Source organism: Stenotrophomonas sp. SORGH_AS_0282 (assembly GCF_030818125.1).
GTDB classification, from domain to species: domain Bacteria; phylum Pseudomonadota; class Gammaproteobacteria; order Xanthomonadales; family Xanthomonadaceae; genus Stenotrophomonas; species Stenotrophomonas rhizophila_A.
The window spans coordinates 2,866,729-2,980,119 of record NZ_JAUTAB010000001.1; the positions used below are offsets into that span (position 1 = coordinate 2,866,729).

At 66.8% G+C, this 113,391-nt stretch carries 104 protein-coding genes and 1 pseudogene (2 of these 105 cut by a window edge); 50 read left to right on the forward strand and 55 right to left on the reverse strand.

Annotated features, from left to right (window positions below; genetic code table 11):
* A protein-coding gene (gene treA / locus QE395_RS12750) for an alpha,alpha-trehalase TreA (RefSeq protein ID WP_306989403.1) crosses the window boundary here: on the forward strand, positions 1-801 show its 3' end. 816 nt of this gene lie to the left of the window's left edge; only the last 801 of its 1,617 coding nucleotides appear in the window; the start codon falls outside the window, past its left edge; it ends in the stop codon at positions 799-801.
* A 195-nt stretch (positions 802-996) separates the two neighbouring features.
* Here the strand turns inward: treA and QE395_RS12755 are convergent, their stop codons facing one another.
* The 7 genes from QE395_RS12755 to murJ all read right to left on the reverse strand — a co-directional run bounded on the left by QE395_RS12755 (position 997) and on the right by murJ (position 10,891).
* Positions 997-1,683, reverse strand: a complete 687-nt coding sequence (locus QE395_RS12755) for a lysoplasmalogenase (RefSeq protein WP_306989405.1) — start codon at positions 1,681-1,683, stop codon at positions 997-999.
* Positions 1,680-3,563: a peptidase M61 gene (locus QE395_RS12760; protein WP_306989407.1), complete on the reverse strand. Its 1,884-nt coding sequence runs from the start codon at positions 3,561-3,563 to the stop codon at positions 1,680-1,682. Before QE395_RS12760 ends, QE395_RS12755 begins: the two co-directional genes overlap by 4 nt.
* Before the next feature lie 370 nt (positions 3,564-3,933).
* On the reverse strand, positions 3,934-4,884 hold the full coding sequence (gene ispH / locus QE395_RS12765) for a 4-hydroxy-3-methylbut-2-enyl diphosphate reductase (protein ID WP_306989409.1): 951 nt from the start codon (positions 4,882-4,884) through the stop codon (positions 3,934-3,936).
* A 33-nt stretch (positions 4,885-4,917) separates the two neighbouring features.
* On the reverse strand, positions 4,918-5,436 hold the full coding sequence (gene lspA / locus QE395_RS12770) for a signal peptidase II (RefSeq protein ID WP_068850210.1): 519 nt from the start codon (positions 5,434-5,436) through the stop codon (positions 4,918-4,920).
* Positions 5,436-8,267, reverse strand: a complete 2,832-nt coding sequence (ileS, locus tag QE395_RS12775) for an isoleucine--tRNA ligase (RefSeq protein ID WP_306989411.1) — start codon at positions 8,265-8,267, stop codon at positions 5,436-5,438. The genes lspA and ileS overlap by 1 nt, the downstream gene beginning before the upstream one ends.
* Positions 8,264-9,211: a bifunctional riboflavin kinase/FAD synthetase gene (locus QE395_RS12780; protein WP_306989414.1), complete on the reverse strand. Its 948-nt coding sequence runs from the start codon at positions 9,209-9,211 to the stop codon at positions 8,264-8,266. The genes ileS and QE395_RS12780 overlap by 4 nt, the downstream gene beginning before the upstream one ends.
* Before the next feature lie 75 nt (positions 9,212-9,286).
* Positions 9,287-10,891, reverse strand: coding sequence for a murein biosynthesis integral membrane protein MurJ (gene murJ / locus QE395_RS12785; protein ID WP_306990501.1), 1,605 nt, complete (start codon positions 10,889-10,891; stop codon positions 9,287-9,289).
* 116 nt (positions 10,892-11,007) lie between these two features.
* On the opposite strand from murJ, the gene rpsT reads away from it, so the two are divergent.
* Positions 11,008-11,277, forward strand: coding sequence for a 30S ribosomal protein S20 (rpsT, locus tag QE395_RS12790; protein ID WP_017354922.1), 270 nt, complete (start codon positions 11,008-11,010; stop codon positions 11,275-11,277).
* 130 nt (positions 11,278-11,407) lie between these two features.
* On the opposite strand, the gene cgtA is transcribed toward rpsT, so the two are convergent.
* The 3 genes from cgtA to rplU all read right to left on the reverse strand — a co-directional run bounded on the left by cgtA (position 11,408) and on the right by rplU (position 13,191).
* Positions 11,408-12,457, reverse strand: coding sequence for an Obg family GTPase CgtA (cgtA, locus tag QE395_RS12795; RefSeq protein WP_068850197.1), 1,050 nt, complete (start codon positions 12,455-12,457; stop codon positions 11,408-11,410).
* Positions 12,458-12,597: 140 nt separating this feature from the next.
* On the reverse strand, positions 12,598-12,858 hold the full coding sequence (gene rpmA, locus QE395_RS12800; protein WP_019184517.1) for a 50S ribosomal protein L27: 261 nt from the start codon (positions 12,856-12,858) through the stop codon (positions 12,598-12,600).
* Positions 12,859-12,873: 15 nt separating this feature from the next.
* The gene (gene rplU, locus QE395_RS12805) at positions 12,874-13,191 is read right to left on the reverse strand and encodes a 50S ribosomal protein L21 (RefSeq protein ID WP_068850193.1); all 318 of its coding nucleotides are present in this window, start codon (positions 13,189-13,191) and stop codon (positions 12,874-12,876) included.
* A gap of 266 nt (positions 13,192-13,457) precedes the next feature.
* On the opposite strand from rplU, the gene uvrA reads away from it, so the two are divergent.
* Both uvrA and QE395_RS12815 read left to right on the forward strand, forming a co-directional pair.
* The gene (gene uvrA / locus QE395_RS12810; protein ID WP_306989421.1) at positions 13,458-16,463 is read left to right on the forward strand and encodes an excinuclease ABC subunit UvrA; all 3,006 of its coding nucleotides are present in this window, start codon (positions 13,458-13,460) and stop codon (positions 16,461-16,463) included.
* Entirely contained in the window at positions 16,463-16,870 is a 408-nt protein-coding gene (locus QE395_RS12815; RefSeq protein ID WP_306989424.1) for a thioesterase family protein, read from the forward strand. The genes uvrA and QE395_RS12815 overlap by 1 nt, the downstream gene beginning before the upstream one ends.
* Positions 16,871-17,115: 245 nt before the next feature.
* Here QE395_RS12815 and QE395_RS12820 read toward each other — a convergent pair whose 3' ends face one another.
* The gene (locus QE395_RS12820) at positions 17,116-17,574 is read right to left on the reverse strand and encodes a copper chaperone PCu(A)C (RefSeq protein WP_306990503.1); all 459 of its coding nucleotides are present in this window, start codon (positions 17,572-17,574) and stop codon (positions 17,116-17,118) included.
* 34 nt (positions 17,575-17,608) lie between these two features.
* Here QE395_RS12820 and QE395_RS12825 point away from each other — a divergent pair, with 34 nt between their 5' ends.
* The 4 genes from QE395_RS12825 to QE395_RS12840 all read left to right on the forward strand — a co-directional run bounded on the left by QE395_RS12825 (position 17,609) and on the right by QE395_RS12840 (position 21,374).
* Complete coding sequence (locus QE395_RS12825; protein ID WP_306989426.1) at positions 17,609-18,388, forward strand: enoyl-CoA hydratase/isomerase family protein; 780 nt, start codon at positions 17,609-17,611, stop codon at positions 18,386-18,388.
* Positions 18,389-18,431: 43 nt separating this feature from the next.
* Positions 18,432-19,340, forward strand: coding sequence for an acyl-CoA thioesterase II (tesB, locus tag QE395_RS12830; protein ID WP_068850178.1), 909 nt, complete (start codon positions 18,432-18,434; stop codon positions 19,338-19,340).
* 6 nt (positions 19,341-19,346) lie between these two features.
* Complete coding sequence (locus QE395_RS12835; protein WP_217536844.1) at positions 19,347-19,862, forward strand: DUF2007 domain-containing protein; 516 nt, start codon at positions 19,347-19,349, stop codon at positions 19,860-19,862.
* A 297-nt stretch (positions 19,863-20,159) separates the two neighbouring features.
* Positions 20,160-21,374: an RNA polymerase sigma factor gene (locus QE395_RS12840; protein ID WP_306989429.1), complete on the forward strand. Its 1,215-nt coding sequence runs from the start codon at positions 20,160-20,162 to the stop codon at positions 21,372-21,374.
* Between the two features lie 65 nt (positions 21,375-21,439).
* Here the strand turns inward: QE395_RS12840 and QE395_RS12845 are convergent, their stop codons facing one another.
* Entirely contained in the window at positions 21,440-22,021 is a 582-nt protein-coding gene (locus QE395_RS12845; protein ID WP_306989430.1) for an EF-hand domain-containing protein, read from the reverse strand.
* A gap of 155 nt (positions 22,022-22,176) precedes the next feature.
* Between QE395_RS12845 and QE395_RS12850 the strand changes: the two genes are divergently transcribed.
* Both QE395_RS12850 and QE395_RS12855 read left to right on the forward strand, forming a co-directional pair.
* A complete protein-coding gene (locus QE395_RS12850) occupies positions 22,177-22,932 on the forward strand; it encodes an arginyltransferase (protein WP_306989433.1) in 756 nt (251 codons plus the stop codon).
* Between the two features lie 37 nt (positions 22,933-22,969).
* The gene (locus QE395_RS12855; protein WP_306989435.1) at positions 22,970-24,175 is read left to right on the forward strand and encodes an endonuclease/exonuclease/phosphatase family protein; all 1,206 of its coding nucleotides are present in this window, start codon (positions 22,970-22,972) and stop codon (positions 24,173-24,175) included.
* A gap of 237 nt (positions 24,176-24,412) precedes the next feature.
* Here QE395_RS12855 and purT read toward each other — a convergent pair whose 3' ends face one another.
* Entirely contained in the window at positions 24,413-25,600 is a 1,188-nt protein-coding gene (purT, locus tag QE395_RS12860; protein ID WP_249833923.1) for a formate-dependent phosphoribosylglycinamide formyltransferase, read from the reverse strand.
* 111 nt (positions 25,601-25,711) lie between these two features.
* Between purT and QE395_RS12865 the strand changes: the two genes are divergently transcribed.
* From QE395_RS12865 to QE395_RS12885, 5 genes are read left to right on the forward strand one after another with little or no spacing between them, the layout of a single operon-like run.
* Positions 25,712-26,581 carry an SPFH domain-containing protein gene (locus tag QE395_RS12865; protein WP_095363408.1) on the forward strand — a complete coding sequence of 290 codons (870 nt, stop codon included), beginning with the start codon at positions 25,712-25,714 and terminating at the stop codon, positions 26,579-26,581.
* Positions 26,582-26,583: 2 nt separating this feature from the next.
* Complete coding sequence (locus QE395_RS12870) at positions 26,584-26,763, forward strand: Arc family DNA binding domain-containing protein (protein WP_068850155.1); 180 nt, start codon at positions 26,584-26,586, stop codon at positions 26,761-26,763.
* Positions 26,760-26,936, forward strand: a complete 177-nt coding sequence (locus QE395_RS12875; RefSeq protein ID WP_083214084.1) for a DUF4177 domain-containing protein — start codon at positions 26,760-26,762, stop codon at positions 26,934-26,936. Before QE395_RS12870 ends, QE395_RS12875 begins: the two co-directional genes overlap by 4 nt.
* Positions 26,937-26,958: 22 nt before the next feature.
* Positions 26,959-27,480: a PH domain-containing protein gene (locus tag QE395_RS12880; RefSeq protein ID WP_306989438.1), complete on the forward strand. Its 522-nt coding sequence runs from the start codon at positions 26,959-26,961 to the stop codon at positions 27,478-27,480.
* 9 nt (positions 27,481-27,489) lie between these two features.
* Entirely contained in the window at positions 27,490-28,293 is an 804-nt protein-coding gene (locus tag QE395_RS12885) for a M15 family metallopeptidase (protein WP_210131649.1), read from the forward strand.
* Between the two features lie 18 nt (positions 28,294-28,311).
* Here QE395_RS12885 and QE395_RS12890 read toward each other — a convergent pair whose 3' ends face one another.
* The 5 genes from QE395_RS12890 to QE395_RS12910 all read right to left on the reverse strand — a co-directional run bounded on the left by QE395_RS12890 (position 28,312) and on the right by QE395_RS12910 (position 32,622).
* Complete coding sequence (locus QE395_RS12890; protein ID WP_306989441.1) at positions 28,312-28,986, reverse strand: DNA-3-methyladenine glycosylase; 675 nt, start codon at positions 28,984-28,986, stop codon at positions 28,312-28,314.
* 1 nt (position 28,987) lies between these two features.
* Positions 28,988-29,359, reverse strand: coding sequence for a DUF423 domain-containing protein (locus tag QE395_RS12895; protein ID WP_068850146.1), 372 nt, complete (start codon positions 29,357-29,359; stop codon positions 28,988-28,990).
* 84 nt (positions 29,360-29,443) lie between these two features.
* Positions 29,444-30,523: an SRPBCC family protein gene (locus tag QE395_RS12900; RefSeq protein ID WP_068850143.1), complete on the reverse strand. Its 1,080-nt coding sequence runs from the start codon at positions 30,521-30,523 to the stop codon at positions 29,444-29,446.
* Positions 30,524-30,787: 264 nt separating this feature from the next.
* Positions 30,788-31,429 (reverse strand): response regulator transcription factor, encoded by a 642-nt coding sequence (locus QE395_RS12905; RefSeq protein ID WP_068850140.1) that lies wholly within the window; start codon positions 31,427-31,429, stop codon positions 30,788-30,790.
* Complete coding sequence (locus QE395_RS12910) at positions 31,429-32,622, reverse strand: sensor histidine kinase (protein WP_068850134.1); 1,194 nt, start codon at positions 32,620-32,622, stop codon at positions 31,429-31,431. The genes QE395_RS12905 and QE395_RS12910 overlap by 1 nt, the downstream gene beginning before the upstream one ends.
* Positions 32,623-32,759: 137 nt before the next feature.
* Between QE395_RS12910 and QE395_RS12915 the strand changes: the two genes are divergently transcribed.
* The 5 genes from QE395_RS12915 to QE395_RS12935 are packed head-to-tail and all read left to right on the forward strand — an operon-like array spanning position 32,760 to position 35,785.
* Positions 32,760-33,356, forward strand: a complete 597-nt coding sequence (locus tag QE395_RS12915) for a GNAT family N-acetyltransferase (RefSeq protein ID WP_095363412.1) — start codon at positions 32,760-32,762, stop codon at positions 33,354-33,356.
* Between the two features lie 13 nt (positions 33,357-33,369).
* On the forward strand, positions 33,370-34,146 hold the full coding sequence (gene minC / locus QE395_RS12920) for a septum site-determining protein MinC (protein WP_306989443.1): 777 nt from the start codon (positions 33,370-33,372) through the stop codon (positions 34,144-34,146).
* Positions 34,147-34,181: 35 nt separating this feature from the next.
* The gene (gene minD, locus QE395_RS12925) at positions 34,182-34,991 is read left to right on the forward strand and encodes a septum site-determining protein MinD (protein WP_184125282.1); all 810 of its coding nucleotides are present in this window, start codon (positions 34,182-34,184) and stop codon (positions 34,989-34,991) included.
* Between the two features lie 2 nt (positions 34,992-34,993).
* The gene (gene minE, locus QE395_RS12930; protein ID WP_068850125.1) at positions 34,994-35,254 is read left to right on the forward strand and encodes a cell division topological specificity factor MinE; all 261 of its coding nucleotides are present in this window, start codon (positions 34,994-34,996) and stop codon (positions 35,252-35,254) included.
* A 48-nt stretch (positions 35,255-35,302) separates the two neighbouring features.
* A complete protein-coding gene (locus QE395_RS12935; RefSeq protein ID WP_306989446.1) occupies positions 35,303-35,785 on the forward strand; it encodes a hypothetical protein in 483 nt (160 codons plus the stop codon).
* 514 nt (positions 35,786-36,299) lie between these two features.
* On the opposite strand, the gene QE395_RS12940 is transcribed toward QE395_RS12935, so the two are convergent.
* The 3 genes from QE395_RS12940 to QE395_RS12950 form a co-directional block, all read right to left on the reverse strand.
* Entirely contained in the window at positions 36,300-37,541 is a 1,242-nt protein-coding gene (locus tag QE395_RS12940; protein ID WP_184125277.1) for a DUF819 family protein, read from the reverse strand.
* An 85-nt stretch (positions 37,542-37,626) separates the two neighbouring features.
* Positions 37,627-39,690: a S9 family peptidase gene (locus QE395_RS12945; protein ID WP_306989449.1), complete on the reverse strand. Its 2,064-nt coding sequence runs from the start codon at positions 39,688-39,690 to the stop codon at positions 37,627-37,629.
* 127 nt (positions 39,691-39,817) lie between these two features.
* The gene (locus tag QE395_RS12950; RefSeq protein WP_306989451.1) at positions 39,818-41,788 is read right to left on the reverse strand and encodes an oligopeptide transporter, OPT family; all 1,971 of its coding nucleotides are present in this window, start codon (positions 41,786-41,788) and stop codon (positions 39,818-39,820) included.
* 158 nt (positions 41,789-41,946) lie between these two features.
* Here QE395_RS12950 and QE395_RS12955 point away from each other — a divergent pair, with 158 nt between their 5' ends.
* The 3 genes from QE395_RS12955 to QE395_RS12965 all read left to right on the forward strand — a co-directional run bounded on the left by QE395_RS12955 (position 41,947) and on the right by QE395_RS12965 (position 47,992).
* Positions 41,947-43,095, forward strand: a complete 1,149-nt coding sequence (locus tag QE395_RS12955; protein WP_306989453.1) for a heparan-alpha-glucosaminide N-acetyltransferase domain-containing protein — start codon at positions 41,947-41,949, stop codon at positions 43,093-43,095.
* A 324-nt stretch (positions 43,096-43,419) separates the two neighbouring features.
* On the forward strand, positions 43,420-45,177 hold the full coding sequence (locus tag QE395_RS12960; protein ID WP_306989455.1) for an oligopeptide:H+ symporter: 1,758 nt from the start codon (positions 43,420-43,422) through the stop codon (positions 45,175-45,177).
* Between the two features lie 139 nt (positions 45,178-45,316).
* Complete coding sequence (locus tag QE395_RS12965) at positions 45,317-47,992, forward strand: autotransporter outer membrane beta-barrel domain-containing protein (protein WP_306989457.1); 2,676 nt, start codon at positions 45,317-45,319, stop codon at positions 47,990-47,992.
* A gap of 43 nt (positions 47,993-48,035) precedes the next feature.
* Here QE395_RS12965 and QE395_RS12970 read toward each other — a convergent pair whose 3' ends face one another.
* The 3 genes from QE395_RS12970 to QE395_RS12980 form a co-directional block, all read right to left on the reverse strand.
* Positions 48,036-49,985: a S9 family peptidase gene (locus tag QE395_RS12970; protein ID WP_306989459.1), complete on the reverse strand. Its 1,950-nt coding sequence runs from the start codon at positions 49,983-49,985 to the stop codon at positions 48,036-48,038.
* Between the two features lie 82 nt (positions 49,986-50,067).
* A complete protein-coding gene (locus QE395_RS12975; RefSeq protein ID WP_306989461.1) occupies positions 50,068-52,056 on the reverse strand; it encodes a prolyl oligopeptidase family serine peptidase in 1,989 nt (662 codons plus the stop codon).
* Positions 52,057-52,218: 162 nt separating this feature from the next.
* Positions 52,219-52,854 (reverse strand): LysE family transporter, encoded by a 636-nt coding sequence (locus QE395_RS12980; protein ID WP_068850096.1) that lies wholly within the window; start codon positions 52,852-52,854, stop codon positions 52,219-52,221.
* A 133-nt stretch (positions 52,855-52,987) separates the two neighbouring features.
* Between QE395_RS12980 and QE395_RS12985 the strand changes: the two genes are divergently transcribed.
* The 13 genes from QE395_RS12985 to QE395_RS13045 all read left to right on the forward strand — a co-directional run bounded on the left by QE395_RS12985 (position 52,988) and on the right by QE395_RS13045 (position 67,407).
* Positions 52,988-53,893, forward strand: coding sequence for a LysR family transcriptional regulator ArgP (locus QE395_RS12985; RefSeq protein WP_095363419.1), 906 nt, complete (start codon positions 52,988-52,990; stop codon positions 53,891-53,893).
* Between the two features lie 87 nt (positions 53,894-53,980).
* Positions 53,981-54,568, forward strand: a complete 588-nt coding sequence (locus tag QE395_RS12990) for a hypothetical protein (protein WP_095363420.1) — start codon at positions 53,981-53,983, stop codon at positions 54,566-54,568.
* A gap of 138 nt (positions 54,569-54,706) precedes the next feature.
* Entirely contained in the window at positions 54,707-56,404 is a 1,698-nt protein-coding gene (mqo, locus tag QE395_RS12995; RefSeq protein ID WP_306989464.1) for a malate dehydrogenase (quinone), read from the forward strand.
* 323 nt (positions 56,405-56,727) lie between these two features.
* Positions 56,728-58,902 carry a TonB-dependent siderophore receptor gene (locus tag QE395_RS13000; RefSeq protein ID WP_306989466.1) on the forward strand — a complete coding sequence of 725 codons (2,175 nt, stop codon included), beginning with the start codon at positions 56,728-56,730 and terminating at the stop codon, positions 58,900-58,902.
* Positions 58,903-59,028: 126 nt separating this feature from the next.
* Positions 59,029-60,672 (forward strand): malonate decarboxylase subunit alpha, encoded by a 1,644-nt coding sequence (gene mdcA / locus QE395_RS13005; protein WP_306989468.1) that lies wholly within the window; start codon positions 59,029-59,031, stop codon positions 60,670-60,672.
* An 11-nt stretch (positions 60,673-60,683) separates the two neighbouring features.
* Complete coding sequence (gene mdcC / locus QE395_RS13010; protein WP_306989470.1) at positions 60,684-61,004, forward strand: malonate decarboxylase acyl carrier protein; 321 nt, start codon at positions 60,684-60,686, stop codon at positions 61,002-61,004.
* Positions 61,001-61,909: a biotin-independent malonate decarboxylase subunit beta gene (locus tag QE395_RS13015; RefSeq protein ID WP_306989472.1), complete on the forward strand. Its 909-nt coding sequence runs from the start codon at positions 61,001-61,003 to the stop codon at positions 61,907-61,909. Before mdcC ends, QE395_RS13015 begins: the two co-directional genes overlap by 4 nt.
* Positions 61,906-62,616, forward strand: coding sequence for a biotin-independent malonate decarboxylase subunit gamma (gene mdcE / locus QE395_RS13020; RefSeq protein ID WP_306989474.1), 711 nt, complete (start codon positions 61,906-61,908; stop codon positions 62,614-62,616). The genes QE395_RS13015 and mdcE overlap by 4 nt, the downstream gene beginning before the upstream one ends.
* Entirely contained in the window at positions 62,609-63,280 is a 672-nt protein-coding gene (gene mdcG / locus QE395_RS13025) for a malonate decarboxylase holo-[acyl-carrier-protein] synthase (protein ID WP_306989476.1), read from the forward strand. Before mdcE ends, mdcG begins: the two co-directional genes overlap by 8 nt.
* Positions 63,277-64,122, forward strand: coding sequence for a triphosphoribosyl-dephospho-CoA synthase MdcB (gene mdcB / locus QE395_RS13030; RefSeq protein ID WP_306989478.1), 846 nt, complete (start codon positions 63,277-63,279; stop codon positions 64,120-64,122). The genes mdcG and mdcB overlap by 4 nt, the downstream gene beginning before the upstream one ends.
* Positions 64,119-65,039, forward strand: a complete 921-nt coding sequence (gene mdcH, locus QE395_RS13035; protein WP_306989480.1) for a malonate decarboxylase subunit epsilon — start codon at positions 64,119-64,121, stop codon at positions 65,037-65,039. The genes mdcB and mdcH overlap by 4 nt, the downstream gene beginning before the upstream one ends.
* Before the next feature lie 88 nt (positions 65,040-65,127).
* Positions 65,128-66,483, forward strand: a complete 1,356-nt coding sequence (locus tag QE395_RS13040; protein ID WP_306989482.1) for an SLC13 family permease — start codon at positions 65,128-65,130, stop codon at positions 66,481-66,483.
* Positions 66,484-66,687: 204 nt separating this feature from the next.
* Positions 66,688-67,407: a GntR family transcriptional regulator gene (locus tag QE395_RS13045; RefSeq protein ID WP_306990505.1), complete on the forward strand. Its 720-nt coding sequence runs from the start codon at positions 66,688-66,690 to the stop codon at positions 67,405-67,407.
* A 41-nt stretch (positions 67,408-67,448) separates the two neighbouring features.
* On the opposite strand, the gene QE395_RS13050 is transcribed toward QE395_RS13045, so the two are convergent.
* The 9 genes from QE395_RS13050 to QE395_RS13090 form a co-directional block, all read right to left on the reverse strand.
* On the reverse strand, positions 67,449-68,711 hold the full coding sequence (locus tag QE395_RS13050; RefSeq protein ID WP_254621998.1) for an MFS transporter: 1,263 nt from the start codon (positions 68,709-68,711) through the stop codon (positions 67,449-67,451).
* A gap of 65 nt (positions 68,712-68,776) precedes the next feature.
* Positions 68,777-69,433 (reverse strand): methyltransferase domain-containing protein, encoded by a 657-nt coding sequence (locus QE395_RS13055; protein WP_095363424.1) that lies wholly within the window; start codon positions 69,431-69,433, stop codon positions 68,777-68,779.
* Between the two features lie 151 nt (positions 69,434-69,584).
* Complete coding sequence (locus QE395_RS13060; protein ID WP_306989485.1) at positions 69,585-70,313, reverse strand: DNA-formamidopyrimidine glycosylase family protein; 729 nt, start codon at positions 70,311-70,313, stop codon at positions 69,585-69,587.
* Entirely contained in the window at positions 70,306-71,034 is a 729-nt protein-coding gene (locus QE395_RS13065) for a DUF72 domain-containing protein (RefSeq protein WP_306989487.1), read from the reverse strand. Before QE395_RS13065 ends, QE395_RS13060 begins: the two co-directional genes overlap by 8 nt.
* 12 nt (positions 71,035-71,046) lie before the next feature.
* Positions 71,047-71,481, reverse strand: a complete 435-nt coding sequence (locus QE395_RS13070) for a pyridoxamine 5'-phosphate oxidase family protein (RefSeq protein ID WP_093533219.1) — start codon at positions 71,479-71,481, stop codon at positions 71,047-71,049.
* 82 nt (positions 71,482-71,563) lie between these two features.
* Positions 71,564-72,943 carry a hypothetical protein gene (locus tag QE395_RS13075; RefSeq protein WP_306989490.1) on the reverse strand — a complete coding sequence of 460 codons (1,380 nt, stop codon included), beginning with the start codon at positions 72,941-72,943 and terminating at the stop codon, positions 71,564-71,566.
* Positions 72,944-72,945: 2 nt separating this feature from the next.
* On the reverse strand, positions 72,946-76,005 hold the full coding sequence (locus QE395_RS13080) for a TonB-dependent receptor (protein ID WP_306989492.1): 3,060 nt from the start codon (positions 76,003-76,005) through the stop codon (positions 72,946-72,948).
* A 71-nt stretch (positions 76,006-76,076) separates the two neighbouring features.
* The gene (locus QE395_RS13085; protein ID WP_306989494.1) at positions 76,077-77,138 is read right to left on the reverse strand and encodes a FecR domain-containing protein; all 1,062 of its coding nucleotides are present in this window, start codon (positions 77,136-77,138) and stop codon (positions 76,077-76,079) included.
* Entirely contained in the window at positions 77,135-77,626 is a 492-nt protein-coding gene (locus QE395_RS13090; RefSeq protein ID WP_306990507.1) for a sigma-70 family RNA polymerase sigma factor, read from the reverse strand. Before QE395_RS13090 ends, QE395_RS13085 begins: the two co-directional genes overlap by 4 nt.
* 173 nt (positions 77,627-77,799) lie before the next feature.
* On the opposite strand from QE395_RS13090, the gene QE395_RS13095 reads away from it, so the two are divergent.
* Positions 77,800-78,120 carry a metalloregulator ArsR/SmtB family transcription factor gene (locus tag QE395_RS13095; protein ID WP_068850041.1) on the forward strand — a complete coding sequence of 107 codons (321 nt, stop codon included), beginning with the start codon at positions 77,800-77,802 and terminating at the stop codon, positions 78,118-78,120.
* Between the two features lie 22 nt (positions 78,121-78,142).
* Positions 78,143-79,555, forward strand: a complete 1,413-nt coding sequence (locus tag QE395_RS13100) for a DUF2867 domain-containing protein (RefSeq protein WP_093533215.1) — start codon at positions 78,143-78,145, stop codon at positions 79,553-79,555.
* A 36-nt stretch (positions 79,556-79,591) separates the two neighbouring features.
* Here the strand turns inward: QE395_RS13100 and QE395_RS13105 are convergent, their stop codons facing one another.
* From QE395_RS13105 to QE395_RS13120, 4 genes are all read right to left on the reverse strand, one after another.
* Positions 79,592-79,915, reverse strand: a complete 324-nt coding sequence (locus tag QE395_RS13105; RefSeq protein ID WP_093533214.1) for a hypothetical protein — start codon at positions 79,913-79,915, stop codon at positions 79,592-79,594.
* Positions 79,916-79,968: 53 nt separating this feature from the next.
* Entirely contained in the window at positions 79,969-81,096 is a 1,128-nt protein-coding gene (locus QE395_RS13110) for a metallophosphoesterase (RefSeq protein ID WP_249833902.1), read from the reverse strand.
* 119 nt (positions 81,097-81,215) lie between these two features.
* Positions 81,216-81,659, reverse strand: coding sequence for a DUF1801 domain-containing protein (locus tag QE395_RS13115; protein WP_099047385.1), 444 nt, complete (start codon positions 81,657-81,659; stop codon positions 81,216-81,218).
* Between the two features lie 37 nt (positions 81,660-81,696).
* Positions 81,697-82,155 carry a DUF1801 domain-containing protein gene (locus tag QE395_RS13120; RefSeq protein ID WP_068850029.1) on the reverse strand — a complete coding sequence of 153 codons (459 nt, stop codon included), beginning with the start codon at positions 82,153-82,155 and terminating at the stop codon, positions 81,697-81,699.
* Positions 82,156-82,337: 182 nt separating this feature from the next.
* Between QE395_RS13120 and QE395_RS13125 the strand changes: the two genes are divergently transcribed.
* Positions 82,338-82,907, forward strand: a complete 570-nt coding sequence (locus QE395_RS13125; protein WP_306989499.1) for a TetR/AcrR family transcriptional regulator — start codon at positions 82,338-82,340, stop codon at positions 82,905-82,907.
* A gap of 58 nt (positions 82,908-82,965) precedes the next feature.
* Positions 82,966-84,081, forward strand: a complete 1,116-nt coding sequence (locus tag QE395_RS13130; RefSeq protein ID WP_068850024.1) for an MBL fold metallo-hydrolase — start codon at positions 82,966-82,968, stop codon at positions 84,079-84,081.
* A gap of 16 nt (positions 84,082-84,097) precedes the next feature.
* Here the strand turns inward: QE395_RS13130 and QE395_RS13135 are convergent, their stop codons facing one another.
* The gene (locus QE395_RS13135) at positions 84,098-84,481 is read right to left on the reverse strand and encodes a hypothetical protein (RefSeq protein WP_157771700.1); all 384 of its coding nucleotides are present in this window, start codon (positions 84,479-84,481) and stop codon (positions 84,098-84,100) included.
* Between the two features lie 87 nt (positions 84,482-84,568).
* Positions 84,569-85,174 carry a hypothetical protein gene (locus tag QE395_RS13140; protein WP_068850019.1) on the reverse strand — a complete coding sequence of 202 codons (606 nt, stop codon included), beginning with the start codon at positions 85,172-85,174 and terminating at the stop codon, positions 84,569-84,571.
* Between the two features lie 94 nt (positions 85,175-85,268).
* Here QE395_RS13140 and QE395_RS13145 point away from each other — a divergent pair, with 94 nt between their 5' ends.
* The gene (locus QE395_RS13145) at positions 85,269-85,706 is read left to right on the forward strand and encodes a hypothetical protein (protein ID WP_068850016.1); all 438 of its coding nucleotides are present in this window, start codon (positions 85,269-85,271) and stop codon (positions 85,704-85,706) included.
* Between the two features lie 69 nt (positions 85,707-85,775).
* Here QE395_RS13145 and QE395_RS13150 read toward each other — a convergent pair whose 3' ends face one another.
* The gene (locus tag QE395_RS13150) at positions 85,776-86,831 is read right to left on the reverse strand and encodes a LacI family DNA-binding transcriptional regulator (protein WP_306989500.1); all 1,056 of its coding nucleotides are present in this window, start codon (positions 86,829-86,831) and stop codon (positions 85,776-85,778) included.
* 96 nt (positions 86,832-86,927) lie between these two features.
* Here QE395_RS13150 and QE395_RS13155 point away from each other — a divergent pair, with 96 nt between their 5' ends.
* From QE395_RS13155 to QE395_RS13175, 5 genes are read left to right on the forward strand one after another with little or no spacing between them, the layout of a single operon-like run.
* A complete protein-coding gene (locus QE395_RS13155; protein ID WP_306989501.1) occupies positions 86,928-87,980 on the forward strand; it encodes a sugar phosphate isomerase/epimerase family protein in 1,053 nt (350 codons plus the stop codon).
* A gap of 26 nt (positions 87,981-88,006) precedes the next feature.
* A complete protein-coding gene (locus tag QE395_RS13160; protein WP_306989502.1) occupies positions 88,007-89,224 on the forward strand; it encodes a nucleoside permease in 1,218 nt (405 codons plus the stop codon).
* 12 nt (positions 89,225-89,236) lie between these two features.
* Entirely contained in the window at positions 89,237-90,361 is a 1,125-nt protein-coding gene (locus tag QE395_RS13165; protein WP_095363436.1) for a Gfo/Idh/MocA family oxidoreductase, read from the forward strand.
* Positions 90,362-90,380: 19 nt separating this feature from the next.
* Complete coding sequence (locus tag QE395_RS13170; RefSeq protein ID WP_306989503.1) at positions 90,381-91,247, forward strand: sugar phosphate isomerase/epimerase; 867 nt, start codon at positions 90,381-90,383, stop codon at positions 91,245-91,247.
* Between the two features lie 18 nt (positions 91,248-91,265).
* Entirely contained in the window at positions 91,266-91,562 is a 297-nt protein-coding gene (locus tag QE395_RS13175; RefSeq protein WP_237334324.1) for a cytochrome c, read from the forward strand.
* 7 nt (positions 91,563-91,569) lie between these two features.
* On the opposite strand, the gene QE395_RS13180 is transcribed toward QE395_RS13175, so the two are convergent.
* From QE395_RS13180 to QE395_RS13200, 5 genes are all read right to left on the reverse strand, one after another.
* Complete coding sequence (locus QE395_RS13180; RefSeq protein WP_306989506.1) at positions 91,570-92,310, reverse strand: DUF1080 domain-containing protein; 741 nt, start codon at positions 92,308-92,310, stop codon at positions 91,570-91,572.
* An 11-nt stretch (positions 92,311-92,321) separates the two neighbouring features.
* Positions 92,322-92,897, reverse strand: a complete 576-nt coding sequence (locus tag QE395_RS13185) for a gluconate 2-dehydrogenase subunit 3 family protein (RefSeq protein ID WP_306989509.1) — start codon at positions 92,895-92,897, stop codon at positions 92,322-92,324.
* Positions 92,897-94,582: a GMC family oxidoreductase gene (locus QE395_RS13190; protein WP_068849992.1), complete on the reverse strand. Its 1,686-nt coding sequence runs from the start codon at positions 94,580-94,582 to the stop codon at positions 92,897-92,899. The genes QE395_RS13185 and QE395_RS13190 overlap by 1 nt, the downstream gene beginning before the upstream one ends.
* A gap of 31 nt (positions 94,583-94,613) precedes the next feature.
* Positions 94,614-95,510, reverse strand: a complete 897-nt coding sequence (locus tag QE395_RS13195) for a TIM barrel protein (protein WP_249833893.1) — start codon at positions 95,508-95,510, stop codon at positions 94,614-94,616.
* Between the two features lie 257 nt (positions 95,511-95,767).
* Positions 95,768-96,376: a nucleotidyltransferase domain-containing protein gene (locus QE395_RS13200; protein ID WP_249833892.1), complete on the reverse strand. Its 609-nt coding sequence runs from the start codon at positions 96,374-96,376 to the stop codon at positions 95,768-95,770.
* A gap of 114 nt (positions 96,377-96,490) precedes the next feature.
* Here QE395_RS13200 and QE395_RS13205 point away from each other — a divergent pair, with 114 nt between their 5' ends.
* Positions 96,491-97,006, forward strand: a complete 516-nt coding sequence (locus QE395_RS13205; RefSeq protein ID WP_306989511.1) for a hypothetical protein — start codon at positions 96,491-96,493, stop codon at positions 97,004-97,006.
* A gap of 46 nt (positions 97,007-97,052) precedes the next feature.
* Here QE395_RS13205 and QE395_RS13210 read toward each other — a convergent pair whose 3' ends face one another.
* From QE395_RS13210 to QE395_RS13220, 3 genes are all read right to left on the reverse strand, one after another.
* On the reverse strand, positions 97,053-97,289 hold the full coding sequence (locus tag QE395_RS13210) for a hypothetical protein (protein WP_306989512.1): 237 nt from the start codon (positions 97,287-97,289) through the stop codon (positions 97,053-97,055).
* Positions 97,290-97,518: 229 nt separating this feature from the next.
* Entirely contained in the window at positions 97,519-98,082 is a 564-nt protein-coding gene (locus QE395_RS13215) for a single-stranded DNA-binding protein (protein ID WP_306989514.1), read from the reverse strand.
* 257 nt (positions 98,083-98,339) lie between these two features.
* Complete coding sequence (locus tag QE395_RS13220; RefSeq protein ID WP_306989516.1) at positions 98,340-98,843, reverse strand: hypothetical protein; 504 nt, start codon at positions 98,841-98,843, stop codon at positions 98,340-98,342.
* Positions 98,844-98,873: 30 nt separating this feature from the next.
* Between QE395_RS13220 and QE395_RS13225 the strand changes: the two genes are divergently transcribed.
* The gene (locus QE395_RS13225; RefSeq protein WP_306989518.1) at positions 98,874-99,461 is read left to right on the forward strand and encodes a hypothetical protein; all 588 of its coding nucleotides are present in this window, start codon (positions 98,874-98,876) and stop codon (positions 99,459-99,461) included.
* A gap of 57 nt (positions 99,462-99,518) precedes the next feature.
* Positions 99,519-100,553: a LacI family DNA-binding transcriptional regulator gene (locus QE395_RS13230; RefSeq protein WP_176472707.1), complete on the forward strand. Its 1,035-nt coding sequence runs from the start codon at positions 99,519-99,521 to the stop codon at positions 100,551-100,553.
* Positions 100,554-100,957: 404 nt separating this feature from the next.
* Here the strand turns inward: QE395_RS13230 and QE395_RS13235 are convergent, their stop codons facing one another.
* The 7 genes and pseudogenes from QE395_RS13235 to QE395_RS13265 all read right to left on the reverse strand — a co-directional run bounded on the left by QE395_RS13235 (position 100,958) and on the right by QE395_RS13265 (position 111,312).
* Positions 100,958-102,010, reverse strand: a complete 1,053-nt coding sequence (locus tag QE395_RS13235) for a DUF5694 domain-containing protein (protein ID WP_249833889.1) — start codon at positions 102,008-102,010, stop codon at positions 100,958-100,960.
* A 92-nt stretch (positions 102,011-102,102) separates the two neighbouring features.
* Positions 102,103-103,833, reverse strand: coding sequence for an ATP-binding protein (locus QE395_RS13240; RefSeq protein WP_306989520.1), 1,731 nt, complete (start codon positions 103,831-103,833; stop codon positions 102,103-102,105).
* Positions 103,823-105,322 carry an ATPase domain-containing protein gene (locus QE395_RS13245; RefSeq protein ID WP_306989522.1) on the reverse strand — a complete coding sequence of 500 codons (1,500 nt, stop codon included), beginning with the start codon at positions 105,320-105,322 and terminating at the stop codon, positions 103,823-103,825. The genes QE395_RS13240 and QE395_RS13245 overlap by 11 nt, the downstream gene beginning before the upstream one ends.
* 128 nt (positions 105,323-105,450) lie before the next feature.
* The gene (locus tag QE395_RS13250; RefSeq protein WP_068849964.1) at positions 105,451-105,831 is read right to left on the reverse strand and encodes an SseB family protein; all 381 of its coding nucleotides are present in this window, start codon (positions 105,829-105,831) and stop codon (positions 105,451-105,453) included.
* 73 nt (positions 105,832-105,904) lie between these two features.
* Positions 105,905-107,627, reverse strand: a pseudogene (locus QE395_RS13255) (alpha-amylase family glycosyl hydrolase).
* On the reverse strand, positions 107,627-109,114 hold the full coding sequence (locus QE395_RS13260) for an MFS transporter (RefSeq protein WP_306989524.1): 1,488 nt from the start codon (positions 109,112-109,114) through the stop codon (positions 107,627-107,629). Before QE395_RS13260 ends, QE395_RS13255 begins: the two are co-directional and overlap by 1 nt.
* Positions 109,111-111,312, reverse strand: a complete 2,202-nt coding sequence (locus QE395_RS13265; RefSeq protein ID WP_306989526.1) for a Six-hairpin glycosidase-like protein — start codon at positions 111,310-111,312, stop codon at positions 109,111-109,113. The genes QE395_RS13260 and QE395_RS13265 overlap by 4 nt, the downstream gene beginning before the upstream one ends.
* A 256-nt stretch (positions 111,313-111,568) precedes the next feature.
* Between QE395_RS13265 and QE395_RS13270 the strand changes: the two genes are divergently transcribed.
* Positions 111,569-113,391, forward strand: partial view of a glycoside hydrolase family 97 protein gene (locus tag QE395_RS13270; RefSeq protein ID WP_306989528.1) — the 5' portion only. The gene runs 244 nt beyond the window's last position; 1,823 of the gene's 2,067 nt are visible here — the first part of the coding sequence; the start codon lies at positions 111,569-111,571; the stop codon falls past the right edge of the window.

Sequence of the window (113,391 nt, forward strand, 5' to 3'; positions counted from 1 at the left end):
ACGGATGATCTGGCGACGGCCGCCACGGTGCCGGATCGCGCGCCTTCGCAGGTGTATCGCGATCTGCGGGCCGGGGCGGAATCGGGGTGGGATTTCAGTTCGCGGTGGTTGGTGCATCCGGCGGAGCTGGGGAGCATCCATACCACCGAGATTGTGCCGGTGGATCTGAACAGTCTGCTGTTCCATCTTGAGACGACGATTGCGCGGGCGAGTCGTGCGGCGGGGGAACGTTCTGTGGCGCGGGATTTCGCGCGGCAGGCGGAACGGCGCAAGCAGGCGATCAATGCGCTGCTGTGGGATGAGCGGCAGGGGTGGTATGCGGATCGGGATCTGGAGCGTGGGACGCCCCGCCCTGCGCTTACGGCTGCGGCGTTGTTTCCGCTGTGGTTACAGGTGGCCAGCCCTGTGCAGGCGCGGCGTACGGCCGAAGCGGTGCAAGCACAGTTGGTGCGTGCGGGTGGGTTGTTGACCACCACCGAGAACACCGGGCAGCAGTGGGATGCCCCCAACGGTTGGGCGCCGCTGCAGTGGGTGGCAGTAGATGGGTTGCAGCGCTACCAGCAGGACGCACTGGCGCGGCAGATCGGGGTGCGCTTCCTGCGCACGGTGCAGACGGTGTATGACCGCGACGGTAAGCTGGTCGAGAAGTATGTCGTGGATGGCTCAGCCGGCGGAGGGGGGGGCGGTGAGTACCCGTTGCAGGATGGATTTGGGTGGAGCAACGGGGTGGCGTTGGCGTTGTTGGATCGGTTGTGTGATGAAGGGAAGCGGTGTGAGTCGGCGGGGGATGTTGGGGAGTGATCACGCGAAGAGCGCATCTCCGGCCGGGGTCATGCGTTACAGCAGTAATTGGCGAAGTCGGCAGTCGTTTGGGAACCGACCCTACCAGGGCCGTGCCATGCCAGCAGCTTAGGTAACGCCCCACCACAGCCGCGCCATGCAGGCTGCAACGCCAGTCGTCCGACCCCAGTCATCCCACCAGGTGCGTGCGAGCCGTTATCGCACCGAGCGGGCTATGCAGTATTGCGCTGCGTAGTAGGTGCTTAGTACGCACAGGGTTGCGGCTGGGAGGCCGCCGCCGAAGCGGTCCCAGGCCAGTACCGAGTCGCTGATGACGAACAGGACTGCGCCGATTGCGGCCCAGCGGGTGCTTGTGGGTGCGGATGGGGTTGCTGCGTTGTTCGACCACGCACGCGCCAGGACGAGTGTAGCCATCAGCGCGAGCACGACCACGTAGACCACTACCGGGATGCGCAGGTCGGTGGGAAGCAGCGGCCATAGGCCGGCCAGGTTGATGCCGGCGAATACAGCCAGCAATGCAGCTGCGAACAGCAGTCCGCGCCCTGCCCTGAAGCCTTCGCGGAAGGCGACGATGTAGCAGACGTGCGCGAGCAGGAAGGCAATCAGGCCAGGCACGAAGGCGTCGAACGGCAGCATCAGGGCGATGTCGCCGATGCAGGAAAACGCCATTCCAAGCAGGATCGCGCGGGCGTAGTTGCGGTGGGCGGAGGGCGTGTCGGCTGCCGACCAACGGTCGGCACTACGGAGCGCCATGGCTGCTATCAGCAGCGTGGCCAGCGGTTTGGCGATCCAGTGCAGCCAGCGGCCGTCGCCGTCGAGCGACGCGCCGACGATGGCGGCAGTTGCCGCCAGCAGAATCGGCACGTCGCGGCGCAGGTTCATCGCGCTTTCCAGAGCTCGGCCAGGCGGTCGGGCTTGCCCGCGATGCGCTGCAGCGAGGGGTACTGCAGGCCGCCGTGGTAATCGAGCTTGACGGTGTCGATGCGGTCGAAGTTGCGCACCAGCAGGGTGAGCGGTGCCTTGTCGGTCTTGGCGGCGGCGACGGCGTCCTTCAGGTCCTCGCCCTTGAACACGCGGCCGTTGAGCGCGAGTACGCTCATGCCCGGGGCCAGGCCGGCGTTGAAGGCGGGGCTGTCCCACAGCACGTCGGTGATGGCGCCGCCGTCGGTGACGGCCACGCCCAGCGAGTACAGCAGGTTGGTGTTCTTGGCGCGGGTTTCCTGCGCTTTGAAGGCGTCGTTCGGGGTATCGGTGTAGACCAGCTTCCAACCCGCCGCTTCCAGCCCGCCGATGAGCGGGCCGTGGCCGTCCAGGCGCTCACGCAGGAAGCTGGCCCAGTCGTACGGGGCGATGCCGTTCAAGGTGCTGACCACTTCATCGAACGTATACGGGTTCACGTTCCAGTCGCCGTCGTGCATGCCGAAGAAGGCCTTGGCGAAATCATCGATGCTGCGCTTGTTGCCGGTCAAGACGCGCAGCTTGCCTTCCACGTCCAGCCACACCATCTGCCCGCCGGAGTAGTAGTCCTCGCTCATCTGGTAATTGCGGAACGCCAGGGCGCGGCGCTGGGCGATGGTGGGGTCGTTGGTGGTGTCCTGCAGGTTGCGCCAGGCCAGGCCGGGGCGGCCACGGTCGTAGGTGGCTGCGACATTCGCGAGCATGTCGCGGGTCTGGTCGGTGCTCCACAGGCCCGAACGTGCGGCCAGCACGTGGCCCCAGAACTGGGTCTGGCCTTCGTACAGCCACAGCAGGCTGTCGCCCATGGGCACGTTGAAGTTGGCGGTGGTCAGGTCGGCGCCACGGCGGTACTTGCCGTTCCAGGAGTGGTTGAATTCGTGCGGCAGCAGGTCGCGTCCGAGCCAGGTCTTGTCCCACTCGGTGAAGTAGCCGGTATCGCCGCTGTTCTCGCTGGAGCGCTGGTGCTCCAGGCCGATGCCGCCGAGCTTGCTGGTGAGCGCGAGCAGGAATTCGTAGCGGTCGAAGTGGCGTGCGCCGTAGAGCTTGTACATCTGCTGCACGAGTGCGCGGTGCGCCTGCAGCTGTTCGGGCTTGGCCACCAGTGATTTGGCGTCGTCGGCGAACACGTTGAGGTGCACGGGTACCTTGGCGCCGGGGTCGAGGTCGAACTGCTGGTAATGGCGGCCGGCGAACAGTGGCGAGTCCACCAGGTGGTCGTAGCTGATGGGCTTGAACACCACGGTGTCGCCATCGCGGCGCTCGGTGTCCAGCGCGGTGGCGTAGGCCCAGCCCGGCGGCAGGGTGACGCTGGCCTGGGCCTGGATGTTGCGGGTGATCACGCCGGCCGGGTACAGCGAGTTGGCGTTCCACTGCAGGTTGAGCATTTCCGGGGTCATCACCACGCGGCCCTGCCCTGCGCCCTGCGAGGAAAGGAAGTTGAAGTTGGCGACGACTTCACTGGCGCCCTGCGGCACGTCCACGGTGAAGGCGTACACGTTGTACGGGTCGCGCTTCCACGCCAGCGGTTTGCCGTTGGCGGTGACCACCAGGCCGGCGAGCTTGTCGATGGGGCCGCTGGGGGAATGTGCGCCGGGCAGCCACTGCGGGTACAGCAGGGTGAGCGGGCCCGGTTGGGCTGGCACGGTGGCCTTGACCTTGAAGATGCGGCGGCCGATGTCGCGTGCGTCCACGTCGATGCGCAGCGTGCCCGGGAAGGCGACGTCCTGCGGCGGGGGTGTCTGCGCGTGCACGCCGGTGGTAGTGGCGGCGAGAAGCACGGAGAGGACGGCGGCACGCAGTTTCATCGAAGACGGTTCCGGCATACGAAAGGATCGATGCTAGACCTGCGTGGGGCACAGCCCCATGGCCAAAGGTCATGCCTTCGCCGCGTGGGGAGCTGTCATCGGCGGTCGATCGGGATGCGACCCTACCAGCCGGTGGCCAACATTCGTCGCACGTTCGGCGCGCACGGTTGATTGATCCCGCTCCCGATGGGCACGTAACAATTCGTAGGTCCGGCCGTTGGCAGGACACCGCGCGCAGCGCGGCGCAAGCGTCCAGCCGCGCGCGACCCCGGCGGCCACAATCCCTCCGGCGTTTAAACGTTCCGAAGACATCCGCCAGGAGTTCGTGACCCCTGATCGAAAGGCTGCCGGCCAACGGCCGGCGCTACCGTCAGCTGATGAGGCGCAGCCTCAGCTCCTTGGGCAACGCAAACACCATCGATTCGGGCTCGCCTTCAAGTTCGCCGACGCCGGTGGCACCCAGCTCCTTCAGCCGCTCGATCACGCCATCCACCAGCACCTGCGGCGCGGAGGCGCCGGCGGTGAGGCCGATGTGCTTCTTGCCCAGCACCCAGGCCGGGTCGATCTCGTCGGCGCCGTCGATCAGGTACGACTCCACGCCATCACGGCGCGCCAGTTCGCTGAGGCGGTTGGAGTTGGAGCTGTTCGGCGAGCCCACCACCAGCACCAGGTCGCAACGCTTGGCCAGGTCGCGCACGGCGTCCTGGCGGTTCTGGGTGGCGTAGCAGATGTCGTCGTTCTTCGGGCCCTGCATGGCCGGGAAACGCGCGCGCAGTGCGTCGATGATGCCGCGGGTGTCGTCCACCGACAGCGTGGTCTGGGTGGTGTAGGCGAAGTTGTCCGGCTGGTTGAGTTCCAGCGTGGACACCTGCTCCACATCTTCCACCAGGTAGATGGTGCCGCTGCCGGCTTCCTGCTTCCACTGGCCCATGGTGCCTTCCACTTCCGGGTGACCGGCGTGGCCGATCAGCACCACGTCGCGGCCGGCACGGCAGTGGCGCGCCACTTCGAAGTGGACCTTGGTCACCAGCGGGCAGGTGGCGTCGAACACCTTCAGGCCACGACGGTCTGCTTCCTGGCGCACGGCCTGGGAAACGCCGTGGGCGCTGAAGATCACCGTGTTGCCATCGGGTACTTCGTCGAGTTCTTCGACGAAGATCGCGCCGCGCTGCTTGAGGTCGTCCACCACGAAGCGGTTGTGCACCACTTCATGGCGCACGTAGATGGGCGCGCCCAGCGTTTCGATCGCGCGCTTGACGATCTCGATCGCACGATCGACACCGGCACAGAATCCACGCGGGTTGGCGAGCAGCACATCCATCAGACAGGTCTCCCGGCAGCGGCCGGCGGTGGGTTACGGGTTGGCATTATCCGCCTTTTTGGCGGCCTTGCCGTCGAACAGGCCGAACACCGCGATGCCGATGGCGCCGACCACGATCGCAGCATCAGCGATGTTGAACGAGGGCCAGTAGTGCTCACCCACGTACCACTGGATGAAATCGACCACGTGGCCGTGCACCTGGCGGTCGATAACATTGCCGATGGCCCCGCCGATCACCAGCGCGTACGGCACGGCGCTGCGCCAGTGCGCACGCGGGGTGCGCGACAGCCAGAACGCCATCAGGCCGCTGATGCCCACCGCCAGCGCGGTGAAGAACCACAGCTGCCAGCCACCGGCATCGCTCAGGAAACTGAACGCTGCGCCGGTGTTGTAGGTGCGGTACCAGTTCCAGAAGCCGTCGATGACGGCCACCGGCTGGTACTCGGGCAGGCTGGAGAGGACCCAGGCCTTGCTCCACTGGTCGAGGATGATGATGGCGGCCGACAGCACCAGCCACACCAGCGCGCTCGGGCGCGGACGCGGGGCGGCCATCAGAACCACTTCCGGTCTTCGCCGGCACCGTCGACGTTGCTTGCGCAACGACCGCACAGTTCCGGGTGGGCGGCCACGCTGCCGATGTCGGCACGGTAGTGCCAGCAGCGCACGCACTTCTGCTTGGTGGTCGGCTGGGCGCTGACGAACACCTCGTCGGTGGTCGCCGGGCGCACGCTGACATCGCCACTGATGAACAGGAAGCGCAGTTCCTCGGCCAGCGGCTGCCAGCGCGCGGCGGTTTCCTCGCTGGCGGCGACGGTGATTTCCGCTTCCAGCGCGGCACCGATGGCACCGTTGGCGCGCATCGGCTCGAGCACCTTGGCCACCTGCTCGCGCAGGGCCAGCAGCTGGTCGAAATCGGCGGCGTTGATCGCGGCATCGGCCGGCAGCGGCACCAGGCCTTCGTACCACGTGGCAAACAGCACGTTTTCCTTGCGCTCGCCCGGCAGGTAACCCCACAGCTCATCGGCGGTGAAGGTCAGGATCGGGGCGATCCAGCGGGTGAACGCTTCGGCGATGTGGTACATCGCGCTCTGCGCCGAACGGCGGCCGCGCGAGTCGGTCGGCATGGTGTACAGCCGGTCCTTGGTGACGTCCAGGTACAGCGAACCAAGGTCCACGCTGCAGAAGTTCAGCAGCAGCTGCACGATTTCGGCCATGTTGTAGCCGGTGTACGCCGCCTTGATCTTCTCCTGCACCTCCCAGGCGCGATGCACGATCCAGCGGTCCAGCGCGACCATGTCGGCCGGGGCCACCAGGTGCTGGGCGGGATCGAAACCGTCCAGGTTGCCGAGCAGGAAGCGCGCGGTGTTGCGCAGGCGCCGGTAGGCGTCCGCGTTGCGCTTGAGGATTTCCTGCGACAGCGACATTTCGTTGCTGTAATCGGCCGAGGCGATCCACAGGCGCAGGATGTCCGCGCCCAGGGTCTTCATGATGTCCTGCGGTTCGATGCCGTTGCCCAGCGACTTGGACATCTTGCGGCCCTTCTCATCCACGGTGAAACCATGGGTGAGGCACTGCTTGTAGGGCGCGTGCTTGTCGATGGCCACGCCGGTGAGCAGCGAGGACTGGAACCAGCCGCGGTGCTGGTCGGAACCTTCCAGGTACAGGTCGGCCGGCTTGCCGAAGCCACGCTCCAGCAGCACGCCTTCATGGGTGACGCCCGAGTCGAACCAGACATCGAGGATGTCGGTGACCTTCTCGTACTGCGCCGCTTCATCGCCCAGCAGTTCGGCGGCGTCCAGCGCGTACCAGACGTCGATGCCGCCGGCCTGCACGCGGTCGGCCACCTGCTGCATCAACTCGACGGTGCGCGGGTGCGGCTCGCCGGTTTCGCGGTGGGTGAACAGTGCGATCGGCACGCCCCAGGTGCGCTGGCGGCTGATGCACCAGTCCGGGCGGCCATCGACCATGCTGCCGATGCGCGCCTTGCCCCAGCTCGGGAACCAGCCGACGTTGTCGATGGCGGCCATCGCATCGCTGCGCAGGTTGGCCTTGTCCATCGAGATGAACCACTGCGGGGTGGCGCGGAACACCACCGGCGTCTTGTGGCGCCAGCAGTGCGGGTAGCTGTGCACGATTTCCACGAACGACAGCAGCGCACCGGAGTCGCGCAGCACGTCCACGATCAGCGGCTGCGCCTTCCACAGGTGCACGCCTGCCAGCACCACCTCGCCGGCCGGCGGGGTGGACGGCAGGTACACGCCACGGCCATCCACCGGGTTGATCTGGGCGGCGGTGTAGTTGTCCATCAGCCCGTACTGCTGGCTGACCACGAAATCTTCCTGGCCGTGGCCGGGGGCGGTGTGCACCGCACCGGTACCGTCTTCATCGGACACGTGCGCGCCGTTGAGCAGGGGGATGTCGCGCTGCGGGTAGAACGGGTGGGCCAGCAGCAGGTTTTCCAGTGCGGCACCGGCGGCATGGCCGTGCGCGACGACGTCTTCAACGCCATAGCGGCGCAGGGCGCGCTCGGCCAGGCTGGCGGCGATCACCAGCCAGCGACGCTTGCCGGCATGGGCCGGGCCTTCGACCAGGGCGTACTGGATATCCGCGCCCAGCGACACCGCCAGCGAGGCCGGCAGCGTCCACGGGGTGGTGGTCCAGATCGGCACGGCGACCTCGACATCGGCCGGCAGGCTCACGCCGAAGCGCGCGGCCAGTTGCGCCGAATCGCGCGCCACGTAGGCCACGTCGATGGCCGGTGAGGTCTTGTCCTGGTACTCGATTTCCGCTTCGGCCAGGGCCGAGCCACAATCGAAGCACCAGTGCACCGGCTTGGCGCCGCGCACGATGTGGCCGTTGGCGAAGATCTTCGACAGCGCGCGGATTTCATTGGCTTCGAAATCGAAGCTCAGGGTCTTGTACGGGTTGTCCCAATCGCCGATCACGCCCAGGCGCTTGAAGTCGCGGCGCTGCAGGTCGATCTGCTCTTCGGCGTACTCGCGGCACTTCTGGCGGAACTCGACGGCATCGAGCTTGACGCCGACCTTGCCCCACTTCTTTTCGACCGCGATCTCGATCGGCAGGCCGTGGCAATCCCAACCGGGCACGTAGGGCGCATCGAAGCCGGCCAGGTAGCGCGACTTGACGATGATGTCCTTGAGGATCTTGTTGACCGCATGGCCCAGGTGGATCTGGCCATTGGCGTACGGCGGGCCGTCGTGCAGCACGAACAGCGGGCGACCCTGCGCGTTTTCGCGCAGGCGGGCGTACAGGCCCTCGTCTTCCCAGCGCGACAGAATGCCCGGCTCGCGCTTGGGCAGGTCGCCGCGCATCGGGAATTCGGTGGCCGGCAGATGAAGGGTGGCTTTGTAGTCCTGGCTCACGCAGTGGCTCGCAATCTGTGTTCGGAAAGGATGTGACGGGCCTCATCGGCGTCACGGTGCATCTGGTCGGTCAATGCCGCCAGATCATGGAACTTTTCTTCGTCGCGCAGCTTGGCGACGAACTCAACCTGGATATGCCGACCGTACAGGTCGCCCTGGAAATCGAACAGGTGCGCTTCCAGCAGCGGCTCCACCCCGTCCACGGTCGGCCGGGTGCCGAAGCTGGATACCGACGGCCACGGCTGGTCGAACACGCCGTGCACCCAGGTGGCATAGATGCCCGCCAGCGCCGGCGTTTTCGGGAAGCGCAGGTTGGCGGTGGGGAAGCCGAGGGTGCGGCCGAGCTGGCGCCCGCGCACTACCCTGCCCCCGATCGCATACGGGCGCCCGAGCAGATCGGCCGCATGGGCGAAATCGCCCTCGCGCAGCAGCTGGCGGATGCGGGTGGCGGAAATGCGCTCGCCGTGGAAATCCACCGGGTCGATCTCGCCGGCGCTGAAGCCGCGTTCGGCGCCCATGGCCTGCAGCAGGGCCAGGTCACCGCGGCGGCGGTTGCCGAAGCAGAACTCCGGCCCGATCCACACTTCGCGCGCGCCCAGCCGGTTGACCAGCAGCTGTTCGACGAAGGCTTCGGCGGGCATGGCGGCCATGGCCGCATCGAAACGCAGCAGGCCGATGGCATCCACGCCGAAGTCGCGCAGGATCGTGACCTTGTCGCGGGCCAGGGTCAGCCGCGGCGGCGGCTCGCCCTGGGCGAAGTATTCGCGCGGCAGCGGTTCGAACGCGACCGCCACGGCGGGCACGCCCAGCGCGCGGGCACGCGCGGCCGCATGCCGCACCAGCGCACGATGGCCAAGGTGCAGGCCGTCGAATGCGCCGATGCAGACCACGCTTCCGTGCGGGAACAAGGGCCCGCCTTCGATGCTTCTGAACAACCTGGTCATCTACTGGGAATCCGGCCCGTCAGGACCGATGCGTTGCAAGGGATAGCCATGAAGTATAGCCGGGGTGCCCATGGATCAATGCTCGCGCAGGTGACGCGGGCGGAAGCCCATGGCGACCAGGGCCAGCAGGTAGGTCAGGCCACCGCCGCCGACCAGCAGCGCGAGGTTGCCGATCCGGTGCCATTTGTCCATGTCGGTGAAATCGGTCATCAGCTGCAGCAGGCCCAGCAGGACTGCCACCATGGCCGCGCAGGCCAGGCCCAGGCGGGTCACGTAGCCGCCCCAGCCCGCCTTGGGCTGGTACACATCGGTCTTGCCCAGCCAGTACCAGAGCAGGCCAAGATTCAGGTAACTGGACAGCGCGCTGGCAATGCCCAGCGCCAGGTGCAGGCCCGGCTGCTTGCCCAGCGCCACCCACACGCCCTGCGCCTTCAGCGCCTCGGGCACCATCACGTGGTACAGCACGGCCAGCAGGATGAAGTTGAATACCATGTTGGCCACCAGCGCGACCAGGCCGGCGCGCACCGGGGTACGGGTGTCCTGGCGGGCGTAGAACGCCGGCAGCACCACTTTGAGCAGGGCGAAGGCCGGCAGGGCGAAGCTCAGGCCGTACACCGACAGCGCGGTCATGCGGGTATCGAAGGCGGTGAACTGGCCATGCTGGAAGATCGTGGCGATCAGCGGCTCGGCGCACAGCATCAGGCCGAGCATGGCCGGTACGGCGATCAGCAGCGTGGTGCGCAGGCCCCAGTCCAGCGCGCTGGAGAAGCCGGCCTTGTCGGTACTGACATGGTGGCGGGCCAGCGCCGGCAGGATCACCGTCCCCAGCGCCACCCCGAACACGCCCAGCGGCAGCTCCAGGAAGCGGTCGGCCAGCGACAGCCAGGACTGCGAGCCATCGGTCAGCTTGGCCGCGATCACGGTATCCAGCAGCAGGTTGATCTGGGCCACCGAGGAGCCGAACAGGGTCGGCACCATCAGGGTCAGCACCTTGCGCACGCCGGGATGGCGCCAGCCCCAGCGCGGCAGGGTGAGCAGGTTGATGCCCTTCAGCGAGGGCAGCTGGAACAGCAGCTGCAGCACGCCGGCGGCCAGCACCGCCCAGCCCAGCGCCAGGATCTGCTTTTCCGGGGTGCCGCCCAGCCGGGGTGCCAGCCACAGCGCCCCGGCGATCATGCACAGGTTGAGGATCACCGGGGTCAGCGCCGGCATGGCGAAGCGCTGGAAGCTGTTCAGCGCACCACCGGCCAAGGCGGTGAGCGAGACGAACAGCAGGAACGGGAAGGTCAGCCGGAACAGGTCCACCAGCAGGCCGTGCTTGGCCGGGTCGGTGTCGACCCCGCTGGAAAACAGGGTGGCCAGCTGCGGGGCGAAGATCAGCGCCAGCGCGGTGACCAGCAGCAGCACCGCGCCCAGGGTGCCGGCCACGCGCGACATCAGCTCGCGCAGCTCCTCATGGGAACGGGTTTCCTTCACTTCCGTGAACACCGGCACGAAGGCGGTGGCGAACGAGCCCTCCGCGAACAGGCGGCGCAGGAAGTTGGGCACCCGGAAGGCCACCCAGAAGGCGTCGGTCACCGCATTGGTGCCGAACGTGGTGGTGACGGCCAGGTCGCGGACCAGGCCCAGCACCCGTGAAATCATGGTCATGCTGCTGAAAGACAGCAGCCCGCGCAACATCCTTGGTGAACTCACCCGTGTTTCCTCTTGACAATTGACTTGACGTACATTTTTCGAGCCATCATACTTTCCAGCTTGCTGTTCCCATTACACCGATTTTTCAGGAAACCACCACTGTGGCCAATATCAAGTCCGCCAAGAAGCGCGCCAAGCAGACCGTCGTGCGCAACGCGCGCAATACGGCTCAGCGTTCGATGCTGCGCACCGCTGTCAAGAAGGTGATCAAGGCGCTCGACGCCAACGATGCCGCCGGCGCCGAGGCAGCCTTTGCCGTCGCCCAGCCGATCCTCGACCGTTTCAGCTCGCGTGGTCTGATCCACAAGAACAAGGCCGCTCGCCACAAGAGCCGCCTGACCGCGCGCATCAAGGCCCTCAAGGCCGCCTGATACGGCGCAACGCCGCGCCTGGCGCGGCGTGCGGTACAAAAACCCGGCCCTGGCCGGGTTTTTTGCGTGGTTGACGGCCCCACAGAAAAACCCGGCCGAAGCCGGGTTTTCCGAGGAAGCAACGTCAGCGTCAGAGCGCGTTGCGCGCATCCGCTTCGTCTTCCTTCTGGCGGTCGAAGAAGGCCATGATGTTGGTCATGATCGGCCAGGTGCCTTCACGGCCCAGCGCCGAGACCAGGTACCACGGCTGGGTCCAGCCCAGCTCGGCGATGATCTTCTCGGCCGCCGCCTTGGCCTCGTCCTCGAACATCAGGTCGGCCTTGTTCAGCACCAGCCAGCGCGGCTTTTCCAGCAGCTCCGGGTCATGCTTGGCCAGCTCGCGCTCGATCGCACGGACCTGCTCGATCGGCGAGATTTCCACGCCGCCTTCCATGGGGGAGATGTCCACCAAGTGCAGCAGCAGGCGGGTGCGCTGCAGGTGGCGCAGGAACTGCGCGCCCAGGCCGGCACCATCGGCGGCACCTTCGATCAAGCCGGGAATGTCGGCAATCACGAAGCTGCGGTAGTTCTCCACGCGCACCACGCCCAGGTTGGGGTAGAGGGTGGTGAACGGGTAATCGGCCACCTTGGGGGTGGCAGCGGACACAGCCCGGATCAGGGTGCTCTTGCCGGCATTGGGGAAGCCCAGCAGGCCCACATCGGCCAGCAGCTTCAGCTCCAGCTTGAGCAGGCGCTCCTCGCCCTCCTCGCCCGGCAGCGACTGGCGCGGCGAACGGTTGGTGGAGCTCTTGAAGTGCATGTTGCCCAGGCCGCCCTTGCCACCCTTGGCCACCAGCAGGATGTCGTCGTGCTGGGTCAGGTCACCGATCACTTCGTCGGTGGCCACGTTCATCACCACGGTGCCGACCGGCACGGTGATGACCAGGTCTTCGCCGCCCTTGCCATAGGCCTGGCGGCCCATGCCGTTCTCGCCGCGCTGCGCCTTGAAGATGCGCTCGTGGCGGAAATCGACCAGGGTATTGAGGTTTTCGTCGGCGCGGATGTACACGCTGCCGCCATTGCCGCCGTCGCCGCCGTCCGGGCCGCCCAGCGGAATGAACTTCTCGCGACGGAAACCGACGCAGCCGTTGCCGCCATTGCCGGCGGTAACCTGGATTTCTGCTTCGTCTACAAGTTTCATGATTCTGGATGCCAACTGGAGGCGGTGGGCAACGGGTGCGCCCGACCGCAGAGTCTAACGTGAAAAACAAAAACCCCGCCGAAGCGGGGCTTTCGTCAGCGGCCCCACGCCGGGGCGGGGGCGCCTGCGTGCCGCGAAGCTCAGGCTTCGGCGACGACGCTGACGGTACGACGCTTCTTCGGGCCCTTCACCGAGAACTCCACCTTGCCGTCGACGAGCGCGAACAGGGTGTGGTCACGGCCGAGGCCGACGCCGGTACCCGGATGGAACTGGGTGCCGCGCTGACGCACGATGATGTTGCCGGCATCGATGGCCTGGCCACCGAAGATCTTGACGCCGAGGTACTTCGGGTTGGAGTCGCGACCGTTGCGCGATGAGCCTACGCCCTTCTTATGTGCCATGACTGCTTCTCCTTATTACTTCTTGCCACCGGCGATGCCGGTGATCTCGATTTCGGTGTAGTACTGACGGTGACCCTGGCGCTTCATGTGGTGCTTGCGGCGACGGAACTTGATGATCCGGACCTTGTCGGCACGACCCTGCGACACGACCTTGGCGGTGACCGAAGCGCCGCTCAGAGCGTCGCCCAGCTTGATGCCATCGCTGTCACCCAGCATCAGGATTTCTTCGAACTTGATCTCGTTGCCGACTTCGACTTCGAGCTTTTCAACGCGGAGCGTTTCGCCCTGCGCCACGCGGTATTGCTTACCGCCGGTTACCAGTACTGCGTACATGACCAGACTTCCTCTGTAGTTATTGTGGTCTATGGACTGCCGCCATCGAGGGCGGACAGAAGCGGGATTTTAATGACTCACCCCGGCCCGGGTCAACCCACCCCCTGCTTTGAGCCGTCCTCCCCTGAACCCCGTTCAGGTTCAGGGCCCGCCGGTCTCAATAGATGAGACAAGGGGCTGGCAATGTCGCTGATTGCCCCCAAATCCCAAGCTCGGTAGGCTGACCGATTGCCGTCTCCGCTTGCCCCACTTTCAACGGATCCCCCATGGCGATGGATTTCATCCGCATCCGCGGCGCGCGGACGCACAACCTCAAGAACATCGATCTCGACCTGCCCCGCGACAAGTTGATTGTCATTACCGGCCTGTCCGGCTCGGGCAAGTCCTCGCTGGCCTTCGACACGATCTACGCCGAAGGCCAGCGCCGCTACGTGGAGTCGCTGTCGGCCTATGCCCGCCAGTTCCTGAGCGTGATGGAAAAGCCGGACCTGGATCATATCGAAGGCCTGTCGCCGGCGATCTCCATCGAGCAGAAGTCGACCTCGCACAACCCGCGTTCGACCGTGGGCACCATCACCGAGATCTACGACTACCTGCGCCTGCTATACGCCCGCGTGGGCAGCCCGCGCTGCCCCGACCACGGCTACCCGCTGGAAGCGCAGACCGTGAGCCAGATGGTGGACCACGTGCTGACCCTGGACCCGGAACAGCGCTACATGCTGCTCGCCCCGGTCATCCGCGAGCGCAAGGGCGAGCATGCCCAGGTGTTCGACCAGCTGCGCGCGCAGGGTTTCGTGCGCGTGCGGGTGGACGGTGCGCTGCATGAAATCGATGCGGTGCCGCCGCTGGCGCTGCGCCAGAAGCACACCATCGAAGCGGTGATCGACCGCTTCCGCCCGCGTGAAGACATCAAGCAGCGCCTGGCCGAAAGCTTTGAAACCGCGCTGAAGCTGGGCGACGGCATGGTCTCGGTGCAGTCGCTGGATGTCGAGGATGCCCCGGCCCACCTGTTCTCGTCCAAGTACAGCTGCCCGGTCTGCGATTACTCGCTGCCGGAGCTGGAACCGCGCCTGTTCTCGTTCAATTCGCCGGTGGGCGCCTGCCCGGGCTGCGATGGCTTGGGCATGGCCGAGTTCTTCGATCCCTCGCGCGTGGTGGTGCACCCGGAGCTGTCGCTGTCGGCCGGCGCCGTGCGCGGCTGGGACCGCCGCAATGCTTACTACTTCCAGCTGATCGCCTCGCTGGCCAAGCACTACAAGTTCGACACCGACGCGCCGTGGCAGAGCCTGTCCGAGCCGGTGCGCAAGGCGGTGCTGTACGGCAGCGGCGATGAAACCATCACCTTCACCTACTTCACCGAAGCCGGTGGCCGCACCCAGCGCAAGCACCGCTTCGAGGGCATCATTCCGAACCTGGAACGCCGCTACAAGGAAACCGAATCGGCGGCGGTGCGCGAAGAGCTGGCCAAGTACATCAGCGAACGCAACTGCCCCGAATGCCAGGGCCAGCGCCTGAACCGTGCCGCGCGCAACGTGTTCGTGGCCGACCGTGCGCTGCCGGAACTGGTGGTGCTGCCGATCGATGAGGCACTGAAGTTCTTCAGCGGCATGACCCTGCCCGGCTGGCGCGGCGAGATCGCCGGCAAGATCGTCAAGGAGATCGGCGAGCGCCTGGGCTTCCTGGTCGACGTGGGCCTGGATTACCTCACGCTGGAGCGCAAGGCCGACACTCTGTCCGGTGGCGAAGCCCAGCGCATCCGCCTGGCCAGCCAGATCGGCGCCGGCCTGGTCGGGGTGATGTACGTGCTCGACGAGCCCTCCATCGGCCTGCACCAGCGCGACAACGAGCGCCTGCTGGGCACCCTCACCCGCCTGCGCGACCTGGGCAATACGGTGATCGTGGTCGAGCATGACGAAGATGCGATCCGCCTGGCCGACTACGTGCTGGACATCGGTCCGGGCGCCGGCGTGCACGGCGGCGAGATCGTCGGCCAGGGCACCCTGCAGGACATCCTGGACGCGCCGCGTTCGCTCACCGGCCAGTACCTGTCGGGCAAGCGCGCGATCGAGATTCCCGCGCGCCGGCACAAGCCGAACCCGAAGATGACGCTGCACCTGCGCGGTGCCAGCGGCAACAACCTCAAGGGCGTGGACCTGGACATTCCGTCGGGCCTGCTGACCTGCATCACCGGCGTGTCCGGTTCGGGCAAGTCGACCCTGATCAACGACACCCTGTTCTCGCTGGCCGCCAACGAGATCAACGGCTCCTCGCATCCGATCGCGCCCTACAAGGACGTGGAAGGCCTGGACCTGTTCGACAAGGTGGTGGACATCGACCAGTCGCCGATCGGCCGCACCCCGCGTTCGAACCCGGCCACCTACACCGGCCTGTTCACCCCGCTGCGCGAGCTGTATGCGCAGGTGCCCGAAGCACGTGCGCGCGGCTATTCGCCGGGCCGTTTCAGCTTCAACGTGCGCGGCGGCCGCTGCGAAGCGTGCCAGGGCGATGGCCTGATCAAGGTGGAAATGCATTTCCTGCCGGACGTGTACGTGCCCTGCGATGTGTGCCACGGCAAGCGCTACAACCGCGAAACGCTGGAGATCCTGTACAAGGGCTACAACATCAACGACGTGCTGCAGATGACCGTCGAAGATGCGCTGAAGCTGTTCGAACCGGTGCCGAGCATCGCGCGCAAGCTGGAAACGCTGGTGGACGTGGGCCTGAGCTACATCAAGCTGGGCCAGAGCGCGACCACGCTGTCCGGTGGTGAAGCGCAGCGTGTGAAGCTGTCCAAGGAGCTGTCGCGCCGCGATACCGGGCGCACGCTGTACATCCTGGACGAGCCGACCACCGGCCTGCACTTCCACGACATCGAAGCGCTGCTGGGCGTGCTGCACAAGCTGCGCGACGAAGGCAACACGGTGGTGGTGATCGAACACAACCTGGACGTGATCAAGACCGCGGACTGGATCGTCGACCTGGGCCCGGAAGGCGGCCACCGCGGCGGCACCATCCTGGTCACCGGCACGCCCGAGGACGTGGCCGCGCACCCGGCGTCGTACACCGGCCAGTTCCTGGCCAAGATGCTGCCCTCGGTCAGCGCGCGCCCGGAACGCCCGGCCGCGGTGGCCAACAAGCCCGACGCCCGCCCGCCGCGCAAGGCCAAGCCGGAAAAGCCGGCCAAGGTGGCCAAGAAGGCGGTGGCCGCCACGCGTGCGGTAACCCCCAGCAAAACCAGCCCTGCCAAGACCACGAAGGCGAAGAAGAAGTAATGAGCAGCGAACACAAGATCCTGGCCCGCGTACCGATCAGCGTGCGCTGGCGCGACATGGACAGCATGGGCCACGTCAACAACGCCAAGTACATCTCCTACCTGGAAGAGGCGCGCGTGCGCTGGATGCTGGGCGTGGAAGGCGTGGCGATGACCGACCGGATCGCGCCGGTGGTGGCCGCCACCAACGTCAACTACCGCCTGCCGATCGTGTGGCCCAACGACATCGTGGTGGAGCTGTTCGTCGAGCGCCTGGGCAACAGCAGCGTGACCATCGGCCACCGCATCGTGGACCAGAAGAACGACAGCACGCTGTATTCGGACGGCAACGTGGTGGTGGTGTGGATGGATACCCAGACCGGCAAGAGCGCCCCGCTTCCGGACGCAATCCGCAACGCGTCTACTTGAATCAGACAGGCCGCCGATGAGGCGGCCTGTTTCGTTCAACAGGCGTCTGCGTTTGTGGTCATGCCCTACCGCTCGTGGACGCTCCGCGTGCAGTCGTCTGGGGAGCGACCCTACCAGCGGGTCCGCGCCCGACCCGCATCACCGACGCAGTGGGGCATGGCGCCGGTAGGGTCGGTTCCCAAACGACTGCACTGAAATCGTCTACGTGCGACGAACGCATGACGTTTCTCCGAGGCTAACGCTGTCTACCGCGCTGCCGACCTAGGGGCGTCGGCACGGACGGCAAGCATCGCGTCCACCTTACGGCCGTCTTCCAAACTCAAACGCAACGGCACCTGGCCGCCCTTCGCAAGCGGCACTTCCGGCTGCATCAACATCAGGTGCAGGCCGCCGGGCTTCAACGTTACGCTCGATCCCGGCGCGATCGGCAGCCGCTCCACCGCACGCATGCGACTGACGCCGTCGACCAGCGTGGTTTCATGCAGGGAGACGTCGCCGAAGGCCTTGCTGCCTGCTGCCACCACCGCCACTGGCGCCTTGCAGCCGTTGTGGATCACGCCGTAGCCGGCCGCCATCGGCGAACTGCCCGGCGGCAACCGCACCCAGCCCTCGCGCACCGTCACACACGACGGCTCCGCCGCTGTGGCCGATGCTGCGGCCGCACACATCGCCAACAATACGCACACGAATGGTTTGGTTATCATCGCCTCAGTTCCCTGCCCGCAACGAGATCGCAGCATGACGACGCTTATCGAGGTGATCAACCATGGCCCCATCCGCGAGCTGCGGCTGGCCCGCCCGCCGGTCAATGCGCTGGACACCGAGCTGTGCCGTCAGCTGATCCACGACATCAACCAGGCCATGGCCGATGACGTGCACGGCATTGTGCTGTCGGGCAGCGAGCGCATCTTCAGTGCCGGCATGGACGTGCCGCACCTGCTCAGCCATGGCGAGGACCGGCACAAGCTGCTGGACAGCTGGCAGGCGTTCTTCGGCGCGGTGCGCACCCTCGCCGAGAGCCGCGTGCCGGTGGTGGCCGCGCTGACCGGCCACGCCCCGGCCGGCGGCTGCGTGCTGGCGCTGTGCTGCGATTACCGGATCCTGGCGCGCAGCCCGGACCCGGCCCAGCCCACGGTGATCGGCCTGAACGAGGTGCAGGTGGGGCTCGTGGCGCCGGAAGGCATCCAGCGCCTGATGCGCCGGGTGGTCGGCCACCACCGTGCCTCGCAGCTGCTGATCGGCGGTGAAATGGTGCCGGCCGAACGCGCACTGGATATCGGGCTGGTGGATGAGCTGGCCGCCCCGGCCGACGTGGTGCCGCGCGCAGTGGCCTGGCTGGGTCGCCTGCTCAAGCTGCCGCGCCAGCCGATGCTGCTGACCCGCGCCATTGCCCGCGAAGACCTGCATGAAGCACTGCATGCCGACCTGATCCGGCTGGACCGGTTCGTCGAGGCCTGGTATGCCCCCGATGCGCAGCAGGCATTGAAGACGCTGGTAGCGCGGTTAGGGAAAGCCTGACCACCGGTATAATTCCCGTCCGTCCCAACGCCAGGCCGCCGCCTTGTCCCAGCCGCAAGAACCCGTCGTTTCCGAGCTGATCGACCTGCTCACGCTCGAGCGCCTGGAAGACAACCTGTTCCGGGGCCAGAGCCGCGACATCGGCACCAAATACGTGTTCGGCGGCCAGGTGCTGGGCCAGGCGCTGTCGGCGGCGCAGGCCACGGTCGAGAACGGCCGGCACGTGCATTCGCTGCATGCCTACTTCCTGCGCGCCGGCAACATCGACCACCCGATCGTCTACGACGTGGACCGCACCCGCGATGGCGGCAGTTTCTCCGTGCGCCGGGTCACCGCGATCCAGCACGGCAAGGTGATCTTCTTCTGCGCCGCCTCGTTCCAGCAGGCCGAAAGCGGGGCCGAGCACCAGCACAAGATGCCCGAAGTGCCGCAGCCGGAAGACATCGAACCGAACCGCCCGCTGCCGCCGGAAGTGCTGGAACGGCTGCCGATCAAGGTACAGCGCTGGCTCTCGCGCGGCGGCCCGTTCGAGTTCCGCCACGTGTACCCGCGCGATGAACTGCACCCGCCCAAGCGCCCGCCCTACCACCAGGTGTGGCTGCGCCTGAATGAAACGGTGGGCGATGCGCCCGAACTGCACCAGGCGCTGCTGGCCTATGCGTCGGACTTCCACCTGCTCGGCACCGCGACCTTCCCGCACGGCATCAGCTATTACCAGCCGCACGTGCAGATGGCCTCGCTGGACCATGCGATCTGGTTCCATCGCCCGTTCCGCGCCGACGACTGGCTGCTGTATTCGCTGGACAGCCCCAGCGCGCAGGATTCGCGCGGGCTGGCCCGTGGCCAGTTCTTCACCCGCAACGGCATACTGGTTGCCAGCACCGCGCAGGAAGGCCTGATCCGCGTGGTGGATGACAGTGCCGCGGCCGCCGCCGTACCGGCCAAGGAATAATTCGATATGCGTCAGATCTTCACCAGCCAGCGCGTGGAAACCGTGGAAGGCGTGGCCAAACTGCTGCGCGATGCCGGCATCGAGGTGCGCATCACCAACGGGCGCTCGTACCACAGCAAGCGCGGCAGCCAGTTCAGTTACCTGGACACCAGCAAGGCCACCACCCACCCCACCCTGTGGGTGGTACACGCCAACGACCAGCCGCGCGCGCGCGAAATCCTGCGCGATGCCCGCCTGCTGGAAACCACCCGCCGCGACCACCCCACCGCCGAATTCGCCTTCCGCGACCAGGCCGACGACGTGGCCCCACGCCGCAACTGGGCCTGGCGCATCCGCATCGGCCTGCTGCTGATCATCGCCGCCGTGGCAATGGTGGTGGTGATGCGCCACCGCAGTGCCCCGACGGCCGCGCCGGTACAGACGCAACAGGCACAACCCCAGGCCCCGGCAGCCGAACCGGCGCCAGCGCAGGAAGAAGAAGAGGTCCGAGTCCGGATCACACCTCCGACCCAACAACCGTGAGCCGACCCGACGTATCCGGATCTCCCTGCGCACGTAAAAATTCGTAGTGCCGACTGTCAGTCGGCAACCGCGCGCCAGCGCGGCCCAAGCGTCCGAAGACCGTAACGCACCACGCCGATGGTGTGGTCGACGTTTACCGCCTGCCGAAGCCACCTGTCAGGCGCTCATGATGCCGGAACGAAGAGCAGCCGACTGACAGTCGGCTCTACCGCGCCCCTCGCGCGATCCTGCCCCGCCCCCCGGTCACATTCCCCGCCCCACCCCGTCATGATGTCACCACCCACAGGGACCGACGCCATGACCACGCTGCCGCTGATCGACACGCTGGACCGCGAACTGCCTGCCGCCGCCGGCGGCTGCCAGCAGTCGTACGGGCGCATCGTGCTGGCCTGCCAGAACACCGTGACCGCGATCGCGCTGGCGATCACCCGCGACGTGCAGGCCAGCGAGGACATCGCGCAGGAAGCCTTCATCAAGGGCTGGCAGCAGCTCAACCAGCTGCACAACCACGGCAGCTTCCTGCCCTGGCTGCGCCAGATCACCCGCAACCTGGCCCGCGACTGGCTGCGCGCCAACCGCAGCCGGCCGCTGTCGGGCGAGGCCGCCGAGATCGCCATCAGCATGGCCGCCGACCCGGGCCCGTCCGCGCCGGAATACCTGCAGCGGGTGGAGGAGGAAGTGGCCGCCGAAGAGATCATCTCCGCGTTGCCCGAGGACAGCCGCGAAACGCTGCTGCTGTACTACCGCGAAGGTCAGAGCTCGCAGCAGGTGGCCAACCTGCTGGGGCTGAGCGACGCCGCCGTGCGCAAGCGCCTGTCGCGGGCACGCGCCAGCGTGCGCGAGGAAATGCTGCGGCGCTTCGGCGAGTTCGCACGCGGCAGCGCGCCCAGCGCGGCCTTCGCGACCGCGGTGGTTTCCATGGTGATGGTCGCCGCACCGGGCACGGCGAGCGCGGCGATCCTGCTGGGCACCAGCGTGGGCGTGGGCAGCAGCAAGCTCGGCCTGGGCGGTGCCAGCCTGTCCGGCGGTGCGGCAATGGGGTCGCTGGGCGCGGCGGCCAGCCAGAGCCACCTGCTCGGCCCGGAGTTCAACTGGACCATCGCCATCGGCGCGATGGCCGGCGGCGTGATCGGCAGCTACCTCGGTGGCCGCTACCTGCTCTGCTACACCGAGACACTGGCCGAGCGCGCGGCGGTGCATCGCTTCGTGCACTACAGCACGTTCACCGCGATGCTGGTCTGCGCCGCGGTGCTGGCGCTGACGGTGCTGAATGCACCGGTGTATCTGTCGCTGGCCGCGATGGTGCTGGGCACCGCCCTGGTGAACTACCAGATCCTGGTGCCGCTGCAACGGATCATGGCGCCGATGATCGCGCGTGATGCCGCACGCAAGGGACGCGCGGGACCCAGCTGGGTGTACCAGTCGATGTACGGACGACCTGCTTTGCTGATCACCAACCTGGTGATCGTCGGCCTGATCCTGACCGTGGCCGGCGAGCGTGGATTGATCTGACCCATGAAAAAGCGCCGGTCGGTGACCGGCGCTTTTTGGGTTGCCGGGCAGGGCCCGGCACTACGTTACTTTGCCTTCGGCGGCATCGGCGGCTTGTCGCCGCGGTGTTCGCCGCGCGGGCCACCGAACGGGCCCTTGGCCGCGTCGAATTCGGCCTTGCTCAGCTGGCCGTCCTTGTTGGTATCGGCCGCAGCGAACCACGCATCACGGTGCTGCTTCATGCCCAGCTCGCGGTCGGCCTTGTCCAGGTAGCCGTCCTTGTTGAGGTCCATCTGGTCGAAGCGCGCGGCCAGCTTCGGGTCGGCCTTGGCTTCATCGCGGCTGATCCGGCCGTCCTTGTTCGCGTCCAGCTTTTCCAGGCGCTCATGCCCGCCACCCGGGCCACGGCCGTGGCGCTTGCCCTGCCAGCGCGGCAGTTCCTCGCGGGACAGCTTGCCGTCCTTGTTGGTGTCCAGGCTGTCGAACTTCTCGGCCAGGCGCGGCGCCTTGGCGGCCTCGGTACGGTCGACGAAACCATCGCCGTTGGTGTCCAGCGTCGCGCGGGCCGGCTTGGCGGGCGTGGCCGGGGTATCGGCGGCCACCGCCAGGCCGGCAACGCCGGTGGTCATCAGCAGGGCCAGCAGCAGAAGGGGTTTGCGGTTGCGCATGGGTCACTCCGGTGTTTGGGGGATGTTTCGTGCGGTGCGTTGGCACCCACGGGAGAGAAAACGCGCGGGCGCCGGCCGCGTTGACAGCGCCACGGGCCGTGTTCATTCGCCAGACAGTCGCGCCGCCTGCGACGCCCCGGCGCTATGCTGTGGGCATGGCGATCCACACCGACCGCGACGACGAGCTGCGCCTGTTCCAGACCGGGGACCATCCCTGTGGCTACTGGCCGGAGCGGGCTGCGCGCGACCTGGTGCTGGACCCGCACGACCAGCGGCTGGGCACGCTGTACCCGATGGCACTCAGCTGGGGCTTCCGCCGTTCCGGCGACCTGGTCTACCGCCCGCACTGCGCCAACTGCCATGCCTGCGTGTCGGTGCGGGTGCCGGTGGCCCGTTTCGCACCCGACCGCAGCCAGCGCCGCTGCCTGGCGCGCAACGACGACCTGGAAGTGCGGATCGTGGCTGCCGAGCAGACCGATGAGCAGTTCGCGCTGTACCACCGCTACCTGACCCATCGCCACGCCCAGGGCGGCATGGACGAACACGGCCCGCACGAGTTCGACCAGTTCCTGATCGGGCAGTGGTCGCAGGGTCGCTTCCTGGAAATCCGCGGACCGGCCGTAGATGGCCACCGGGGCCCGCTGCTGGCGGTGGCGGTCACCGATGTCACCCCGCAGGGGCTGTCGGCGGTGTACACCTTCTTCGACCCGGACCACGCCCACCGTGGGCTGGGCACCTTCGCGATCCTGCAGCAGATCGCCTGGGCCCGGCGCGAGCAGCTGCCGCACCTGTACCTGGGCTACTGGATCCGCAACCACCGCAAGATGGACTACAAGCGCCGCTTCCGGCCGCTGGAGGCCTACGACGGCCGCCGCTGGCACGAGTTCGACGAGGCGCTGGACGGCATCTGACCCGCCATTGCAATGCCCGCCCGTGCAGAATAGCGGGATGAAAGCCCATCCCCTGATCCTCGCCCTGGCCCTGCTCTGCGGCGCCTGCGCCCAAACCCCGACCAAGACCGCCGCCATGCCGGAAGCCACCTCCGCGCCGCTGCGGATCGCCACCTACAACACCTCGCTGTACAGCGACGAGACCGGCGGCCTGATCGCCGAACTGGAAGGCGACAGCGCGCACGCGCGCAAGATCGCCGCGGTGCTGCAGCAGGTGCGCCCGGACCTGGTGCTGCTCAACGAATTCGACTACGACGACGCCCACCGCGCCGCCGACCTGTTCCAGCAGCGCTACCTGGAAGTGGCCCAGCCCGGCGGCGGTGAGCCGCTGCACTTCGCCTACCGCTACCTGGCCCCGGTCAACACCGGCGTGCAGAGCGGGCTGGACCTGGACAACAACGGCCAGATCGGCGGCGACGGCCGCAACCGCGGCAACGATGCCTGGGGCTACGGCCTGCACCCGGGCCAGTACGGCATGCTGGTGCTCTCGCGCTACCCGATCGACGAGGCCAAGGTGCGCAGCTTCCAGCTGCTGAAGTGGAGCACGCTGCCCGGCGCGCTGCGCCCGATCGACCCGCGCAGCGGCAAGTCGTTCTACAACGACCACGTGTGGTCGCAGCTGCGGTTGTCGTCCAAGTCGCATTGGGACGTGCCGGTAATCACGCCCAACGGCGTGGTGCACGCACTGGTCTCGCACCCCACCCCGCCGGTGTTCGACGGCCCGGAAAAGCGCAACGCGGCGCGCAACCACGACGAACTGCGGCTGTGGCAGGAATACCTGTCGGCCGGCGACAAGCCCTGGCTGTGCGATGACAAGGGCACCTGCGGCGGGCTCGCACAGGACGCGCGCTTCGTGATCCTGGGTGACCTCAACAACGACCCGGTGGACGGCGACGGCCGCCACGAAGCGATTGTCGAACTGATCGAAAACGCGCGCGTGCTGCGTTACCCGACCCCGCGCAGCGTGGGTGCCGAACAGACCAGCCTGGCCTATGCCGAAAAGGGCATCGTGCGGAAGGGTGCGCCGTTCCACGCCACCGGCGATTTCGGCCCGAAGTCCGGCACCATGCGCTTGGATTACGTGCTGCCGTCGGTGGGTTTCGAGTACATCGGCAGCGGCGTGTTCTGGCCGGCCAACGAAAGCCCCGAAGCGAAGATCGCCGACGGCAGCGACCACCACCTGGTGTGGGTGGACGTGAGGTAAGAGCGTATCGACCAACGGTCGATACCTACCTGGTTGAAGATTGCAATGCGTTACCGGCCATGCTTGCCGTTCGTTCCGCACAACGCCATCTCTCGGGGGCGGCCGGCGGGCAGCCCCCGTAGGGACTGTCAAAAACATGGATGTTTTTGACAAGCCCCCATGGATGGGTTCACGGCGTGTCCCGGAGGGGGCTGCCCGACGGCCGCCCCAGGACGTAGAAACAAAGACGCCAACGCCTTACGCGCGCAACTCGATCGTGATCGCTTCCGCCGCCTCGCGCGCGATCTTCCGCGCCTCGTCGATGGACTCAGCACGCGCCAGCGTCACCCCAACCCGGCGGTGCCCATGAACGCTCGGCTTGCCGAACAGGCGCAGCGCCGTGTCCGGATGCGCCAGCGCCGCCTCTACGTTGCTGAAGACCGGCACGCCTTCGCCGTGCGCCAGCATCGCGCAGGAGGCCGACGGGCCACTCTGGCGGATCAGCGGGATCGGCAGGCCCAGGATGGCGCGCGCGTGCAGCGCGAATTCGCTCAGTTCCTGCGAGGCCAGCGTGACCAGACCGGTGTCATGCGGGCGCGGCGAGACTTCGCTGAACCACACGTCGTCGCCCTTCACGAACAGCTCTACGCCGAACAGGCCCCAGCCGCCCAGGTCATCGGTGATCGCCTGCGAGATCTCTTCGGCACGCGCCAGCGCGGCCGGCGACATCGGCTGCGGCTGCCAGCTTTCGCGGTAGTCGCCGTCCTTCTGCCAATGCCCGATCGGCGCGCAGAACGAGGTGCCCCCGGCATGGCGCACGGTCAGCAGGGTGATCTCGTAATCGAAATCGATGAAGCCTTCCACGATGCAGCGGCCGGCACCGGCACGACCACCGGTCTGTGCATATTCCCAGGCCGGCGCGATGTCGGCCTCGTCGCGCAGCGTGCTCTGGCCCTTGCCCGAGGAGGACATCACCGGCTTCACCACGCACGGCAGCCCGATCGCCGCCACGGCGGCGCGGTACTCGGCCTCGGTGTCCACGAAGCGGTACGGCGAGGTCGGCAGGCCCAGGGTTTCGGCGGCCAGGCGGCGGATGCCTTCACGGTCCATGGTCAGGCGCGCCGCGCGCGCGGTCGGCACCACCCGCTGGCCGGTTTCCTGCTCCAGCTGGACCAGGGTTTCGGTGTGGATGGCTTCGATCTCGGGCACGATCAGGTGCGGTTTTTCCTCGGCGATCAGCGCGCGCAGCGCCATCGCATCGAGCATGTCGATCACGTGCGACCGGTGCGCCACCTGCATGGCCGGGGCGTCGGCATAGCGGTCGGCGGCAATCACCTCCACCCCCAGCCGCTGCAGCTCGATGGCGACCTCCTTGCCCAGTTCGCCCGAGCCCAACAGCAGCACACGGGTGGCGGAGGGGGACAGCGGCGTGCCGAGCGTGATCATGGCGATATTCCGGACATCAGAGGCGGGACGCCATTTTATGGGATGGGGCCCTTGCAGGAGTGATATCAATTTGATATCAATATTCCAAACCTACCCGCAAAGGATGCCCCCATGAAAGAAAAGCCCGTCCCCTCCCTCTCCGGCATCCCCTTCCTGCTGGCCGTGCTGGCCCTGCTGGTGGTCTCCGCATGGCTCTTCTTCTCCGGGATCGAGCCCGGCAACGTCAACCTGCTGCTGATGCTCGGCGGCGTGCTGCTGGGCCTGATTGCCCTGTTCAGCCTGACCGGCCTGTACACCGTGCAGCCCAACCAGGCGGCGGTGCTGAGCCTGTTCGGCAAGTACGTCGGCACGGTCAAGGACAACGGCCTGCGCTGGAACAACCCCTTCTTCAGCAAGAAGAAGGTCAGCCAGCGCGTGCGCAACTTCGAAAGCGGCAAGCTCAAGGTCAACGAACTGGACGGCAGCCCGATCGAAATCGCCGCGGTCATCGTCTGGCAGGTCGTGGACGCCTCCGAGGCGGTCTACAACGTGGACGACTACGAAAGCTTCGTGCACATCCAGTCCGAATCCGCCCTGCGTGCGATGGCCACCAGCTACCCCTACGACCAGCACGAGGACGGCCAGCTCTCCCTGCGCAGCCACGCCGCCGAAATCTCCCAGCACCTCAAGGACGAACTGGCCGAACGCCTGGCCGATGCCGGCGTGCAGGTGCTCGACGCCCGCATCAGCCACCTCGCCTACGCCCCGGAGATCGCCCAGGCGATGCTGCAGCGCCAGCAGGCCAATGCGGTGATCGCCGCGCGCACGCGCATCGTCGCCGGTGCCGTGGGCATGGTCGAAATGGCGCTGAACGAACTGCAGAAGAACAACGTGGTGCAGCTTGATGAAGAGCGCAAGGCACAGATGGTGGGCAACCTGCTGACCGTGCTGTGCTCGGACCGCGGCACCCAGCCGATCGTCAACGCCGGTTCGTTGTACTGAGCATGAGCGAAAAGAAAGCCTACCCGCTGCGGATCAATGCCGACGTGCTGGCGGCGGCGCAGCGCTGGGCCGATGACGAGCTGCGCAGTCTCAACGCGCAGATCGAGTACGTGCTGCGCGACGCACTGCGCAAGGCTGGACGCCTTCCCAAACCCCCATCTGATCCGGAGAGCAAGGAATGAGCAAGCGCTGGAGCTATCTCACCGTGGAAGTAAAGCCCTCGTGGACCGGCCTGAAGCCGGAAGACCTGCAGGCCGAACTCAACCGCCAGGGCCAACTTGGCTGGGAGCTGGTGAACGTGATGCAGGGCACCCCGATGGGCGTGGCGTTGCTGTTCTTCAAGAAGGAGCTCTGACGTGGCAGCCCGGACGACGGCCGTGCCCGCCACTGAATTCGCGGTGGCGCCGGCCCCGCTGTGGCGCCTGCTCTGGCTGTGGCTGCCGCTGCTGGGCGTGGCCGTGCTGCTGGTCACCACGCACCTGCAGGAACAACGCACACCGATGGACATGGCCATCACCCTGCCGTTCCTGCTGGTGCTGGGCGGTGTGCTCAGCTGGGCGTTCCTCCGTCGCCGCATCACGCTGGAACATGGCGAGCTGCTGGTGACCTCCACCTTCTACCGCCGTCGCACGGCGGTATCGTCGATGCTGCTGGAGCAGGCGCGCATCGTCGACCTGGCCGAACACAGCCAGTTCAAGCCGGGCATGAAGATCAACGGATTCGGCATGCCGGGGTTCCAGTCCGGCCATTACCGGATGGGCAGGCACAAGGCGTTCTGCCTTGTCACCGATCCCAGCCGCGTGCTGTACCTGCCGCTGCGCGACGACAGCGTGCTGCTGCTCAGCCCCGAGCACCCGCGCGCGCTGCTGGATGCGCTGAACGCGCAGGCTGCGCGCTAAGCTGTACGCATGCGCCGACACCCTGCCCTGCTGATCAACACCGCCGATATCGAACTGTGGCCCGGCGGCCTGCTGCGTGCGCGCAGCAACGCCGATGCACGGGCGCTGGCCCGGGCCCGCTGGGTGCTGCGGCGCAAGCGTGATGGGCAGTACCTGGCCGCCGCCACCGCGCACGGCCTGCTGCCGCTGGTGCCGCACCTGATGCGCGAGCCGGGGATCGAGGAAGCACTCGATGCCCTGGACCTGGCGCTGCATGGCACGCAGCGCGCGCATGCGGCCGATGCCCTGCTGCCGCTGAGCGGGCTGCAGGACCGGCTGGAACAGCTCGGCATCGATGCGGCGCGCTATGAGCAGGACACCGCACTGGCACTGGAAGCCGAACCGGAACGGCTGGCCCTGGCCGGCTTCGACCGTTACCGCCGGCCGCTGTGGCTGCAGCAGGGCGCCGCGCGCGCCTGGCAGCGCATGCAGCAGCAGGCCGCGCGCGAGGGCATCGTGCTGGAGGCCATTTCGGGCTATCGCAGCCACGATTACCAGCTGGGCATCTTCGCGCGCAAACGCGCGCGCGGGCTGGAGGTGGACGCGATCCTGCAGGTCAACGCCGCGCCGGGGTACAGCGAACACCACAGCGGGCGGGCGCTGGATATCAGCAGCCCGGCGGAACCGCCGGCCGAGGAGAGCTTCGAGGCAACTCCGGCATTCGCGTGGCTGCTGGAGCACGCGGGCGACTACGGCTTCCACCTGAGTTATCCGCGAGACAACCCCCACGGCATCGTGTACGAGCCGTGGCATTGGCGCTGGTCTGGACCGTAACGCCACGCCCTGCGTGGCTCAGTCCTGGGAGCGGTTGGTGGCGGCCTTCGGGCTTTCGGTGAAATCGGCGATGCGCCACAGATACAGGCTGGCGTAGGTCCGGAACGGGCCCCACTTTTCGCCGCAGGCGGCCAGCTCCTTCGGGGTCGGCATTGCTTCTGCCTTGTCCACCCGCTGGGCGCCCTTGCGCACGCCGAGGTCGTCGATGGGCAGGATGTCGGGGCGACCGAGCCGGAACATCAGCATCATTTCCACGGTCCAGCGGCCGATGCCTCGGATCGGCACCAGTGCTTCGATGATCGCGTCGTGCGGCATCACCGACATCCGCCGCAGGTCGGGAATCTCGCCGGCCGCCTCGCGCCGGGCCAGGTCACGCAGGGCCAACGCTTTGTTGCCGGAGACTCCGCAGCTGCGCAGGCCCGGGTCGTCGATGCGTGCCAGGGTGTCGGCGTGCAGACGGGTGCTGCCGATGGCGGCCTCCACCCGGCCCACGATGGTGGAGGCGGCCTTGCCGCTGAGCTGCTGGAACAGGATCGCGCGGGCCAGGGCATCGACGGGGTCGAAACTGCGCGCCCAGCCGGGCGGCGCCGCCACCGGCCCAAGCCGCTTCATCCAGCTGCCCAGCCGACGGTCGCGGCGCGACAGCCAGTCGTGCGCCTCGTCTACATCAAAGCCCCGGCGGAAGCGCGGCACGTCAGCGCCTCAGGGCATTGAGCGCGTACACCACCCACCCGATCATCAAGGCCGTGCCACCCACCGGGGCCAGCCCGGTGCGCAACTGCCACAACGCGCCGGCCACCAGGCTGCCGGAGAACAACAGCGTGCCCAACAGCAGCACGTACAACGCCAGCTTGCCCACGCTGTTCTGCTGGGTGGGGCCCAGCACGGCCAGCGCCACGCCATGCCCGAAGGCGAACAGCGCAGCAGTGTTCACATGCGACTGCGCCAGCGGTTCGGCGATTCCGTGCGAGGCATAGGCCGACAGGCCCACGGCCGTGGCCGCCAACAGGCCACCCAGGCAGGCCAGCAGCGAAGGTTTACGCGCGCGTCGTTCCAGGTTGAGCATGGCTGCATCTTCCTCCAAAAAAAAAACGCGCCGCAGGAAGCGGCGCGTTTTCTGTTCTACGTTACATCCGTGGCAACCGTCGGTTTACTTGACGGCCCAGTAGATGTCGTACGTACCTTCCTGCGTGAACGACTTCTCCAGACCGCCGTTCCAGGTTTCGTACGGACGATCGATCACTTCGTTGCCGCCGGTCACAGCCCAGGCACGCAGTGCGTTGCGGGCGATGTCCAGGCCAGCCATGTGGCCGGTGTACTTGGCGTGGGCGGTACGGTGCGGGGCAACGTGCACGTACTTGACCGGGGCACCACCATCGATCTTCACCGTCAGGGCTTCAGCCGAAGCGCCTGCAGTACCCTTCTTCTTGACCGGCTGGGCCACGTCGAAGGCGTACTTCTCCTGACCGAAGTCAGTGGTGATGATGCGGAACGGACCGGCGGCTTCGAGGTCATTGGCCTCCATCACGCGCTTGATCCACTCCTGGTTGTCCTTGATGGACTTGGTGATGGTCGCTTCGCCGCGATCGACGTTACCGGCGGTGACGACCAGCAGGTCTTCGGCCGGGGCATCGACGATGGCCAGGTCGACCAGCGGGGCTTCGGCGGTGCGGTAGTCGATATTCGGCACGGTAGCCAGCATGTTGGCCATGCGCGACAGACCCAGCTTCAGGTCGTCACCGACGTGACGGCTGACGTACAGACCGGCGTAACGACCAAACAGGTTCCAGCCGTACTTGATGCTGTAGTCCTGGGTGATCTTGACGTTGCGGCCACCCTTGCCGGTCGGCTCAAGCGTGAAGCTGGTCTTCTTGTCGTGGCCCTTGGTCTGGTCCTCGATGGCGATGGCCACGCGCTTGTTCGGCTCGGACTCGGTGATCGTCCAGCTGCCCTGGCCCAGCGACGATTCCTTGGAGGAATAGTCCAGGCGGGCACCCACGCCGGCGGCGGGGCCGGAGTGCTTCAGTTCAACGGCGGGATCGCGCAGGACGAGCGGGTTCCAGTCCTTGAAGCGGCGCAGGCTGTTGACCGTGTCGTACACGATCGTCATCTTGCGGTTGGTCTCGATGCTTTCGGTAATGTGACGCTCGCCCGGCAGCACAACGCCAATGATGACGAACAGGCCAGCCACGATCCCCAAGGCGATCAGGAACTCGATAATACGGGTCATTCAGGAGTCTCCGGGGCCGATCCCACGGCCGGGTTGATTGAAGCGAAGCGCCAATCCTAGCAGGCTTCGCGGGTGTTGTTGATCAGGATTGGCGCACCGGTTTCCATACCAGCAGCGGTTTTGAATAGACAAGGAGCGGAAAGATAGCGCATCGCGCGGGCCAGCATGTGGCCGTTGGCCATATTTATTTGCCGGTTTCGGCAAGCAGGCCTGCGACGACCGCCGCAGGCCTTGCCCCACAAGGCTTTCAACTGGCGTTCATGTTCACACCAGTTGCAGCTCGAATGCCTTCAGCACCGCCCGGGTGCGGTCGCGCACGCCCAGCTTGGACAGGATGTTGGACACATGGTTCTTGATGGTGCCTTCGGCCACGCCCAGCGAATTGGCGATCTCCTTGTTGGAGAACCCGCTGGCCATCAGCCGCAGGATCTCGGTCTCGCGGTCGGTGAGCGGGTCGGGCCGGTCCAGGCTCACGAACTCGTTGCGCATGTGCTCCAGCCCGGACAGCAGGCGCTGGGTGACCGCCGGCTGCACCAGCGAACCGCCATCGGCCACGGTGCGGATGGCACCGACCAGCTGTTCCAGGGTCACGTCCTTGAGCAGGTAGCCCTTGGCGCCGGCCTTGAGCCCGGCCAGGACCAGCTGGTCATCGTCGAAGGTGGTGAGGATGATGGTCGGCGGCAGCTGGCCCAGCCGCGACAGCGACTGCAGCGCCTCCAGCCCGGACATCACCGGCATGCGCATGTCCATCAGCACCACGTCCGGGCGGATCTGCGGCACCACCTCGACGGCCTGGCGGCCATCGGCGGCTTCGGCCACCACTTCGATCCCGTCATCCAGGGCGAGCAGCGAGCGGATTCCCTGCCGCACCAGGGTTTGGTCGTCGACCAGGCAGACGCGAATCATCAACGCACTCCTTCCAGGATGGCACCCAGCATCAGCACTGGCACGCCGGGAACCGAGGCGCGCAGGCGGAAGCCCTGACCCCGGTGGGTTTCAATCTGCAGCTCACCGCCGCATTGTTGCAGGCGTTCACGCATGCCACGCAAGCCGTTGCCGATCACGATGCCATCGGCACCCACGCCATCGTCGTGCGCCTGCACCACCACCTGCCCCGGCGGCTCGCGGAATACCTGGATCCACAGGTTGCGGGCGCGGGCATGGCGCACCGCGTTGGTGATGATCTCCTGGGTGCAGCGCAGCAGTACGTGGGCCTGTTCGGGGTCTTCCACGCTCAGCGGTTCTTCGATGTCCAGGTGGATGTCCAGCGAGGGCACCTGCTCGGTCAGCGGGCGCAGCGCGGCGGCCAGGTCGATGGCGCCGCTGTCGCGCAGCTGGCTGACCGCTTCGCGCACGTCGGTGAGCAGCAGCTTGGCCAGGGTATGGGCCTGGTGCACATGCTCCTGGGCCTGGCCCTCGGTGATGTGGCCGGCCACTTCCAGGTTCAGGCTCAGCGCGGTGAGGTGGTGGCCGAGCAGGTCATGCAGCTCGCGCGAGATCCGGGTGCGCTCGTTGACCCGTGCGCTTTCGGCCAGCAGCACGCGGGTGGCGCGCAGCTCGGTATTGAGCCGGCGCTGCTCTTCGCGGGCGTCGGTCTGCTGGCGGGCGACCAGGCTGGTCACGAAGATGAACATGGAGAAGCCGCCATACAGCAGCGACTGCATCACCGCCTCGAACAGGGAGAACGGCAGGAACAGGTAATAGACCGGGGCGACCGCCAGCTGGCTGACCAGCAGCCAGATCACCCCGACCCGGGCCGGCAGCATCCACGGGATGACCCCGGCGGCCACCATCATCAGGATGCTGCCCAGGCCCGAGCCGCTCAGGAAGCTCACGGCCAGGGCGGAAATGGTCAGCAGGACCAGGATGGCGCGGTCGTACCAGGCCGAATGGCCGCCGTTGCGCAGGCCGCGGGTCAACCACAGGTAGCCGCCGCCGAAGGCCAGGTAGGACACGAACAGCAGCAGGGGCGGCACGTCGATGCCGCCGCTGCGGCGGACCGCTTCGTACTGGGAATAGACCAGCGGCAAGCCAAGCATGACCCAGGTGAACAGGCCGGCCAGTCGCAGTACTCGGGTTTGGCTGAGGTATCCCAACATGGACGCATCTTAGGCTGAACCTGCGCCGCTGCACCCGGACATAAGTCATGGCTGGCCTGTGCCCTGCCCGGCCACCCATGCAATAATCACCGGCAGGGCCCCTAGACGGGCCAACCGCGTTACCCCACGGAGTCACAATGTCGATTGTCATCCGCGACGTGCGCGAGCACGAGCTCGATTCCGTCCTGGCCCTGAACAACAACGCCGGCCTGGCCATCCTTCCGCTGGATGCCGCCCGCCTGCGCCTGTTCTATGAAACCGCTGAATACTTCCGCGTCGCCGAGCGCGACGGCAACCTGGCCGGCTTCCTGATCGGTTTCGGCAGCGACAGCCAGCACGACAGCAGCAACTTCGCCTGGTTCAAGCAGCACCTGACCAGCAAATTCTTCTACATCGACCGCATCGTGGTGGCCAGCCGCCGCCGTGGCGGTGGTGTGGGCCGGGCGTTCTACGCCGATGCCCAGAGCTACGCCGAGCTGCGCTACCCGCAGCTGACCTGCGAGGTGTTCCTGGACCACGGCGCCGATGCGGCGCTGCTGTTCCACGGCAGCTTCGGCTTCCGCGAGGTCGGGCAGAACAACATGCCGCACGTGGATGTGCGGGCCAGCATGCTGCTCAAGGACCTGTGCAGTTACCAGTGGGTGCACGACACCTACGGCGACGCGCTGCCGGACGTGCCCTGGGTGGGCCATCGTCGCGAGCCGCTGCGCGCGCATCGACCGACGGGGACCTGAGGTGGCGGCGAACATGGATTTTGAACAGGCCGGTGAACTGAAGATCGGCCAGGTGGGCATCGCCAACCTGCGCATCCGCACCCTGGACGTGGAACGCCTCACCCGCGAAATGCACGACCGCGTGGCCCGCGCGCCGAAGCTGTTCGGCCGCGCTGCGGTGATCCTGGACTTCGGCGGCCTGAGCCAGATGCCCGACGTGGCCACGGCCCAGGCGCTGCTGGATGGCCTGCGCAGTGCCGGCGTGCTGCCGGTGGCGCTGGCCTACGGGAGCAACGAAACCGACCTGCTCTCGCAGCAGCTGGGGCTGCCGCTGCTGGCCAAGTTCCGCGCGCAGTACGAGCGCGCCGAGGCTGAGCCGGCACCTGCGCCGGTTGCAGCCGCACCGGCCCCGGAACCGGCACGCCGCGCGCGTGCCGCCGCACCGGCCCCTGCCGCGGCGGTGGACGCGGGCAATGCGCCCAAGCCCGGCCGCATGCAGACCAGCAACGTGCGTTCGGGCCAGCAGCTGTACGCGGAGAACTGCGACCTGACGGTGATGGCCACGGTCGGCGCGGGCGCCGAAGTGATCGCCGATGGCAGCATCCATATTTACGGTACGCTGCGGGGCCGTGCCCTGGCAGGTGCCCAGGGCAACACCACGGCGCGCATTTTCTGCCGTGACTTCCACGCTGAACTGGTCGCCATTGCCGGCCATTACAAGGTACTGGACGATGTCCCGGACAACCTGCGCGGCAAGGCCGTGCAGGTGTGGCTGGAAAACGACCAGATCAAGATCGCTGCGCTGGACTGACGCGGCAACCCAACAGAATCATCAGGAGAAGTCCTTTGGCTGAAATCATCGTAGTCACCTCCGGCAAGGGCGGCGTCGGCAAGACCACTTCCAGCGCAAGCCTTGCCTGCGGCCTTGCGCGCAGGGGCAAGAAGGTGGCGGTGATCGACTTCGACGTCGGCCTGCGCAACCTCGACCTGATCATGGGCTGCGAGCGGCGCGTGGTGTACGACTTCGTGAATGTCGTGCACGGCGAGGCCACGCTCAAGCAGGCCCTGATCAAGGACAAGCGTTTCGACAACCTGTACGTGCTGGCGGCATCGCAGACGCGCGACAAGGATGCGCTGACCCAGGAAGGCGTGGGCAAGGTGCTGAAGGACCTGGCCGCTGACGGTTTCGATTACATCATCTGCGATTCGCCGGCGGGTATCGAAAAGGGTGCGTTCCTGGCGATGTATTTCGCCGACCGCGCGGTGGTGGTGGTGAACCCGGAAGTGTCGTCGGTACGCGACTCGGACCGCATCATCGGCCTGCTGGATTCGAAGACGCACAAGGCCGAATCGGGCCAGAACGTGCCGGCCTTCCTGCTGCTGACCCGTTACAGCCCGGTCCGGGTGGAGTCGGGCGAGATGCTGAGCATCACGGACGTGGAAGAGGTGCTGGGGCTGAAGGCGATCGGCGTGATCCCGGAGTCGGGGGATGTGCTGAACGCGTCCAACAAGGGCGAGCCGGTGATCCTGGATGCAGAATCGCCCGCAGGCCAGGCATACGATGATGCGGTGGCCCGCATCCTCGGCGAAGAGCGCCCGATGCGCTTCACCGTTGTTGAGAAGAAGGGCTTCTTCAGCAAGCTGTTCGGAGGGTAAGCATGGGCCTGTTCGATTTCCTCAAGACGAAGAAGACCACCGCCGAAACGGCCAAGAACCGCCTGCAGATCATCATCGCGCAGGAACGCAGCCACCGTGGCGGCCCGGATTACCTGCCGCTGCTGCAGCGTGAGCTGCTGGAAGTGATCAAGAAGTACGTGAACATCGACGCGGACGCGGTCAAGGTAGACCTGGTCAAGGACGGCGAGCACGACGTGCTGGACATTTCGGTGGCGCTGCCGGAAGGCCCGCAGCAGCCCTGACCGTAAAGGCCCCTTCCCCACCGGGAAGGGGCGCAGGACGCACACGCCATGAACACCGCCGCCGAAGCAGAACCGCAGGTCACCCGGGTGGCCGACATCGCCTTCGAGGATGCGGCGGCGTTGCTGGCCCGCCACGCGCTGCAGCTGCACCACGTGGCCGATGGCGCACCGATTCCAGGCAGTTACTGGGGCGAGCCCGAGGCGGGCATCATCGCCAGCGACGTCTACGTGCGTAACGACACGCCGGTGCACTCGATGCTGCACGAGGCCTGCCACCTGATCGTACTGCCGCCCGAACGCCGCGCGCTGGTGCACACCGACGCGACCGATTCGGTCCCCGAAGAAGACGCCACCTGTTACCTGCAGATCGTGCTGGCCGGTCAGCTGCCGGGCGTAGGCAGCGCGCAGCTGATGGCCGACATGGATGCCTGGGGCTACACCTATCGCCTCGGCTCCACGCGCGCCTGGTTCGAGCAGGATGCCGAAGACGCAAAAGCCTGGCTGATCGAACGCGGCCTCCTCGCCGCGTAAAACGGTGTACGAGCGCACGCGCGCATGAGCGCGGTAGGGTCGGTCGTCAGACGACTGCCGATACGAACGATCGGCACGGCGACGCATTGCGCCTGGGCGGATAAATGCTCTCGGCGGTGCTGGATCCACGCGTAGAGCGCTGGCTGTTCGGTTTTCATCGCGCGGTGCGAGAACGGGGGTGCCCTGGCCGGACACGCGTGAACCCATCCATGGGGCTTATCGCAGCATCCATGCTGCTCAAAGTCCGGCCAGGGCACCCCCGCCCTCGCCCCCTCAGTTCTCTGCGACGACCGGACACGAGATCAAAAGCGGAACGCGCGAGCCCTGCCTTTGACTTCCTTTCCGTCGACGCATGACCGTCTGGGGGAGCGGGGTGGAGGGGGTAGCGGGGCTTTGAGCAGCATGGATGCTGCAATAAGCCCCATGGATGGGTTCACGCGTGCCCCGCTACCCCCTCCACCCCGCTCCCCCGCGCGCAGAGAACGAAAACGCCAGCGCTTCTACGCAGGAGAACTCAGCCGCCTGCCAAAGCGCGCAACGTAATGCCAACGATGTAAGCGAGATACGTACCAGTCGCATACCCCATTGTCCCGAGCAGCACGCCAACGGGAGCAAGGGAGGGATGGAACGCAGCCGCAACCACGGGCGCAGAAGCCGGCCCGCCGATGTTGGATTGCGAGCCGATGGCGAAGTAGAAGAACGGCACCTTGAGCGCCATGGCCAGTGCGAGCAGCAGCACGATGTGCACGGCGATCCAGATCAGGCCCAGTGCGAACAGCCACGGGCGTTCCAGCAGGGCCAGCAGGTCCATCTGCATGCCGATGCAGGCGATCAGGAAGTACAGCAGCAGCGAGCCCAGCTTTGAAGCGCCCGCGCCTTCCAGGTTGCGCGCGCGGGTGAAGCTCAGCGCCAGGCCGCAGGTGGTGGAGATCACCACTACCCACACGAACGGCGCGTCCAGGCTGAACTGCGAAGCCCAGGCCACGTGGCCCTTGAACCAGGCCGATACCGGGCCGGCGATGGCGTGCGACAGGCCCACCGTGCCGAACGCTACCGCCACGATCAGCATCAGGTCGGTCAGGCTCGCCACGCGTTCGTGCTCGGCCTGGAATTTTTCGATGCGCAGTTTCAGTTCATCGATCGCGGATGTATCCGCGCCGGTGCGCGCGTCGATCTTCGCCGCGCGGCCGGCCATGAAGATCAGCACCGCCATCCATACGTACCCTACGCCCACGTCCACTACCGCGAACTGGCCGAAGGTGGTGGCGTTGACGTCGAAGACCTCGCGCATGGCCAGCATGTTGGCGCCGCCGCCGATCCAGCTGCCGGCCAACGCGGCCATGCCCGCCCAGGTATCGCCGGCGACCGTTTCCGGGTGCGCCCACTTCATCAGCATGAAGGCCACCACCGCACCGATCATGATGCTGAAGGACGCGCCCAGGTACATCACGATCAGCTTCGGGCCCAGCCGCAGGATGCCCTTGATGTCCACCGCCAGCGTCAGCAGTACCAGCGCGGCCGGCAGCAGGATGTCGCGCGCGATCGGGTTGTACAGGCTGGTGTTCTGCCCGTCGATCAGGCCCACCGTGTTGTAGATGCCGGGAATCATGTAGCACAGCAGCAGTGCCGGCACGAAGGTGTAGAAGCGCTTCCACAACCCCGTCTCGCGTGAGGCGGTCCAGAACACGGCACCCAGGGTGGCGGCGATGAGGCCGAAAACTACGATGTCGTTCTGTATCAGAGCGGGTGCTTTCACGGAATGGAGCGCCTGGAAAGGGGTGCGCGCGTGCGCGTTGGGTAACCACATATGAAAGCGCCGCCTTTCGGCGGCGCTTTCGACATCACTCGCCGATGTGCTGCTTCAGCCAGCCGTTCACGGTGTCGTGCCACTGCACGCTGTTCTGCGGCTTGAGCACCCAGTGGTTCTCGTCCGGGAAGTACAGGAACTTCGACTCGATGCCCTGGCGCTGCGCGGCCGTGAACGCGCCCAGGCCCTGTTCGACCGGAATGCGGAAGTCGAGCTGGCCGTGGATGATCAGGATCGGCTTTTTCCAGTCCGCCACGTGATTGACCGGGTTGAACTTCTCGTAGTTCTGCGGCTTGGCGAACGGCGTGCCGCCCTGCTCCCATTCCGTGAACCACAGCTCTTCGGTGGCGTAGCCCATCATGCGCTGGTCGAACACGCCGTCATGGTTGACCAGGCACTTCCACGGCTCGTTCCAGTTGCCGGCGATCCAGTTGACCATGAAGCCGCCGTAGCTGGCGCCCAGCGCGCAGGCCTTGTCGCCGTTGAGGAACGGGTACTGCTTCTGCGCCGCCGCCCAGCCCTTCTGCAGGTCTTCGAGCGGGCGGTCGCCCCAGTGCTGGCTGATCGCATCGGTGAACGCCTGGCCGTATCCGGTGGAACCGTGGAAATCGATCATCACCACCGCGTAGCCCTGGCCCGCGTAGGTCTGCGGGTTCCAGCGGTAGCTCCAGCCATTGCCGAAGCTGCCCTGCGGGCCGCCGTGGATCAGGAACGCCACCGGGTAGGTCTTGCCTTCCTGGTAGTTGTACGGCTTGACCACGTAACCGTGCACGGTTTCGTTGTTCCAGCCCTTGAACTGGAACTGCTCGTAATCGCCGAAGGCCACGTCGGGCAGCATCTGGCCGGCGCTCGGGGTGATCTCGCGCGGGCTGCTGCCGTCGGCCTGGGCCACCACGATCTGGTCGCCGCTCTTCAGGCTGTTCTTCGTGTAGGCCAGCGTGCTGCCGGCGATCACCGGCGAGCCGACGCTGCCGCCTTCGGCGACCACCGTGGCCTTGCCGGTGGCGATGTCGATGTTGAACAGGCGGTGTTCGCCCAGGTCATCGGCCGCGGTGTAGAAGCTCTTTTCGTCCTGCGACAGCACCACTTCACCGGCCGAACGGTCCCAGTCCGGGGCGATTTCGCGGGTCTTGCCCGAGGCCAGGTCGAGTGCGATCACGCCGAAACGGTCCGCCTCGAAGCCCGGGCGCTTCATCGCGCGGTAGTACAGGGTGTTGCCGTCGGCGCTGAACACCGGGCCGGCATCCCAGGCCGGGTTGGCGGCGGTCAGGTTGACCGGCGCCTGCTTGCCCTCGGCATCCAGGCGGTACAGGTCGAAGTTGGTCGACCACGCTTCTTCGCGGCCGGCCACGCGGATGCTGGCCACCACGCTTTTGCCATCCGGCGCCCAGGTGAAGTCGTCATTGCCGCCGAACGGCTTGGACGGCGCATCGCCGGCCAGCGTCGCGCTGATCGCCGAGGCGCCCTTGACCGCAGCGGCCTTGGCGGCCGGCAGCGGGGCCACGAACAGGGTGTTGCGGCGGCCGTCGTTCCAGGTGTCCCAATGGCGCACGAACAGGCTGTCGAACACTTCACCGGTGTTCTTGCGCGCCTTGTGCGCGTCCAGCTTCTTGCTGGTGCAGGCCAGGTCCGAACCGCAGTCCTGGAACACGCCGGCGCTGAAGGCCACGCGGTCGCCCTGCGGCGAGATCTGGAAGCTGTCCACGTCCACCGCGAAATCGGTCAGCTGGCGCGGGGTGCCGCCGGCCAGCGGCATCGAATACAGCTGCTGGCTGCCGCCCTTGGCGCTGAGGAAGTACACCGTCTGGCCGTCGGCCGAGAGCGCGGCCGAATTGACGTTCCAGCCGGCCGGGGTGAGCGGCTTGGGCGGGGCCGCATCGCGGGTGCGCAGGTTGCGGATGAACAGGCCGGTGCTGGCCTTGCTGTCGGTGCCGACCACGCGCTTGGCGAACACCACGTTGCCGCCATCGGCGGTCAGCAGCGGGGCCGAAACCCGATCCAGCGCGATCATGTCGCGCACATCCAGGCCACGCGTGGCGGCCAGCGACGGCAGCGCGGTCAGCAGGCACAACGGCAACAGGGCGTAACGAAGCTTCATCGGGTTCTCCGCGGAACGGCAAAACGCCGATGGTAGGCCCTGTCATCCCCGTGAAGCAAAGGCCACACGTCATGGAAACGAAAAACCCCGCCGAAGCGGGGTTTTTCACGTTCAGATTGGCTTGCAATCAGACCGCGGTGGCCTTTTTACCGGTGCGGTAGATCAGCCAGCCCACTACGAACAGCACCGCCAGACCGATCCACTGCGCGGCCGGCAGGTGGAACGGCACGGCCAGCACGTCGGCGCGGCTGCTGACCACGATCGGCACGGCGATGGCGATGCCCATCAGCGCTTCACCGGTGATCAGGCCGGCAGCGAACAGCACGCCCGGCTTGTGCACGCGGTCGCGGCCCTCTTCATCGTCGGCGCGCACCTTGTGGAAACGCTCGACCAGGTAGGCGATCAGGCCGCCCAGGAAGATCGGCACCATCAGTTCGAGCGGCAGGTAGATACCAATCGCGGCGGCCAGCACCGGCACGCGGAAGCGGGCGTTGCGCGACTTGAGCCAGCTGTCGAAGGCGATGATCGCCGCACCGACCACGGCACCAATGCCGATGAAGGTCCACGGCAGTTCGCCACCGAACAGGCCCTTGGCCACCGACGCCATCAGGTTGGCCTGCGGTGCGGCCAGCGCGTTCGGGTGCAGCTCGGACTTGACGCCGATGCCGTACGCGGTAGCCAGCAGGTTCAGCACCGGTGCCATGATCAGCGCACACGAGAACGCACCGATGCCCAGCATCAGCTGCTGCTTCCACGGCGTTGCACCCACGATGTAGCCAGCCTTGAGGTCCTGCAGGTTGTCGCCGCCGACGGCAGCGGCGCAGCACACCACCGCACCGATCATGATCGCGGCCACCGCACCCAGCGGCGCGCCACCGACGCCCACCGGCGTCAATCCATCCTTGCCCAGCAGCAGCACCAGCACCGCCGAGGCGAACAGGATGGTGGAGATGGTGATGCCCGAGACCGGGTTGTTGGACGAGCCGATCAGGCCGGCCAGGTAGGCCGAGACCGAGACGAACAGGAAGCCGGCGACGATCATGATGAGGGTCATCGGGATCGACACATGCCACTGGACCACGATGGCCTGGTACAGCGCCAGCAGCGGCAGGGTGAAGGCCACCAGCGCCACCAGCATCCACTTCATCGGCAGGTCGCGTTCGGTGTGCGCCAGCGCCGGGCCGCCGCTCTTGCGCGCGGCGGCAAAGCCGCTCTTGACGCCGTTGAGCAGCGACTTGCGCAGCGAGATCAGGGTCCACACGCCGCCGATCAGCATCGCGCCCACGCCCAGGTAGCGCATCTTCGCGCCCCAGATGGCGAACGCCGCCTCGGTGGACGAGGCCGTGGCGATCGACGCGGCCAGGGCCGGATCGGTGTTCATGAAGAACGCCTGGTACAGCGGGATGGCGATGTGCCAGGTCAGGATCGAGCCGGACACCACCACGATGCCGACGTTGAGGCCGACGATGTAGCCCACGCCCAGCAGCGCCGGCGACAGGTTGGTGCCGATGAACGCGGTGACCTTGGAGCTGCCGACGTAGGCCGAGGTCGCCCAGGCATCGGGAATCAGGCGCATGCCGCTTTCCGCAGCCAGCTTCACCAATGCACCGATCACGGCCGACAGGCCGAGGATCTTCAGGCCCGGGCCCGGGTTCTCACCGGCCTTGAGCACTTCGGCCGCGGCCTTGCCTTCCGGGAACGGAAGCGGGTCTTCGACGATCATCGAACGGCGCAGCGGCACCGAGAAAAGCACGCCCAGCAGGCCACCCAGGCCAGCGATGCCCAGCACCCACCAGTACTTGAAGTCCGGCCAGTAGCCCATGATCACCAGCGCCGGGATCGTGAAGATCACACCGGCGGCGATCGACGAACCGGCCGAAGCGCCAGTCTGCACGATGTTGTTTTCCAGGATCGTGCCGCCGCCCAGCAGGCGCAGCACCCCCATGGAGATCACCGCCGCCGGAATGGCCGTGGCGATGGTCAGGCCTGCGAACAGACCCAGGTAGGCGTTGGCCGCCGACAGGATCACCGCCAGCACGATGGCAAGCACCACCGCGCGGAATGTGAGCTGTCTGGGCGCAGCGTCGTCGTTGTTCATGGAAGCCCCTGCTGGCAAAAAATCCTGTCAAACCTAGCCTTCATGCCTTGGTAACGCAAGGCGGGTAGCGCCGGTCGCCGTAATCGGTAAACCCCTGGAAATGGCCGCGCACCCTGATTTGTAATGTTATATCCTGTCACGCCACCACCGGCGCACCCGTGGCCCCAGCCTCCCCCCGCCTGACCTCCATCGACCAGCTGCGCGGCACCGTGATCGTGCTGATGCTGCTGGACCACGTGCGCGAAACCTTCTACCTGCACCAGCAGGTACCCGACCCGATGGTCGTGGACCAGGTCGAGCCCGCCCTGTTCCTCAGCCGGCTGCTCGCCCACCTGTGCGCCCCCGTGTTCGTGCTGCTCACCGGCCTGTCCGCCTGGCTGTACGGCAGCAGCCAGGCCGCCCCCCGCCGCGCCGCCTCCGCCTTCCTGCTCAAGCGCGGCCTGTTCCTGATCCTGCTTGAACTGCTGGTGGTGAATTTCGCCTGGACCCTGCAGTTCCCGCCCAGCGTGATCTACCTGCAGGTGATCTGGGCGATCGGGATCAGCATGGTCGCCCTCGCCGGCCTGCTCTGGCTGCCCCGCCCCGCCCTCGCCGCCCTGGCCCTGGTGGTGATCGCCGGCCACAACCTGCTCGACGGCATCCACGTCAGCGGCGACGGCCCGCTCGCCGTGCTCTGGAAGATCCTGCACCAGCGCGACTGGATCGCCGCCGGCGACGCCCTGCGCCTGCGCACCTCCTACCCCGTGCTGCCCTGGATCGCCGTCATCGCCCTCGGCTACACCCTCGGCCCCTGGTTCGCCCGAACCGGTGATCCCGCCCTGCGCCAACGCCGCCTGCTCTGGGCCGGCGGCGGCGCCCTGCTCGCCTTCGCCCTGCTGCGCACCGCCAACGTCTACGGCGACGCCCCCTGGCAGGCCATGGCCAGCGCCGGCCAGACCCTGATGAGCCTGTTCAACGTCACCAAGTACCCGCCGTCCCTGCTGTTCCTGCTGCTCACCCTCGGCATCGGCCTGCTTCTCCTGCGCCTCTACGAAAACCCGCGGATCGCCCGCGCCCTGGCCCCGCTGGCCAGCATCGGCGCCGCCCCGATGTTCTTCTACCTGCTGCACCTGTATGTGCTGAAGCTGCTCTACGTCGCCGCCGAAGCGCGCTGGGGCCAGACCCATGGCGCCTATTTCGCCGTGGACCATGTGTGGATGCTGTGGCTGATCACTGCTGCGTTGGCGCTGGCTCTGTATTGGCCGACGCGCGCATTCGCTCGCCTGAAGGCACGCCGCAAAGACCTGGTCTGGTTGCGGTACCTGTAGAGCCACCCCATGGGTGGCTGCCGGATACACCGCGAAGAGCAGCCACGCATGGCGTGGCTCTACGCGGTTCTTCTGTACGACATTGGGAACCTGAAGGGCGCGGGGCGGTAGGCCCCAGGGGGACCTTGAGCAGCATGGATGCTGCGATGAGCCCCATGGATGGGTTCACGCGCGTCCCGCTGGGGCCTGCCGCCCCGCGCCCCAGCCGATAGCAGTGAATCAACACGCTGTTGGCGCAGACCCAACAGCGTACCGACCAACGGTCGGCACCTACCAGGGGCCGGTCGAGTGATAATCGCGACCTGTTTTGTCGCTTATCGCCTAATGACCGCCACCGCCCTTTCCGCTTCCGACGACTTCCTTGGCCACCCCAAAGGCGTTTACGTCTGCTTCTTCACCGAGATGTGGGAGCGCTTCTCGTTCTATGGCATGAAGGCGCTGCTGCTGCTGTACCTCACCAAGTACCACCTGTTCGGCGACAAGGCAGGCCTTGACCTGCTCGGCGCCTACGGCGGCCTGGTCTACTGCATTCCCGTGTTCGGCGGCCTGCTCGCCGACCGCTGGCTGGGCATGCGCAAAGCCGTCGTGTTCGGCGGCATCCTGCTCGTCCTCGGCCACCTCGGCATGGCCTTCGAAGGCCACGCCGCCACCCGCATCGACGGCCAGATCGTGCGCGACGATGCCGCCCTCGGCATCACCTACCTCTCCCTTGCCCTCATCATCATGGGCGTCGGCTTCCTCAAGCCCAACATCTCCACCATCGTCGGCAAGCTCTACCCCGAAGGCGACCCCCGCCGCGATTCCGGCTTCTCCCTGTTCTACGCCGGCATCAACCTCGGCGCCCTGTTCGCCTCCCTCGTCTGCGGCTTCCTCGGCGAAGCCTACGGCTGGAAATACGGCTTCGGCGCCGCCGGCATCGGCATGGTCATCGGCCTGGCCATGTTCCTGTGGGGCCAGAAGTACCTGCAGGGCCACGCCGAACCCACCAACGTCGCCGCCCTGCGCCAGCGCATTGCCGGCGTCCCCCGCGAATGGTTGATCTACGGCATCGCCGTGCTCGGCGTCATTCCCGTGGCCGCCCTCATGTGGTCCGCCGCCAACGGCGCCTTCGCCATCGGCGGCGAAATCAGCCTCGCCCTGCTGCTCATGGTGGTCGTGCTCGGCGGCGTCCTGCTCTGGTTCGCCTGGTTCACCGGCACCCGCTGCACCCCCGTGCAGCGCCAGCAGATGATCGCCCTCATGGCATTGATCTTCATGGCCCTGGTGTTCTTCACCCTGTACGAGCAGACCTACGGCTCCTGGGTCACCTTCACCGACCGCATGCTCACCAAGGACCTTGTCCCCGCGCTGGTGATCCAGGGCGGCACCCCGATCCCGTGGTCGATCGCCTCCCTACTGCTGGCGCCGCTCGGTTTCGTGGTCGCCGCACGCCTGTCCGAACGCCGCCCAGGTTCCACCGCCCCGCGGAACCTGTTCATCGCCATCGTCGCCCTGATGCTGGTGCTCCTGGTCCGCGACTGCCTGGTGATTCCGCAGACCGCCGGCTCGCTCACCTACCTGGGCGGCCTGTTCCTGGTCGTGCTCGCCCCGCTGTTCGCCGTGCTGTGGGCGTGGCTCGACAAGCGCCGGCTGGACCCCTCCAAGCCGGTCAAATCCTCGCTCGGCCTGGTGTTTGCCGCGCTTTCCTTCATCCCGCTCGCCCTCGCTGCCCAGCAGGTCGGCAGCACCGGCCAGATGGCCAGCGTGTGGTGGCTGGTGCTGGCCTACCTGGTGCTGGAGATCGGCGAGATGTGCTTGTCGCCTGTCGGCCTGTCCGCCGTCACCCAGCTGGCCGCGCCGCGCGTGGTGAGCCTGATGATGGGCACCTGGTTCCTGGCCACCGCATTTTCCGAAACCCTCGCCGCGCTGTTCGGCAAGCTCGCCGCCATTGAAGTGCCCGAAGGCGAAACCATGAACATCGCCACGGCCGCCGCCAGCTACGAACACCTGTTCTGGCTGCTGATGTGGATCGGCCTCGGTTGCGCAGCCGTGGCAATGGCTGGCTCGCCGCTGCTGAAGCGGATGATGCACGGAGTCAAGTAAGCCGCCGCACGCCATGCACATAAACACTTCCTAACACCATTCGATCCGGTCACAGTCCGACGGGATTGGAATAAGTTGTAGATACTCGGTTTGTATCGCTCCCCACCATGGCGCTCCCTGCGTTCATGGAACTTTCCCAATGCGTCACGCTGCTCCGCCCCACCACCGCCCGCTCGCCGTACTCATCGCGCTGGCATTGTGCACCTCGCTTTCGTTGCCCGCACATGCGGGCAACGCCGATGCAGAAGCTGTCGATTGCGACATCGATCCTGACCACAGCGTGTGTGAGGCGCAGGACGAAGCAACATCCAGCACCACCCCGTGGCTGATTGGCGGCGTCGCGCTGGCAGGTGCCGCCGCAGCGGCGGCAGGTGGTGGAGGCGGCGGCGGTGGCAGTGACGGCGGCGGTGATGGAGGCGGCGTCCCGCCGGGCTCGGAAGGCGGCCAGTACGGGGGCAACCAGTTCCTGGCCGGACCGGGCAGCGAGATCAGCTGGGACCGCAACGTGGAAACCCGCGTCACCGGCGCGGCCCGCAACGAAGGCAGCCTGCGCATCAACGCCGGCACCCTCAGCGTGCGCAATGACGGCCACCTGCGCAACACCGGCACCCTGCGCATCGGCCAGGCCGCCAGCCTGGTGGTGGAGAACGATGGTGACCTGGACAACCATGGCACCCTCGAACTGCACGGCCAGCTGCAGCTGCGCCGCGATGGCAGCCTGGAGAACCACGGCAGCCTTCAGGCGCACGGTGCGACGATCCAGCTGGATGGCGAGTCCGACATCGAGAACCTCGGCGACATGCAGCTGCGCGACACCGTGGTCAGCATGGGCGGCGAGAGCGAATTCGACAACGGCGAACGCCGCCGCAACGCCACGCTCGGCGTCCAGGGAGGCGGCTTCGCGCTCACAGGCATGGCCGAGTTCGAGAACCACGGCACCGTCAACGCCGGCGGCACGCTCAACCAGGGTTCGCTGGTGCATGCGGTGACCGCGCGCGTCGGCAACGAGCGCGACATCATCGAAGCCTTCGACAACCATGGCCTGATCACCCTGCAGGGCAACGCGCGCGTGCTGACCCTGCTGGCCGACAGCCATGCCAGTGCCGGCATCAACCGCGCCGGCGCGCAGATCATCAGCCACGCCCAGCGGCAATCGGCGATGCATGCCGAAGGCGCGCAGGCGACGCTGATCAACCAGGGCACGCTGACCGTGACCGGTGACGGTGCGGTGGCGATGGCCGGCGCGCGCGGCGCCACGTTGATCAACGATGGGGTGATCAACCTCGGCGTGGCCGGCGGCAACAACGGCCAGAACATGGTGGCCATGCAGTCCGACGGCTCGGCCACACTCAGCAACCGCCGCGGCGGGGTGATCAACATCCATGCCGACAACTCGCACGCGTTCCAGATGGGCGCCAGCGGCGGCGGCCGCCTGATCAACAACGGCCAGGTCAACGTGTATGGCAATGGCAGCGGCGTGCATGCCGACCAGCCGACACAGGATGCCGATCGCCCCGCCCCCGACCTGGGCTGGCAGGCACCGCGCGGCGTGTCGGGCTACACGGTGGGCACCCATGCCGATGGCAGCGCCGGACAGATGGTGCTGCATGAGGGCGGTGAACTGGTCGACGTCCGTGTTGATACCGGGTTCACCCGCGGCACCGACGATTCGCAGATCCGCCTGGAGGACGTCTTCGTCGGCGCCGACGGCGGCGATGACAACATCGCCAGCGCCACGGTGGTGTGGCAGGCGCAGGCCGAGCGCGACGAGGCCGGCAATGTCGACGTGGTGATGACCCGCAACGACTACCGCGATATCGCCGATGCCGACACCCAGAGCGTCGCCGCAGCGCTGGAGGCGGGCTACGCCAACAATGCGCTGTACCACAGCCTGGAAGTGGCTGACGCCGCTGAGTTCAACCACGCCCTGCAGCAGTTGTCCGGCAACGGCCTGGCGGCCGCCAGCATGCGCCTGGCCGCCAACGGCGACGCGTTCTGGTCGAGCCTGGCCCGCGCCAGGCCCGGCAACGGCACCCACATGGTCGCGTTCGGACCGGGCACGGCCACGGCGTCGGGCGTGCAGGGTACCGGCACCGGCGTGCAGGTCGCGATGGCGCTGGGTGGCGGTCGGCAGCTGCTGCTGCGCACCGGCCTGCTGGGCTCGAATTTCTCCACCGATGGCGGCCAGACGCGTTCGCAATCGCGGTTTGCCGGGGTGGGCATGGCCCAGGCGCTGGGCGCGTTCACCCTGCAGCACACGCTGGGCAACGAATGGCACCAGACCGATGGCCAGCGCCAGTTGCACTGGGGCAGCACGCGCATGAGCGCGCACAGCCAGCGCACGCTGTCGCGTACCCGCGTGGGCAGCACGCTGGGCATGGAACTGGCCGGCGGCGGGCTGCGCTGGCAGCCGCGCCTGGGGGCAATGGCGTATCACGCGCGCGAGGGTGCCTTCCATGAGTATGGTGCCGGCGCATTGGGATTGTCGGTCGGCGCAGGAACGCGCAGTGGTGTGCAGCTGGAGCTGGGCACCGCCTTCAGTGGGCGCCTCGGCCATGGGTGGACCCTGCGCGGTGATGCATCCGCATTCCGGTCGGTGGCGTATCGCGCCGACGCGCGCACGGCCACGCTCCACGGTGCAGGCGATCACGCGTTCACCGTTCCAGGGTTGGCGCCGTCCGGACTGGATTACCGGGTGATGCTGGGCGCCGATTATCGCTACCTGCGCGCCGACCTTGGCGGTGCGGTGATGGCGGAACGGCTGATGGGCGTTCGCGATGTGCAGGCGCAGATGCAGGTACGCATGGCGTTCTGATGCGGCCTACGGAAGGCGGGGCGGCAATGCCGCCCCGCCGTCGTCATGGTTGCGCTGCGGTCGAGGCTGAAGCGGTCTGCCCGCCGAGGCTGCGCGACAGGAAGGCCAGCAGGCGGCTGTAGTACTCGCGCTGGTGTTGTGGGGTGTAGAAGCCATGGCCTTCGCTCTTGTAGTACAGGCTTTCAACCGGCGTGCCGGCGCGGCGCAACGCGGCTTCCATTTTCTTCGTGTGCTGGATCGGGGCACGCTTGTCTTCGCCACCGGCGGCCAGGAACACCGGCACTTTCACCTGCGCGGCCAGGTTCACCGGCGAACGCTCCGCCAATGCTTCCGGTGCGCCGAGCCAGTCGCGCAGGTAGGTCATCCCGGAGCGATCGCTCTGGATGTCACCCCGCTCGAACATCAGCGGCAGATCGTAGATGCCCACGTACCCGGCCGCGCACTGGTACAGCCCCGGCTCGCGCACGGTGCCCATCAACGCGGCATAGGCCCCGTAGCTGGCACCGTAGATGCAGATGCGCTTCCCATCGGCAATGCCCTGCTCGATCGCCCAGCGCGTGGCATCGGTCACGTCGTCCTGCATGCGCAGGCCCCACTGGTGCCTGGCCGCTGCGGTGTGCGCGCGCCCGTAGTTGGACGAGCCGCGGAAGTTGATCTGCAGCACCGCATACCCGGCCGCCGCGAGCAGCTGGGTTTCATGCTCATAACTGCCGTCGTCGAACACGCCGATCGGGCCGCCGTGTGGTACCACCACCATCGGCAGCTGGCGCGCCTCCTTGCCATTGGGCACCGTCAGGAAGCCGTGCAGCGGCAGGCCATCGCGCGCCTTCAGTGCCACCGGTCGCACCTGTGCGCTCTGTGACGGGTCGATCCAGCTGCTGCGGCTGGCCAGCAGCCTGGCCTTCTTCTCCACCGTGTCGTAGCGGTAGAAGTCGCCCGGGTTGCTGCCCGACCAGGTCTGCGCCAGCACGATACGTCCATCGCGGGTGCTGGAGGTGATGTACACCGGGCTGCGCAGTGCGGCCTGCAGGCTGCGATACAGCCGCGCGGTGCTGGAGGTGTCGTCGAAGAAGCGCGCCTTCGGCACGTCCCCGTAGTACAGCGCGCCCACCGGAATGCGGGTACCCGGCTGGTAGATCACCCGGCCCGGGTCCACCACCTCGTCACGCAACAGGGTGTGGCGCTCGTTGGTCTGCGGGTTCCAGCTGACGATGGCATCGGGGCCCTCGGCCTGCTCGATCCACAGGTAGGCCAGGCTGCCGTCGGCGGAGAAGCCCAACGGCTTCTCGACGCGCCGGCTTACCGCTTCGTCGTTGAGCAGCACCCAGTCCTCGCCGCGCTGCACGCGGTAGTACAGCTTCTGCACGTTGTCCGAGCCCGAACCCAGTGCAAACCGCACTTCGCCGGTGTTGTCTGTGGTGAAGTGCGCGCCCTGCACGGGCGAGCGCGCCACGATGATCCGCCGCCCGGTGACCGCGTCCATGCGTTCGATGCGGGTGTAGGGATTCTCGGCGAACGGCCACACGGCAATCAGCACGTTGCGCTCGTCGTCGGCGAGCTCATCGGTGAGGAAGGCCGATACCTGGCTGTCGTTGAGCCCACCAACCCGATAGCCGACCAGCAGCTCGCCGCTCCTGCCATCGGCGTTGATGCCGTACAGCTCGCCGGTCGGGCGGGGTTTGTCCAGGCGGCCCCACTTCTGCGCCAGTCCGATCACCAGGCGCTCGTTGCTGACCCAGTCGAAGCTGCCGGCGTGGTTGTCGCGCGGCGGACGGAACGAGCCGACCATCGCCATGTCGGACGTGCGCAGGATCGCGATGGCGGTCGCGTCCTGGAGCGGAACGCTGGCGGCAACATAGGTGCCGTCCGGCGAAATCTTGATGTTGGTGAACGCATCGTCGCGCAGGTAGCGCTCCAGGTCGACCGCGCCGGCCGTCGCCGACAGCAACGCACAGCCGGCGCCCAGCAGCGCGGCCATCAGTGTCTTGCGCATCCTTCCCCCTTGGTCCGGACCCCCTGTCCGGGTCGCCGATTCTAGACAGAACCGCGCGTGCGGCGCCATCCGCCCATGGCGCTCAGGGCGAGGCGGCGGCCGCCGCGCCCGCGGTCTTGCCACCCAGGCTGCGCGACAGGAACGCCAGCAGCTTGCCGTAATACTCGCGGCGATGCGGGTCGGTGTAGAAGCCATGGCCTTCGGTGGAGTAGTACAGCGATTCCACCGGCACGCCGGCCTTCTGCAGCGCCGCCTCCATGCGCTTGGTGTGCTGGATCGGGGCGCGCTCGTCTTCGCCGCCGGCGGCCAGGAACACCGGCACCTTGATGCGGTCGGCAAGGTTGACCGGCGAAACCGCGGCCACGTCGTTGGGGCTGCCCAGCCATTCCTTCAGGTAGGTGCTGCCGGAACCGCTGCGCTGGACATCGCCGGTGGTGTGCATCATCGGCAGGTCGTACACGCCGACGTAGCCGGCGGCGCAGCGGTACATGCCCGGTTCGCGGGCCGCGCCCATCATCGCCGCGTAGGCGCCGTAGCTGGCGCCATAGATGCAGACCCGCGCGGGGTCGGCGTGGCCTTGGCTGATCGCCCAGCGGGTCGCATCGGTCACGTCGTCCTGCATGGCGGCGCCCCACTGTTTGGCGCCGGCGTGCCGGTAGGCACGGCCGAAGTTGCCCGAACCACGGAAGTTGACCTGCAGCACGGCGTAGCCTGCCGCGGCCAGCATCTGCGCTTCGGAATCGTAGCTGCCGTCGTCGAACACGCCGAACGGGCCGCCATGCGGCATCACCACCATCGGCGGCTTCGCCCCTGCCGACGCGGCCGGCAGGGTGAGGTAGCCGTGCAGCTCCATGCCGTCGCGCGCCTTGAACGCGTACGGCTGGACCTTCGCGGCCGTGTCCGGGTCGATCCAGGCGCCGCGGCTGATCAGGTGGTCGGCCTTCTTGGCGACCGTGTCGAAGATGTAGAAGTCACCTGGATTGCTTCCCGACCAGGTTTCCACCAGCACACTGCGGCCATCGCGCGTGCTGGAGGCGATGAACACCGCATCACCGCCGAACGCGGCTTCCAGGCTGCGGTACAGGCGCGCGTCGGCCGAGGTTTCGTCGAAGAAGCGGGTGCGCGGCTTGTCGCCCAGGTAGAGCGCGCCGACCGGAACACGGGTGCCGGGGCGGTAGATCAGACGGTCCGGGTCTACGACGGGATCGCGCAGCAACGGGCTGCGGGTGCCGGTGACCGGGTCCCAGGTCACGATGGCATCGGGGCCGTTGGCCTGCTGCACCTGCAGGTAGGAGGTCTTGCCGTCTTCGGAGAAACCAAGCGCGGTTTCGATGCGGCCGGTATCGGCCTCATCGTTCACCAGCTTCCAGGTATCGCCGATGGCATCGCGGTAATAGAGCTTGTTGACGTTGTCGATACCGGCACCGTGGGCGAAGCGGATCTGCCCGCTCGGGTCGCTGGTGAAATCGGCGCGGCGTACCGGCGACCGGGCCACGGTCACACGGCGGCCGCTGGCGATATCCATGCGATCGACACGGGTGTAGGGATCTTCGGAGAACGGCCACACCGAGACCAGCACGTTGCGCTCGTCCTGCGGCATCGAATCGATCAGGAAGGCGGCGACCGCTTCGACCTTCTTCGGTTGGATGCGGGTGCCCGGACCGTTGCCTTCCACGCGATAGCCGACCAGCAGTTCGCCACGGCCGCCATTGGCGTTCATCGCGTACAGCTCACCGGTGAGCTGCGGCTGGTCGAGGCTGCCGAACTTTTCGGCCAGGCCGATCAGCACGCGCTCGTTGTTGACCCAGTAAAAACTGGTGGCGTGGTTGTTGCGCGGCGGCACGAACGAACCGGTGACCTTGCCGGTGGCGCGGCTGAGGATGGCCAGTGCGGTTCGGTCTTCCATCGGCACGGTGGCAGCGTAGTAGTCCCCGCCCGGCGACAGCTTGATGTCGGTAAACGTGTCGCGCTTGAGATAGCGCTCAAGATCCAGCTCCGCAGCGGAACCCTCCGCCACCGGCCCGCACAGCAGGCCCACGACGGCCAGGACCGCCCATATCGAGTACTTCATCCTTCCCCCTCCAACCAGACACCTTGTCCGTGATCGGCGATTCTAGACAGATCGGCGCAGCACAGGCCAGTGGCGACCTTCTTGGACGCATCCGGGCCCGGAAAGAAAAATGGCACCGCGAACGGTGCCATTTGGACGTGCATTGACGGAGAGAGAGAGAGATCAATGCACGCCGCGGAACGCCAGGCTGAGGGCCAGGATGGACAGGATCACGGCGATGGTGCCGTCGAGGATCCGCCAGGTACGAGGTTTGGTGAACAACGGGGCCAGCAGGCGGGCACCGAGGCCCTGGGCGGTCAGCCACAGGCAGCTGGCGGTGACCACGCCGGCGGCGAACGCCATGCGGGCATTGCCGAAGTTTTCGGCAATGGAGCCGATCACCATCATGTCCAGCCAGAAGTGCGGGTTGATCAGCGAGAAACCGACCGCAGCGGTCAGCACGGCGCGGCGCGAGGTGTTGTCGCCGTCATCGACCTGCATGCCGCCGCCGCCGGCCAGCGCGCGCCGGGCCGACTGCCAGGCGTACCAGCTGAGGAACGCCACGCCGCCCCACAGCACCACGGTGGTCAGCCAGGGCAATGCCTGGGTCAGGGTGCGCAGGCCGGCCACGCTGGCGAAGATGAAGATGGCATCGATCGCCGCGCAGGTCGCCACGACCGGCACGATGTGCTTGCGCAGGATGCCCTGGCGCAGGATGAAGGCGCTCTGGGCCCCGACCACGGCGAACAGGCCGATACCGGCTGCGGCACCACTGAGCCACGCGGCCAGACCGGGGCCGCCGGAAATGAAGGAGAACATGGGATACCACCTGTGTTGCTGGGGGGCGGTGCCTCGCCAAGGCGTACAGCACCGTGATGGCGCGTATTGTCGCGCCGCAACATGGAAAAGTAGAGCTAAACTTACTTAACCATCTTTAGCGGAACTTAAGACGATGCGCATCGACCATGCCCAGCTCCGCGCCCTGGCGGCGGTGATCCGCGAAGGCAGTTTCGACCGGGCGGCGCAGTCACTCAATGTCACCGCCTCGGCGGTGTCGCAGCGGGTGAAAGCGCTGGAGGACCGGGTCGGACGGCTGCTGGTCAAGCGTTCTTCGCCGGCGGTGGCCACGCCGGAAGGCCAGGTACTGGTGCAGCTGGCCGAGCAGACGGCGCTGCTGGAGCACGATGCGCTGCACCGGATGGGTATTGCCGATGAGGACCTGCCGCACGCCAGCATCCCGGTGGCGGTGAACCACGACAGCCTGGAAACCTGGTTCCCGGAGGCGGCGCTGAATTTCGCGCGGCAGACCGGGACGACGCTGGACCTGCGCTCGGAGGACCAGGACCACACGGTGGCGCTGCTGCGCCAGGGCGCGGTGCTGGGCGCGGTGACCACGCTGGACGAGCCGGTGCAGGGCTGCCAGATCCACGCGCTGGGCAGCATCCGCTACGCGGCCACGTGCACGCAGGCCTTCCACGACCGCTACTTTGCCAAGGGGGTGAACGCGCAGTCCCTCGCGCAGGCGCCGGTCCTGGTGTTCAACCGCAAGGACGACATGCAGGCACGGTTCGCGCGGCGGCTGGCCGGCGACGACCTGCCGATGACGGCGCCGACCTGGTGGATTCCGTCAACGCGGGCGTTCGTGCAGGCCAACGTGGGCGGGCTGGGCTGGACGATGAACCCGCTGCCGCTGGTCAAGCGCCACCTGGACGCGGGACGGCTGGTGCTGATGAAGCCGCGCGCGTGGGAAGACGTGCCGCTGTACTGGCAGCACTGGAAGGGCGACGTGCAGACAATGGCGCTGCTGACCAGGGCCGTGCTGGCGGCGTCGGCGACGCTGGTGCGCCGCAGACGGTAGGTACCCACCGTTGGTGGGTACGCCTTCACGTGCCGACCAGCGGTCGGCACCTACCGTGGCCTTCAAGCATCCAGCGCGGGGCGTTCGATGGAATCGGATCCGGTCTATCTGCATATCCGGGTGGTGCTGAGCATCATCCTGGGGTTGAGCATCACCACGCTGGTGAAGGGCCTGGCCTCGATCATCGAGCACCCGGCCCGGCGTGGCGGGTGGTCCGGCATCCACCTGTGCTGGGTGCTGTGGATGCTGGTGTCGGTGGTCACCTTCTGGTGGTGGGAGTTCCGTCTGGGCGAAGTGCGCCAGTGGACCTTCGGCCTGTACCTGTTCGTGATCGGCTACTGCGCCAGCTGGTACATGCTGTGCGTGCTGCTGTTCCCCGATGACCTGCGCGAGTACGGCAGCTACGAGCAGTACCTGCTGCAGCGGCGCGGCGGTTTCTTCGGCATGCTCGCCCTGGTGACCGTGCTCGACCTGGGCGACACGGCGATCAAGGGTCACAGCCGCTGGCAGATGCTCGGCGAGGCGTACCCGGTACATACCGGGATCATGCTGGTGATTGCCGGGGTGGGCATCGCAAGCCGTTCGCGACGGGTGCACCTGGGCCTGGCCGTGCTGGCGCTTGTTTACCAGTGCGGGTATTTCCTCGCTGAATATTTCACCTTGGGGTCCGATTGATCCCTGCGATGCTGCGTTGCACCAAATCCGTACCGTTTCGGGCTAAAATTGAGCCCTGGATGCGCCAAGAGCTTGTTTCTTCACGCTTCTTCCACGAAGCGCCGTCATCCTGCCCTCATCTCCCCACATGAGATATCCATGAAAAAGTTAGCGAAGGTCGTCCTCGGCCTGTTCGTGCTGTTGCTGATCGCAGCGGCCGTGTTCCTGTACTGGCCCCTCCACCAGCGTTCGGTTCCGGCCGCGGGCAACGACAAGCCGGTCGACGTCGTGCTGGTCGGCGGCGGCATCATGAGCATCACCCTGGCCACCTTCCTGCAGGAACTGCAGCCAGACTGGAACATCCAGGTGTTCGAACGCCTCGACGGCGTGGCCCTGGAAAGCTCCGATGGCTGGAACAACGCCGGCACCGGGCACTCGGCCTTCGCCGAACTGAACTACACCCCGGAACTGCCCGATGGCAGCATCGAGACCAAGCGCGCGGTCGGCATCGCCGAGCAGTTCGAGATCTCCCGCCAGTTCTGGTCGCACCAGGTCAAGGAAGGCCGGCTCAGCCAGCCGTCCGACTTCATCAACCCCACCCCGCACATGAGCTTCGTGTGGGGCGATGACAACATCGCCTACCTGCACAAGCGCCAGCAGGCGCTGGTCAGGAATCCGCTGTTCTACGGCATGCAGTACTCCGAAGACCCGGCGCAGATCAAGGCCTGGGCCCCGCTGCTGATGGAAGGCCGCGACCCGAACCAGAAGGTCGCCGCCACCTGGATGCCGCTTGGCACCGACGTCAACTTCGGCGTGATCACCCGCCAGCTCACCGCCGGCCTGCAGCGCAACCCGAACTTCAGCCTGCACCTGGAACATGAAGTCCGCGCCCTGCGCCAGAACGACGACAAGACTTGGAACGTCACGGTCAAGGATCTCAACGCCGGCACCGAGTCCACCCTCAAGTCGCGCTTCGTGTTCATCGGCGCCGGCGGCGCCGCGCTCAAGCTGCTGCAGCTCTCCAACATCCCCGAAGCCAAGAACTACGCCGGCTTCCCGGTCGGCGGCCAGTTCCTGGCCTTCAAGTCCCCGGCCATCGCCGGCCGCCACGGCGTAAAGGCCTACGGCATGGCCGAAACCGGCTCGCCGCCGATGTCCGTGCCGCACCTGGATTCGCGCAAGCTCGATGGCAAGCCGGTGGTCCTGTTCGGCCCGTTCGCCCTGTACAGCACCAAGTTCCTCAAGCACGGCTCCTGGTTCGACCTGTACTCCTCGGTCAACCACAACAACGTGGCCGGCATGCTCGACGTCGGCGCGGAGAACCTGGACCTGGTGAAGTACCTGATGGGCCAGGCCCGTCTCAACGACGACGACCGCCAGGCCGAACTGGTCAAGTACTTCCCCAACGCCAAGCGCGAAGACTGGGAGCTGGTCACCGCCGGCCAGCGCGTGCAGATCATCAAGCACGACCCGGAAAAGGGCGCCGTCCTGCAGTTCGGCACCGAAATCGTGACCGACAAGGACCACACCCTGGCCGCCCTGCTCGGCGCCTCCCCGGGTGCCTCGACCTCTCCGCCGATCATGCTGGACCTGCTCAAGAAGGCCTTCCCCGAGCAGATGGCCGCCGGCTGGGAAGCCCGCCTGGCCCAGATCGTGCCGTCCTACGGGCGCAAGCTCAACGACAGCCCGGCCCTGACCAACGAGATCCGCCGCCAGACCAGCGACACCCTGCGCCTGCCGTACCTGGACGTGCCGGTGGAGACGAGCCCGGCAGTGATGATGACCCCGCCGCCCGCGGCGCCGGTGGCGCCGGCGAAAGAAAAGCGGAATGCGAACGAGGAGCTGCAGGCCCTGTAGGTCCGCAGCGGAAAGCAGCGGGGCAGAGCCCCGCTATACAAAAACCGGCTTCGGCCGGTTTTTTTTTTGCTGTTCCGACCGCCCCAAGCCATTCGTCAGGGGTGCGGGGCGGCAGGGGGTAGCGGGACCTTGAGCAGCATGGATGCTGCGATGAGCCCCATGGAAGGGTTTACGCGCGTCCCGCTGCCCCCTGCCGCCCCGCACCCCAACACGTAGAAAGGAGACGCCCGCGCTTTCAGCTCGTTAAATTATTGTAATTAGAATGCGAACGATTTACATTTGCGTCCCGTTGTGCACCCACCTGCCTCTGCTGAGACCCCCGCATGTCCTTCCGTTCCCACCCCTCTGCTTCCGTCCGCCGTGCCCCGCTGGGCCTGGCCCTGCTGTCCGTGCTGTCGCTGGCCTCGCCCCTGGCCCTGGCTGACACCGTCGATGCCGGCAGCAGTGCCGCCGATGCCAAGACCCTGGACCAGGTGAACGTCGTCGGCTCCCAGCGCGCGCCGTCCAGCACCACCCGCCTGCCCATCACCCTGCAGGAAACCCCGCAGTCCACCAGCGTCCTCGCCCTCGACCGCATCCAGAACGAATCGCTGTTCTCGATCAACGACGTCATGCGCAACATCACCGGCGTCAACGTCTCCTTCTACGACACCCAGCGCCCCCTGTACTACGCGCGCGGCTTCACCATCACCGACTTCCAGGTCGACAGCCTGCCTACCTACAGCGGCTCCACCAACCAGGAATACGACACCGCCTTCTACGACCGCATCGAAGTCATCCGCGGCGCCAACGGCCTGCTCAGCGGCGCCGGCATTCCCTCGGCCACCGTCAACCTGCTGCGCAAGCGCCCCGGCAAGGAGTTCGACGCCTCCTTCGCCATCAGCGCCGGCAGCTGGGACTTCCGCCGCATGGAAGCCGACGTCAACGCCCCGCTCACCCGCGATGGCCGCTTCCGCAGCCGCGTCGTTGCCGCCTATACCGATCGCGAGCTGTATTACGACCGCTACAAAGAAGACAAGATGGCCGGCATGGCCGTGCTGGAAGGCGACCTGACCGATTCCACCACCGTCACCGTCGGCTACCAGCGCCAGGACAACAACCCGGTCGGCTCCACCTGGGGCACCGTGCCCTTCTTCAACAGCGACGGCACCTTCGCCCACCTCCCCCGCGAAACCAACATGGCCCCCAAGTGGAGCTACTGGCAGCGCGAAACCAGCACCGCCTTCGCCAACCTCGAACAGCGCTTCGGTGAAAACTGGCTGCTCAAGCTCAACACCGCCTACACCCGCGGCAACGTCCAGAACGTGCGCGTCTACGGCAGCGGCTACCCCGATCCCGTGAGCGGTGCCGGCACTTACCTGCTGGCCGGTGCCGGCGATGCCGAAGACACCCGCAAGGGCGCCGACCTGTTCCTGTCCGGCACCTTCCCCGCCTTCGGCCGCGAACACGATGTCGTCGTCGGTGGCAGCTGGTCCGACCTCGAAGCCACCACCTGGACCCTTACCTCGGTGGCCAACTGGCGCTACAACATCCCCGACATCCGCAACTGGAACGGCGACATTCCCGAGCTGACCGCCAGCCGCACCGGCGCCCGCCGCATCGCCCGCACCCGGCAGAGCGGCGTGTACGCCTCCACCCGCCTGCGCCTGGCCGATCCGCTGTCGCTGATCGCCGGCGCGCGCCTGAGCCGCTGGGAAACCCTGACCCGCGCCTACAACGCCGCCGGCACCTACACCGGCACCAGCGGCCAGTACAAAGTCACCGACGAAGTCACTCCCTACGTCGGCCTGGTCTACGACATCGTGCCCGACTTCTCGGTGTACGCCAGCTACACCGAAATCTTCAACCCGCAGAACTACAAGGACCGCAACGAGAACCTGCTCGCCCCCGTGGAAGGCTCCAACCTGGAAGCCGGCATCAAGTCGCAGTGGTTCGATGGCCGGCTGACCGCCAACGCCGCCATCTTCGAAGCCAAGCAGGACAACTACGCCGTGCGCGACATGAGCCTGCCGGACGGCTCACTCAGCGATGGCAGCTCGGCCTACATCGGCGTCAACGGCACCAAGTCGCGCGGCTGGGAAATGGACATCAACGGCGAGATCCGCCCGGGCTGGACCGTCAATGCCGGCTACACCCACGTCAAGGTGACCCGTGCCAGCACCGACCTGATCTACGCCAACCTGCCCGAGGATTTCCTGCAGCTCAACACCAGCGTGCGCCTGCCCGGCGTGCTGGACCGCCTGACCGTGGGCGGCGGCTTCTCCTGGCAGAGCGAAGTGGAGGGCTACAACATCCCCTACCCGCTGGGCGGCACCCGCACCGTGCGCCAGCCGGCCTACATGCTGGTCAACCTGCACGCCAACTACCAGATCAGCGACAGCTGGACCGCCACCCTGAGCGTGCGCAACGCGCTGGACAAGACCTACTGGGCCAACCTGGACTACAACAACTACGGCGAACCGCGCTTCATTTCCGCGAGCCTGCGCTGGAAATACTGATCCGCCGCGCGGTTGAAACCTGAATAGGCCCGCCTCCTGGCGGGCCTTTCTTTTTGCTGCGCTGCGGGTTGCACGACCGTCCGTAATTATGGCGTAATTACCAAAACGCCATTCGGATGCCCGTCGATGAACCCCAGTTGGGACACCTTGGAGCGTGGCCGCCAGGCCCGGCTTGAACGCGCCGCCCCCTGGGCGCGCGGCCGCAACGTCGCCGCCAACGATGCCATCGCCCTGCTGCACGCCCTGCTGGAGCCGGGCGACAAGGTCTGCCTGGAGGGCAATAACCAGAAACAGGCCGATTTCCTCGCCCAGTGCCTGGCCGACCTCGACCCGGCCCGGGTCCATGACCTGCACATGGTGCAGTCGGTGCTGTCACTTCCCTCGCACCTGGATGTCTTCGAACGCGGCATCGCCTCCAGGCTCGACTTCTCCTTCTCCGGCCCGCAGTCGGTGCGGCTGGCCAACCTTGTGTCCGAAGGGCGCATCCAGATCGGTGCGATCCATACCTACCTGGAACTGTTCGGCCGTTACTTCATCGACCTCACCCCGCGCGTCGCACTCGTTGCCGCCCAGGCCGCCGACCGCCACGGCAACCTCTACACCGGCCCCAACACCGAAGACACCCCGGTGATCGTCGAGGCCACCGCGTTCGGCGGTGGCATCGTCATCGCCCAGGTCAACGAGATCGTCGACACCCTGCCCCGCGTCGACATCCCCGCCGACTGGGTCAACTTCGTGGTGCAGGCGCCGCGCCCGAACCACATCGAACCGCTGTTCACCCGCGACCCGGCGCAGATCTCGGAAATCCAGGTACTGATGGCGATGATGGCCATCAAGGGCATCTACGCCGAATACGGGGTCAACCGGCTCAACCACGGCATCGGGTTCGATACCGCCGCCATTGAACTGCTGCTGCCCACCTACGCCGAATCGCTCGGGCTGAAGGGAAAAATCTGCCAGCACTGGGCGCTCAACCCGCACCCGGCGTTGATCCCGGCGATCGAATCGGGCTTCGTCAAATCCGTGCACTCGTTCGGCTCCGAACTGGGCATGGAGAAGTACATCGCCGCGCGCGGGGATGTGTTCTTCACCGGCGCCGACGGCTCGATGCGCTCCAACCGCGCGTTCTCGCAGACCGCCGGGCTGTATGCCTGCGACATGTTCATCGGTTCCACCCTGCAGATCGACCTGCAGGGCAACAGCTCCACCGCCACCCGCGACCGCATCGCCGGCTTCGGCGGCGCGCCCAACATGGGCTCGGACGCACGCGGCCGCCGCCATGCCAGCGACGCCTGGTTGAAGGCTGGCCAGCAGGCCGCGCGCCCCGGTGAAATGCCACGTGGGCGAAAACTGGTGGTGCAGATGGTGGAAACCTTCCGCGAGCACATGGCGCCGGCGTTCGTTGATCGGCTGGATGCGTGGGAACTGGCCGAACGTGCGGCCATGCCGCTGCCGCCGGTGATGATCTATGGCGACGACGTCAGCCATGTGCTTACCGAAGAGGGCATCGCCAACCTGCTGCTGTGCCGCACCCCGGAGGAACGCGAACAGGCGATCCGCGGCGTGGCCGGCTATACCGCCGTGGGCCTGGGCCGCGACCGCGCGATGGTCGAGAACCTGCGCGACCGTGGCGTGATCCAGCGCCCGGCCGACCTGGGCATCCACGTGCGCGATGCCAGCCGCGACCTGCTGGCCGCGCGTTCGGTGAAAGACCTCGTGCGCTGGTCCGGCGGCCTGTACGACCCGCCCAAGCGCTTCCGCAACTGGTAAGGGAACCTGCCATGGAAACCCTCGACTACCGTTTCACCGGCACCCAGCCCGTGCACTTCCCCACCGATGCGGTGCTGGTCGGCGTGCTGGCCTCGGGCAACCTGGAAATCCTGCTGGAGCCTGCCGCGCTGGACGGCGCGATGGCGGTGCGAATCATCACCGCCGCGCGCGGTTTCGGCACGATCTGGGAAGCGGTGATCACCGATTTCGCCCGCCGCCACCCGCTGCGCGATGTGCAGGTGTCGATCAACGACGCCGGCGCCACCCCCGCCGTGGTCAGCCTGCGGCTGGACCAGGCGGTGGAAACCCTGCACGCCGGGGACAGCGCATGAGCCTGGCCCACCGCCACAGCTATTACGAAGCCGACGCGCGCGAGCGCATCGCCGGCGTGCTGGATACCGGCTCGTTCAAGGAACTGCTTGGGCCTGCACAGCGCGCGATCAGTCCGCACCTGGCCCAGCTGGACCAGCCCGCCGCGTTCGACGACGGCATCGTGGTGGGCGAAGGCCAGCTGCGCGGCAGGCGCGTGCTGGTGGCCGCACAGCAGGGCCAGTTCATGGGGGGCGGCGTGGGCGAAGTGCACGGCGCCAAGCTCACCGGCCTGCTGCAACGCGCCGGGCAGACCCGCCCCGAAGGCGTGCTGCTGCTGCTCGATACCGGCGGCGTGCGCCTGCACGAGGCCAACGCCGGGCTGATCGCCATTTCCGAAATCATGCGCGTGGTGCTCGCAACGCGCGCCGCCGGGGTACCGGTGTTGGCGCTGATCGGCAGCGGCAACGGCGCGTTCGGGGGCATGGGCATCGTGGCCCGCTGCTGCACCACGGTGATCATGTCCGAGGAAGGCCGGCTGTCGCTGTCCGGCCCGGAGGTGATCGAAACAGTGCGCGGCGTGGAAGAGTTCGATGCGCGCGACCGCGCACTGGTCTGGCGGGTTACCGGCGGCAAGCACCGCTACCTGATCGACCAGGCCCAGGTGCTGGTGCCCGATGCGATCGAGGCGTTCGCGCAGGCGGCATTCGATGCCCTGCAGCCGGATGCCGCCAGCACCGGCACCGATACCGCCCTTGCCGCGCTGCAGGCCCGCCACGCCGCCCTCAAGGCGCGCGCGCAGGCCTGGGGCGATTGCCGCGATGGCGTGGAGATCTGGGCACGGCTAGGCATCGACGATCCGCAACGGCTGCCGTTGCTGGATACCGATGACTTCCTGGCCGCCACCGCTGACCGGAGCCTGCCATGACCGCGCCACTCAACACCCTGCTCGACGCGCTGTTTCCGCGCGGGCATACCATCGCCGTCGCCGATTCGGTACTGACCGGGACCGCCACCACCGACGACGGCGGGGTGACCGTGATCGGCACCACCGACAAGATCGAAGTGGGCGTGGATCACGCGCTGGTGCTGGCCGAAACGGTTTTGGCGAGCACCGCTGCGTTCCCGCAGCGCCCGATCGTGATGCTGGTCGATACCGCCGGCCAACGACTGGCGCGCCGCGATGAACTGCTGGGCATCAATGGTTACTTCGCGCACCTGGCGCAGACGTTGGACCTGGCCCGTCGCCGCGGCGCGCGCCTGGTCACGCTGGTGTACGGCGAATCGGTCAGCGGTGGCTTCCTGTCGTTCGGGCTGATGGCTGACCACATCCACGCCCTGCCCGATGCGCAGGTGCGGGTGATGGACCTGCGCGCGATGGCACGGGTGACCAAGCAGCCGCTGGAAAAACTGCAGGCGCTGAGCCAGAGCTCGCCGGTGTTCGCGCCGGGCGTTGAGAACTACGTTGCGATGGGCGCGGTGCAGTCGGTATGGCACGGCGATCTGGCGCAGGCTTTGCTGGACGCGCTGCGCACGCCGGCAGAGGGTGACCGGCGCGCGCAATGCGGTGCCGAGCGTGGTGGCCGTACCCTGGCCGCGCGCGTGGCTGCACAGGTGGCCGCTGGCGATGCCTGACCGGCCTGCCCGCCACACGCTGGTCTGGCTGTCGGCGCACGCCGATTGGCGGGCTGACGTGGCCACGCATGACGCGCGCCTGGCGGCGTGGTTTGCCCAGGGCTGGCCCGCCGTGGTGGCGCGCCACGCTGCCGATGATCCCGATCCCCGCGTGCGCCTCGGCATTCCCCTCCCCCCCGCCGAGGGCAAGCAGCGATTGGGTCTGCGGGTGCCGCTGGGCGACATCGTGCGCCAGCAGGCGCCGCTGGAACTGGCCGAGTTGCGGGTGCACGCGCGCACGCCGGAGGACTGGCGCGGACCGCTGCAGGCGCTGGATCGGCTGGCGCCGGCCCGGGTGTTCGGGGCGTTTGCCTGGCAGGCGTTGACCGGGTTGGAGTACGTGCATGCGCGGTCGGATATCGATCTGCTGTGGGACGTCGGAACCGCGCAGGATGCTGACGCGCTGGTCGCTGCCCTGCAGGCATGGGAGCTGCGCTTTGGCCGGCGCGTGGATGGTGAGCTGTGCCTGCCCGATGGTGGGGCGGTGAACTGGCGCGAGTTTGGTGGTGGGTCGCGGCAGGTGCTGGTGAAGCGGGTGGATGGGGCCGGGTTGGAGTTGCGGTCGAACCTGTTCGGGTGTGTGGGGTTGCCACGCAGGGCGTGGCACTACGGGGTCGCCCGATGAACGCCGTTGCGAACGTTCTGCGGCCTTGCGTCGATTCGGCGCGGTTGGGGCGGCTGGCGGTGGGCGCGCTGCATGCGGAGCTGGCATTGGCGCCGAAGCCGGGGCTGGTGACGCCGTTCGATCCGGGCAGCCATGACGACATGGATGCCGGCACCTTCCTGCGCAGCCTGTTTGCGTTGCGCCATTACTTCCGCGATATCGCGCTGGCCGGCGCGGAGGATGCACCGTTCTCCGCGCTGCGCACGCTGGGCATTCAAGCCGAAGCGGCGATGTTGCGCGCCACCGGCGGAATCAATACGCACCGGGGTGCGGTCTTCAGTATTGGACTGCTGGTGGCGGCCGCCGCGCGTTGCCGCAGCATGGGGCACCCGCTGTCGGGCGAGCAGGTCTGCCTCGGCGTCCAGCACTGGTCGCCTGGGCTGCTGGCCGCGCCGCTGGATCCGGACAGCCCGGGCCAGCGTGTGCGCGCCCGGCATTGCATTGCCGGTGTGCGCGAACAGGCAGCCGCGGGGTATCCCATGCTGCGCACGTTGGCGCTGCCGACCCTGCGCGATGCGCTGGCGGCAGGTCTTCCGCGCGAGGCCGCGCTGTGCCACACGCTGATGGCACTGGTAGCCGAACTGGACGACATCAACCTGCTGCACCGGGGCGGCGCCGAGGGCCTGCACTGGGCCCGCGCCCAGGCGGCCGCATTCATGGCCGATGGCGGTGCGTTCGCCGCCGGTTGGCGCGCGCGCCTGCAGCAACTGGGCGAGGCGTTCGTGGCGCGCCGGCTCAGCCCGGGGGGCAGTGCCGACCTGCTGGCCTGCAGCGTTTTCCTGCTGCAGCAGGAGGCGGTATGAGCCTTGCACTGCTCTGCCCCGGCCAAGGCGCGCAGCACCCGGCGATGTTCGACCGGGTGCGCGACAACGCGGCGGCGCGTGATGTGCTTGACAGTGTGGGTGCGGTGCTGGGCCAGGACGTGTTCGCTGCGGCAGGCGCGGAGGCGCGTTTCGAGAACGCGCTGGCGCAGCCGCTGCTGTGCGCGGCCAGCCTGGCGCACTGGCAGGCGCTTCGCACTGAACTGCCGGTGCCGGGCATGGTGGCGGGTTACAGCATCGGTGAGCTGGCGGCACATGCCGTTGCCGGCACTCTCGATACACGGTCCTGCCTGGCCTTGGCGGCACAGCGTGCGCGGTACATGGATGCCGCCAGCCCTGCCGGCGCAGGCATGCAGGCGATGCTGGGACTGGATCGCACGCAGGTGCAGTCGCTGTGCGCGCTGCATGGCGCCTATATCGCCATCGTCAATGGACGTGATCATTTCATCGTGGGCGGTGAACTGGCGGGCCTGGAAGCGCTGGCTGGGGACGCGCGTGCGGCCGGTGCGGATATCCGTCCGTTGCCGGTGCACGTGCCTTCGCACACGCCGTTGCTGCAGGCGGCAGTTCCCCGCTTTGCCGCTGCGCTGGAGTCGGTCGCGTGGCAGCAACCGGGCCTGCCGGTGCTGGCCGGCATCGATGCGCGCGTGGTGCGCGACCACGCCGGCAAGGTGCACACGTTGTCGGCGCAGCTGGCGCAGACGATCGAATGGGCGCAGGTGATGCGCCAGCTGTTCGAGCGCGGTGCGCGGGTGTTCCTGCAACTGGGCCCGGGCACCGCGCTGGCGCGCATGGTGGCCAGCGCCTATCCGTGCTGCGAGGTCCGCGCGGTCGAAGAATTCCAGCACCTGGATGGTGCGGTGGACTGGGTGCAACGCGCACTCGTTCGCCTGCAATGAGCGGTTGGCTCCACCTGTAGCACGCCACACCCCGTGGATGGCGGGTTTCCATCCGTGCGGTACGCGAATCACGTGTCTGGGAGGGCGCATGAGTCCACAAATTGCAACGATCATCGGTCTGGTGATCATGTTCATCATCGCCACTGCCCTGCCGATCAACATGGGTGCGGTGGCCTTCGCGCTGGCCTTCATCATCGGCGGCATCTTCGTGGGGATGGAGGGCAAGGAGGTGCTGGGCGGCTTCCCGGGCGATCTGTTCCTGACCCTGGTCGGGATCACGTATCTGTTTGCGATCGCGCAGAAGAACGGCACGATCGATCTGCTGGTGCACTGGGCGGTTCGGGCGGTGCGCGGGCGGATCGTGGCCATTCCGTGGGTGATGTTCGTGGTCACGGCGGTGCTGACTGCATTCGGTGCGCTGGGTCCGGCGGCGGTGGCGATCATCGGGCCGGTGGCGCTGCGCTTTGCGAAGCAGTACAAGATCAACCCGCTGATGATGGGCCTGCTGGTGATCCATGGCGCGCAGGCAGGTGGGTTCTCGCCGATCAGTGTGTACGGCAGCATCACCAACGGGGTGGTGCAGAAGGCGGGGCTGGAAGTGACGGAGATGGCGGTGTTCCTGACCAGCCTGGGCTTCAACTTCATGATGGCGACGATCTGTTTCTTCGCGTTCGGCGGGGTGGCGTTGATGCGGCGCGGTGCGGTGGCGATGGGCGGCGGCGAGCTGGCGCTGGCCGGTGGGCCGCAGGCGTCGTCGCGGCAGTTCGCGATCGAGGGCCACGGGGCGCTGGTGTCGGCGGGCGGCGGGACGTTGTCGAACGATCCGGACGCGCTGGAAGCGGTGGGCATCACGCGCGAGCGGTTGTTCACGCTGGTGGGGTTGATCGGGTTGGGCGTGGCGGCGTTGATCTACAACCTCAATGTGGGACTGGTGTCGATCACGGTGGCGGTGGTGCTGGCGCTGTTGTCGCCGGCCAGCCAGAAGGGTGCGGTGGATGGGATCAGCTGGTCGACGGTGCTGTTGATCTGCGGTGTGGTGACGTATGTGGGGGTGCTGGAGAAGGCCGGTTCGGTGGACTTCATCGGCAACGGGGTGTCGAACATCGGCATTCCGCTGCTGGGGGCACTGCTGGTCTGCTATGTGGGCGGGATCGTGTCGGCGTTTGCGTCGTCGGCGGCGGTATTGGGCGCGACGATTCCGTTGGCGGTGCCGTTCCTGCTGCAGGGGCATCTGGGCGCGGCGGGGGTGATCTGCGCGCTGGCGGTGTCGTCGACGATCGTGGATGTGAGTCCGTTCTCGACCAACGGTGCGCTGGTGGTGGCATCGGCGGCCAAGGAAGAGCGCGAGTCGCTGTTCCGCCGGTTCCTGGTGTACAGCGGGCTGGTGGTGGTGTTCGGGCCGCTGTTGGCTTGGCTGCTGTTTGTTGTTCCGGGTTGGATGTAAGCCTGCAGGCAACATCAAGAGCAACAGCCCATTGCCAGAGCCTCCGCGGCTTGGCGGGACGGTGCGGGGTTGCGGGGGACGCCGCAAGTACGTCCATGTAGGCTTGGTCGCCGCATCCATGCGGCTCACACCCCCGCAACCCCGCCCCGACCCACCTTTGACGGTGTGTCGGTGGCCATGGGAAAGAAGGAATACAATTCGTTCATGGCTATTGCCCCTGCCCCGCGTTCCTCTAAAAAGCGCGCGCCTCTTTATGAAGAGGTTGCCGAGCATGTGCGTGAGCGCATCTATGACTACCGCTTGCCGCCTGGGGAGTGGATTGATGAGCCGGGGCTTTGCGAGGAGCTGGGGATCAGCCGTACGCCGTTGCGCGAGGCGCTGAAGCTGCTGGCGGCGGAGGGGTTGGTGCAGATCGATGCGGGGCGTGGGGCGCGGGTGACGCGGCTGACGCTGGAGGATCTCAACCAGCTGTTTCCGGTGATGGCGATGCTGGAGGGGCGGTGTGCGCATGAGGCGGTGAAGCACATCGACGATGCGGGGGTAGAGCAGTTGGAAGCGCTGCATGCGGCGATGGAGGCGGCGGCGGCGGCGGGCAATATTGCCGACTACTACCGCAACAACTATCTGATCCATGAGACGGTGCAGCACTACGCTGGTAATCCGTGGTTGATCCGGATCACGCATGACCTGCATCGCATTCTGAAGATGCATCGCGGTCGGCAACTGTTGACGCCGGGGCGTACGGCGCAGTCACTGGCGGAACATCGCGAGTTGATGGAGTGTTTCCGCCGGCGCGATGCGGAGGCGGCCGAGCGCACGATGGAACGGCACCTGCTGAGCCAGGGCCAGGCGTTGGCGGCGTATGTGGCAGCCGGTGGATTGTTGAACGTTCCAGCGCCACTACCCACCGAGGGCGGCACGTAACCCGCGCCCCGTGTAGAGCCACGCCCTGCGTGGCTGCGCAATCAGGTCGGGCGCGTTTCCCTCAGGCCCCACAGAACGGGCAATACCAGCAGCGCGACGGCGGCGATCATTGCCCCGGGCGCTGCCGCCCAGCCGGTGTGGCGCACCAGCAGTTCAGCCAACAACGGGGTGGCGCCGCCGAAGAAGGCGGTGGCCATGGTCACGCCCAGCGCCAGGCCGCTGAGCCGGCCTTCGCCGGGGAACTGTTCGGCGGTGGCCGGCGCGGCGACGGCGCTGACGCCGCCGGCCAGGCAGGCCAGCACCACGGCGGCCAGTGCGATCTGCACCGCGCTGCCGGTGGCCATCACGCCGAACATCGTCAACGGCAGCAGCGCTGACAGCAGTGCCAACCCGATCAACACCGGGCGTCGCCCCACCTTGTCGGACAACGCGCCCACCAGCGGGGTCACGCCGATCACGGCGACGGCGGCGATGGTGGACAGCCAAAGTGCCTGGGATTCGCCGATGTCACTGGCCGAGCCGAGAAACGCTGGCACGTAGGTGATGCCCACGTAGTAGGTGATCGAACCCAGCGCGGAGATGGCGAAGGTGCGCGCGACCGCGCCGCGATGGTAGCGCCAGGTATCGCGGATCGGCGAGGTCGGTACCGTGCCGGCGGCGACCTGGCGTTCGAATTCGGGCGATTCGTGCATGGTCGAGCGCGCGAGGAGGATCGCGCCGGCCAGGGCCGCACCGATGAAGAAGGGAATGCGCCAGCCCCAGCCATCGAGCTGGGCGCTGCTGAGCAGGGCCACGGTCAGTGCCGAGAGTGCAACGGCGAGCAAGGCACCCACTTCACTCGCGGCGGAGGCGAGAGAGGTCACCAGCCCGCGCCGGCGGATGGGGGCGCTTTCCAGCAGGTAGGCCACCACGCCGGTGTATTCGCCGCCTACCGAGAACGCCATGACGCAGCGGAGCAGCAGCAACAGCACGCCGGCGGTGGCGCCGATGCTGTCGAAGGTCGGCAGCAGCGCGGTGGCCAGCATCGCCACCGTCATCAGGGCCATGGAAGCCAGCAGCATGTAGCGGCGGCCGAAGCGGTCACCGAAGTGGCCGAAGCAGAGCGCGCCGAGGGGACGCATGAGGTAGCTCACCGCGAAGCCGGCCAGGGTGGCCAGCAGGGCGTTGTCGCCCCCGCCGAAGAACACCCGCGACAGCACCGTGGCCAGGTAGAGGTACAGGGTGAAGTCGTACCACTCCACCACGGTGGACAGGCCAGCGACGATCATGGAGCGGGTGGGTGTGGCGGGCGGTGGGTTGGTCATGGGTTCGGAGCCTACGACAAACGATCTGCAGACCGTGTCGTCGTAGCGCCACGCCCTGCGTGGCCCTACGCGGTGCGTGCGTAACGCAGGAGGCGGCCACGCCCTGGCGAGCTGCTTTCATCCTCGCCAAAGCCCCCCTCTTCGCTCGCTTCATATCCCTGCAGGGCCATGGCGCGCGAGAAGCCGCCGAGGTTGCCGCGACCGGGATCGGTCAGCAGCAGTTCGGCAGTGGGCTTGGCGTGGCGCTCCATCATCGCGGCGATCTGCACGCCATGGCCCCGCTCGTACAGCACATCGCTGCCGATGATCAGATCGAACCGACCCAGTGACGTATCTGGCATCTCCCAGGGCAGGTCGCGGTAATGCACGGCCGGCAGGTCGTTGAGCCCGGCGTTGTAGGCCAGGAACGATTCGGCCAGCGGATGGTGGTCGCTGGCCACCACGTTGGCGCCACGATGCGCCAGCACCAGGCTGGACAGGCCCAGCCCGCAACCCAGTTCCAGGATGCGTTTGCCGGCCACGTCGTACTGGCTCATGGTCTCGGCCAGCACCCGGCCGGCCGGCCAGACCTGGCCGAACAGGCTCCACAGCGAGGAATGGATGCCGGCGCGCTCGGCGCGGCCGGTGGGATCGGCGAACTGCTGCAGGTCGCTCAGGGCACGAATACGAAACTCGTGGCCATTGACGGGAACCGTGAGAATGCGGGTGGTATAGCCCGGCATGTGCGCTCCATGAAACACGGAGAGCCGGCCCACCCCGGTGGCGGACGGCTCGAAAGGGGAGCGAAGCGGGCGACCGCAAGGGGCCGCGCAGGACGCGCGAAACGGCGTGGGACGCACCCATCCTACAGGACGGGCGGTTTCCGCCCTTCACTCAGTATCGGATCTGGCAATTGGGACAGAAGAAGGTGCGCCGTCGGCTCTTGCCGGGGTAGGTCTTGGAAACCGGGCCGCCGCAGGTCGGGCAGGTTCGCTTGGTATGGATCTGCCAATGCTTCTTCAGCTCGAAGGCGCGCTTCCATTCCAGGAACAGGAAGCTGTAGGCGCGGGCGTCGGCAATGACCCTGCCGAGTACCCGCGACGGCAACGCTCCCACCGTGCTTTCCGGGTGCACCCGCTGCCGGAACAGCACTTCGTTCTTGATGATGTTGCCGACGCCGGCAAACAGCTCCTGGTCCAGCAGTGCATCGCAGATCAGGGTGTCTGGCTGCTGCTTCAGCCGGCGCCGGGCCAGGCGCGGGTCCCACGCATCGTTCATCACGTCGGTGCGCCAATCGTAGGTTTCGTCCAGCTTGCCTTCGATGTACTTCAGCGATGAGGCGTAGATGTTCAGCTCGCCGTTGTCGAACTGCAGCGAAACACGCGGGGGCGATGGCTTGCGTTCGTCGATGCGGTAGCTGCCGAACATCAGCATGTGCACGCGCAGGCTGAAGCCGCTGAACTCGATCAGGAAATGTTTGCCCCAGTTGCGCAGCGCTATCACGCGCCGCCCCTCCATGCGGGTGAGATCCAGGGAGCTGTTGCCCACCGCCCGGCGCACGGTCTTGCCACGGAACTTCGCCGCCGCCTCGCGCAGGATGACGATGGAAGGGCCTTCAGGCATGCAACCGCTCCTGCAGGCGCGCGGCGTTGGCCACGGCAAAGCCGTGCGCGGTGTTGTCGAAGATGACCCAGCGGGGTCCACGTGCATGGCGCACCTGCGCGGCCAGCGCGTCCAATGCCGCGTCGTCGTAGTCGCTGTAGTACATGCGCGGTGCGCCGTGCCAGCGCCAATAGCGCCACGTCGGTGCACCGCCCGGTTGGGCCGCCGCCGGCACACGCACTGGATCGGCCCCCAGCCGCGAGACGCTGTGGCGCAGCAGCAACGCGTCGGCCGTGTCGGTGAACCAGCTGGCATGGCGCGGCTCGCACACCAGCGGCACCCCGCTGCGCCTGCGCAGCGCGCGGAAGAAGCTCGAGGCACGGCGGGTATCCAACGCCAATGAAGGCGGCAACTGCAGCAGCAGGCCACCCAGCTTGGTGCCGAGCGCGCTGGAGTCATCGAGGAAGCGGTCAAGCAACGGCCCCACGCCCACCAACGCCGAATCGTGGGAGATCGTGCGCGGTATCTTGACCGAGAAGCGGAACGCGGGCGGCACACTGGCCGCCCAACGTTCGTAGGTGCCGGGCTTGTGCGGCCGGTAGAACGAGGAGTTGATCTCCACTACGGAAAACCGGGTGGCGTAGCGCGCGAGCATGCTCTCCCCTGGGCCGAACAGGTCAGCGTAGCGGCCCGGAATGGACCAGCCCGCGCAGCCGACCAGCGGCCCGGAGGAGGCAGGCATGTCCGGCGTTCCTCAGACCTGGATCTCGCCCTGGTCTTCACCGTCCCAGTAATGGATGCGGTGCGCGTGGACGTGGATCAGGACCAGGCCGGGGGTGTCCACACCTTGTTCGAACCAGCGCTCCAGGCTCTTCTGCCAGTGTTCGCGCATCACTTCCTTGTCGCGGATGATCCGGCCCTTGCCCTGCACGAACACGAACAACGGCGGTTTGCCGAGCAGGCCCTTGCTGCCGACGAAGCTCAGCGCGGCCTTGGGCTCGGCCTGCAGCTCGCGCACCATGTCGGTGCTGTCCAGCGAGAAGAACCAGCTGTCACCGTCGTAATCGACATCACCGTTGTTGCTCATCGGGCGGCCGGCGATCTCGCCGTTGTCGGCGAAGGTCTGCAGCATGGTGAAGTCGATGCCGGCCATTTTCTTGGCCAGGTCGTGCAGGGTGAGCGTGGTCATGGCGGTATCCGTGCGGGAATCGGGTACTGCCAGACTCCGTGGGGGGCCGTGACCGGATCGTGCACGTGCCATGTCGTGGCGTTCACGGCGGTGGGTTGTTGCCGATGAACACCGGGTTGGAATGGAACCACAGGTCCTGCCAGGGATCTTCGCCTTTGATGTCGGGCATTGGCGTCGGCTCATCCGTGTTGCTGCCGCGTGCACGCACGAATCCGCCGCCGGGCGGCGCCGGCAATTCCCACGTCACCTCATACCACCGACCTTCCTGCTTCCACTCCTTGGCGGTAAAGCGTTGGGTCTGCATCCTGGGCGCCTGGCCAGTGCCACTGCCGACGATCAGCTGCAGCTGGCGCAGCGCCGGATGTCGCCCGATCGCATTGGCGCTGTCCGGCGTTCGCACCCGCAGCTGCACGCGCATCGGCGTACCCGCTGCCACGGTCACGCCCCCGCCCATGTGCCCCACCCCACCGCTGCCATCGACCGCCTGCACGCTCAGCTCCAATGCGTCGATCAGGTCGCCGGTCACCGCGAACATGCGCCCGGCGCGCACGCCGCCGAGGATGTCATCGGCTTCCGGGCGTGCCCAGACATACGTCTTGCTGTACTCACCCGGATCGAAGTCGCTGCCCCCGTCGCGCTGGTTCACGTGCGAATCGGAACTGGCGGTGATCCAGAAGCGGCTACCGTCGGCCAGCATCTGGTCCCAGACGCCGCCGACCTGCGAGGTCATCTGGTCGAAGCCGCCGAAGGTCGGCGCTGCCGCATTCCGGTACAGGCCGCGCTCGGAGCGGGTAGCCTGGTGCCCGGGCGCGCCCTCCATGCCGACCAGCACCTGCGGCGCAGCGGCATGCCACGCCTTCAGCTCAGCGGGCTCCACTTCGCCCCACTGCCCCACCCCCGTAGCGGTTCGCGAGGGGTGGTTGATCAGCATCAGCGGCAGCGGACGCAGCCCGCGCATGTGGACCAACGCATCCAGCATGTGCTCGTGGGTATCGCGGCTGCCCGCTTCCAGCGGTTCACCGCGGCTGTAGTGGCGTTCGATCGTCACCAGCTGTTCGGCTTCGCGCGCGCCCGGCGCGATGACCAGCGAGGCGTGTTCGCCGGCAGGCACATCGAACTCCATGCCGTTGAACTGGATGACCTCGGGCACGTCCTGCCGGGCCTGCAGCAGCGCCGGATAGGCGTGATCGCGGGTCACCGCCGAGTGGCCGGGGCCGCCGTGGTCGGTATGCACCATCCAGCGCAGCCCGAAGTGCCGCGCCCGTTCGGCGTTGTGGCTGCGGGTGTAGGACGAGTCGCCGCCACGGATCGGCGTGGGCGGCGTGGTGCTGCGGTCCCAGTCCACGCTCCATTCGCTGTGCACGTGGTGGTCGCCAGGCTGCCAGTCGCGACCGGCATCAGGATCGGCAGGCGACGCCGTGGTCGGCGCCGCAAGCAGCGTGAGTAGAAGAAGTGTCTGCATGATCAGAAGTCGGCGCGCAGGCCCAGGCTGATGCGGCGGCCCGAGGCTTCGTACATGGTCGGGAAGGACGGATCCATGGTGTAGCCGCTGGTGATCTCGTTGGTCAGGTTGATGCCCTTCAGGCTGACCTTGATGTTGTCGGTGATCCGGTAGCCGATCGACACATCCATCTGGCCGTAGGCATCGCGCCAGATCGGGTACATGTCATAGCCGATCGATTCCACGTATTCGTCCTTGTGGTTGTAGGACACGCGGGCATCGAACCGGTCATTTTCGTAGTACGCAGTAAGGTTCCAGGTCTTCTCGGCCAGGCCCGGCATCGGCGTGCGGATGCCCAGGTCGGACTCACCGGCCAGCGAGCTGTCCAGCACGGTGTAGTTGGCATTCACGCCGAAGCCTTCCAGCATGGGGTGGAACATGCCCAGTGGCAGCTGCGCCACCAGCTCCACGCCGTCTACCTGATAGGAACCCTTGGCGTTCACCGGCTGGTACACGTCGAAATCGAAGATGCCGTTGAGGGTGCCGTTGGCGTTGTACACGGCCACATCCTCGACCACGCCGGTCAGCGAGTTGATCACCACGCCGTCGATGTTCTTGCGGAAGTAGGAAGCGGCAAACAGCGCGCCGTTGTCCAGGTACTTCTCCAGGCCCACTTCCCACTGCTCGGCGTAGGTGGGCTTCAGTTCCGGGTTGCCATCGGTGAAGCGGTACGAGCTCCAGCTGGCGGTACGCTTGTAGGCGATGTCGGTCAGCGCCGGGCGCATCATGGTCTTGGACGCGGCCGCACGCAGCAGCAGGCCCTGGGCCAGTTCGGCGGTCATGTTGAAGCTGGGCAGCACGTCGTCGTAGCTGCCATCCCTGGATACCGGGGTATCGGTGTAGCCGGTGCTGCCATCGGGCCGCTGGATCGGGTGGTAGCCGAACGAGGTGACGCTGGTATCGACATAGCGCGCGCCGGCGTTGATGTTGACCGGCACGTGGCCGATATCGAAGGCGAAGTCCGCCATCGCGTACACGCTCGTCACCTTCTCATCGACCTGGTAGAACTGGCCGGCGTCGAAGGGGGTGTAGAAGCCGTCATAGCGGAAGGCGCGGCGTGCGTAGTCGTTGGACACCTGCTGCCAGTCCAGGTCCTTGATGGTGTAGTCGCCGCCGGGAACGATGTCGCCGATCCACTGCAGCGGGCTGTCGGCCAGGGTGCGGGTGTTGACCCAGGCGCTGCTGCCGGCGGTCGGCCCGGTGATCTTGAGCTCGCCGTACTGGCGCTGCTTGGAGCGGTCGGTGTAGCGCGCACCGAACTTCACGTCACGCAGCGCCGGCAGGAAGGCCAGGTCCAGCATGCGGGTCACGTTGACCTGGGCGGCGTACTTGTCGTCGTCCACCTTCTCCAGCGTGGTTTCGTAGGCTTCGAACAGGTACTTGTCCGAGGCGTTGTACATGTCGAAGCCGCCCGGCGTGCTGGGGATGGTTTCGCCGCTGCGGCCGGTCCAGCGGGTGCGCGAAGGCGCGTAGGCGACGTGCTTGAGGTTGGAGAAGTCCGAGGTCTTCTCCGCGCCGGAATAGCCGGCCATGGCATCGATGTACCAGTCCTGGCCCTTCCAGTCGAGCGCAACGCTGTACTGGCTGTAATCGGTCTTGTTGATCCGCTCCTTGCTCAGCATCTCGTGCTGGGTGGCGGTGTAGGACACATCGCGCAGCACCACCATGCCGTACTCGGACAGGGTGCTGGCGTCGTATTCGTGGATGGTGTCGAGGGTGCTGCGGCTGGAGGCGGAATAGGCCGCCGCGTCGTACTCGTCCTCGGTCGAATCGTAGCCGCCCAGCATCGCATCGAAAGTCAGGCTGAAGCTGCTGCTGGGCTTGTACTGCAGCGACGCGGTGGCGCCCCACTTGTCCTGCTCGTTGAGGTAGACGCGGTCGCCGACCTTGTCCTGGAAGACCACCCGATTGGTTTCATCGGTGTCGGTGCGGTTGACGATGTTCACCCCGGCGTCGCGTGCCAGCACGGCCTGGGCCTGGGTACCGCGCGTGCCGGACGCCCCCAGGAAGCGCGACATCGGGCGGAAGTTGATGCCCGAGGTGGAGTCGGTGCGGTTGGTGCGCTTGGACTGCGAGTACGACACCAGGCCACCCCAGTCGCCCCAGGTATCGGCGGCCAGGAAGGCGAAGCGCGGGTCGACTTCTTCGGAGATGCTGTTGTATGCGCCCTCTGCCGACAGCACCAGTTTGCGCTCGTTGTAGTCGAACGGCCGCGCGGTGGTGATCTTCACCGAGCCGGCGATGCCGCCCTCTTCGTCGGCGGCGGTGGGCGACTTCTGCACCGTGACCTGCTGGATGATCTCCGAGGCGAACATGTCGAATTCCACGTCACGCCCACCACTGCCGGAAGCAGTGGCCAGGTCGTTGATCGACACGTACGTGTATTCCGACGGCAGGCCGCGCACGTTGACCTTGGTGCCCAGGCCCTTGCTGCGCTCGATGGTCACGCCCGGAACGCGCTGCAGCGCTTCGGCCAGGTTCTGTTCCGGAAAGTCGGCCACGTCGGTGGCGACGATGGAATCGGAAAAGCCGATGTTGCTGCGCTTCAGGTCGACCGCCTGTTCCAGGCTGCGGCTGTAGCTTCCGGTCACCTGGATGGTTTCCAGGTTCTGCGCGCCGGGCGCGGCGCCTTCGCCCGCAGAAGCCTGCAGCGGGGCGGCCCCGGCCTCGGCTGCCGCCATCGGCGCGACCACGCCGGAGGTGGGCTCGTTGCCCGCCGTCGCGGCTTCAATGGTAACCGTACCGGCATTGAGGTAGCGGTAGCGCAGCCCGGTGCCGGCAAGCAGACGGTCAAGCGCCGCCTCCGCGCTCAGGCCCGCCGGCACCGCCGGGGTGCGCGGATTCCCCGCCACCTGCGGGTTGTAGACGAACTGCAGGCCGGTCTGGCGCGACAGCGCGTTGAGTGCCATGTCCAGCGGCTGCGAGGCGATGGCATCGGCGGCAAGCCGGGTCGGTTCTGCAGCGGTAGCCGTCGCGGTGACCTGCAGGGCAAGGGCGATCGAAAGGAACAGAGTGCAGCGCATCGTGGGATCCAGTGAGGGAATGGCGGTGGCGTTCCCCAACTACGACGCGGCAAGGCGTGGATCGGGCACCGCTAATTCGATGAATTTTTTTTGACAACGCTTTCGGCCACGTCGCGCATGCGTACGTGGATGCCATCGGCACGTTGCTGGATGACCAGCGCCGGCTGCTGGTCCAGGAACGCACGCAGCGAACCCAGATCATCGGCGCGCAGGTTGCCGGTCAGGCGAAGCGCGCCGGCGTCATCGCTCACGCGCAGGCGCAGGGCGTTGCTGCGGTTGAAGCGGTCGGCCACTTCGCGCAGGGGCTCGTCGCGGAACACGATGCGGCCCTGCCACCACGCAATCATGCTAGCCGCGTCCTCATCGCGCAGCTGCACGCGCTGGTCGCGATAGTCCACCTGGGCCACCTTGCCCGCCGACAGATCGGCCAGCAGGCGTCCGCGGCCGCCATCACCGTGCAACTGTACGCGGCCCTCGCTGACCGCGATCCGCGCCTGCTCGCGCAGCAGCGAGACATCAAAGGTGGTGCCGATGTCGGTCACCTGCAGGCCGCCGGCATGCACGGCAAACGGCCGGCGGTCCGGCGCGACCACGAAGCTGGCCTGGCCTCGCTCCAGTTCAACGCGTCGACCGAACAGGCTCATCCGCACCGAGACTTCGCTCTCTGCATTGAGATGAACCATGCTGTGGTCGGACAGCTCGATCTGGCGCGGCGTGCCATGGGCGGCCACATAGCGGGTGGTATGCGGCCACGCCAGCGGCGTGCCGACGCCCACAGCCAGCAGCAGCGCGGCTGCGGCAGCGATACCAGGAAGCCACCGGCGCCGGGCCGGCGCAGGTGCGGCTGCACGCGGCAAGCGCGCCGGCAACTGCACGATGTTATCGCCCGTGCCCTGCGCTGCCGGCGCCGCCAGCAGCGCGTCCAGGTCGATCGGCATCGCGCGCAGCGCCTCCCCCAGCTCGCCCGCGGTTTCGCTGATCACCAGGTACTCGCGCAGGTGCTCGGGCGAGACCAGCAGCCAGTCCATGAAGGCGCGCTGCTGCGCGGGCGTCACATCGCCCTGGCGTTGCAGCGCATGCCAGTGAGCGGCGGCCTGGATCAACGCGGAGGGGTGCAGCGACGGTGCGCTCATCGCAGCACCTCGCGCTCGGCCATCGCGCGCCGGCACACGGCAAGCCCGCGCACGACGTGCTTCTTCACCATATGCGAGGAGACACCCAGGCGCTTGGCGATCTGTTTGTAGCTCAGCCCATCGCGGTACTGCATCACCAGTACGGCGCGGGTGTGCTCGGGCAGCGTGGCCAGCAGCGCCTGCAGGCGCTGGCTGCGTTGTTCGCGTTCGGCGGCATCTTCCACGCATTCCCCGCTGGCCAGGCCCTGGCCCAGCTGTTCGATGTCCTCGATCGGCAGGGTCGACCAGCGCCTGCGGCTGGCCTGCTCACGCGCCAGGTTCAGCGCTACGGTGAACAGATACGCCTCGGGATTGGCGATGGACTCGCCCGGCCCCGCATGCGCACGCAGCAGACGCAGGTACGTCTCCTGCACCAGGTCTTCGGCGTCCTGTCGCGCCCCCCGGCGCACGAAGAACCCCCGAAGCACCGGCGCGTGTTCCACGAACATCCGCGCCAGCCGCCCTCTTGCCTGCTCGGCCACTGTGCCGCCCCAACCCCTGAAGTGCGGCGCAAGGTAAGCGCTGCGTATGACGCGGTGGTGACGGTGCGATGCGGCAGCCGGCACTTGACAGGCCCAGGGCCACGGCGCACGATTAGTTAACGAATTAATTAACTACCGGAATGGACCGCATCTTCGAGGCCTTGGCTTCCACCGCCCGCCGCCAGATCCTGGCCTACCTCAACGGTGGCGAGCTCACCGCGGGCGAACTGGGGGAACGCTTTGATTTCAGCAAGCCGGCGCTCTCCAGCCACCTGCGCATCCTGGAGGATGCCGGCCTGATAGAACGCGAGAAGCGCGGCCAGTTCGTGTATTTCCGCCAGGTGCCCGACCGCCTGACCAACACCCTGTTCGCCTGGGCCGCCGAAGTCTGCCCGGTTGGCGGCCCCTTGCAGCGCGAGAGCCGCGCACGCGCCAAGCGCAAACCCACCCCTTCGACCTGAGCCCTGCCACCAGGAGACCGGCATGCTGGACACCCACCGCGTGAGTCGTTCGTTCCCCAGCATCAGCCTGCCTTCGTATGGGGATGGCAGCCCGGTGGAAGTGGCCTTGATCACCCAGCTCGGGATCGGTGCCGGCGACCAGCTGCTGCGTGATGCCGGGCTTCGCCAGGCCGCGCATCCGGCCTTCGTGGATGCGCTGGACGAGCCCTCCGCACGGCTCGGCGGCATGCACCTGGCCCACGACGATGCGTCGTCGCTGTACTCGTTCTCGGTCGGGCGCCAGGGGCATCCGTTCCACCGCCATGCCGGGCCCCGCATGTTCACCGCCATCGCCGGCAGCGGCGGTGCGCAGCTGCGCTTTTCCACCGCGTCCGATGCCCAGCTGCAGCGCGACCCGGCTGCGTTCCTGCATGCGCTGCGCTGTGTGGACATCCCGCCTGATTGCCTGTTCACGGTGCGCTTCGGCAGCGGCACCTGGCACCAGTTCGTGTCGCGCCACCCGCGCCACCCGGCGCTGTTCGCGCTCTCATGCCACGCCAACGAACGCAGCGGCGCGCTGACCGAGGCGCAGCGCGCGCAGATCGATGCGGACAGCGCCGACATTCCGTCCCTGACCGATACCCTTCCGCAGACGCTGCAGCTGTTGCTGGACCAGGCCGACCTGTCGCGCGTTCCGGTGGTGAGCCTGTCGCTGCAGTCGCCGGCCCGTTCGGCGTTGGCCGGCCTGTGCGCGCGCACACGCGACCTGGTCGGCCCACTGCGCGCGTGGCTGGCGCGGCTGCGCCCGGCGCAGGGTTACATCGGCCGCAGCGCTGCGCGGCATCCGGTGCAGGCGCTGCCCGCCCCGCCGGCGGATTCGCTGCTGCACGGGGCGCTCGCCGACCGCGTCGACCACCAGGACTACAACACGCTGGTGCTGCCCGCGCACAGCGTGGCAAGCCGTTCGGCCAGCGTGGTGCTGGAAGCGCTGCTGGAAGGCTTCGTTCTCAATCCACCGCCCAGCGTGGGCCGTTTGATGGCACTGCGAAATGCACTGGTGGCGCCGCTTCATCTGCGCACTTCAGCCTTGGGTTGCCCGGTCTCCTCGCTGCTTTCGACCGACCGCAGCACGCTCTTTGCCGGTCGTTTCCCGGTCCATGCACAGCGCGTGGACGCAACCGACCGCAGCGCCGAAGTGCTGCTGGGTGCGGACGACCGCCACCTTCGCTTCCGTTCCTGCGTCCGTGTGCAGCTGCAGGCGGACGGCGCGGCAGTGATTGCACTGGGCACGCGGGTGCGCACCCACAACCGCTTCGGTCGCCTCTACATGGCGGCCATCGACCACGTGCATCGCCGCCACATCAGCCCCGCCATGCTGCGCATGGCCGTAGCCCACGCGCTGGCCCCGGACCTTGTCCAGGCAACCGTGCCAACACAGCCAGCATTGGCCAGGTAAGCGACCCGGCGCGGGTGCAGCGGCGGCTGCGGGCTGTCAGTCCCCGCTTCCCCCATCAGCGCCCGCGCCATCGCCAATGTCCGCGTCGCGGCTTTCAGCATGAAGCCGCCAACCGCCCGGATCGGCGGTGTGCGTGCCGCCGCCATCACCGTGCCAGCGAGCGTCTTGACCCTGCCCCTCGGAGCTGCGTGCCATCCCCACGAACATGACGCACAGCACCGCCCCCACCACCGGCAGCAGCCAGATGACGAGCAGCTGCAGGCGACGTTGCGATGCAGGCGCGTCCGCCTTTGCCCATACGTACAGCGAGGCCGCCATGTTCACCACCAGCAGCCCCGCCACCAGCAACAAAACCAACATGCGTGCGTCCTCGTTGACGGAAACCGAACGGCCTCGTTGGCGGCGATTATGGGCTATGGCCTGCGGCGCAGCGTCACCAGCGTGATTTCTGAGGGCACGCCCAGGCGCGCGGCGAAGCCCGGCCACAGGCCGGCGCCGTTGCTGACGTACAGCGTCATGCCGTCCACGTCGTAGCGTCCGGAGACGTACCCGCCGTTGGCCCGCTTCACCAGCTGGTCCATGCCGACGATGTGGCCACCGTGGGTGTGCCCGGACAGCTGCAGCTGCACGCCCTGCGCCGCGTTGGCGCGCGCTTCCCCCGGGCGATGGTCGAGCAGGATCACCGGCGCCCCGGAATCGGCGCCCGCCAGTGCTGCCTTCAGATCCGGCATTGGCAGGCCATAGCGCGCCGCCACTGGGTCGGTGACCCCGGCGATGGTCAGCACCGCGCCATCGCGCGTGACCCGGGTGTGGCTGTTCTCCAGCACCTGCATGCCCAGCGCGCGGAATGCCGGCATCCACTGCGCATACTGGCCGTAATACTCGTGGTTGCCGGTGATCGCGATCACCCCATCCGGTGCGTGGAGCTGGCCCAGCGCGCGTACATCGTTGGCGCGGGCGGCGACGCTGCCGTCCACCAGGTCGCCCGTGATCACCACCAGGTCCGGCTTCAGCGCGTTGCTTTCAGCCACCACCTTGGCCACCCAGTCGCCGGTGAGCAGGCGGCTGGCGTGGATGTCGGTGAGCTGCAGCACGCGATAGCCATCAAACGCTTGCGGAAGGCCGGCAATGGTCACCTCGATCTGGCGGGTCTGCGGCACGGCAATGCCCTGCTGTACGCCCCAGATGCCCAGTACCAGCGCCAGTCCGCCCACCGCTGGCCGCAACCAGCTGCGGCGCAGGGCATCGGCAGCGCGCGGCAGCTTCAGCAGGCGCGCGCCCAGCAGCAGGACGTCCAGCACCAGCAGGAACACCGCCACCAGCAGCAGCGCGGTGAAACCGCTGGCCAGCACCACCAGGGCCGCCTTGGGAATCTCCGGCGAAGCCATCGTGCCGGCAAACCGCGCCACGATCCGGTGGTGCAGCGCCAGCGCCAGCACCAGCAGGCCAAGCGGGCCACGTACCGAGACCGGCACGCGCAGCGGCCAGATCAAGCGCCACACCACATACAACGCAAGTACTACTCCAACAACACTCAGCACAGGCAATTCCAGGTTCCGGGGGGATGCGCGCGCGCCAGCGGCGATCGTGCAGCGCACCATCTTTGCCGATGTTGACGACAGGTGCCACCGCGAGGGGGTGGAATTCTGGGTTGCGCGGTTCAGCGAGAAGGTGATTTCTTCGCTTTTGCCTTGGCCGTATTGAAGGCCACCGCCGCCCGGATCAGGGCCTTCAACGCCGCCTCGTTGATCTTCTCGCCTTCATGCACGTCGATGGCGCGGCGGGTGTTGCCCTCCAGGCTGGAATTGAACAATCCCTTCGGATCGTCCAGCTTGGCCCCATGGGCGAAGGTCATCTTCACCGCGGCTTTGTAGGTTTCCCCGGTACAGAGGATGCCGTCGTGCTCCCAGACCGGCACCCCGCGCCACTTCACGGTCTCAACCACGTCGGGATCGGCCTTGTGGATGATGCTGCGGAGCTGCGCCAGGGTTTTGCCGCGCCAGTCGTCCAGCGCGGCGATCTTTGCATCGATCTGCTGCGCGGCGTCGTCCGGTGCAGCGGTGGCGGTGGCAATCGGCTTGCTGCGGGTGCTGGCACGTGGCATGACCGGGTCCTGATCAACGTTGAAAGAAGGGGATGGGTTACATCCTTTCGCCGGGAAGCCGGCTGGCCTGCTTCACCCAGCGGGTGAACTGTTTGGCATCCAGCGGCACGTCCTCGACAACGTGCAGGTAGCGCGTGTCCTGGCTTTTGGATGCCTCCGGCGGCACCGGATCCAGTGCCTTGCCACGAAAGAACGCCACTTTGATGTAGCGCGCGTAGCAATGCATGCTCAGGAACCAGCCGTCATCGCCGGCGGCATACAGCGGCGAGTTCCATTTGACCGCCTTGCGCACGCCCGGCACCGCTGCCACGACCAGCGCATCGAGCTGCCGGGCCGCGTCGCGCTTCCAGTCGGGTATTGCCGCGATCCACGCCTGCACGGGGGCATCGCCCTCGCCTTTGGGAATCTGCGGGTTGCCGCCGGCCAGCAGGCGCGGCGTGCCGGTGGATGGGTCGGGGACTGCTTTGCGTCGGGTGGTCGCCACGTCGATGCCCATGCAGGTGCCTGACCGCCTTATAGACCGCCCTCCCATCAATTTCAACGCGAGCGTGCCGAGTCAGCAGCGTGACGAATCCGGCGATGGGGCGAGCTGAACGGCCGCCCCATCCTGGCCGGCAGCCCCTTGCATCCTCGCGTCCCGCGCCCTATAAATGAGTGGTCACTCACTTATACCCCGTCATGGCCCGCCCCCTCAGCGAAGCGAAACGCGATGCGATCTTGGCTGCTGCCGCCCGACTGGTGGCTGCACAGGGCGTGGGCGCGTCCACCGCGCAGATCGCCAAGGCGGCCAAGGTCGCCGAGGGCACGGTGTTCACCTACTTCGAGACCAAGGACGCGCTGCTCAATGCGCTGTTCGTGCGCCTGGAAGAGCGCCTGGCGTTGGCGGTCGGTGGCACCTTCCCGGCGAATGCCGAGGTCCGTGAACAGCTGCACCATGTGTGGAACGCGCTGCTGGTCTGGGGTGCGGCGCATCCGATCGACCGCATGGCACTGCGCCAGCTGAAGGTGTCCGAACGCATCACCGACTGCACCCGCACCCACTGCGCCGGGCTGTTCGGCACCACGCTGCAGACCCTGGAAGCCAGCCTTGCCCGCCATATCGACCCGGAGCGCATTCCGTTCTACCTCGGCCGGGTGCTGATCAGCCTGCTGGAAACCACGCTGGAGGCCATGGCCGCCCAGCCCGAGCAACGCGACACCCTGCAGCAGGCCGGTTTCGACCTGTTCTGGAAGGGCATTCAACGTTGATTTTTTCTCCGCCAATGAATGAGTGCTTGCGCACTCATCCACAAGACCAAGGAGACGCATGCGCATCCTGCCTGTACTCGCTGTCGCCTTCTCCCTCACCGTTCTGATCGGGATGACCTTCACCGTGCCTATCGCCTCTTACGACACTTCGCCGCAACGCGCCGATGACCAGTTCACCAACGTGGCCGCCAAACCGAAGGAATCCTTCGGCGCCACGCTCAAGCTGTTCTGGGAGTTCATGTTCAACCGCCCGCCGGGCACCACCCCGCCCAAGGCGCCGCCGGTGCGCGCGCTTACCGCGCAGGCGCTGGCCGAAGCGCCGGACCGCAGCATGTACCGGCTGGGCCACTCCACCCTGCTGATCAAACTGCGCGGTGGCTGGTGGCTGACCGACCCGGTCTTCTCCAAGCGCGCCTCGCCCGTGCAGTGGATGGGCCCGAAGCGTTTCCACGCCCCGCCGATCGCGCTCCAGGAACTGCCGCCCATCCGTGGCGTGCTGCTCTCGCATGACCATTACGACCACCTGGACCGCGCGACCATCAAGTACTTGGCAACGCGTGCACAGGTGTTCCTGGCCCCGCTGGGCGTGGGCGACCGCCTGATCGACTGGGGCGTGCCGCAGGACCGCGTGGTGCAGCTGGACTGGTGGGAAGAAACCCAGGTCGATGGCGTGCGTTTCGCCGCCACCCCGGCCCAGCATTTCTCCGGCCGCGGGCTGCGCGATGGCAACCGCACGCTGTGGGCCTCGTGGGTGATCCTGGACGATGAGCTGCGCGTGTTCTTCAGTGGCGATACCGGCTATTTCAACGGCTTCAAGCGCATCGGCGAACGTTACGGGCCGTTCGATGTCGCCTTCGTTGAAACCGGTGCGTATGACGCCAAGTGGCCGTTCGTGCACATGCAGCCGGAACAGACCGTGCAGGCGCACCAGGACCTGCGCGGCAAGTGGCTGGTGCCCATCCACAACGGCACCTTCGACCTGGCCATGCACCGCTGGGAAGAACCATTCGAGCGGGTCAGCGCGCTGGCCGCGCAGCGCGGGATCGCGCTGTCCACGCCGGAAATGGGCGAACGCCTGGATCTTTCCGCGCCGCATGCGGGCACGCCGTGGTGGCGGGCGCTGGCCGCAACGGAAAGCGAAAGCAGCGGCGTAGTGGCGGGCAGCGCGCGCTGAGTGGACTCTGCCTTGCTCAGGCTTCGGGCAGGACGCGCTCACGGGCGCGTCGCCGGCCACTACCGATGAACACACCGACACAGGCGCCCAGCATGCCGCCCAGAACGTAGGCCACGCTGTTCCAGCCGTTCAACAGGAACGCGCCGAGAAAGCCGTCGTCCATGAACCGGCTGACGAAGTACACCGCCATGCAGCACACCAGGAGGTACATGGCGGCTACGGCAAGGGCGAATCGGTAGCGCCTTGAGATGAGCCCACCCAGCAGCGCTATCCACACTCCGACCATGACCCCCGTTACATCTCCCGCCTCGAAGGAGAACGAGGCCTTGGCGACGAAGGAAATCCTGAAAAAATGCGTGATCCCGGTCACCAGACCCATCACCACCAGCACCGCTGCCATCTGTCGCCACATACGCTCCACTCCCTTGGAATCTGTCCCGCGCAGCCTACCCGTTCAAAGGCAGGCTGGCGATGACCCGCCGCGTTACTACCGATCAACAGCGTCGGCGCGCTCCAGGGTCAGCTCGGCATGCTCGGCAGGCGTCTTTGCCAGCCAGCTGGCCCAGCCCAGCTCACGGGCCTTTGCCAGCTGCGGAAGGGCCCGCGCCGGCATCGGCGGCTCGCTGCCTAATGCCTCCACGCGCCGGCTCTGCCGGACCCAGTTGATGAAATCCGGGTTGTCCATGCTGTAGTCGCTGCCCCCATCACGCCGGATCGGCCGCAGCTGGTAGCCATTGCCATACACGGGACGGACCAGTACGTAGTAGCGCCGGCCGGCCTCCAGGTCGGCGTCCATGAAATGCACGCGCATGCCATCGTTGGAGACGAACATCTTCCTGCCGGGGGCCGTGGAATACACCACCTTGTCTTTTCCACCGATGGCCGAGATGAAACGGTCACCCTCGGGGGTTACTTCACTCAACATCGTGTACATGCCGCCGAACAGCGAGGACGGGCGCAGGAAGATCAGCTGCGCCTTGTCGGGCTCCGGGAGAGCAACCGACTGCGTGGCACTTTTCTTGACGAAATCCCGGGCCCCGACGGGGGCAACGAACGCAAACAGCGAAAGCACGCACAAGACGAATCGCATCATGGTGGATTCCAGAGGTTGGCAGGAGGAACTGCGAACGAGGTACCCCAGCACAGGGGCGCGGTATCATCGCGCGTTCCCGCCATGGAGTCACCGCATGCCCAACCTTTCGACCCGCTGGACCGGCCGCGCGGCGGCGGTACTCCTGCTCCTGGCGCTGGGCCCGGTGGTGTCTGCCGCCGATGACACGACCACCGCGCCCAGCGCCCGCGACCGCGCGGTAGCCGATGCGGACCAGATTTCCCGGCAGCTGCTCCAGGTGCGCGAGGGCGAGAACGAACTGAACTGCGCCAAGGCCGTCGAGAACGCGCGGTACGGCGTGGAAACCATGCTGGAAGTGGGCGAAAAGAACGTCCGCGGCGGTTACCTCGCGGCGGAACAGTTCAATGCCTCCGCCGCGCCATTGCGTGCGTTGCTGCCGCAGCTCACCACGGCCGACTGCGAAGCGGCCGACGGCAACAAGCGCGCCTTCTACCAATGCATGTCCAGCGATTACAACCACGTGCTGGCCTGCGGAAAAGCGCATCCTTACTGAGCCGCGTTACGGATCAAGGGAATACGAGGGCAGCCGTTGCAGAGCGATCGTCTACCGTGAAACAGATGATCAGCGTGTCGGTCTGGCCTTCGAGCCCAGCGTGGGGCAACCAGGTACTGCCTGCTTGCAATAGGCAGCAGTGGAACCCCGCACCATCAGGCTGAACTCAAGCGTCTGCTGCAGCGGTACATCCACGCCTTCGATGATGGCGAGCAGCAGGTTCACCGCGCGCTCGCCGATTTCCCGCATGGGCTGCCGGACGGTAGTCAATGCGGGCGTGAGGTAGCTGGACGATGCCAGATCGTCGAAGCCGACGATGGACAGCGCATCGGGCACGCGGATGCCCAGGTCCCGGCAGGCTGCCAGTACCCCCAGCGCCATCTGGTCGCTGAAACAGAAGATCGCGGTGGGCACGGTCGCGCCGGCCAACAGCGCCCTTGCTGCCGCATGACCCGATTCCACTGAGAAATCCCCCGGCACCACGCTCAGGTGGCGCAGGCGACCGCGTGCCTTGCTGGCGGCCTGCACCCCTTCGAGACGCTGCTGGTGCAGGGGATTGTCAGGCGGCCCGCCGACTACGGCGATCCGCTCGTGGCCCAGACCGTACAGGTGGTCCATCACCGCGCGCGCGGCGGCGGCGTTATCGATGTGCACGCTGGGGATGCCAAGTGCGGGGTCGAACTCGCAGCCATTGACCACCGGCGCGGTGGTGCCCTGCTGCTGCACGATCGCGCGCGCGGTCGGCGGCAGGCGATGGCCGAGCACGATCATGCCGTCGGCCTCGTTGCGGCGGAGCATCTGCGCGTAGCGTTCTTCGCGCTCGGGTCGATGCTGGGTATCGCCGAGCAGCACGGCATACCCGACCGCCTGCGCCGCTTCCTCCGCGCCCTGCAGGATCTGGGCGAAGAACGGATTGGCGATGTCCGGCACGGTCACCAGGATCTTGCCGCTGCGCTGGGTCTTGAGCGTCCGGGCCACCGTGTTGGGCACATAGCCCAGCGCGGCAGCGGCCTGCTCGATGCGCGTGCGCGTGGCCGGCAGGACTTTGTCCGGCCGCGAAAGCGCCCGCGACACCGTGCCTGCGGAAACGCCGACGTGCTTTGCGATGTCGTAGATGGTTGCCATGGGTGTTGGGTTCTTCTTGTCGCTGTGCAGTGCACAACAGGTTTTGCGGAACGTCCTGCTAGGGTAATGCAATCGATTGCATCAGGGTGAATCACGTTGAAGACGCTCAAGGGTCCGGCGCTGTTCCTGGCACAGTTCATCGGCGACACACCGCCCTTCAACCAGCTGGACACGCTGGCCCAGTGGGCGGCAGGCCTTGGCTATTCTGGCGTACAGGTCCCCACCAGCGCGCCTCACCTGTTTGATCTGACCGAGGCCGCCCGCAGCCAGGCGTACTGCGACGACATCGCCGGCATGCTGGCCGGGCATGGCGTGCAGATCACCGAGCTGTCCACGCACCTGCAGGGGCAGCTGGTAGCCGTCCATCCCGCCTACGACGGCCTGTTCGACGGCTTCGCGCCAGCGGACAAGCGCGGCGATCCGGCCGCCCGCCAGGCCTGGGCCGTGGAGCAGCTGCTGCTGGCTGCCAAAGCCAGCGAGCGACTGGGGCTGACCGCGCATGCCACCTTCTCCGGCGCGCTGGCCTGGCCCTACTTCTACCCCTGGCCGCAGCGCCCGCCAGGACTGGTGGAAGAAGCCTTCGCCGAACTTAGCCGGCGCTGGCGCCCCATTCTCGACGCCTTCGACGCCTGCGGCGTGGACCTGTGCTTCGAGATCCACCCGGGCGAGGACCTGCACGACGGCGCAACCTTCGAGCGCTTCCTCGACTTGGTGGACCACCATCCCCGCGCGAAGATGCTGTACGACCCCAGCCACCTGCTGCTGCAGCACATCGATTACCTGGGCTTCATCGACCGCTATCACCCGCGCATCGGCATCTTCCACGTCAAGGACGCGGAGTTCCGCGCCAGTGCAAGTAGTGGCGTGTATGGCGGCTACCAGGACTGGATCGATCGTCCGGGGCGGTTCCGTTCGCTCGGGGACGGCCAGATCGACTTCAAGGCGATCTTCTCCAAGTTCGCGCAATACGATTTCCCGGGCTGGGCGGTGCTGGAGTGGGAGTGCTGCCTGAAGCACCCGGAAGACGGCGCACGCGAGGGCGCCGCCATCATCCGCGACCACATCATCCGGGTGACCGAACGTTCCTTCGACGACTTTGCCGACAGCGGTGCGGATCCTGCATCGCTGCGCCGCATGCTGGGTATCTGAGCCATTACCGCCTGGGAGGGCAAGCCATGAGGCACGCCATGTCGCGCTTGGGCGCGATGATGTTTCTGCAGTTCTTCATCTGGGGCGCATGGTTCGTGACCCTGGGCACGTACCTGGTGCAGGGCCCGCTCCAGGCCAGCGCCAGCCAGGTGGCCACGGCCTTCCTCAGCCAGTCCATCGGCGCCATCGTGGCGCCGTTCCTGGTCGGGCTGATCGCGGACCGCTACTTCGCGGCGCAGCGCATTCTCGGGGTCCTGCACCTGGCCGGTGCGGTGCTGATGTGGCTGGCGTCTACGGCGACGGACTTCAACACGTTCTTCGCCTGCGTGATGGGCTACATGTTGCTGTTCATGCCGACGCTGGCGCTGGCCAACAGCGTGGCGATGCGGCACATGCAGTCGCCGGAGAAGCAGTTCCCGCCCGTGCGCGTGGCCGGCAGCGTCGGCTGGATCGTGGCCGGCGTGCTGATCGGCTGGCTCGGCTGGGAACAGGCGCATACGCTTGAACTGACCTTCCGCATGGCAGCGATGGCATCGCTGGCGTTGGGCCTGTATGCGTTCACCCTGCCGCACACGCCGCCGCTGGCGCAGCAGCGCGACGCCGGGCTGGGCCAGGTGCTGGGGCTGGATTCGCTGCGGCTGCTGAAGTCGCGCTCCTACCTGGTGTTCTTCCTGGCCTCCATCGCCATCTGCATTCCGCTGGCGTTCTACTACAACTTCACCAACCCCTATCTCAACGACCTGGGCGTGCGCGGCGCGGCCGGCCTGCAGTCACTGGGCCAGGTGTCCGAAGTGCTGCTGATGCTGGCCATGCCGTTCCTGTTCGTGCGGCTGGGGGTCAAGACCATGCTGGCCGTGGGCATGGCGGCGTGGGTGGTGCGCTACGTGATGTTCGCCTTCGGCGATGCCGGCGGCGGCTTCTCCCTGCTGGTGATCGGCATCGTGCTGCACGGCATCTGCTACGACTTCTTCTTCGTCACCGGCCAGATCTACACCGACGCACATGCCGGCCCCGCCGCGCGCAGCAGCGCGCAGGGGTTCATCACCCTGGCCACGTACGGCGTGGGCATGCTGATCGGCACGTTCCTGTCCGGCGCGGTGGTGGAGCACTACACCACGGCGACGGGCCCGGACTGGCAGCGGATCTGGCTGTTCCCGGCCGGCGTGGCGCTGGTGGTGCTGGTCGCCTTCCTGTTGTTGTTCCGCGACCGGCCGGCGCTTGCCGCCGCGCCCAGCTCGCACTGAGGAGCCGACACGATGCGCAAGCTTGGAATCGCCATTGTAGGCACCGGCATGATCGCCGCCGTGCATCGTCGCGCGGCGCTGCTTGCCGGCGCGGAGGTCCGCGGCGTGGTCGCCTCGTCGCCGCAACGCGCGGAGGAAGTGGCGCGCTCATGGAATGTTCCGCGCGGCTATCGTGACATCGAAGACGTGGTCGCCGATCCGCAGGTACAGGTGGTGCATGTGTGCACGCCCAACCACCTTCACCGCGCCATGGCGCAGGCGGCACTGGAAGCCGGCAAGCACGTGATCTGCGAGAAACCGCTGGCCACCACGCTGGAAGACGCCCAGGCCCTGGCGGCATTGGCAGCCTCGACCGGGCTGGTCGCCACGGTGCCGTTCGTCTACCGCTACCACCCGGTGGTGCGCGAGGCACGCGCACGCATCGCGCAGGGCGAGCTGGGGCCATTGCACCTGATCCACGGCAGCTACCTGCAGGACTGGCTGCTGGACCCGGCCAGCAACAACTGGCGCGTGGACCCGGCGCTGGGCGGCGCCTCGCGCGTGTTCGCCGACATCGGCTCGCACTGGTGCGACCTGGTGGAATGGGTCAGCGGCGAGCGCTTCGTTGATGTCAGCGCGGCGTTCGCCACCGTGGTTGCCGAGCGGGGTGCCGTGGGCGGGCAGAGCTTCACCACGCCGGCGGCGGGCGGCGCGATGCAGGCGGTAACCAGTGAGGACGTCGCCGCAGCGATGTTCAAGACCGGCGCAGGTACGCTCGCCTCGTTGACGGTCAGCCAGGTCTCGGCAGGGCGCCACAACCGGCTCTGGTTCGAGATCGACGGCGCCACGGCCAGCGTGGCATTCAACCAGGAAGACCCGGAGCGGCTGTGGATTGGCCAGCCCGACCAGCGCGAGGAAACCTTCGTGCGCGGACCTGGCGCCGGCAGTGCCGAGCAACGCCGGCTGGCGGTGCTGCCGCCTGGCCACGCGCAGGGCTACGCCCAGTGCTTCGAGGCGTTCGTCGCCGACACCTATCACGCCATCGACGGCGAGCGGCCACAGGGCCTGCCCACTTTCGAGGACGGCCTGCGTTCGGCGCTGATCGTCGACCGCGTCATTGCATCGGCCAGGTCGCGCGCCTGGACCGCCATCGGTTGAACTGCATGAGGATTTCTTGATGAAGACTGCTGCACGCCGGACCACCACCCTCGCATTGCTGCTGCTCGCCGCCCTGCCCGCCTTCGCCGGTGACGCGGCAAGTCCACAGCAGCCCATCGCGGTGCAGATGTACACGCTGCGCAACGCCGGCACGCTCGACCAGCAGTTGAAGATCGTGCACGACGCGGGCGTGGGCGCGGTGGAAACGGTCGGCACCCAGAACGTCAGTGCCGCTGAACTCAAGCAGCTGCTGGACCGCTATTTGATCAAGGCGATTTCGTCGCACGTGCAGCTGGCCGATCTGCGCAAGGACCTGGTTGGCGTGGTGGCCTTCAACCGCGCGATCGGCAACACCACGCTGGTGGTGCCGTACCTGGACAAGAAGGATCGGCCGACCGATGCCGCCGGCTGGACCGCCCTGGGCCAGGAACTGGGCCGGATCGCGGCGCAGGCGAAAGCCCAGGGCATGCACCTGGCCTACCACAACCATGACTTCGAGCTGGTCGACTTCGGCGGCAAGACCGGCCTGGAACTGCTGTTCGCCGCAGCCGGCCCCGACCTGCAGACCGAGCTGGACCTGGCCTGGGTGGCGCGTGCCGGCCATGACCCGGTGGTGATGCTGGGCAAGTTCCGCGGCCACGTATTCGCGGTGCACGCCAAGGACAATGCCCCCAAGGGCCAGGCCGAAGACGAGGGCGGCTTTGCCGCCGTCGGCCAGGGCGTGCTGGACTGGAACGCGATCCTGCCTGCCGCCGCCGCTGCCGGGGTGCAGTGGTACATCGTCGAACACGACCAGCCGCGCGATCCGGCCACCGTCATCAAGACCGGCGCAGACTACCTGCGCCACCACCTCACCGCCCGCCTGCCCGCCAGCGCACAGCGCTAGCCAGCCAAGGAGCCCTGCTTGAAAACGATCCTGACAATGGCCGTGGTTCTGTGTGGGACCACGTTTGCAACGGCCGCGTGGTCCAAGGACGATCCCGCTGCCGGCGCGCAGCTCTACGCGACGCACTGCGTTGCCTGCCACGGTGCGAACCGGGCCGGCGTTCCGCCGGCGTTCCCCGCGCTCACCGATGTCGCCAAGCGGCTGGACGCGGCTCAGATCAAGGACAAGATCAAGAAGGGCGGTGGCTTGATGCCGCCCTTCTCCCAACTCTCCGAACAGGACATCGGCAACCTCGCCAGCTACCTGGCGAAGTAGCTTCCCACTACAGCTTCCGCACCCAGATGTTGCGGTAGCTGACCTTGGAATCGTGCTCCTGCAGGTACAGCGGCGCGCACCCATGCGGTGCATACGAGGGCGCGCCGATGTACTCGGTCTTGCCCGACAGCACGGTGTCGTCCTGTACCAGCACGCCGTTGTGCAGCACGGTGATGCGCGCTGGTGACGTGAGCCCACCGCCCGGTGAGAAGCGCGGTGCCTTCCAGATGATGTCGTACGCCTGCCATTCGCCCGGCTTGCGCGAGGCGTTCACCAGAGGCATGGCCTGCTTGTAGAGCGAGCCGGCCTGGCCGTTTGCATAGGTGGGGTTGTTGTAACTGTCGAGCACCTGCAGCTCATACAGCTCCTGCAGGAAGATGCCGCTGTTGCCGCGATGCTGGCCGTCGAAGCCTTTGGTCGCGGTGGGCGCGCGCCACTCGACATGCAGCTGGATGTCGCAGAAATCCTGTCTGGTGCGAATGCCCTTGCTGCCCGGCACCACGGTCAGCGCGCCGTTGGCAACGTTCCAGGGCACGGGTCCGCCCGTCTCCGACTCCCACGCGGAGACATCCTTGCCGTTGAACAGCACGATCGCATCGGACGGCGCGGCGTTCATGGGGGTGGCCACGGTCGCGGGCACCGGCTTCCACACCTCGGTCCTGGTCGGATCGCGCGCGGGGTCATCGGCCTGCGCGAATGCAGGCGTTGCAGCCAGCACGCAGACGGCCATCAGCAGGGGCTTGCTCATCGGGTTCCTCATCAGCTGGTGCCCCACGCGGGGGTACCGGGGACATAGGCCAGGTCGCCGTCGTAGCGACCCGGCACGGCGACGTACTGCAGCGTTTCGGTTGCCCCCACCTTCGAGGTGAAGAAACCGAAGATGGCCAGCTGCTTGATCATCGTGAAGTAGTGCGGCGTCGCTTCACCGCCTTCGGCGGTACCGGTCTCGCTCACCTCGGTGGCGCGTTTCCGGGCCTGCGCATCCAGCGTACGCAGCAGCTCGGTGCGCGCCTGCGGTGCCAGCGCCACGAAGCGTCCACCGGCACGTTTGTCGATGTCGGCCAGGCCGGCATGGAATGCCGCCTGCTGCTGGGCGGTGTAGCAGTCGGTGACGAAGCGCGCCATGAACGCACCCGCGCCGGCGTCCTTGGCCCCCGGCGTCTTCGTGCGCGGCAGGATGGTTTCTGCGATCTCGTCCAGCGTGGCGATATCGGCGGCGGAGAAGGCGGTCTTCGCCCCCGCCGCCAGCCCCTGGCCACTGGCGAGCGCGGGCAGGCCGACCAGGGCTGCGCCCGTGGCGGCGACGATCATCTTCAACAGGTCGCGACGTTCCATTACAGGTTCCCCGCTTTCAGCTCGCGCACCGCATGGTCGGCCGCGCGTGCGGTCAGGGCCATGTAGGTCAGCGAGGGATTCACGCAGGCGCTGGAGGTCATGCAGGCACCGTCGGTCACGTACACGTTGGGCGCATCCCACACCTGGTTGTGCTGGTTCAGCACGGAGTTCTTCCGGTCACGGCCCATGCGTGCGGTGCCCATTTCATGGATACCCTTGCCCGGCGCGTAGTCGTTGTCGTGCATCTCCACGTCCTTGACCCCGGCGGCCTCCAGCATCTCGGCGGCATCGGCGGCCATGTCCTTGCGCATCGCCTTTTCGTTCGCGCGCATGGATACATCCATCGCCAACACCGGCAGCCCCCACTTGTCCTTGCGGTCAGGGTCGAGGCGAATCGTGTTGTCGTGGTGCGGCAGCATTTCGCCGAAGCCGGTCATGCCGATGCGCCAGTCGCCCGGCACCGTCAACGCCTCCTTCAGGTCGGCGCCGATGTTGAGTTCGGCGATCTCGCGCGACCAGCCGTTGCGGCTGGCGCCGCCCTGGTAGCCGAAGCCGCGCGTGTAGCCGCGGCTGTCGCCGCCGACGTTGCGGAAACGGGGAATGTAGAAGCCGCAGGGGCGCCGGCCGAAGTAGTACTTGTCATCGTACCCTTCGACCCGGCCGGAGGCACCGGCGCCGAAATGATGGTCCATCACGTTGTGGCCCAGCTCGCCGGACGACGAGCCCAGCCCGCCTTCCCACACATCGGTGGCCGAGTTCATCAGCAGCCAGGTGGAGTTGAAGGAGGAGGCGTTGAGGAAGATGACCTTGGCCGTGTAGGTGTAGGTCTGCCCGGTCTCGGCATCGATCACCTCCACGCCACGTGCACGCTTGCGGTCCTTGTCGTAGAGCACTTCCTTGACGATCGAGAACGGCCGCAGGGTGAGGTTGCCGGTCTTCATGGCCGCAGGCAGCGTGGCCGACTGGGTGGAGAAGTAGGCGCCGAACGGGCAGCCCAGGATGCACTTGTTGCGGTACTGGCAGTTGACGCGGCCCTGCTCGGGCTTGGGCTGGGTGATGTTGGCGGTGCGCGAATGGATCATGTGCCGGGTGCCACCGAAGGCCTGCTTGATCCGTGCGGCCACGTCTTTTTCGACGATGTTCAACGGGACCGGCGGCAGGAATTCGCCGTCCGGCAATACGTCCAGCCCTTCGCGCGTACCGGCGATGCCGGCGAACTTCTCCACGTGGTCGTACCAGGGCGCGATGTCGGCATAACGGATCGGCCAATCGGTGGCGATGCCATCCTTGAGGTTGGCCTGGAAATCCAGGTCCGACAAACGATAGCTCTGCCGCCCCCACATCAACGAGCGTCCGCCGACGTGATACCCACGGAACCAGTCGAAGCGCTTGGTCTCGATGTAGGGCGAATCCTGTTCGTCGGCCCACATTCCCTCGAGGTTCTCGGCCAGCGCGTAGTCGCGCATCAGTACCGGAAAAGCGGCCTTCATCGCCTGGGTGGGCCGGTTGCGGTGCGGGAAGTCCCACGGTTCCTTCATCGCATTGACGTAGTCCTTCACGTGTTCGATGTTGCGACCGCGTTCCAGCATGAGGACCTTGAGGCCTTTCTCGGTCAGTTCCTTCGCCGCCCAACCGCCACTGATGCCGGAGCCGACGACGATTGCGTCGTAATGATTGTCTGCCATGGGTTCTACTTCACCTGGGTGGATATCAATTTCAGACGTCGCAGAGGCGGATCGCCTCGCGCAGCGAACCGATGGGATCGGGTGCCGCAGGCATGAACTCCTGCGCCAGATACCCATCGAAACCGGTGTCGCGGATCGCGCGACAGATGGCGGGATACTGGAGCTCCTGCTGGTCTCCGATCTCGTGCCGACCCGGCACGCCCGCGGTGTGGTAATGCTTGAAATGCGCGTGATGCCGGCCGATGGTGGCGATGATGTCGCCCTCCATGATCTGCATGTGGTAGATGTCGTACAGCAGGCCGAAGTGATCCGAGCCGAGCCGTTGGCACAGTTCGACGCCCCATGCAGAGTGGTCGCACAGGTAATCCGGGTGATCGACCCGGGAATTCAGCAGCTCCATCACCAGCACCACGCCGCGCTTCTCGGCATGCCCGAGGATGCGCTTGAGCCCGGCTTCGGCATTGGCCATGCCTTCCTGCGGGTCCATGCCGTTGCGGTTGCCGGAAAAACAGATGAGGTTTCGGTAGCCGGCATCGGCGACCAGGTCGATGTGCCGGGTGTAGCGCTCCACCAGTTGGTCGTGGAACTGTCGGCCGGCAAAGCCCTTGGTCAAGCCCAGCTCCGCGCCGTTGCACATAGAGCTGTACACCCCATGGGACTTCAGCGTGGGCCAGTCCTCCGGCCCCACCAGGTCGATGGCGGCGAACCCGATGCCCTTTACCGTCTGGCAGAGCTGGGCCACCGATAACTTGGGGAAGGTCCAGCGGGCGACCGAATGCTTCAGGTTGCCCTTGAGCGGCGCGATGGCGGCCATCGAGGGCGTCACGCCTGCGGTTGCCAGGCCAATACTTCCGGCGAACGCAATACGCAGCGCATCGCGCCGCGTGACGCGCGCACCTTGGATCGATCCAATCGAATGGTCGGGCATCCGCTTTCCGGCCTCCCAACCGGTATCAAACGCAACTATTCACTGCAATGCAATCGATTGCACCATAGAGGAGTAGTTCGTTTTTTTGCAAGACGCACTGCACGAAAATGGATGCTGCAGGGCACAATGAAATTCAGTGCCCGTAACTACTGGCAGTCTGCCGGTGTCGTATGCCGCCGAGTGAATTCTGCAGCCGCAAGCTACTGCGTGACGCTCACGCAGCCATTGATCTCTTTGGATTGCGCAGCGAGATGGGTTCAGCGTTGTGCGCTTGTAGCTGCCGGATTGCCAGCAAGTTTTCCAAGGTCATCCCTGTTTCCTGTTACCAGCAGCTTGGGCGTTGCCAATAATTCGCTGGCAAACGCATCACCGTTCTGCACGCGCCGCATGAACTCTTCCATTGAGTACAGCACAGGATTGATCTCCCGGCGCAACACTTCCTGCGCGGGGTGGATGGCACGCACCAGGTCAGCGAACCCCAGATCGCCCAGAACCAGCAGATCCACGTCGCTTCCGTCGACCTCGGTGCCCTTCGCCACCGAGCCGAAGACCCACGCCAACGAGACGTGATCGGCCACTGGAACCAAGGCGTCGCGCAGGACAGGCACCACGCCATGGGTCTTGCGGAACATCGCAGCCAGGTCATCGAACAGCAAACACGCGCGATTTGCCCGGTAGTGGACCTGATTACCCTGTTCGCTTCGCAGCAATAGTCCGGATCCGGTGAGCTTGTCCAGTTCGCGTGCAAGGGTACCGGCGTGGGTGCCGGTGATCCTGGCCAGCTCCCGCAGGTGGAAGCTGGCATCCGGCTGCAAAAGAAGCGCTGCCAGCACCCGTTGGCGGGTGGCCGGGAACAGGATGTCCATCGGTGGCGACGTGTTGCTCATCAGGCGACAAATGTTGCTTATTCGGCAACACATTGCAAGTGGGGCCATTCTCATGCGGTCTTCGAGCCCGTTGGACTGTGGGAAAGTAAGCGCATGACCCTCCGAACCTATCCGCTGGCGCTGGCACTCCTGACAACGCCCGCTTTTGCCCACGCCTCGGAGGCCTGGCAGACAAGCTCACCGGTAAGTGCCGCCTACAAGTGCGGGAGCGAAGGGGGCATGACCATCATCGCAGCGACAGCCGATTTCTCCACGTCCGCACCGGGACCGGACAAAGACGGCTATCAGCGTGCGCGAACAGGCAGGCAGACGTTCCGATGCAAGGGTGGGCCAAGCGTTTCAGTCGTGGTGTTGCCACCGCAGGCAACCGGAGAATGCGGCGCTGATGGACGGGTGGTCATCACCGACATCACACCTCCCGGTGGGCGCAAGGGCACCGAGCTGATCGAGTTCAACAGACGGTGTTTCTTCAATGATTACGTTACGAGAATACGCATTTTCAAACAGGGTTCGCACTACTCGTTAGAACGTTGTTCGGAAACGAACAGGTTCAACAAACAGGCATTCGTCGGCTGCACGACCGCGCCCATCGCTCCTGACAGAACGTAATCACTTCCGGCCCGAAATGCACGAAGCCCAGTGATGACTCATGCATTCAGTGACCGATCAAAACATCCAGCCCTTCCCGAGCCATGCGGAACTCGATGGCCTCAATCGGATCGGGGGCCTCGAGGCGGAAATGGGTGCTTTCGTAGTTGGCGACCAGTATCAGCAGGACTTCAAACAGATCACCTTGCTCGGTACCCGGCTCAGGCAGGGCATCGAACCAGGCGGCAAGCTTCTGCTTGGCCTCGTGATAGTCGCGCTCGGAATGGAGAGGTCGAATGTTCATCAGGATTGGTCCACCTTGGCGGCGTCGATCTTGTCGTACTATGCTTGAGTACCTACCCCTAGTCCCATCTTGGGACCTGGTCAATCATGCTGCCCGCCGCTGGTGTCGGCTGGCGGATGCATGACATTTAGGGACGCATGACACGCGTGGCGTGTCACTACGTAGTGGCGGGGAAAGCAAAAGGCCCGCTATCGACGGGCCTTTTGGTCGTCCGGGAAACAACCTGCGCTTAGAACGGAATGTCGTCGTCCGCGAAGTCGTCCATCGGCGGAGCCGACTGCTGCGGCTGCTGCGGGCGCTGCTGCTGGCCGTAGCCACCACCGCCACCACCGCGCTGACCGCCGCCACCACCACCGCCGTATTCCTGGCGCGGGGCCTGCTGGCGCTGCGGACGCTCGCCGCCGCCGTAATTGCCACCACCACCACCGCCGCCGCCACCGCCGCCGCCGCCGCCTTCACCGCGGCCGCCCAGCATCTGCATTTCGTCGGCGATGATGTCGGTGGAGTACTTCTCCACGCCATCCTGGCCGGTGTACTTGTCGTAGCGAAGGCTGCCTTCAACGTAGACCGAGCTGCCCTTGCGCAGGTATTCGCCGGCAATTTCGCCAAGCTTGCCGAAGAACACCACGCGGTGCCATTCGGTGCGCTCCTGCTGGTTGCCATCCTTGTCCTTGCGGACGCTGGTGGTGGCCAGGCTGATGCGGGTGATCGCCATGCCGCCTTGGGTGTACTTCACGTCCGGGTCGTTGCCGAGGTTGCCGACCAGGATGACTTTATTGATGCCGCGCGCCATAGGGTTGCTCTTCCGTTGTCCGAGGGCAGGCCCGACAGATATCACACTCTGTTCGGTGCCGATACGGGGGCTGCCCTGCGTGTGATCTGGGTAGGATTGCAGAACGGGGCATTCTACCATCCCTGCTCGCTCCGCCCCTGTCAGGATCGCCCCCGCTGGAGGTCGGATTCCTGCCAAACCCTTGTCAGGATTGGGCCTGCACCCAGTTGCGCCGCCGGCTGAGGCAACCTCGGAGGGGGTCCAACCGGTCCCCGGGCTTACCGCGTGCCTGGATTCCCTTCAGGCATCACGATCAGCAGAGGGACGGGAGAAACAGGTGTCCACGCGCCGTCCGGCGCTTCATCGCTGCGATAGCCGACGGGGAGACGTAAGGCGACCCTGTAGCCCGCTCCTGGCGCGAGGCGATAGCTCTTGTCCAGCGCGACTTCCACGCTGAACGTGCCACCAGCAGGCAGGGAGAGAAGAGTTGGGACGGCTGGCAACCTGTCCATAAGGATTCCGACGTACTCGGCTTCAGCTCCATCCGGCAGCGTCACCACGAAGAAATCGTCCAACAGCATTCCGCGCGCATTCGGCTGCGGAAGAGAGGGACCCCACACCACTGCAGCCCGGTCACCCACATTGACAAGTTTCAGTTCGATCGACGCTCCGCGCCCACCGCTCACCGGGAGGATCTCGGCCTGCAGGCGGGCGCCGGCGACTGCATTGGCGCTGCACCCCAATGCGACCACCAGCAGCGTTACCCTGATCGGCAGATTCATGCCATCTCCCTTGTTCGTCCGTGAGCACCGATGAACCAGTTACCACGAACCCCACCCCGCGCCAACAGGCAGGAAATCTACGTCAGCACCGATGTGGAGGCCGATGGCCCCATTCCCGGCCCGCATTCCATGCTGAGCTTCGGGTCGGCGGCGTATCTGGCCGACAAGACCCTGCTCACGACCTTTTCGGCCAATCTGAACACGCTCCCGGAGGCGCAGGGCCATCCCGATACCATGGCGTGGTGGGCGACCCAACCAGTGGCGTGGGCGGCCTGCCGGAGCGATTGCGAGGCGCCGGAGGCGGCGATGCACCGCTACGTCGCGTGGCTGAAGGCGTTGCCAGGCAAGCCGGTGTTCGTGGCGTATCCGGCGGGGTACGACTTCCTGTTCGTGTACTGGTACCTGATGCGGTTCGCCGGGGAGAGCCCGTTTTCGCATTCAGCGCTGGATATCAAGACCTTTTCCATGGCGATGCTGAAGAAGGACTACCGCAGCGTCACCAAACGGAGCATGCCCAAGCGCTGGTTCGACCGGCTGCCGCATACCCACGTGGCGCTGGATGATGCGATTGAACAGGGTGCGCTGTTCTGCAACATGCTGGCCGAAAACCGGGGGTAAAACCACGGTCCCACGTCCCGTGGCATCATGGCTTCCGTCGTCCCAGCCCTGCCCTTCATGACCATCCGCGGCAAAGCCACTTCCCTGGATATCGCCCACCTGGCCGGGGTTTCCCAGCCCACGGTGTCGCGGGCGCTGCGTGGCAGCCCGATGGTGAACCAGGAAACCCGCGAGCGGATCCTTAAGATCGCCCGGGAGCTGAACTACAAGGTGGACAAGAACGCCTCCAGCCTGCGCCTTCGCAATGCCGGCACGCTGGCGCTGCTGTTCTTCGAGGATCCCACCAACGACGATTCCCTGATCAACCCGTTCTTCCACGCCATGCTGGGCTCGATCACCCGCGCCTGCGCGCTGCGCGGCTACGACCTGCTGGTGTCGTTCCAGCAGCTGTCCACCGACTGGCAGGCCGATTACGAAGACAGCAACAAGGCCGATGGCATCATCCTGCTCGGCTATGGTGACTACCACGAGTCACGCGAGCGGTTGCAGCGGCTGGTGGAACAAGGCACCCATTTCGTGCGCTGGGGCGCGGCCCTGCCGGACCAACCCGGGGTGTCGATCGGCTGCGACAACTTCCAGGGCGGCTTCGACATCACCACCCACCTGCTCGACCAGGGCTGCCGGCGCATCGCCTTTGTTGGCCATGCGTCGAGCCACTACCCCGAGTTCGAGGAACGCTACCGCGGCTATGTGGCCGCGATGACCGAACGCGGCGTGCCGGTGGACCCGGCATTGCAGTTCGATGCGATTACGACCGAGCTTTCCGGCTACGACGCCTGCCAGGCGCTGCTGGGCGATGGACAGGCCATCGATGCGGTGTTCGCGGCCAGCGACCTGATCGCCATCGGCGCGATGCGGGCATTGCGCGAGCATGGCCTGCGTATTCCGCAGGATGTGGCGCTGGCCGGGTTCGACGATATTCCGCTGGCAGCGTCGGTATCACCCACCCTGTCCACCGTGCAGCAGGACACCAAGCAGGCCGGCCAGCTGCTGGTGGAACGCCTGCTCGCGCTGATCCAGGGCGAGCCGGTGGAAAGCCAGACCATTCCGGTGAAGCTGGTACTGCGGGAATCGTCGCTGGCCGGGCGCTGAGCCCGAGCCATTGCGATCCGGCCTAGCTTTTTCGCGGCAGAACGACACGGCAGTAGAGGTACCCCAACACGGCCATCGCAATCGCTGGCCACGTAGCGGCCGCGATTCCGTACAACCATGCGTTTCGTCGCTGGGCCTGCGCGGCCTTCCCCAAGTGCCGTGCGGTGTTGAGGTTGATAACCCAAGCAGCCAAGAGGCAAAGATCGGGGCTGTAGCCGAGTTCGCCAAGCACCAATCCCAGCGCAGCGGCGCCAAGCACTGAAACGACGAGACTTACCAGAGCTGCCTGCAAGTGGCGATGGGCCATCTGGTCCCGCGCTTCGTCATCCCTCAATTCCGTCGCCACGCTGCCCCCTGATTCCCCCGGTAGCCCGCGACCGTTGGTCGTGGGCGAAACCGCGAGATTACCTCAGCACCTGCTCCGCATCCACGATGTCCACCCCCTGCATCTGGCCCAGCCACTGGTCGAACCACGGCTTGTGCGAGGCACCGACCACCGACAGCACGCGCACGCCCGGGCGTTCGCGGAACGTCTGCTGGATGTTGGCCACCATGCGCAGGTTGCGGATCTCCCAGCCGCTGACCCATATCTGCGGGTAATGCTCGGCTGATGTTGCACGCAGCGTGGCGCCGACGTTGACATCGGTCAGTACATTCAGCCGTTCTGGCGCATTGATGAAGCGGTACAGCGGCAGCAGGTCGCGCGCTTTCGCCAGCCTGTCCTCGATGGCGGTGTTCTTGTCCAGCTCTGCCTTGCCAGCGTTCCACGCCTGTTCCAGCGAGGTGCCGAACGCCTTGGGATCCTTGACCTGGATGTTGTCGCCGGTGTGGTCGTCGATGGCGTACACGCGCGGCAGGCCCAGTCGCGCGGCCAGCTGCGCGGCGATCAGGTAGCTCTCGTTCTGGCGGCTGGCGATGGTGTTCAGCAGGGCAACCAGCGTGGCATCCAATCCATCGCCAGCGCGGCGCTCCGCCGGTGGCAGCTGCAGCCATTGGGTGTAGGCCGAGGCCCGCTCGTTGGCGGCCAGCATCCATGCGGCCAACTGGCGGCGCTGGGCTGGCGTGGGTGCCTTCGGCCACGTGTCGAGGGCGGCGTTGATCTTCTCAACCGCGGCCGGGATCTGCAGGCCGGTGGCCGTGCGCGCCACGTCGGTGCTGGCGCAGTAGTCCGGTCCGTAGACGCTGGCATGGCGCTCGGCAAGATCGCACTGCTCACCGCTGATGGCTTCCACGGTGATGATGTCCGGCTTGTAGGCGGCCAACTTGTCCAGCAGGGGACCGAGCGCACCGGGCTGGATGCCGCCTTCCACCTCGCTCAGGTGCACGCTGCCCAGCACGAGCACCTGGGTGCGCGGGCCGGTCATTTCCCGGTCGAGCGTCGCCAGATCGACCGGCGCGGCGGCCAGCGATGGAAAGGCGGAAACCAACAGCGTTGCGATCCATAACCTGCGTTGCATGCCACCACCCTCAATCCATCGATGCAGACAGTGTGGGTCACCGTGGACCCTGCCGACGCGTGACGGTGGTCAGGGTGCCGTTGGTCAGGGTCTCAGGCGCTGGCGTCGCTGACGGCATCGGCCAGCGCGCTGCGCACCGCGTCGCTGAAGGCCTCGAGCAGGAACGGTTTGGCGATCATGCTCATGCCGGGCTCGAGGAAGGCCGAGCGCTCCTGTGCCTTCTCGGCATAGCCGGTCATGAACAGCACCGGCAGCTCGCTCCGCGACTGGCGGGCGATCTCGGCCAGCTGGCGGCCGTTCATGCCCGGCAGGCCGACGTCGGTGACCAGCAGGTCCAGCCGCCGCGTTGACGCCAGCACCGGCAGCGCGCCGTCGGCATCGCCCACCACCTCCACCGTGTAACCCAGGTCTTCCAGCACCACCGTCACCAGCATCCGCACCTGCGGATCGTCTTCGACCACCAGGATCGACTGTCCGGCACCCAGTGCCACCGGCGCCGCGTCTGCGGCCGGCTCCGGCTCGGCGTCGGCTTCCACCTGCGGAATGAACAACGAGATCGTGGTGCCCTGCCCTGGCGTTGAATCGATGGCGATATGGCCGCCGGACTGCTGCATGAAGCCATACACCATGGACATGCCCAGGCCGGTGCCCTTGCCGATCGGCTTGGTGGTGAAGAACGGCTCGAAGGCGCGCTCCACCACTTCCGGCGGCATGCCGCTGCCGGTATCGGAAACCGCCACTACGGCGTAATCGCCGGCGGGCACGCTGGCGCGCTCGCCATCGGCCAGCCGCAGCGGGAAGGTACGCAGCGCCAGCTCACCGCCGTTGGGCATCGCATCGCGTGCATTGATGGCCAGGTTCAACAGCGCGCTTTCGAACTGGTTGGTGTCCAGCGCCGCGTGCAGCGGTGCCGGCGCCTCTTCGGTACGGATACGAACGCTCTCGCCCAGCGTGCTGCGCAGCAGGTGCTGCATCGCGCCGACCAGTGCGTTGAGTTCGACCGGCCGCGCGTCCAGCGACTGCCGGCGCGAGAATGCCAGCAGGCGCTGGGTCAAGGCGGCGGCGCGCTGGCTGGAGGTGGTGGCCGCATCCAGGAAGCGCTCCAGATCATCCGTGCGCCCCAGCTCCAGCCGCATCCGCACGATATCCAGCGCCGACAGGATGCCGGTCAGCATGTTGTTGAAGTCATGCGCGATGCCGCCGGTCAGCTGGCCGATGGCCTCCATCTTCTGCGACTGCCGCAGTGCCGCTTCGCTGGCTTCGCGCGCGGCCATCTGTGCCTCGAGCTCACGGGTACGCTCGGCGACCACCGTTTCAAGCTCGAGTGCATGCTGGCGGCTGGCTTCCAGTGCCGCTTTCGCGCTGCGCTCCAGCGCACTGCGGCTGTCGGCCAGCGCACGCATCTGGTCGCGCACCAGGAACTGCTTCTCGCGCGCACGCAGCGCGCCCTGCACGGCGCTGAGCAGCGACATGCCGCCCAGCGGCCGATCCAGTTCCACCACGTTGACCGTGCGCGGAAGCAGGCTATCGAACGGCGAACGACGGTGCGCACGCGGGGAGCGCAGCAGGATGACGGGCAGGTCCGACCAGGCAGGCTGCGCGGAGAGGCGTTGCAGAAGGCAATCGGTACCACGGGCGATGGCTTCTTCGGTGATCAGCACCACGCCGGCCTGGTCATCGAGCGCAGCGGCCAGGTCGTCCAGGGTATCGGCCGGCCGGGTGGCCAGCCCTGCGCCATCCAGCACCGACGCAATGCTGGCCGCATCGCGGCCGAACGGGGCGACGATATGGACAACGCCGCCGCGTCCGGGGTCATCCTGCATAGGGATGGGCCAGCAGGGATGCCGTATCGCCCACGAACTCCGGCGTGCCGGTGAGGATGCCCTTGAATTCGTTCAGCGGCGCACTGAGTGCCAGGCCCTTGCCGTTGATCTTGAGCTCGCGGATGGTGTCTTCGTGGGCGCCGCCGCGGTTCTTGATCACCGAGATTGCCTTGCGGATGCGCCCCTGTGCTTCGAAGAAGCGGAACAGGATCACCGCATCGGCGATGTAGGACACGTTGAGGTTGCCGGTGGACATCGTACCCACCAGGCCGTGCTGCGGGTTGATCAGGAACGTGGCCACGCCCTTCTGGTTGAGGTAGGACAGCATTTCATGCAGCTGGAGCATCAGCTGCTTCTCCTGCGGCATGGCGGCCACGTAGCCGTTGAGGCTGTCGATCACCAGCACGCTGCAGCCGCGCTGATCCACGGCCTTGCGCACGTTCCAGGAGAACTCCCCGGGCGAGATCTCGGCCGGGTCGATCTGCACGATCTCCAACAAGCCCGAGGCCAGGTGCGACCCCAGGTCGATATCCAGCGCCTTGGCGCGGGCCAGCAACGTGCCCACCCGCTCGTCGAATTCGAAGATGCAGCACCTCTCGCCGCGCTCGCAGGCGGCCCACACATACTGCAGCGCCACGTTGGTCTTGCCGCTGCCGGCCGGACCGGTCAACAAGGTGCTGGTGCCCCGCAACGGGCCGCCGCCGAGCAGGTTGTCGATTTCCGCCACGCCGCTGCCGAGGGTCTCCCCGCCGAAGTCGTCATGGTGGTGCGAGGCAATCAGCCGCGGGAACACTTCCAGCCCGCCGGTGCGGATGGCAATGTCATGGTAGCCGGCGACGAAATCCACGCCGCGCAGCTTCTGCACCTGCATCCGGCGCCTCGCTGCGCCGAAGTCCAGGGTCAGCCGTTCCAGCGAAATAACGCCGTGGCAGAGGCTGTGCAGCTGGCCGTCGCGGTCATCGGCGCCCGAGGTCAGGTCGTCCACCAGCAGCACGGTGGCGCTCTTGGGCGCGAAGAACTGCTTCAGGGCCAGGATCTGGCGGCGGTAGCGCAGCGAGTCCTGGGCCAGCAGGCGCAGCTCGGACAGCGAATCGAACACCACCCGGTTGGGCCGGATGCGATCCACTTCGCCGAGGACCAGCTTTACCGTTTCATCCAGCTCGACTTCCCACGAATGCAGGACCGACTGCAGCCGGCCATTGCCCAGCGCATCTTCGGCCGAGCCAAGCTCGAACAGGTGGAGGCCCTCCAGCGACCAGCCATGCGCATTGGCCACCTCGCGCAGCTCCTCCGCCGTTTCCGACAGCGTCACGTATAGGCAGCGTTCGCCCTGTTTCAGGCCCTGCAGCAGGAACTGCAGGGACAGCGTGGTCTTGCCCGAGCCGGGCGGGCCTTCCAACAGGTAGAGGCGCCCCTGCGGCAAGCCGCCACTGAGGATGGTATCCAGGCCCTGTACACCGGTGGTGACGCGCGACGACTCTGTCTGCATGAAAGACCCCTGTTTTGCGGCGGAGTCTAGCAACCAGCACTGTGTAGAGATTGTGTGATCGACATCTCTACATTAAGTCCACTTCAGCAATGTGCAAACCGCGTGGAGCGGGAACTGCAGGCCATCCCTCAGGCGAAATCCTTCAGGATCTCGCCGATGCCTGCCGGGGACAGTTCCAAGCCGAGCGAGGTGCCCGGATTGACCACCACGCCATAGCCGCCGGGTACGCGCTTGAGCACCTCCAGCATCTGCATGCGGATCGTGTGCGGCGCCTGCTGGCTGTGGAAGCCGACCCGCTCCATGTGGGTGAACACCGCCACGTGCAGGGTGCCCTGCTTGTCGAACAGCAGCGGGTCGAAGCCGCTGCCGTCGGGGGTGACCAGGCTGCCGGTGAGCAGCACCACGTCCGAGGCGACGAAGGCCTTCATGAAAGCGCCGATCGGGGTCTTCCCGTCCATGGCGGATTGCAGAAGGGCTTCGATCGGGGTCAGTGGGGTGAGGTCGTTCATGGGGCGATTCTACCCGGTCGGCAGCCACCGACCGTTGGTCGGTGGTCAGGGCGTACCCACCAACGGTGGGTACCTACCGGGACAGGCGCGTGGTCCTCGCCTGCTGGTCCGCCACCGCCTTCGCCAGCTCGGCCTGCAGTTCCTTCTGGTTCACCGCCGCTTCCAGCAGGTAGACCTTCACCCCGTGCGCGGGGACGTCGGCCTTCAGGCTGCGCGTGACCGCCTGGCTGCCGCCGCCCAGCGCATCACGCCAGGTGCCCGGCTGCAGGTAGCGGCTGACCTCGAAGGTGCTGGCGGTGTCGCCCTTGTTGAGCAGCACCAGCGCGGTCTGCGCGGTGTCGCCGTGCTGCAGTACGCGGTAGAACACCGCCTGGTCGCCCTGCAGGCGTTCGTTGACCTGCAGCCCGCGCTGCAGGGCCGGGGTGGACCTCGCGCAGCTTGGCGATCCGCTGCAGGGGCCCGAAGATCGGGCTCTGCGGGGCGGCATCCACCCGCGGCTGGCCGAAGTACGCACGGTTGCCCGCGTGTTCGGCGCGGCTGCGCATGAAGCCGGTTTCCGAGCCGTAATACAGCACCGGAATGCCGCGCGCGGTGAACAGCCAGTTGTGCGCGTCGATGAAGCCATCGTCGGTGGCATCCAGCCGCGCCATGTCGTGGTTGTCGTAGAAGCTCATCAGCTCGTACGGGTTGGCGTACGGTCCACCCAGCAGGTGCAGCGGCTCGGCCAGCGCTTCAAAGCCCTTCTGCTCCTTGCCGAACACGCTGGACATCGCGCCACGCAGCGGGAAGTCGAGCACGCTCACGTTGGCGTTGGTCGGCCAGGTGTGCTCGGCGATTTTGCTTGCGTCGTAGTCGAACGCCTCCCCGAACATGAACATGTCCGGATGCTTGGCGCGGATCCGGTTGACGAACTCATGCCACCACGGGTGCGGCAGCCAGCCGATGGTATCGATGCGCAGCGCATCCACGCCCTGTGCGGTCCACTGCAGGTAGGCGCCTACCAGGTACTCCATGACTGCCGGGTTGTCCTGGTTGAAGTCGCCCAGCTCGGCCAGGTTGCCGTCGAAGATCGAGCCCTTGTGCGGGTCGACCGGGCCGATGTTGTTGTAGAACGCGTGCAGCGGCTTGTGCTTCGGGTCCAGCTGCTGCGGCGGCAGGTTCTGGTGGTCGGCGATCAGCTTGCCGTCCTTGTCGAAAATCTGTCCGAACTGCGGCTGCTTCACCGGCATGGTCCAGGCCGGCGAACCGTGATTGCCGACGATGTCCAGCACCACCTTCAGCTTGGCGTCGTGCAGGCCGCGGGTGAGCCCGGCGAAATCCAGGTCCGCGCTGGGCAGGTGCTCGTCGAGCTTGTAGAAGTTGACGCCCCAGTAGCCGTGGTACCCGGTCTTGCCGCGGTCGGTCAGGGTGCTGGTGCAGCTGATCGGCTTGCTGCCGGTGAAGGCCTCATCCGGGTTGTCGATGATCGGGGTGATCCACACCGCACCGAAACCGAGGTTGCGGATGTAGTCGGCATTGTCGAGCACGCCCTTGAAGTCGCCCCCGAGATAGCCGATGTTGCCGTCGACCTTGTCCGGGCACGGCACCGGGATGTCGAAGGTGCGGTGCTTGCCACCCTGGTCGCGGTGGTCGTTGGTCGGGTCACCGTTGACGAAGCGGTCGGTGACCACGAAGTACACCGCATCGCTGGCGAACGGCTCCAACGTGCCCACGTACTCCGGGCGCGAGGCGGCAACCGCATGGCCGGCCAGCAGCGCGAACGAAAGGCCCAGCGACAAACCCGAACGAGACAGCATCAGACAACCTCCTGGTGGGACGGCACCCGCAGCACGCACAACCCGGCGATCAACAGGCTGACGCCACCCAGCGCCAGCACGTGCATCGGGTTGCCGCCCAGCCACAGGCGCAGCATGAAGCCCAGCGCGCTGGCCGCGACCAGCTGCGGGATGACGATGAAGAAATTGAACAGGCCCATGTACACGCCCATCTTGGCCGCCGGCACGCTGTCAGACAGCAGTGCATACGGCAGCGACAGGATCGAGGCCCAGGCAAAGCCGACCCCGACCATCGACAGCAGCAGCCACTTCGGGTCGTCGATCAGCATCAGCGAGATCAACCCCAGGCCGCCCAACCACAGGTTGACCAGGTGGCTCAGGCGCATGCCCATCAGCCGCACCATCAGCGGAATCAACAGCGCCGCGAGTGCGGCAAAGCCGTTGTACGCGCCGAACAGCACGCCCACCCAGTTGGCGCCCTCGTTATAGGCGGCCGACGCCGGATCGGTAGAGCCGAAATGGGTACCGGCCACCGCGGCAGTGGTGTAGATCCACATCGCGAAGAGCGCGAACCACGAGAAGAACTGCACCCACGCCAGGCGACGCATGGTGCGCGGCATGCTGCGCAGGTCATCGACGATGGTGGCCAGCATGTGCGGCCCCGGCAGCAGCCGCGCCACGCCAAGCAGCAGGCCGTAGGCGATGCACAGCCCGGCCAGCACGTAGAGCATCTTGTCGCCGTTGCGCCAGGCGATGGCCGCAGCCAGCGCCAGGCCGAGCGCGATCCAGCCGCCGATCTGCAGCATCGGCGGCGGCCCGGCGACAGGCGTAGTCTGGTGTACGGCCGGCGGCTCAGCATCGTCGAAGCTGGCCAGCTCGGTCGGGGAGTATTCGCGGGTGCTGAACACCGTCCAGGCGATCGAGGCCAGCAGCACCACCGCGCCAAAGTAGAACGCGTAGCGCACGGTCGGCGGCACTTCGCCGGCGGCAGCGGTATTGGCCACGCCGAAGTGCGCCAGGATGAACGGCAGGAAGCTGGCCACGATGGCGCCCACGCCGATGAAAAAGCTCTGCATTGCGTAGCCGGTCGGGCGCTGGCGCGGGGCCAGCTTGTCGCCGACGAACGCGCGGAACGGCTCCATCGAGACGTTGATCGAGGCATCCAGCACCCACAGCGTGCCCGCCGCGATCCACAGCGTGGGCGAGTTCGGCATCACCAGCAGGGCCAGCGTGGTGAACACCGCGCCGATCATGAAGTACGGGCGGCGGCGACCCCAGCGGGTCCAGGTGCGGTCGGACAGGTAGCCGATGATCGGCTGCACCAGCAGCCCGGTCAGCGGTGCGGCGATCCACAGCCCGGGCACGGCGTCCATCGGCGCGCCCAGCGTTTCGAAGATGCGGCTGGCGTTGGCGTTCTGCAGGGCAAACCCGAACTGGATGCCGAGGAAGCCGAAGCACATGTTCCAGATCTGCCAGAACGACAGGGTCGGCTTGGCGGTGCGGCTCATCGGGCGGCCTCCGCGTCGCCGGCCACCGGTGAGATCAGCAGCGCCCGGACGTTGGCCGCGTTGAGCACGCCGTCGCGGCCGCCCTTGCCACCGTTGTACTGGGCGAAGTGTTCCAGTGCGCTCATGTTGAAGCCAGGTTCCAGGGTGAAACGGCAGCTGCCCTTGGGCAGGTCGAATTCGGCGGCGGTGGACTCCTGCGGGCCGATGCTGTGCGGCATCACGATCGTGGCGCGCTGGACCGGTTGCCCCTTACAGTGCACGGCCAGCTGCTTCACGGCAGCGGTGACGCCGGTGTTGATTGGGCCATTGGCGTTGTCGTAGTGGAGGCGGATCCGGACGCGGGTGGGCTTTGCGGCGGTCCAGGCCCACTGGGTTGCGCCGGGCAGGCGTTGCTGCGGGCCGATGCAGGTCATCGGGCTGTGCAGCGATTCGAGGGCGCCTTCGCGACGGGTGAGGCTGAGGCAGTGCTGGTGGCCGTCGTTGGTGACGGTGTGGGTGGCGGAGCTGCCCACTGCGATGCCGTCCTGCCAGAGCTGGTGGTGGGCGGGGATGGCGATCGTCCAGGTGTTGCCGCGCTTCTGCGCTGCCGGGGCGGCGGGGGTGGCGGGGGCGAAGGCGTTGGGGTTAGCCGGGTCTGCGCGGAAAGCGGACACGCGTGGCGTGTCCGTACGCGGTTCGAGCTGGACGGTTACGGTGTTGCCCTTGCGCTCGATCTTCTTTGCTACGAGCAGGTCGCCGTCGAGGGTGCGTGGGCGCTTCAGGATGTAGCGGGTGCTGCCGGTGTCGAGCTCGATGCTGTCGCGCTTGCCGAACAATTGCGGCACCAGGGCCACCGGGAGTTTGGGGGCGACGCTGCCGTCGGCTTCCACGCCGAACACGCCTTCGAGCACCATCGAGAGGTAGCCGGCTACCGACCACAGCTGGCGCGGTGAGTTGACCACCGGGCCGCTCAACGGGCCCTCGTCGACGTGCACGGCGAGCGTGCGCATCTCGTAGTTTTCCATGTTCGAACCGGCCAGCGCGCTGCCGCGCATCAGCGATTCGATCTCGCGCTGGATGCGGGTGGCATCCTCCACCTTGCGTGCCGCACGCAGCGAGTAGGCGCTGACGAACGGCCACACTGCCCGGTTGTGGTAGATCGGCTGCTGCGCTTCCTGCGGCCACACGACCGGGCTGCCGCCTTCCACGTACGGGTAATTAGCCAGCGAGCGGCGCGCACGCTCGGCCGGGAACACCTCGGCCAGCACGCCCAGCGAGATGCCCAGCAGGTCGTACTTGGCATACGGCACCGGGTGTGCGGCTTCGCCGATGTAGCTCATGTACATGCCGGCGTCTTCGCGCCAGAAGCGCGCGTCGATCTGCGTGGCCAGCGCGTCCGCCCAGGCCGCGTACTCGCTGGCGCGGTCGTCGCCGAGCTCACGGGCGTACTTCTCGGCCAGGCGCAGCGCCTGGTAGTGCAGCACGTTGGTGGACAACGCGAAGGAGTCGCCGATGAAGCGCACGTCGTTGCGGGTCCAGTCCGGGTAGGTCTGCTCGCGCCAGTCCAGGAACGAGGTCTCGCCGCGGTACAGCCCGGTGCGCGAATCGAACACCATCGCACGGTCCTGCGCCAGGGTGGCCTGTAGAGCCTGCCAGGTCTCGGTCATGAAGCTGGAATTGTCGTGCAGGTCGCGTGCGGCCAGGAACCACACCACGCGGTCGCTGCTGATCGGCCAGCTGCCGCCGGACCCGGTGTCCTGGGCCACGAACAGGCCGGGGGTGACGCCGTCGCGCGCCTTGGACAGCTTGAACTGCAGGGACTGGCGGGTGCGGATCGGCTCCAGCCGGGCCAGCGCCAGGTCGGCGGCGAAACTCACATCGCGCGTCCACACGTACGGCCAGCGCTCGCCGGTCTGGAAGCACTCGCAGTCCACCGGGTTGCCGAAATTGAAGGCCGGGTCGCGGATCGCGTCCACGCGGTCGGCGGCCATGTCCTGCTGGGCCAGCGCGAACAGCGCATCGAACAACACGCTGTCGGTGCGGCTGCGCATCGGCTGGGCGGCAATCGCCACCGGTTTGCCATCGGCCAGCAGCTGGAAGCTGCCGTCGGCAGCGGCGGTGGCGCGCGCGGTGCGGCCATCGAAAGTCAGGTCCGCCGCCGCAGCGGTGGACACCAGCGCCGCCCCGAGGGCAGCGGTCAGGCAGATCGTTTTCAGCATCGAAAAGCGGCGGACCGGCTTGCGCCCGTCGGCCTTCCTCCCTTCTTGCACGCGGTATGGTTCGCCAGCGCCGGGGCGCTGTCGTCGCGGCCCCCTCCCAGGGTGCCTGCCTGCATGGTAGGCGACGACCGTCGCCCGTCGCACTGCACAGGCGATATACGTGCCCGCTTGCATACGTATTCATGGCGTGGCGCGGTGAGGCCGCGGCAGGCGTGGCTATAGTCCGGGGCAGATATGCGCTGCCCTGGGAGGGGAAATGCCACTGGAGTTGCCGTTGTTGCGCGCTGTTGCCGCGCCCCGCCCGCTGGCCTGGCTGGCACTGTCGTTGCTGGTCTGCACCACCGCCGCACACGCTGAACCGGTCACGGTGGCCAGCGCCAGCTCACCGGGCGACATTCTGAAGGTGTCGCTGCAGCTGGATGGCGGCAACCCGAGTTACCGGGTCGAGCGCCTCGGCCAGACCGTGGTGGCCGAATCAAAACTGGGCTTCCAGCTGCGCGACGGCCGCCTGGACCGCGACTTGGCGGTGCTCGGGCAGGACACGCGCAGCGTCGATGACACCTGGGAACAGCCCTGGGGCGAGCGCCGCAGCGTGCGCAACCACTACAACGAGGTCACCGTGCACCTGGGCGAGCGCAGTGGTGCCAAGCGCCGGCTGGACGTGGTGTTCCGCGTCTACGACGACGGCCTGGGCTTCCGTTACCACTTCCCGCAGCAGCCGGGCCTGCGCGAGGCGATCATCGATGACGAGCTGACCGAGTTCGCGATCGCCCCGCCATCCACCGCCTGGTGGATCCCCGCTGGCGAGCCCATCCACTACGAGTACCTGTACCAGCGCACGCCGTTGGACCAGGTGCCGCTGGCCCATACCCCGCTCACCCTGCGCAGCCACGACGGCCTGCACGTGGCGATCCACGAGGCGGCGCTGGTCGACTACGCCGGCATGTGGCTGCGGCGCACCGAGGGACAGCGCCTGCGCGCGCAGTTGTCGCCGTCGGCCGAAGGCTGGAAGGTGCGCCGCACCCTGCCCTTCGATACGCCCTGGCGCACGCTGCAGATCAGCGACACCGCCGGCGGGCTGGTGGAATCCAACCTGATCCTCAACCTCAACGAACCCAACGCACTGGGCGATGTGAGCTGGGTGAAGCCGTCCAAATACCTGGGCGTGTGGTGGTCGATGCACCTGGACCAGGAAAGCTGGGCGACCGGCCCGAAGCATGCGGCAACCACGGCAAAGACCAGGAAGGTGATCGACTTCGCCGCCAGACACGGCTTCCGCGGCGTGCTGGTGGAAGGCTGGAACCCGGGCTGGGATGGCAATTGGGTCGGCAACGGCTACGACTTCGATTTCACCCGCGCCACCCCGGACTTCGACATCGAGGCGCTGTCGGCCTACGGCGCGAAGAAAGGCGTGCACCTGATCGGCCACCACGAAACCGGCTGCGCGATCGAGCACTACGAAGACCAGCTGGGCGCGGCCCTGGACCTGTATGCGCGGCTGGGCGTGGATTCGTTCAAGAGCGGCTATGTCTGCGACGACGGCCAGGTGGATCGGCGCAATCCGGCCGGCGGCCCGCTGTGGCGCGAGTGGCACGACGGCCAGTTCATGGCCCGCCATCACCTGAAGGTGGTGCAGGAAGCGGCCAAGCGGCACATCGCGGTGAATCCGCACGAACCAATCAAGGACACCGGGCTGCGCCGCACCTATCCGAACTGGATCTCGCGCGAAGGCGCACGCGGCATGGAGTACAACGCCTGGGGCCAGCCGCCGAACCCGCCCGAACACGAGGTCAACCTGGTGTTCACCCGGCTGCTGTCCGGGCCGATGGATTACACCCCGGGCATCCTCAGCCTGAAGGGCCGCCACGGCCAGGCCATTCCCAGCACGCTGGCCCGCCAGCTGGCGCTGTACGTAGTGATCTACAGCCCGATCCAGATGGCCGCCGACCTGCCCGAACATTATGAACAGCACCGCGAGGCGTTCCGCTTCATCGAGGATGTGGCCGTGGACTGGGACGACACCCGCGTGCTCGATGGCGAGGTGGGCGACTACGTGACCATCGCGCGCAAGGATCGCCA

What these genes read in the sequence shown, in the direction of transcription:
- QE395_RS13075 (WP_306989490.1), bottom strand. Translation starts at nt 72,943, where the DNA reads ATGCAGACACTTCTTCTACTCACGCTGCTTGCGGCGCCGACCACGGCG.
- QE395_RS12885 (WP_210131649.1), top strand. Translation starts at nt 27,490, where the DNA reads ATGCGCCGACACCCTGCCCTGCTGATCAACACCGCCGATATCGAACTG.
- QE395_RS13105 (WP_093533214.1), bottom strand. Translation starts at nt 79,915, where the DNA reads ATGTTGGTTTTGTTGCTGGTGGCGGGGCTGCTGGTGGTGAACATGGCG.
- QE395_RS13245 (WP_306989522.1), bottom strand. Translation starts at nt 105,322, where the DNA reads ATGCAGACAGAGTCGTCGCGCGTCACCACCGGTGTACAGGGCCTGGAT.
- QE395_RS13055 (WP_095363424.1), bottom strand. Translation starts at nt 69,433, where the DNA reads ATGCCGGGCTATACCACCCGCATTCTCACGGTTCCCGTCAATGGCCAC.
- mdcH (WP_306989480.1), top strand. Translation starts at nt 64,119, where the DNA reads ATGAGCCTTGCACTGCTCTGCCCCGGCCAAGGCGCGCAGCACCCGGCG.
- QE395_RS13205 (WP_306989511.1), top strand. Translation starts at nt 96,491, where the DNA reads ATGACCCTCCGAACCTATCCGCTGGCGCTGGCACTCCTGACAACGCCC.
- QE395_RS13220 (WP_306989516.1), bottom strand. Translation starts at nt 98,843, where the DNA reads ATGAATCTGCCGATCAGGGTAACGCTGCTGGTGGTCGCATTGGGGTGC.
- QE395_RS13145 (WP_068850016.1), top strand. Translation starts at nt 85,269, where the DNA reads ATGCCCAACCTTTCGACCCGCTGGACCGGCCGCGCGGCGGCGGTACTC.
- QE395_RS12960 (WP_306989455.1), top strand. Translation starts at nt 43,420, where the DNA reads ATGACCGCCACCGCCCTTTCCGCTTCCGACGACTTCCTTGGCCACCCC.
- QE395_RS12935 (WP_306989446.1), top strand. Translation starts at nt 35,303, where the DNA reads ATGAACACCGCCGCCGAAGCAGAACCGCAGGTCACCCGGGTGGCCGAC.
- QE395_RS12965 (WP_306989457.1), top strand. Translation starts at nt 45,317, where the DNA reads ATGCGTCACGCTGCTCCGCCCCACCACCGCCCGCTCGCCGTACTCATC.
- QE395_RS12760 (WP_306989407.1), bottom strand. Translation starts at nt 3,563, where the DNA reads ATGAAACTGCGTGCCGCCGTCCTCTCCGTGCTTCTCGCCGCCACTACC.
- QE395_RS13090 (WP_306990507.1), bottom strand. Translation starts at nt 77,626, where the DNA reads ATGTTCGTGGAACACGCGCCGGTGCTTCGGGGGTTCTTCGTGCGCCGG.
- QE395_RS13095 (WP_068850041.1), top strand. Translation starts at nt 77,800, where the DNA reads ATGGACCGCATCTTCGAGGCCTTGGCTTCCACCGCCCGCCGCCAGATC.
- mdcC (WP_306989470.1), top strand. Translation starts at nt 60,684, where the DNA reads ATGGAAACCCTCGACTACCGTTTCACCGGCACCCAGCCCGTGCACTTC.
- QE395_RS13250 (WP_068849964.1), bottom strand. Translation starts at nt 105,831, where the DNA reads ATGAACGACCTCACCCCACTGACCCCGATCGAAGCCCTTCTGCAATCC.
- murJ (WP_306990501.1), bottom strand. Translation starts at nt 10,891, where the DNA reads ATGTTGCGCGGGCTGCTGTCTTTCAGCAGCATGACCATGATTTCACGG.
- QE395_RS13260 (WP_306989524.1), bottom strand. Translation starts at nt 109,114, where the DNA reads ATGAGCCGCACCGCCAAGCCGACCCTGTCGTTCTGGCAGATCTGGAAC.
- QE395_RS13200 (WP_249833892.1), bottom strand. Translation starts at nt 96,376, where the DNA reads ATGGACATCCTGTTCCCGGCCACCCGCCAACGGGTGCTGGCAGCGCTT.
- mqo (WP_306989464.1), top strand. Translation starts at nt 54,707, where the DNA reads ATGAAAAAGTTAGCGAAGGTCGTCCTCGGCCTGTTCGTGCTGTTGCTG.
- QE395_RS13230 (WP_176472707.1), top strand. Translation starts at nt 99,519, where the DNA reads ATGACCATCCGCGGCAAAGCCACTTCCCTGGATATCGCCCACCTGGCC.
- QE395_RS13080 (WP_306989492.1), bottom strand. Translation starts at nt 76,005, where the DNA reads ATGCGCTGCACTCTGTTCCTTTCGATCGCCCTTGCCCTGCAGGTCACC.
- QE395_RS13085 (WP_306989494.1), bottom strand. Translation starts at nt 77,138, where the DNA reads ATGAGCGCACCGTCGCTGCACCCCTCCGCGTTGATCCAGGCCGCCGCT.
- QE395_RS12825 (WP_306989426.1), top strand. Translation starts at nt 17,609, where the DNA reads ATGACGACGCTTATCGAGGTGATCAACCATGGCCCCATCCGCGAGCTG.
- QE395_RS12970 (WP_306989459.1), bottom strand. Translation starts at nt 49,985, where the DNA reads ATGCGCAAGACACTGATGGCCGCGCTGCTGGGCGCCGGCTGTGCGTTG.
- QE395_RS13125 (WP_306989499.1), top strand. Translation starts at nt 82,338, where the DNA reads ATGGCCCGCCCCCTCAGCGAAGCGAAACGCGATGCGATCTTGGCTGCT.
- QE395_RS13215 (WP_306989514.1), bottom strand. Translation starts at nt 98,082, where the DNA reads ATGGCGCGCGGCATCAATAAAGTCATCCTGGTCGGCAACCTCGGCAAC.
- mdcA (WP_306989468.1), top strand. Translation starts at nt 59,029, where the DNA reads ATGAACCCCAGTTGGGACACCTTGGAGCGTGGCCGCCAGGCCCGGCTT.
- QE395_RS13235 (WP_249833889.1), bottom strand. Translation starts at nt 102,010, where the DNA reads ATGCAACGCAGGTTATGGATCGCAACGCTGTTGGTTTCCGCCTTTCCA.
- QE395_RS13100 (WP_093533215.1), top strand. Translation starts at nt 78,143, where the DNA reads ATGCTGGACACCCACCGCGTGAGTCGTTCGTTCCCCAGCATCAGCCTG.
- QE395_RS12915 (WP_095363412.1), top strand. Translation starts at nt 32,760, where the DNA reads ATGTCGATTGTCATCCGCGACGTGCGCGAGCACGAGCTCGATTCCGTC.
- QE395_RS12780 (WP_306989414.1), bottom strand. Translation starts at nt 9,211, where the DNA reads ATGACCAGGTTGTTCAGAAGCATCGAAGGCGGGCCCTTGTTCCCGCAC.
- cgtA (WP_068850197.1), bottom strand. Translation starts at nt 12,457, where the DNA reads ATGAAACTTGTAGACGAAGCAGAAATCCAGGTTACCGCCGGCAATGGC.
- ispH (WP_306989409.1), bottom strand. Translation starts at nt 4,884, where the DNA reads ATGGATGTGCTGCTCGCCAACCCGCGTGGATTCTGTGCCGGTGTCGAT.
- minC (WP_306989443.1), top strand. Translation starts at nt 33,370, where the DNA reads ATGGATTTTGAACAGGCCGGTGAACTGAAGATCGGCCAGGTGGGCATC.
- QE395_RS13210 (WP_306989512.1), bottom strand. Translation starts at nt 97,289, where the DNA reads ATGAACATTCGACCTCTCCATTCCGAGCGCGACTATCACGAGGCCAAG.
- rpmA (WP_019184517.1), bottom strand. Translation starts at nt 12,858, where the DNA reads ATGGCACATAAGAAGGGCGTAGGCTCATCGCGCAACGGTCGCGACTCC.
- QE395_RS13000 (WP_306989466.1), top strand. Translation starts at nt 56,728, where the DNA reads ATGTCCTTCCGTTCCCACCCCTCTGCTTCCGTCCGCCGTGCCCCGCTG.
- QE395_RS12945 (WP_306989449.1), bottom strand. Translation starts at nt 39,690, where the DNA reads ATGAAGCTTCGTTACGCCCTGTTGCCGTTGTGCCTGCTGACCGCGCTG.
- QE395_RS13135 (WP_157771700.1), bottom strand. Translation starts at nt 84,481, where the DNA reads ATGGCAGCGGTGCTGGTGGTGATGGGTCTGGTGACCGGGATCACGCAT.
- QE395_RS13060 (WP_306989485.1), bottom strand. Translation starts at nt 70,313, where the DNA reads ATGCCTGAAGGCCCTTCCATCGTCATCCTGCGCGAGGCGGCGGCGAAG.
- mdcE (WP_306989474.1), top strand. Translation starts at nt 61,906, where the DNA reads ATGACCGCGCCACTCAACACCCTGCTCGACGCGCTGTTTCCGCGCGGG.
- QE395_RS13115 (WP_099047385.1), bottom strand. Translation starts at nt 81,659, where the DNA reads ATGCCACGTGCCAGCACCCGCAGCAAGCCGATTGCCACCGCCACCGCT.
- QE395_RS13240 (WP_306989520.1), bottom strand. Translation starts at nt 103,833, where the DNA reads ATGCAGGATGACCCCGGACGCGGCGGCGTTGTCCATATCGTCGCCCCG.
- QE395_RS12895 (WP_068850146.1), bottom strand. Translation starts at nt 29,359, where the DNA reads ATGCTCAACCTGGAACGACGCGCGCGTAAACCTTCGCTGCTGGCCTGC.
- QE395_RS12815 (WP_306989424.1), top strand. Translation starts at nt 16,463, where the DNA reads ATGAGCAGCGAACACAAGATCCTGGCCCGCGTACCGATCAGCGTGCGC.
- QE395_RS13070 (WP_093533219.1), bottom strand. Translation starts at nt 71,481, where the DNA reads ATGACCACGCTCACCCTGCACGACCTGGCCAAGAAAATGGCCGGCATC.
- QE395_RS13165 (WP_095363436.1), top strand. Translation starts at nt 89,237, where the DNA reads ATGCGCAAGCTTGGAATCGCCATTGTAGGCACCGGCATGATCGCCGCC.
- QE395_RS12950 (WP_306989451.1), bottom strand. Translation starts at nt 41,788, where the DNA reads ATGAACAACGACGACGCTGCGCCCAGACAGCTCACATTCCGCGCGGTG.
- minE (WP_068850125.1), top strand. Translation starts at nt 34,994, where the DNA reads ATGGGCCTGTTCGATTTCCTCAAGACGAAGAAGACCACCGCCGAAACG.
- QE395_RS13190 (WP_068849992.1), bottom strand. Translation starts at nt 94,582, where the DNA reads ATGGCAGACAATCATTACGACGCAATCGTCGTCGGCTCCGGCATCAGT.
- QE395_RS12835 (WP_217536844.1), top strand. Translation starts at nt 19,347, where the DNA reads ATGCGTCAGATCTTCACCAGCCAGCGCGTGGAAACCGTGGAAGGCGTG.
- QE395_RS13130 (WP_068850024.1), top strand. Translation starts at nt 82,966, where the DNA reads ATGCGCATCCTGCCTGTACTCGCTGTCGCCTTCTCCCTCACCGTTCTG.
- QE395_RS12990 (WP_095363420.1), top strand. Translation starts at nt 53,981, where the DNA reads ATGGAATCGGATCCGGTCTATCTGCATATCCGGGTGGTGCTGAGCATC.
- QE395_RS13185 (WP_306989509.1), bottom strand. Translation starts at nt 92,897, where the DNA reads ATGGAACGTCGCGACCTGTTGAAGATGATCGTCGCCGCCACGGGCGCA.
- QE395_RS13040 (WP_306989482.1), top strand. Translation starts at nt 65,128, where the DNA reads ATGAGTCCACAAATTGCAACGATCATCGGTCTGGTGATCATGTTCATC.
- QE395_RS13050 (WP_254621998.1), bottom strand. Translation starts at nt 68,711, where the DNA reads ATGACCAACCCACCGCCCGCCACACCCACCCGCTCCATGATCGTCGCT.
- QE395_RS12905 (WP_068850140.1), bottom strand. Translation starts at nt 31,429, where the DNA reads ATGATTCGCGTCTGCCTGGTCGACGACCAAACCCTGGTGCGGCAGGGA.
- QE395_RS12845 (WP_306989430.1), bottom strand. Translation starts at nt 22,021, where the DNA reads ATGCGCAACCGCAAACCCCTTCTGCTGCTGGCCCTGCTGATGACCACC.
- QE395_RS13265 (WP_306989526.1), bottom strand. Translation starts at nt 111,312, where the DNA reads ATGCTGAAAACGATCTGCCTGACCGCTGCCCTCGGGGCGGCGCTGGTG.
- QE395_RS13150 (WP_306989500.1), bottom strand. Translation starts at nt 86,831, where the DNA reads ATGGCAACCATCTACGACATCGCAAAGCACGTCGGCGTTTCCGCAGGC.
- QE395_RS12870 (WP_068850155.1), top strand. Translation starts at nt 26,584, where the DNA reads ATGAGCGAAAAGAAAGCCTACCCGCTGCGGATCAATGCCGACGTGCTG.
- rplU (WP_068850193.1), bottom strand. Translation starts at nt 13,191, where the DNA reads ATGTACGCAGTACTGGTAACCGGCGGTAAGCAATACCGCGTGGCGCAG.
- QE395_RS13120 (WP_068850029.1), bottom strand. Translation starts at nt 82,155, where the DNA reads ATGGGCATCGACGTGGCGACCACCCGACGCAAAGCAGTCCCCGACCCA.
- QE395_RS12855 (WP_306989435.1), top strand. Translation starts at nt 22,970, where the DNA reads ATGAAAGCCCATCCCCTGATCCTCGCCCTGGCCCTGCTCTGCGGCGCC.
- QE395_RS13195 (WP_249833893.1), bottom strand. Translation starts at nt 95,510, where the DNA reads ATGCCCGACCATTCGATTGGATCGATCCAAGGTGCGCGCGTCACGCGG.
- QE395_RS12985 (WP_095363419.1), top strand. Translation starts at nt 52,988, where the DNA reads ATGCGCATCGACCATGCCCAGCTCCGCGCCCTGGCGGCGGTGATCCGC.
- QE395_RS12820 (WP_306990503.1), bottom strand. Translation starts at nt 17,574, where the DNA reads ATGATAACCAAACCATTCGTGTGCGTATTGTTGGCGATGTGTGCGGCC.
- QE395_RS13225 (WP_306989518.1), top strand. Translation starts at nt 98,874, where the DNA reads ATGAACCAGTTACCACGAACCCCACCCCGCGCCAACAGGCAGGAAATC.
- QE395_RS13180 (WP_306989506.1), bottom strand. Translation starts at nt 92,310, where the DNA reads ATGAGCAAGCCCCTGCTGATGGCCGTCTGCGTGCTGGCTGCAACGCCT.
- QE395_RS12755 (WP_306989405.1), bottom strand. Translation starts at nt 1,683, where the DNA reads ATGAACCTGCGCCGCGACGTGCCGATTCTGCTGGCGGCAACTGCCGCC.
- QE395_RS13015 (WP_306989472.1), top strand. Translation starts at nt 61,001, where the DNA reads ATGAGCCTGGCCCACCGCCACAGCTATTACGAAGCCGACGCGCGCGAG.
- mdcG (WP_306989476.1), top strand. Translation starts at nt 62,609, where the DNA reads ATGCCTGACCGGCCTGCCCGCCACACGCTGGTCTGGCTGTCGGCGCAC.
- QE395_RS12980 (WP_068850096.1), bottom strand. Translation starts at nt 52,854, where the DNA reads ATGTTCTCCTTCATTTCCGGCGGCCCCGGTCTGGCCGCGTGGCTCAGT.
- purT (WP_249833923.1), bottom strand. Translation starts at nt 25,600, where the DNA reads ATGATCACGCTCGGCACGCCGCTGTCCCCCTCCGCCACCCGTGTGCTG.
- uvrA (WP_306989421.1), top strand. Translation starts at nt 13,458, where the DNA reads ATGGCGATGGATTTCATCCGCATCCGCGGCGCGCGGACGCACAACCTC.
- QE395_RS13140 (WP_068850019.1), bottom strand. Translation starts at nt 85,174, where the DNA reads ATGATGCGATTCGTCTTGTGCGTGCTTTCGCTGTTTGCGTTCGTTGCC.
- QE395_RS13170 (WP_306989503.1), top strand. Translation starts at nt 90,381, where the DNA reads ATGAAGACTGCTGCACGCCGGACCACCACCCTCGCATTGCTGCTGCTC.
- QE395_RS12850 (WP_306989433.1), top strand. Translation starts at nt 22,177, where the DNA reads ATGGCGATCCACACCGACCGCGACGACGAGCTGCGCCTGTTCCAGACC.
- QE395_RS12875 (WP_083214084.1), top strand. Translation starts at nt 26,760, where the DNA reads ATGAGCAAGCGCTGGAGCTATCTCACCGTGGAAGTAAAGCCCTCGTGG.
- QE395_RS12900 (WP_068850143.1), bottom strand. Translation starts at nt 30,523, where the DNA reads ATGACCCGTATTATCGAGTTCCTGATCGCCTTGGGGATCGTGGCTGGC.
- mdcB (WP_306989478.1), top strand. Translation starts at nt 63,277, where the DNA reads ATGAACGCCGTTGCGAACGTTCTGCGGCCTTGCGTCGATTCGGCGCGG.
- QE395_RS12975 (WP_306989461.1), bottom strand. Translation starts at nt 52,056, where the DNA reads ATGAAGTACTCGATATGGGCGGTCCTGGCCGTCGTGGGCCTGCTGTGC.
- QE395_RS12910 (WP_068850134.1), bottom strand. Translation starts at nt 32,622, where the DNA reads ATGTTGGGATACCTCAGCCAAACCCGAGTACTGCGACTGGCCGGCCTG.
- QE395_RS13045 (WP_306990505.1), top strand. Translation starts at nt 66,688, where the DNA reads ATGGCTATTGCCCCTGCCCCGCGTTCCTCTAAAAAGCGCGCGCCTCTT.
- QE395_RS12840 (WP_306989429.1), top strand. Translation starts at nt 20,160, where the DNA reads ATGACCACGCTGCCGCTGATCGACACGCTGGACCGCGAACTGCCTGCC.
- lspA (WP_068850210.1), bottom strand. Translation starts at nt 5,436, where the DNA reads ATGGCCGCCCCGCGTCCGCGCCCGAGCGCGCTGGTGTGGCTGGTGCTG.
- QE395_RS12865 (WP_095363408.1), top strand. Translation starts at nt 25,712, where the DNA reads ATGAAAGAAAAGCCCGTCCCCTCCCTCTCCGGCATCCCCTTCCTGCTG.
- QE395_RS13065 (WP_306989487.1), bottom strand. Translation starts at nt 71,034, where the DNA reads ATGCCTGCCTCCTCCGGGCCGCTGGTCGGCTGCGCGGGCTGGTCCATT.
- QE395_RS13160 (WP_306989502.1), top strand. Translation starts at nt 88,007, where the DNA reads ATGAGGCACGCCATGTCGCGCTTGGGCGCGATGATGTTTCTGCAGTTC.